The 115,343-nt window shown below is 41.5% G+C and carries 125 protein-coding genes, 5 tRNA genes, 2 riboswitches and 1 other annotated feature (2 of these 133 only partly in view); of the genes, 25 read left to right on the top strand and 105 right to left on the bottom strand.

Translation table 11 applies throughout. The features are described from left to right. Positions 1-99: the start of a methylmalonyl-CoA epimerase gene (gene mce, locus LCL89_RS02065; RefSeq protein ID WP_224807413.1), read on the bottom strand. The gene continues 351 nt to the left of window position 1, outside the view; 99 of the gene's 450 nt are visible here — the first part of the coding sequence; its start codon is at positions 97-99; its stop codon lies off the left edge, out of view. 81 nt (positions 100-180) lie between these two features. On the opposite strand from mce, the gene prli42 reads away from it, so the two are divergent. Continuing rightward, entirely contained in the window at positions 181-315 is a 135-nt protein-coding gene (prli42, locus tag LCL89_RS02060; protein ID WP_224807411.1) for a stressosome-associated protein Prli42, read from the top strand. Between the two features lie 51 nt (positions 316-366). Here the strand turns inward: prli42 and LCL89_RS02055 are convergent, their stop codons facing one another. The 11 genes from LCL89_RS02055 to LCL89_RS02005 all read right to left on the bottom strand — a co-directional run bounded on the left by LCL89_RS02055 (position 367) and on the right by LCL89_RS02005 (position 12,654). After that, positions 367-882, bottom strand: a complete 516-nt coding sequence (locus LCL89_RS02055) for a L,D-transpeptidase (protein ID WP_404813412.1) — start codon at positions 880-882, stop codon at positions 367-369. A gap of 41 nt (positions 883-923) precedes the next feature. Continuing rightward, positions 924-1,874: an aromatic acid exporter family protein gene (locus tag LCL89_RS02050; protein ID WP_224807407.1), complete on the bottom strand. Its 951-nt coding sequence runs from the start codon at positions 1,872-1,874 to the stop codon at positions 924-926. A gap of 82 nt (positions 1,875-1,956) precedes the next feature. Next, positions 1,957-2,388: a BrxA/BrxB family bacilliredoxin gene (locus tag LCL89_RS02045; RefSeq protein ID WP_197316390.1), complete on the bottom strand. Its 432-nt coding sequence runs from the start codon at positions 2,386-2,388 to the stop codon at positions 1,957-1,959. 179 nt (positions 2,389-2,567) lie between these two features. After that, positions 2,568-3,890 (bottom strand): dihydrolipoamide acetyltransferase family protein, encoded by a 1,323-nt coding sequence (locus LCL89_RS02040; RefSeq protein WP_224807406.1) that lies wholly within the window; start codon positions 3,888-3,890, stop codon positions 2,568-2,570. A gap of 18 nt (positions 3,891-3,908) precedes the next feature. Continuing rightward, a complete protein-coding gene (locus LCL89_RS02035; protein WP_224807405.1) occupies positions 3,909-4,892 on the bottom strand; it encodes an alpha-ketoacid dehydrogenase subunit beta in 984 nt (327 codons plus the stop codon). A gap of 15 nt (positions 4,893-4,907) precedes the next feature. Continuing rightward, entirely contained in the window at positions 4,908-5,900 is a 993-nt protein-coding gene (locus LCL89_RS02030; RefSeq protein WP_224807404.1) for a thiamine pyrophosphate-dependent dehydrogenase E1 component subunit alpha, read from the bottom strand. A gap of 20 nt (positions 5,901-5,920) precedes the next feature. Beyond that, entirely contained in the window at positions 5,921-7,342 is a 1,422-nt protein-coding gene (gene lpdA, locus LCL89_RS02025) for a dihydrolipoyl dehydrogenase (RefSeq protein ID WP_224807403.1), read from the bottom strand. Between the two features lie 14 nt (positions 7,343-7,356). Further along, entirely contained in the window at positions 7,357-8,442 is a 1,086-nt protein-coding gene (buk, locus tag LCL89_RS02020) for a butyrate kinase (protein WP_224807402.1), read from the bottom strand. Between the two features lie 25 nt (positions 8,443-8,467). Beyond that, a complete protein-coding gene (gene bcd, locus LCL89_RS02015) occupies positions 8,468-9,562 on the bottom strand; it encodes a branched-chain amino acid dehydrogenase (protein WP_197316396.1) in 1,095 nt (364 codons plus the stop codon). 12 nt (positions 9,563-9,574) lie between these two features. Next, entirely contained in the window at positions 9,575-10,477 is a 903-nt protein-coding gene (gene yqiS / locus LCL89_RS02010) for a phosphate butyryltransferase (RefSeq protein ID WP_224807401.1), read from the bottom strand. Positions 10,478-10,575: 98 nt separating this feature from the next. Beyond that, complete coding sequence (locus LCL89_RS02005) at positions 10,576-12,654, bottom strand: sigma-54 interaction domain-containing protein (protein ID WP_224807400.1); 2,079 nt, start codon at positions 12,652-12,654, stop codon at positions 10,576-10,578. Between the two features lie 134 nt (positions 12,655-12,788). Between LCL89_RS02005 and LCL89_RS02000 the strand changes: the two genes are divergently transcribed. From LCL89_RS02000 to LCL89_RS01990, 3 genes are read left to right on the top strand one after another with little or no spacing between them, the layout of a single operon-like run. Further along, positions 12,789-13,025, top strand: a complete 237-nt coding sequence (locus tag LCL89_RS02000; protein ID WP_224807398.1) for a DUF2627 domain-containing protein — start codon at positions 12,789-12,791, stop codon at positions 13,023-13,025. Between the two features lie 24 nt (positions 13,026-13,049). Continuing rightward, positions 13,050-14,957: a DUF294 nucleotidyltransferase-like domain-containing protein gene (locus tag LCL89_RS01995; protein WP_224807396.1), complete on the top strand. Its 1,908-nt coding sequence runs from the start codon at positions 13,050-13,052 to the stop codon at positions 14,955-14,957. 59 nt (positions 14,958-15,016) lie between these two features. After that, entirely contained in the window at positions 15,017-15,688 is a 672-nt protein-coding gene (locus LCL89_RS01990) for a 3'-5' exonuclease (protein WP_224807394.1), read from the top strand. Between the two features lie 6 nt (positions 15,689-15,694). Here LCL89_RS01990 and LCL89_RS01985 read toward each other — a convergent pair whose 3' ends face one another. Next, a complete protein-coding gene (locus tag LCL89_RS01985) occupies positions 15,695-17,065 on the bottom strand; it encodes an aspartate kinase (RefSeq protein WP_224807392.1) in 1,371 nt (456 codons plus the stop codon). Between the two features lie 196 nt (positions 17,066-17,261). Here LCL89_RS01985 and LCL89_RS01980 point away from each other — a divergent pair, with 196 nt between their 5' ends. Further along, positions 17,262-17,537, top strand: a complete 276-nt coding sequence (locus LCL89_RS01980) for a hypothetical protein (protein ID WP_224807390.1) — start codon at positions 17,262-17,264, stop codon at positions 17,535-17,537. A 591-nt stretch (positions 17,538-18,128) separates the two neighbouring features. Here the strand turns inward: LCL89_RS01980 and spo0A are convergent. The 27 genes from spo0A to LCL89_RS01845 all read right to left on the bottom strand — a co-directional run bounded on the left by spo0A (position 18,129) and on the right by LCL89_RS01845 (position 41,322). Then, complete coding sequence (spo0A, locus tag LCL89_RS01975; RefSeq protein WP_197316405.1) at positions 18,129-18,908, bottom strand: sporulation transcription factor Spo0A; 780 nt, start codon at positions 18,906-18,908, stop codon at positions 18,129-18,131. Positions 18,909-19,135: 227 nt separating this feature from the next. After that, on the bottom strand, positions 19,136-20,380 hold the full coding sequence (spoIVB, locus tag LCL89_RS01970; RefSeq protein ID WP_197316406.1) for a SpoIVB peptidase: 1,245 nt from the start codon (positions 20,378-20,380) through the stop codon (positions 19,136-19,138). A gap of 227 nt (positions 20,381-20,607) precedes the next feature. Next, positions 20,608-22,332 carry a DNA repair protein RecN gene (recN, locus tag LCL89_RS01965; RefSeq protein ID WP_224807387.1) on the bottom strand — a complete coding sequence of 575 codons (1,725 nt, stop codon included), beginning with the start codon at positions 22,330-22,332 and terminating at the stop codon, positions 20,608-20,610. A gap of 17 nt (positions 22,333-22,349) precedes the next feature. Continuing rightward, the gene (ahrC, locus tag LCL89_RS01960; RefSeq protein WP_197316408.1) at positions 22,350-22,799 is read right to left on the bottom strand and encodes a transcriptional regulator AhrC/ArgR; all 450 of its coding nucleotides are present in this window, start codon (positions 22,797-22,799) and stop codon (positions 22,350-22,352) included. 73 nt (positions 22,800-22,872) lie between these two features. Then, the gene (locus LCL89_RS01955; protein WP_197316409.1) at positions 22,873-23,697 is read right to left on the bottom strand and encodes a TlyA family RNA methyltransferase; all 825 of its coding nucleotides are present in this window, start codon (positions 23,695-23,697) and stop codon (positions 22,873-22,875) included. Between the two features lie 3 nt (positions 23,698-23,700). Further along, positions 23,701-25,593, bottom strand: coding sequence for a 1-deoxy-D-xylulose-5-phosphate synthase (dxs, locus tag LCL89_RS01950; protein WP_224807384.1), 1,893 nt, complete (start codon positions 25,591-25,593; stop codon positions 23,701-23,703). An 18-nt stretch (positions 25,594-25,611) separates the two neighbouring features. Next, positions 25,612-26,211 (bottom strand): hypothetical protein, encoded by a 600-nt coding sequence (locus tag LCL89_RS01945; protein ID WP_197316411.1) that lies wholly within the window; start codon positions 26,209-26,211, stop codon positions 25,612-25,614. Between the two features lie 703 nt (positions 26,212-26,914). After that, positions 26,915-27,799, bottom strand: a complete 885-nt coding sequence (locus LCL89_RS01940; protein ID WP_404813411.1) for a polyprenyl synthetase family protein — start codon at positions 27,797-27,799, stop codon at positions 26,915-26,917. Beyond that, complete coding sequence (locus tag LCL89_RS01935; protein ID WP_224807380.1) at positions 27,796-28,032, bottom strand: exodeoxyribonuclease VII small subunit; 237 nt, start codon at positions 28,030-28,032, stop codon at positions 27,796-27,798. The genes LCL89_RS01940 and LCL89_RS01935 overlap by 4 nt, the downstream gene beginning before the upstream one ends. Then, a complete protein-coding gene (gene xseA, locus LCL89_RS01930) occupies positions 28,025-29,374 on the bottom strand; it encodes an exodeoxyribonuclease VII large subunit (protein ID WP_224807378.1) in 1,350 nt (449 codons plus the stop codon). The genes LCL89_RS01935 and xseA overlap by 8 nt, the downstream gene beginning before the upstream one ends. Positions 29,375-29,386: 12 nt before the next feature. Then, complete coding sequence (gene folD, locus LCL89_RS01925) at positions 29,387-30,241, bottom strand: bifunctional methylenetetrahydrofolate dehydrogenase/methenyltetrahydrofolate cyclohydrolase FolD (protein WP_224807376.1); 855 nt, start codon at positions 30,239-30,241, stop codon at positions 29,387-29,389. Positions 30,242-30,264: 23 nt separating this feature from the next. Beyond that, positions 30,265-30,642, bottom strand: coding sequence for a transcription antitermination factor NusB (gene nusB, locus LCL89_RS01920; protein WP_197316415.1), 378 nt, complete (start codon positions 30,640-30,642; stop codon positions 30,265-30,267). A 146-nt stretch (positions 30,643-30,788) separates the two neighbouring features. After that, positions 30,789-31,190: an Asp23/Gls24 family envelope stress response protein gene (locus LCL89_RS01915; RefSeq protein WP_197316416.1), complete on the bottom strand. Its 402-nt coding sequence runs from the start codon at positions 31,188-31,190 to the stop codon at positions 30,789-30,791. Positions 31,191-31,207: 17 nt separating this feature from the next. Beyond that, positions 31,208-32,563: an acetyl-CoA carboxylase biotin carboxylase subunit gene (accC, locus tag LCL89_RS01910; protein WP_224807374.1), complete on the bottom strand. Its 1,356-nt coding sequence runs from the start codon at positions 32,561-32,563 to the stop codon at positions 31,208-31,210. Between the two features lie 15 nt (positions 32,564-32,578). After that, entirely contained in the window at positions 32,579-33,088 is a 510-nt protein-coding gene (accB, locus tag LCL89_RS01905; protein ID WP_224807373.1) for an acetyl-CoA carboxylase biotin carboxyl carrier protein, read from the bottom strand. A gap of 397 nt (positions 33,089-33,485) precedes the next feature. Further along, positions 33,486-34,046, bottom strand: coding sequence for a SpoIIIAH-like family protein (locus LCL89_RS01900; protein ID WP_224807372.1), 561 nt, complete (start codon positions 34,044-34,046; stop codon positions 33,486-33,488). 13 nt (positions 34,047-34,059) lie between these two features. Further along, entirely contained in the window at positions 34,060-34,677 is a 618-nt protein-coding gene (gene spoIIIAG / locus LCL89_RS01895) for a stage III sporulation protein AG (protein WP_224807371.1), read from the bottom strand. Then, complete coding sequence (gene spoIIIAF / locus LCL89_RS01890; RefSeq protein WP_224807370.1) at positions 34,670-35,272, bottom strand: stage III sporulation protein AF; 603 nt, start codon at positions 35,270-35,272, stop codon at positions 34,670-34,672. Before spoIIIAF ends, spoIIIAG begins: the two co-directional genes overlap by 8 nt. Positions 35,273-35,281: 9 nt before the next feature. Then, positions 35,282-36,442 carry a stage III sporulation protein AE gene (gene spoIIIAE, locus LCL89_RS01885; RefSeq protein ID WP_224807369.1) on the bottom strand — a complete coding sequence of 387 codons (1,161 nt, stop codon included), beginning with the start codon at positions 36,440-36,442 and terminating at the stop codon, positions 35,282-35,284. Positions 36,443-36,458: 16 nt separating this feature from the next. After that, positions 36,459-36,857, bottom strand: coding sequence for a stage III sporulation protein AD (spoIIIAD, locus tag LCL89_RS01880; protein ID WP_197316423.1), 399 nt, complete (start codon positions 36,855-36,857; stop codon positions 36,459-36,461). A gap of 4 nt (positions 36,858-36,861) precedes the next feature. Then, positions 36,862-37,068: a stage III sporulation protein AC gene (spoIIIAC, locus tag LCL89_RS01875; RefSeq protein WP_197316424.1), complete on the bottom strand. Its 207-nt coding sequence runs from the start codon at positions 37,066-37,068 to the stop codon at positions 36,862-36,864. A 16-nt stretch (positions 37,069-37,084) separates the two neighbouring features. Further along, positions 37,085-37,594, bottom strand: coding sequence for a stage III sporulation protein SpoIIIAB (spoIIIAB, locus tag LCL89_RS01870; protein WP_197316425.1), 510 nt, complete (start codon positions 37,592-37,594; stop codon positions 37,085-37,087). Then, entirely contained in the window at positions 37,539-38,516 is a 978-nt protein-coding gene (spoIIIAA, locus tag LCL89_RS01865) for a stage III sporulation protein AA (RefSeq protein WP_224807368.1), read from the bottom strand. Before spoIIIAA ends, spoIIIAB begins: the two co-directional genes overlap by 56 nt. A 146-nt stretch (positions 38,517-38,662) precedes the next feature. Continuing rightward, positions 38,663-39,220, bottom strand: a complete 558-nt coding sequence (gene efp, locus LCL89_RS01860) for an elongation factor P (protein ID WP_197316427.1) — start codon at positions 39,218-39,220, stop codon at positions 38,663-38,665. 20 nt (positions 39,221-39,240) lie between these two features. After that, entirely contained in the window at positions 39,241-40,302 is a 1,062-nt protein-coding gene (locus tag LCL89_RS01855; RefSeq protein ID WP_224807366.1) for a M24 family metallopeptidase, read from the bottom strand. Between the two features lie 3 nt (positions 40,303-40,305). After that, complete coding sequence (aroQ, locus tag LCL89_RS01850; protein ID WP_197316429.1) at positions 40,306-40,755, bottom strand: type II 3-dehydroquinate dehydratase; 450 nt, start codon at positions 40,753-40,755, stop codon at positions 40,306-40,308. A gap of 51 nt (positions 40,756-40,806) precedes the next feature. Further along, a complete protein-coding gene (locus LCL89_RS01845) occupies positions 40,807-41,322 on the bottom strand; it encodes a YqhR family membrane protein (RefSeq protein WP_197316430.1) in 516 nt (171 codons plus the stop codon). A gap of 415 nt (positions 41,323-41,737) precedes the next feature. On the opposite strand from LCL89_RS01845, the gene LCL89_RS01840 reads away from it, so the two are divergent. Further along, positions 41,738-42,139 (top strand): SA1362 family protein, encoded by a 402-nt coding sequence (locus LCL89_RS01840; protein ID WP_197316431.1) that lies wholly within the window; start codon positions 41,738-41,740, stop codon positions 42,137-42,139. Between the two features lie 13 nt (positions 42,140-42,152). Here LCL89_RS01840 and LCL89_RS01835 read toward each other — a convergent pair whose 3' ends face one another. The 3 genes from LCL89_RS01835 to LCL89_RS01825 all read right to left on the bottom strand — a co-directional run bounded on the left by LCL89_RS01835 (position 42,153) and on the right by LCL89_RS01825 (position 46,261). After that, a complete protein-coding gene (locus tag LCL89_RS01835; protein ID WP_224807364.1) occupies positions 42,153-43,040 on the bottom strand; it encodes a patatin-like phospholipase family protein in 888 nt (295 codons plus the stop codon). Between the two features lie 85 nt (positions 43,041-43,125). Further along, positions 43,126-43,560 (bottom strand): transcriptional regulator MntR, encoded by a 435-nt coding sequence (mntR, locus tag LCL89_RS01830; RefSeq protein ID WP_197316433.1) that lies wholly within the window; start codon positions 43,558-43,560, stop codon positions 43,126-43,128. Between the two features lie 127 nt (positions 43,561-43,687). Next, positions 43,688-46,261: a vitamin B12-dependent ribonucleotide reductase gene (locus LCL89_RS01825; RefSeq protein ID WP_224807362.1), complete on the bottom strand. Its 2,574-nt coding sequence runs from the start codon at positions 46,259-46,261 to the stop codon at positions 43,688-43,690. A gap of 373 nt (positions 46,262-46,634) precedes the next feature. On the opposite strand from LCL89_RS01825, the gene LCL89_RS01820 reads away from it, so the two are divergent. Then, positions 46,635-47,015 carry a rhodanese-like domain-containing protein gene (locus LCL89_RS01820; protein ID WP_197316435.1) on the top strand — a complete coding sequence of 127 codons (381 nt, stop codon included), beginning with the start codon at positions 46,635-46,637 and terminating at the stop codon, positions 47,013-47,015. A gap of 117 nt (positions 47,016-47,132) precedes the next feature. Continuing rightward, positions 47,133-48,050 (top strand): ABC transporter permease, encoded by a 918-nt coding sequence (locus LCL89_RS01815; protein ID WP_224807360.1) that lies wholly within the window; start codon positions 47,133-47,135, stop codon positions 48,048-48,050. 112 nt (positions 48,051-48,162) lie between these two features. Here the strand turns inward: LCL89_RS01815 and gcvPB are convergent, their stop codons facing one another. Genes gcvPB through gcvT form a run of 3 tightly spaced genes read right to left on the bottom strand, consistent with a single transcriptional unit; the run spans position 48,163 to position 52,088 of the window. Beyond that, a complete protein-coding gene (gcvPB, locus tag LCL89_RS01810) occupies positions 48,163-49,623 on the bottom strand; it encodes an aminomethyl-transferring glycine dehydrogenase subunit GcvPB (protein WP_224807359.1) in 1,461 nt (486 codons plus the stop codon). Further along, positions 49,613-50,965, bottom strand: a complete 1,353-nt coding sequence (gcvPA, locus tag LCL89_RS01805) for an aminomethyl-transferring glycine dehydrogenase subunit GcvPA (protein WP_224807358.1) — start codon at positions 50,963-50,965, stop codon at positions 49,613-49,615. Before gcvPA ends, gcvPB begins: the two co-directional genes overlap by 11 nt. A gap of 22 nt (positions 50,966-50,987) precedes the next feature. Beyond that, positions 50,988-52,088 carry a glycine cleavage system aminomethyltransferase GcvT gene (gcvT, locus tag LCL89_RS01800; RefSeq protein ID WP_224807357.1) on the bottom strand — a complete coding sequence of 367 codons (1,101 nt, stop codon included), beginning with the start codon at positions 52,086-52,088 and terminating at the stop codon, positions 50,988-50,990. 65 nt (positions 52,089-52,153) lie between these two features. Next, a riboswitch (glycine riboswitch) is annotated at positions 52,154-52,253 on the bottom strand. Between the two features lie 3 nt (positions 52,254-52,256). Beyond that, positions 52,257-52,345: riboswitch (glycine riboswitch) on the bottom strand. A gap of 164 nt (positions 52,346-52,509) precedes the next feature. Between gcvT and LCL89_RS01795 the strand changes: the two genes are divergently transcribed. Beyond that, positions 52,510-54,159 (top strand): DEAD/DEAH box helicase, encoded by a 1,650-nt coding sequence (locus LCL89_RS01795; RefSeq protein WP_404813383.1) that lies wholly within the window; start codon positions 52,510-52,512, stop codon positions 54,157-54,159. After that, positions 54,156-54,965, top strand: a complete 810-nt coding sequence (locus tag LCL89_RS01790) for a YqhG family protein (RefSeq protein ID WP_197316440.1) — start codon at positions 54,156-54,158, stop codon at positions 54,963-54,965. The genes LCL89_RS01795 and LCL89_RS01790 overlap by 4 nt, the downstream gene beginning before the upstream one ends. Before the next feature lie 27 nt (positions 54,966-54,992). On the opposite strand, the gene LCL89_RS01785 is transcribed toward LCL89_RS01790, so the two are convergent. Both LCL89_RS01785 and LCL89_RS01780 read right to left on the bottom strand, forming a co-directional pair. Continuing rightward, positions 54,993-55,178 (bottom strand): YqzE family protein, encoded by a 186-nt coding sequence (locus tag LCL89_RS01785; protein WP_197316441.1) that lies wholly within the window; start codon positions 55,176-55,178, stop codon positions 54,993-54,995. A gap of 49 nt (positions 55,179-55,227) precedes the next feature. After that, on the bottom strand, positions 55,228-55,710 hold the full coding sequence (locus tag LCL89_RS01780; RefSeq protein ID WP_224807353.1) for a shikimate kinase: 483 nt from the start codon (positions 55,708-55,710) through the stop codon (positions 55,228-55,230). Positions 55,711-55,801: 91 nt separating this feature from the next. Between LCL89_RS01780 and comGA the strand changes: the two genes are divergently transcribed. The 7 genes from comGA to LCL89_RS01745 are packed head-to-tail and all read left to right on the top strand — an operon-like array spanning position 55,802 to position 59,661. After that, positions 55,802-56,815, top strand: a complete 1,014-nt coding sequence (gene comGA / locus LCL89_RS01775) for a competence type IV pilus ATPase ComGA (RefSeq protein ID WP_224807352.1) — start codon at positions 55,802-55,804, stop codon at positions 56,813-56,815. Beyond that, the gene (locus LCL89_RS01770) at positions 56,769-57,818 is read left to right on the top strand and encodes a type II secretion system F family protein (RefSeq protein WP_224807351.1); all 1,050 of its coding nucleotides are present in this window, start codon (positions 56,769-56,771) and stop codon (positions 57,816-57,818) included. Before comGA ends, LCL89_RS01770 begins: the two co-directional genes overlap by 47 nt. A gap of 18 nt (positions 57,819-57,836) precedes the next feature. Continuing rightward, on the top strand, positions 57,837-58,148 hold the full coding sequence (gene comGC, locus LCL89_RS01765; RefSeq protein ID WP_197316444.1) for a competence type IV pilus major pilin ComGC: 312 nt from the start codon (positions 57,837-57,839) through the stop codon (positions 58,146-58,148). Further along, complete coding sequence (gene comGD, locus LCL89_RS01760; RefSeq protein WP_318245594.1) at positions 58,096-58,587, top strand: competence type IV pilus minor pilin ComGD; 492 nt, start codon at positions 58,096-58,098, stop codon at positions 58,585-58,587. Before comGC ends, comGD begins: the two co-directional genes overlap by 53 nt. Further along, complete coding sequence (locus LCL89_RS01755; RefSeq protein WP_197316445.1) at positions 58,574-58,906, top strand: type II secretion system protein; 333 nt, start codon at positions 58,574-58,576, stop codon at positions 58,904-58,906. The genes comGD and LCL89_RS01755 overlap by 14 nt, the downstream gene beginning before the upstream one ends. Then, complete coding sequence (locus LCL89_RS01750) at positions 58,890-59,309, top strand: ComGF family competence protein (protein ID WP_224807350.1); 420 nt, start codon at positions 58,890-58,892, stop codon at positions 59,307-59,309. Before LCL89_RS01755 ends, LCL89_RS01750 begins: the two co-directional genes overlap by 17 nt. A 34-nt stretch (positions 59,310-59,343) precedes the next feature. Beyond that, positions 59,344-59,661, top strand: a complete 318-nt coding sequence (locus tag LCL89_RS01745) for a hypothetical protein (RefSeq protein ID WP_224807349.1) — start codon at positions 59,344-59,346, stop codon at positions 59,659-59,661. Between the two features lie 94 nt (positions 59,662-59,755). Here the strand turns inward: LCL89_RS01745 and LCL89_RS01740 are convergent, their stop codons facing one another. Continuing rightward, entirely contained in the window at positions 59,756-60,139 is a 384-nt protein-coding gene (locus LCL89_RS01740; protein ID WP_224807347.1) for a Spx/MgsR family RNA polymerase-binding regulatory protein, read from the bottom strand. A 248-nt stretch (positions 60,140-60,387) separates the two neighbouring features. On the opposite strand from LCL89_RS01740, the gene LCL89_RS01735 reads away from it, so the two are divergent. Next, positions 60,388-60,633: a DUF2626 domain-containing protein gene (locus tag LCL89_RS01735; RefSeq protein ID WP_197316449.1), complete on the top strand. Its 246-nt coding sequence runs from the start codon at positions 60,388-60,390 to the stop codon at positions 60,631-60,633. Between the two features lie 50 nt (positions 60,634-60,683). On the opposite strand, the gene LCL89_RS01730 is transcribed toward LCL89_RS01735, so the two are convergent. Continuing rightward, positions 60,684-61,307 (bottom strand): MBL fold metallo-hydrolase, encoded by a 624-nt coding sequence (locus LCL89_RS01730; protein ID WP_224807345.1) that lies wholly within the window; start codon positions 61,305-61,307, stop codon positions 60,684-60,686. Positions 61,308-61,469: 162 nt separating this feature from the next. Here LCL89_RS01730 and LCL89_RS01725 point away from each other — a divergent pair, with 162 nt between their 5' ends. Next, the gene (locus LCL89_RS01725; protein WP_197316451.1) at positions 61,470-61,634 is read left to right on the top strand and encodes a DUF2759 family protein; all 165 of its coding nucleotides are present in this window, start codon (positions 61,470-61,472) and stop codon (positions 61,632-61,634) included. 53 nt (positions 61,635-61,687) lie between these two features. On the opposite strand, the gene LCL89_RS01720 is transcribed toward LCL89_RS01725, so the two are convergent. The 6 genes from LCL89_RS01720 to LCL89_RS01695 form a co-directional block, all read right to left on the bottom strand. Further along, on the bottom strand, positions 61,688-62,473 hold the full coding sequence (locus LCL89_RS01720; protein ID WP_224807343.1) for an ABC transporter permease: 786 nt from the start codon (positions 62,471-62,473) through the stop codon (positions 61,688-61,690). Positions 62,474-62,485: 12 nt separating this feature from the next. After that, the gene (locus tag LCL89_RS01715) at positions 62,486-63,172 is read right to left on the bottom strand and encodes an ABC transporter ATP-binding protein (protein ID WP_224807342.1); all 687 of its coding nucleotides are present in this window, start codon (positions 63,170-63,172) and stop codon (positions 62,486-62,488) included. Positions 63,173-63,287: 115 nt separating this feature from the next. Further along, positions 63,288-65,159: an LTA synthase family protein gene (locus LCL89_RS01710; protein ID WP_224807341.1), complete on the bottom strand. Its 1,872-nt coding sequence runs from the start codon at positions 65,157-65,159 to the stop codon at positions 63,288-63,290. A gap of 295 nt (positions 65,160-65,454) precedes the next feature. Then, on the bottom strand, positions 65,455-66,414 hold the full coding sequence (locus LCL89_RS01705; RefSeq protein WP_197316455.1) for an ROK family glucokinase: 960 nt from the start codon (positions 66,412-66,414) through the stop codon (positions 65,455-65,457). Continuing rightward, positions 66,415-66,630: a YqgQ family protein gene (locus LCL89_RS01700; protein WP_224807340.1), complete on the bottom strand. Its 216-nt coding sequence runs from the start codon at positions 66,628-66,630 to the stop codon at positions 66,415-66,417. A 64-nt stretch (positions 66,631-66,694) separates the two neighbouring features. Beyond that, complete coding sequence (locus LCL89_RS01695) at positions 66,695-68,149, bottom strand: spore germination protein (RefSeq protein ID WP_224807339.1); 1,455 nt, start codon at positions 68,147-68,149, stop codon at positions 66,695-66,697. A 161-nt stretch (positions 68,150-68,310) separates the two neighbouring features. Here LCL89_RS01695 and LCL89_RS01690 point away from each other — a divergent pair, with 161 nt between their 5' ends. Continuing rightward, positions 68,311-69,171 (top strand): hypothetical protein, encoded by an 861-nt coding sequence (locus tag LCL89_RS01690; RefSeq protein WP_224807338.1) that lies wholly within the window; start codon positions 68,311-68,313, stop codon positions 69,169-69,171. Here the strand turns inward: LCL89_RS01690 and LCL89_RS01685 are convergent. From LCL89_RS01685 to rpmG, 4 genes are all read right to left on the bottom strand, one after another. Continuing rightward, the gene (locus LCL89_RS01685) at positions 69,165-70,685 is read right to left on the bottom strand and encodes a rhomboid family intramembrane serine protease (protein ID WP_224807337.1); all 1,521 of its coding nucleotides are present in this window, start codon (positions 70,683-70,685) and stop codon (positions 69,165-69,167) included. The genes LCL89_RS01690 and LCL89_RS01685 overlap by 7 nt on opposite strands. A 374-nt stretch (positions 70,686-71,059) precedes the next feature. Beyond that, a complete protein-coding gene (locus tag LCL89_RS01680) occupies positions 71,060-72,019 on the bottom strand; it encodes an L-lactate dehydrogenase (protein WP_224807335.1) in 960 nt (319 codons plus the stop codon). 90 nt (positions 72,020-72,109) lie between these two features. Continuing rightward, positions 72,110-72,670 (bottom strand): 5-formyltetrahydrofolate cyclo-ligase, encoded by a 561-nt coding sequence (locus LCL89_RS01675; RefSeq protein ID WP_224807334.1) that lies wholly within the window; start codon positions 72,668-72,670, stop codon positions 72,110-72,112. A 55-nt stretch (positions 72,671-72,725) separates the two neighbouring features. Next, positions 72,726-72,875 carry a 50S ribosomal protein L33 gene (rpmG, locus tag LCL89_RS01670; protein WP_197316462.1) on the bottom strand — a complete coding sequence of 50 codons (150 nt, stop codon included), beginning with the start codon at positions 72,873-72,875 and terminating at the stop codon, positions 72,726-72,728. A 180-nt stretch (positions 72,876-73,055) separates the two neighbouring features. Between rpmG and LCL89_RS01665 the strand changes: the two genes are divergently transcribed. Next, on the top strand, positions 73,056-73,433 hold the full coding sequence (locus LCL89_RS01665; RefSeq protein WP_224807333.1) for a hypothetical protein: 378 nt from the start codon (positions 73,056-73,058) through the stop codon (positions 73,431-73,433). Continuing rightward, entirely contained in the window at positions 73,430-73,927 is a 498-nt protein-coding gene (locus tag LCL89_RS01660) for a hypothetical protein (RefSeq protein ID WP_224807332.1), read from the top strand. The genes LCL89_RS01665 and LCL89_RS01660 overlap by 4 nt, the downstream gene beginning before the upstream one ends. 41 nt (positions 73,928-73,968) lie before the next feature. Here the strand turns inward: LCL89_RS01660 and phoU are convergent, their stop codons facing one another. From phoU to LCL89_RS01585, 15 genes are all read right to left on the bottom strand, one after another. Beyond that, positions 73,969-74,628 (bottom strand): phosphate signaling complex protein PhoU, encoded by a 660-nt coding sequence (gene phoU / locus LCL89_RS01655; RefSeq protein ID WP_197316465.1) that lies wholly within the window; start codon positions 74,626-74,628, stop codon positions 73,969-73,971. A gap of 31 nt (positions 74,629-74,659) precedes the next feature. Beyond that, positions 74,660-75,499, bottom strand: coding sequence for a phosphate ABC transporter ATP-binding protein PstB (gene pstB, locus LCL89_RS01650; RefSeq protein ID WP_318245593.1), 840 nt, complete (start codon positions 75,497-75,499; stop codon positions 74,660-74,662). 23 nt (positions 75,500-75,522) lie between these two features. After that, a complete protein-coding gene (pstA, locus tag LCL89_RS01645; RefSeq protein ID WP_224807330.1) occupies positions 75,523-76,401 on the bottom strand; it encodes a phosphate ABC transporter permease PstA in 879 nt (292 codons plus the stop codon). Further along, the gene (pstC, locus tag LCL89_RS01640) at positions 76,401-77,348 is read right to left on the bottom strand and encodes a phosphate ABC transporter permease subunit PstC (protein ID WP_224807329.1); all 948 of its coding nucleotides are present in this window, start codon (positions 77,346-77,348) and stop codon (positions 76,401-76,403) included. Before pstC ends, pstA begins: the two co-directional genes overlap by 1 nt. A gap of 82 nt (positions 77,349-77,430) precedes the next feature. Next, a complete protein-coding gene (locus LCL89_RS01635) occupies positions 77,431-78,417 on the bottom strand; it encodes a PstS family phosphate ABC transporter substrate-binding protein (RefSeq protein WP_197316469.1) in 987 nt (328 codons plus the stop codon). A 155-nt stretch (positions 78,418-78,572) separates the two neighbouring features. Further along, positions 78,573-80,726: a peptidoglycan D,D-transpeptidase FtsI family protein gene (locus tag LCL89_RS01630; RefSeq protein WP_224807328.1), complete on the bottom strand. Its 2,154-nt coding sequence runs from the start codon at positions 80,724-80,726 to the stop codon at positions 78,573-78,575. Positions 80,727-80,819: 93 nt separating this feature from the next. Continuing rightward, positions 80,820-82,055 (bottom strand): MFS transporter, encoded by a 1,236-nt coding sequence (locus LCL89_RS01625; protein WP_224807327.1) that lies wholly within the window; start codon positions 82,053-82,055, stop codon positions 80,820-80,822. Positions 82,056-82,157: 102 nt separating this feature from the next. After that, the gene (locus LCL89_RS01620; protein ID WP_224807325.1) at positions 82,158-82,772 is read right to left on the bottom strand and encodes a superoxide dismutase; all 615 of its coding nucleotides are present in this window, start codon (positions 82,770-82,772) and stop codon (positions 82,158-82,160) included. Between the two features lie 207 nt (positions 82,773-82,979). Beyond that, positions 82,980-83,055, bottom strand: a tRNA-Phe gene (locus tag LCL89_RS01615). A 28-nt stretch (positions 83,056-83,083) separates the two neighbouring features. Further along, positions 83,084-83,176: transfer RNA gene (locus tag LCL89_RS01610), tRNA-Ser, on the bottom strand. A 13-nt stretch (positions 83,177-83,189) separates the two neighbouring features. Further along, positions 83,190-83,266, bottom strand: a tRNA-Ile gene (locus LCL89_RS01605). A 3-nt stretch (positions 83,267-83,269) separates the two neighbouring features. Next, positions 83,270-83,345, bottom strand: a tRNA-His gene (locus LCL89_RS01600). A gap of 25 nt (positions 83,346-83,370) precedes the next feature. Beyond that, positions 83,371-83,447 (bottom strand) — tRNA-Met (locus LCL89_RS01595). Positions 83,448-83,754: 307 nt separating this feature from the next. Continuing rightward, complete coding sequence (locus LCL89_RS01590) at positions 83,755-85,392, bottom strand: Na/Pi cotransporter family protein (protein ID WP_224807324.1); 1,638 nt, start codon at positions 85,390-85,392, stop codon at positions 83,755-83,757. A 213-nt stretch (positions 85,393-85,605) separates the two neighbouring features. Continuing rightward, positions 85,606-86,214 carry an NfeD family protein gene (locus LCL89_RS01585; RefSeq protein WP_224807323.1) on the bottom strand — a complete coding sequence of 203 codons (609 nt, stop codon included), beginning with the start codon at positions 86,212-86,214 and terminating at the stop codon, positions 85,606-85,608. Between the two features lie 357 nt (positions 86,215-86,571). Between LCL89_RS01585 and ispG the strand changes: the two genes are divergently transcribed. Beyond that, a complete protein-coding gene (gene ispG, locus LCL89_RS01580) occupies positions 86,572-87,681 on the top strand; it encodes a flavodoxin-dependent (E)-4-hydroxy-3-methylbut-2-enyl-diphosphate synthase (RefSeq protein WP_197316834.1) in 1,110 nt (369 codons plus the stop codon). A gap of 50 nt (positions 87,682-87,731) precedes the next feature. On the opposite strand, the gene LCL89_RS01575 is transcribed toward ispG, so the two are convergent. After that, the gene (locus LCL89_RS01575) at positions 87,732-88,196 is read right to left on the bottom strand and encodes a hypothetical protein (RefSeq protein WP_224807322.1); all 465 of its coding nucleotides are present in this window, start codon (positions 88,194-88,196) and stop codon (positions 87,732-87,734) included. Between the two features lie 162 nt (positions 88,197-88,358). Continuing rightward, entirely contained in the window at positions 88,359-89,087 is a 729-nt protein-coding gene (locus LCL89_RS01570; protein ID WP_224807321.1) for a transglycosylase SLT domain-containing protein, read from the bottom strand. Positions 89,088-89,280: 193 nt separating this feature from the next. Here LCL89_RS01570 and LCL89_RS01565 point away from each other — a divergent pair, with 193 nt between their 5' ends. Continuing rightward, positions 89,281-89,565, top strand: coding sequence for a DUF2624 domain-containing protein (locus LCL89_RS01565; RefSeq protein WP_197316475.1), 285 nt, complete (start codon positions 89,281-89,283; stop codon positions 89,563-89,565). A 153-nt stretch (positions 89,566-89,718) separates the two neighbouring features. Here the strand turns inward: LCL89_RS01565 and LCL89_RS01560 are convergent, their stop codons facing one another. Next, positions 89,719-90,612 (bottom strand): deoxyribonuclease IV, encoded by an 894-nt coding sequence (locus LCL89_RS01560; RefSeq protein ID WP_224807320.1) that lies wholly within the window; start codon positions 90,610-90,612, stop codon positions 89,719-89,721. Between the two features lie 13 nt (positions 90,613-90,625). Next, entirely contained in the window at positions 90,626-91,945 is a 1,320-nt protein-coding gene (locus LCL89_RS01555; RefSeq protein WP_197316477.1) for a DEAD/DEAH box helicase, read from the bottom strand. Positions 91,946-92,126: 181 nt separating this feature from the next. Between LCL89_RS01555 and LCL89_RS01550 the strand changes: the two genes are divergently transcribed. Then, the gene (locus LCL89_RS01550) at positions 92,127-93,083 is read left to right on the top strand and encodes a 4-hydroxy-3-methylbut-2-enyl diphosphate reductase (RefSeq protein WP_197316478.1); all 957 of its coding nucleotides are present in this window, start codon (positions 92,127-92,129) and stop codon (positions 93,081-93,083) included. Between the two features lie 51 nt (positions 93,084-93,134). Here the strand turns inward: LCL89_RS01550 and LCL89_RS01545 are convergent, their stop codons facing one another. From LCL89_RS01545 to LCL89_RS01420, 26 genes are all read right to left on the bottom strand, one after another. Then, positions 93,135-94,253, bottom strand: a complete 1,119-nt coding sequence (locus tag LCL89_RS01545) for a Nif3-like dinuclear metal center hexameric protein (protein WP_224807319.1) — start codon at positions 94,251-94,253, stop codon at positions 93,135-93,137. Then, on the bottom strand, positions 94,253-94,957 hold the full coding sequence (locus LCL89_RS01540) for a tRNA (adenine(22)-N(1))-methyltransferase (RefSeq protein ID WP_224807317.1): 705 nt from the start codon (positions 94,955-94,957) through the stop codon (positions 94,253-94,255). Before LCL89_RS01540 ends, LCL89_RS01545 begins: the two co-directional genes overlap by 1 nt. A 64-nt stretch (positions 94,958-95,021) precedes the next feature. Continuing rightward, positions 95,022-95,390, bottom strand: coding sequence for a cytochrome c550 (cccA, locus tag LCL89_RS01535; protein ID WP_197316481.1), 369 nt, complete (start codon positions 95,388-95,390; stop codon positions 95,022-95,024). A gap of 106 nt (positions 95,391-95,496) precedes the next feature. After that, positions 95,497-96,042, bottom strand: a complete 546-nt coding sequence (locus LCL89_RS01530; RefSeq protein WP_224807316.1) for a hypothetical protein — start codon at positions 96,040-96,042, stop codon at positions 95,497-95,499. Positions 96,043-96,123: 81 nt separating this feature from the next. Continuing rightward, on the bottom strand, positions 96,124-97,257 hold the full coding sequence (gene rpoD / locus LCL89_RS01525; RefSeq protein ID WP_197316483.1) for an RNA polymerase sigma factor RpoD: 1,134 nt from the start codon (positions 97,255-97,257) through the stop codon (positions 96,124-96,126). Between the two features lie 37 nt (positions 97,258-97,294). Next, positions 97,295-99,112 (bottom strand): DNA primase, encoded by a 1,818-nt coding sequence (gene dnaG / locus LCL89_RS01520; RefSeq protein ID WP_224809529.1) that lies wholly within the window; start codon positions 99,110-99,112, stop codon positions 97,295-97,297. 35 nt (positions 99,113-99,147) lie between these two features. Beyond that, a complete protein-coding gene (locus tag LCL89_RS01515) occupies positions 99,148-99,612 on the bottom strand; it encodes a YaiI/YqxD family protein (protein WP_224807315.1) in 465 nt (154 codons plus the stop codon). Positions 99,613-99,883: 271 nt separating this feature from the next. Beyond that, on the bottom strand, positions 99,884-100,696 hold the full coding sequence (locus LCL89_RS01510) for a pyruvate, water dikinase regulatory protein (RefSeq protein WP_197316486.1): 813 nt from the start codon (positions 100,694-100,696) through the stop codon (positions 99,884-99,886). Positions 100,697-100,713: 17 nt separating this feature from the next. Beyond that, entirely contained in the window at positions 100,714-101,343 is a 630-nt protein-coding gene (locus tag LCL89_RS01505; RefSeq protein WP_197316487.1) for a helix-turn-helix transcriptional regulator, read from the bottom strand. A gap of 82 nt (positions 101,344-101,425) precedes the next feature. Further along, the gene (gene glyS / locus LCL89_RS01500) at positions 101,426-103,510 is read right to left on the bottom strand and encodes a glycine--tRNA ligase subunit beta (RefSeq protein WP_224807312.1); all 2,085 of its coding nucleotides are present in this window, start codon (positions 103,508-103,510) and stop codon (positions 101,426-101,428) included. Then, positions 103,503-104,390: a glycine--tRNA ligase subunit alpha gene (gene glyQ / locus LCL89_RS01495; RefSeq protein WP_197316489.1), complete on the bottom strand. Its 888-nt coding sequence runs from the start codon at positions 104,388-104,390 to the stop codon at positions 103,503-103,505. The genes glyS and glyQ overlap by 8 nt, the downstream gene beginning before the upstream one ends. Positions 104,391-104,473: 83 nt before the next feature. Further along, positions 104,474-104,640: a binding site (T-box leader), on the bottom strand. 41 nt (positions 104,641-104,681) lie between these two features. Further along, positions 104,682-105,428, bottom strand: coding sequence for a DNA repair protein RecO (recO, locus tag LCL89_RS01490; protein WP_197316490.1), 747 nt, complete (start codon positions 105,426-105,428; stop codon positions 104,682-104,684). Positions 105,429-105,449: 21 nt separating this feature from the next. Beyond that, positions 105,450-105,602, bottom strand: a complete 153-nt coding sequence (locus tag LCL89_RS01485) for a YqzL family protein (RefSeq protein ID WP_197316491.1) — start codon at positions 105,600-105,602, stop codon at positions 105,450-105,452. Positions 105,603-105,701: 99 nt separating this feature from the next. Further along, entirely contained in the window at positions 105,702-106,607 is a 906-nt protein-coding gene (gene era, locus LCL89_RS01480; protein ID WP_197316492.1) for a GTPase Era, read from the bottom strand. Positions 106,608-106,670: 63 nt separating this feature from the next. Continuing rightward, positions 106,671-107,045 carry a diacylglycerol kinase family protein gene (locus LCL89_RS01475; protein ID WP_224807310.1) on the bottom strand — a complete coding sequence of 125 codons (375 nt, stop codon included), beginning with the start codon at positions 107,043-107,045 and terminating at the stop codon, positions 106,671-106,673. Continuing rightward, on the bottom strand, positions 107,020-107,493 hold the full coding sequence (gene ybeY, locus LCL89_RS01470; RefSeq protein ID WP_224807308.1) for an rRNA maturation RNase YbeY: 474 nt from the start codon (positions 107,491-107,493) through the stop codon (positions 107,020-107,022). Before ybeY ends, LCL89_RS01475 begins: the two co-directional genes overlap by 26 nt. Before the next feature lie 170 nt (positions 107,494-107,663). Further along, positions 107,664-108,626 carry a PhoH family protein gene (locus tag LCL89_RS01465; protein WP_197316495.1) on the bottom strand — a complete coding sequence of 321 codons (963 nt, stop codon included), beginning with the start codon at positions 108,624-108,626 and terminating at the stop codon, positions 107,664-107,666. A gap of 2 nt (positions 108,627-108,628) precedes the next feature. Continuing rightward, positions 108,629-109,810 carry a sporulation protein YqfD gene (gene yqfD / locus LCL89_RS01460; RefSeq protein ID WP_263620629.1) on the bottom strand — a complete coding sequence of 394 codons (1,182 nt, stop codon included), beginning with the start codon at positions 109,808-109,810 and terminating at the stop codon, positions 108,629-108,631. Positions 109,811-109,824: 14 nt separating this feature from the next. After that, positions 109,825-110,109, bottom strand: coding sequence for a sporulation protein YqfC (yqfC, locus tag LCL89_RS01455; protein WP_197316497.1), 285 nt, complete (start codon positions 110,107-110,109; stop codon positions 109,825-109,827). Positions 110,110-110,180: 71 nt separating this feature from the next. Beyond that, positions 110,181-110,705 carry a hypothetical protein gene (locus LCL89_RS01450; protein WP_224807305.1) on the bottom strand — a complete coding sequence of 175 codons (525 nt, stop codon included), beginning with the start codon at positions 110,703-110,705 and terminating at the stop codon, positions 110,181-110,183. A 28-nt stretch (positions 110,706-110,733) separates the two neighbouring features. Next, positions 110,734-111,726: a flotillin-like protein FloA gene (floA, locus tag LCL89_RS01445; RefSeq protein ID WP_224807304.1), complete on the bottom strand. Its 993-nt coding sequence runs from the start codon at positions 111,724-111,726 to the stop codon at positions 110,734-110,736. Then, the gene (locus LCL89_RS01440) at positions 111,723-113,075 is read right to left on the bottom strand and encodes an NfeD family protein (protein WP_197316500.1); all 1,353 of its coding nucleotides are present in this window, start codon (positions 113,073-113,075) and stop codon (positions 111,723-111,725) included. The genes floA and LCL89_RS01440 overlap by 4 nt, the downstream gene beginning before the upstream one ends. 158 nt (positions 113,076-113,233) lie before the next feature. Continuing rightward, the gene (locus LCL89_RS01435) at positions 113,234-113,680 is read right to left on the bottom strand and encodes a GatB/YqeY domain-containing protein (RefSeq protein ID WP_197316501.1); all 447 of its coding nucleotides are present in this window, start codon (positions 113,678-113,680) and stop codon (positions 113,234-113,236) included. An 18-nt stretch (positions 113,681-113,698) separates the two neighbouring features. Next, positions 113,699-113,872: a 30S ribosomal protein S21 gene (gene rpsU / locus LCL89_RS01430; RefSeq protein ID WP_035546781.1), complete on the bottom strand. Its 174-nt coding sequence runs from the start codon at positions 113,870-113,872 to the stop codon at positions 113,699-113,701. Between the two features lie 277 nt (positions 113,873-114,149). Then, positions 114,150-114,821 (bottom strand): deoxyribose-phosphate aldolase, encoded by a 672-nt coding sequence (deoC, locus tag LCL89_RS01425; protein WP_224807302.1) that lies wholly within the window; start codon positions 114,819-114,821, stop codon positions 114,150-114,152. A 78-nt stretch (positions 114,822-114,899) separates the two neighbouring features. Beyond that, positions 114,900-115,343: the 3' portion of a 16S rRNA (uracil(1498)-N(3))-methyltransferase gene (locus tag LCL89_RS01420; protein ID WP_224807301.1), read on the bottom strand. Its footprint extends 312 nt past the window's final position; the window shows 444 of its 756 coding nt (coding positions 313-756); the start codon falls outside the window, past its right edge — the gene reads right to left on this strand; its stop codon occupies positions 114,900-114,902.

Raw genomic sequence — 115,343 nt, 5'->3', positions numbered from 1 at the left:
ATAGAAAGCCATTGCTTCTTCAAGATTTTCCACGGCGATTCCGATGTGAGCAATTTTCTTCGGAACTGATGGATCGATTTTTTTATGTAAATTCTCCAACTCTATCCCTCCGATACTTGTCCGATTTTTGTTTTTTCGGTAAACTATTTATAGGATTGCTTAAGAAGGAGGTTTCTAACCTTGGCTACGAACAAACAACAACCGATGAAGAAGAAAAAATCAAAACGTGAGCGCAGGATGAAAGTGGTCATTTACCTGATGATTCTTTCCATGGTCCTATCGAGTCTTCTTGCTGGCGCAAGTTTCTTCCTATAAATTGGAGATGTAAAATAAAAGCCGAGAGAAATCGTTTCTCTCGGCTTTTTTCTATGGGGCCGAATTCAAAAACTTGTGAAGTCGCTGCTTTTCCCATTTCTCATAAGTCTCTTCCATAGTTGATGAATCGTTCACGATGAAAACATCCGCCCCCATCGGTATTAAATCAAATAATGCTTGAACGTCTTCATTCTTTAAACGGATGCACCCCGCAGATACAGACTTCCCGATTGATTCCGGCTGATTAGTTCCATGAATACCATAAACCCTTCCATCTGTTCCTCGTGCATCGAAACCGATCCAGCGGCTTCCAAGGGGATTGCGGCTGTCGCCTCCAGGAATATCTTTTTTCCTGTAATAAGGATCTTTTGCTTTGACTAATACCTGAAACCGCCCTTCAGGGGTCAAATCTTCCGTTTTCCCTACCGCAGCAGGGGCTGAAAATTGTTGTATACCGTGTTGATAAAGAACCAACTCGTGGCTTGATTTATTGACTATAATGACTGAATCTCCACTTACATATGGGGGAAGAAACAGAACGAATATCAAGGCAAATACCTTCATGATCCATCCCTCTTTTAGTCAAAGTTTCCCCCAGGAATTCCTTCCTATACATCACTTTTCCTGAACGATCGTTTTATAACCAAGTATTCTTCAATCTCATTCAATAAATGGAAAAGGTTGGCCCGAACTTCAAATTCTTCCCTGGTTTCTGGAAGTTTGTCATTGCGGAAATACTCTTTTAATTCTTTTAATTTCTTCAAAAAAATAACAGCTGTATTCCCTGGGTGGACAGCTTTAGATAAATCATCGAAAAAATCAGCGATCAATATTCTCTGTTCATAGCTTGAAGAGATCCGACTTGCTAAAGGTACCATCCGCTCCAGCAGTTCGAACTGCTTCATCCGCATATGAAAATAGTGATAATAGCGGTTGTGAGCCTGTAATACGTGATTTTCAACGTCACGATAAGAGAGGGATTTCGCTTTTTCCAATAATGCGGCTGTATCCGTCAGTTCTGTTCCGGCCCATGAATCCGTACCATCACGCAGGTACGTGGATACTTCTTTCAAGATGACTGAGAAATTGTGTTCCACTTCTTCCTGGTACTCCACAAGCTTATTTTCAAGACTAGGCATATAAAGGTTTAATAATAACGCCGTGCCGATTCCTACGACAATCAATAATGTTTCGTTAAAAATCGTTCCCCATCCAATATCTCCTGAGTCATATAAATGAAGAATAATGACCGAGCTCGTGACAATGCCAGGTGTTACTTTCAACCAAACGGTCACAGGTATGAAAGCAAACAGCATTAAACCGATGGATAGAGGATGGTAGCCGATAAACTCAAAGAATAGATAGGAGAATCCCATAGCCACTAAACATGCAGCCACGCGGTGCCAGGCGGATAAAAAAGACCGTTTCCTCGTAATCTGTATACAAAGAATCGTCAGAATTCCTGCAGAGGCGAAATTATTCAGTTGCAGCATTTGAGCAACCCAAATAGCAAAAGGGGTTCCTAAAGCAGTTTTTACTGTTCTATATCCTATCTTCAATTGTCTTTTTCACCTCTATACATGTGTTTTCTGATGAAAAAAGGACCTTTGTCAGTACAAAGGTCCCGTTAGTGATACAAGTTTATACTTCTTCACAGTATTCTTCAAATTGACGTTGAAGCTTACCGATCACTTCCATCGGTTCAAATCCTTCGATATCGTGACGCTCTACCATTGTCTGTATTTTTCCATCTTTAAGTAGAGCGAATGAAGGTGAAGATGGAGGGTACCCTTCAAAGTATTCGCGGGCACGGTCAGTAGCTTCACGGTCTTGACCTGCAAATACTGTGACTAAATGATCCGGACGTTTATCATAATGAATGGCATGAGCTGCTGCGGGACGTGCTATACCGCCGGCACAACCACATACGGAATTGATCATGACAAGAGTCGTACCGTCTTTGTTTAAAGCGTCATCAACCTCTTCCGGCGTTGTCAACTCTGTGTAGCCTGCTTGTGTAATTTCTTCTCTCGCTTTAGTAACTACGTCGTTCATGAAGATATTAAAATCCATTTACATGGCTCCTTTTTATGTAGACTATCAACATTTTACCAAGTAATTGATTACCTTTCAATTCAATTGTCCCCTCTTTACCTCAATGCACTTTTACTCCCTGGAAGTACAGAGGGATGGAGGAAGCGTATGTGAGCAAAAATAACCCCCTGGATTGGCCAGGGGGATCAGTCTCGTTATTAATAGATGGATGTATGTTCTTCTGACATTTTTTCAAGAATTTCTTTAACTCGCGCAAGGAAGTTGCCTGCCACAAGACCGTCTAACACTCTATGGTCCAGAGATAGACATAGATTGACCATGTCACGAGCTCCGAACATTCCGTCCTGGAATACAGGCTTCTTAACAATGGATTCGACTTGAAGTATCGCAGCTTGTGGGTGATTGATCACGCCCATGGACTGTACCGAACCAAAGGAGCCCGTATTGTTGACCGTGAAGGTTCCACCTTCCATATCTTTTGAAGTCAGTTTGCCTTGACGAGCTTTATTTGCAAGCTCTGTGATGTCTTTGGCAATTCCTTTGATGCTCTTTTCGTCAGCATCCCGGATGACTGGAACGAAAAGCTCATCATCTTTAGCGACAGCGATATTCAAATTGATCGCTTTCTTCTGGATGATCTTATCGCCAGCCCATTGACTGTTCAATTGAGGATACTCTTTTAATGCTTGAGCTACTGCTTTAACGAAGAAAGCGAAGTAAGTCAGGCTGTATCCCTCTTGTTGCTTGAATTGATTCTTCTTGGCATTACGGAGTTGTACCAAGTTCGTAACATCGACTTCCACCATCATCCAGGCATGAGGAATTTCAGTTTTGGATTTCACCATATTAGAGGCGATGGCTTTACGAACGCCTGTAACAGGGATCTCTACATCTCCTTCAGCAGATTGAATGTTTGTTTGTGCTGCAGGTTTTTGAGAAGCAGCAGGCTGTTCAGAAGCTGCTGGCTGCTGTGGTGCTGCACTCGGTTCAACTGCCTGCTCTTGATCAGCTGTAGGAATTTCTCCACTCTCGATGATTTTTTCCAAGTCTTTACGAGTGATACGACCCCCGCGTCCTGACCCTTCCACTTGGTTCAAGTCGATGTCATGTTCTTGTGCAAGTGTCATGACAGCTGGGGAATAACGCTTTTTACTGCCTTGATCATTTTTAGACTGCTTTGCCGGTTTCTTTTCGGCGGCAGGCTTCGTTTCTTTCTTAGGAGCGGTTTCTTGTTTAGGCTCTTCTTGTTTCGTTTCTTCTTCATCCGCAGAACCGGCGCCTTCCACTTCGATATGACACATGAAATCTCCGACTTCCAGCGTGTCGCCTTCTTCTGCAATAAGTTCTTTGATGACTCCAGTATAGGAAGATGGGACTTCTGCGTTGACTTTGTCTGTCATGACTTCAGCAATTGGGTCATACTTGTTCACTTGATCGCCGGGTTTGACCAACCAGGAACTGATTGTCCCCTCAGTCACACTTTCACCAAGCTGGGGCATTTTAATTTTTTCTAATCCCATAGGAATTCCTCCTTCTCATTAAAATTCAGCGAGATCACGCATCGCTTTTTCAACTTTATCTGGATTCATCATGAAATATTTCTCCATCGTCGGTGCATACGGCATCGCAGGAACATCGGGACCTGCCAGACGTTGAACAGGCGCGTCCAAATCGAATAGACAGTTTTCACTGATTATCGCTGAAACTTCAGAGATAATTCCACCTTCTTTATTATCTTCCGTGACCAATAAAACTTTTCCTGTTTTAGAAGCCGCTTCGATAATGCCTTCTTTATCCAATGGATAAACGGTTCTAAGATCAAGGATATGGGCATCGATTCCCTCTTCTTCAAGCTTTTCAGCTGCTTGAAGGGCAAAGTGTACACAAAGACCATACGTGATGACCGTAATGTCCGATCCTTCCCGTTTTACATCAGCTTTTCCTAACGGCAATGTATAATCCTCTTCCGGCACCTCTCCTTTGATCAAACGATACGCACGTTTGTGTTCAAAGAAAAGTACAGGGTCATTGTCACGGATTGAAGCTTTCAGAAGCCCTTTCACATCATAAGGAGTGGAAGGCATGACGATTTTCAAGCCAGGCTGGTTAGCGAAAACCGCTTCTACGGATTGAGAGTGATATAAAGCTCCGTGAACTCCACCGCCGTATGGTGCCCGGATCGTCATCGGTACACTCCAGTCGTTGTTGGAACGATAACGGGTCTTAGCCGCTTCTGAAATGATTTGGTTCACGGCAGGCATGATGAAATCGGCGAACTGCATTTCAGCCACCGGGCGCATACCATACATGGCAGCACCGATTCCTACACCTGCAATCGCTGATTCAGCAAGTGGTGTGTCCAACACTCGATCTTCTCCGAATTCGTCATACAAACCATCTGTAGCACGGAATACACCGCCTCGTTTTCCGACATCTTCACCCAGGACGAACACTTTTTCATCTCTTTGCATTTCTTCTCTCAAAGCTTGGGTTACTGCTTGAATATAAGATATTACAGCCATTTTTTCTCCCCCTCCTTACTCTTCGTACACATAACGCAATGCAGATTCAGCATCTGCATATTCCGCGTTTTCTGCGTAATCCGTTGCATCATTTACGATCTTATCAATCTCTTGGTTCATTTCCGTCTCTTTTTCTTCAGTCAAAATACCTTGTTCGCGAAGGTAATTGGCAAACGTGACGATCGAATCCTTCTTCTTCGCTTCTTCGACTTCTTCACGCTCACGGTACGTCCGGTCGTCATCATCACTTGAGTGTGGTGTCAAGCGGTAGGAAACCGTTTCGATCAGTGTCGGCCCTTCGCCTCTACGTCCGCGATCCGCCGCTTCTTTCACAGCTTCATATACAGCAAGTGGGTCGTTCCCATCCACCGTATGTCCCGGCATGCCATAACCGATAGCACGGTCAGAAACTTTTTCACAGGCCAGCTGCTTGGAAACAGGTACAGAAATTGCATATTTGTTGTTTTCTACCATGAAGATGACCGGGAGCTTATGCACACCTGCGAAGTTTGCACCTTCGTGGAAATCTCCCTGGTTGGATGAACCTTCTCCGAAAGTAACGAGTGAAACAAAATCTTTCTTTTCCATCTTTCCTGCAAGCGCAATCCCTACAGCGTGAGGAACTTGCGTAGTTACAGGGGATGAGCCTGTTACAATGCGGTTCTTCTTTTGGCCGAAGTGACCAGGCATTTGGCGTCCACCGGAGTTAGGATCTTCCGCTTTAGCAAAACCTGACAACATAAGGTCCTGCGCAGTCATCCCGAAAGATAGAACTACACCCATGTCCCGATAATAAGGAAGTGCATAGTCCTTTTCACGGTCCAAGGCGTAAGATGCGCCTACTTGCGCTGCTTCCTGGCCCTGACAAGAGATGACGAAAGGAATTTTCCCAGCGCGGTTCAACAACCACATCCGTTCGTCAATTTTTCTCGCTAGCAACATTGTGCGATACATGTCCAATACTTCTTCATCACTTAATCCTAATGATTTATGGCGGTTTTCAGCCATGTTGTTCCCTCCTTTGATCCTTATCCATGAATTTGGTTGCCATCAACAGCCATTGCCGCTTCCCCTATCGCTTCTGCAAGCGTCGGGTGAGGGTGGATACTTTCAGCGATCTCCCAAGGTGTCGCATCCAGTACTTTGGCGAGTCCTGCTTCAGAAATCATATCAGTCACATGTGGACCGACCATATGCACACCTAGTAAATCGTCTGTCTTTTTATCAGCTATGATTTTGACGAACCCGTCTGTTTCACCATACACAAGTGCTTTACCGATGGCTTTGAACGGAAACTTACCTACTTTCACTTCGTATCCCTGCTCATTTGCCTGCGCTTCTGTCAGACCGACACTCGCCACTTCTGGATTGGAATAAATACAAGTAGGGACCTGCTCCGGGTTCATTGGATGAGGGGTTTGGTCATCCATATGCTCTACAGCAATAATCCCTTCATGAGAAGCGACATGAGCAAGCTGCATACCTCCGATTACATCTCCGATTGCATAAATGTGACTCTCTTTAGTCTGATAATATTTATTCGTTTGGATGACACCGTTATCAACGATGATATCGGTATTTTCCAAGCCGATATTTTTTACATTTGCAGAGCGTCCGACCGACACCAGCATTTTCTCAGCTTCATAAGTGGTCATTTCGCCATCCACCTCAGCCTGAATGGAAACGCCTTCAGATTTTTCTAAAGTATCAGCCATCACCTTTGCATTCGTTACGATGTTGACACCTTTGTTTTTCATTTGTTTTAACATTTCTTTCTGAATGTCCTGATCTTCGGTAGGAAGAATGTTCGGTAAATACTCAAGAACGGTCACTTCGACACCAAAATCAGCCATCATGGAAGCCCATTCTATGCCAATGACTCCCCCGCCGACGATAATTAATGATTGAGGCAGTTCTTCCATCGATAGAGCTTCATCAGAAGTCATGACTTGTTCCCCGTCAATTTCAAGACCGGGTAGTGTTTTTGGACTTGAACCTGTTGCGATCAACACGTTTTTCGGAATTAACATTTCATTTTCTTCTCCGCTATTCATTTCCACGGAAATGGTCCCTGCTGTCGGAGAAAAAATGGAAGGTCCTAAAATACGTCCAAACCCTTCATAAACGTCGACCTTCCCTTTCTTCATGAGTCCTTGAACACCTTTATGTAAAGTGTCCACGATGGATTGCTTCCGCTCTTGAACTTTTGTGAAATTCAAAGTTGGTTGTCCTGTACTTACGCCGAAGTTTTCGGCTTCCTTCGTCTGCCTGAATACTTCTGCACTTCTTAGTAAAGCTTTAGAGGGGATGCAGCCCCGGTGGAGGCAGGTTCCACCAAGTTCCTGTTTTTCTACCATGGCCACTTTCAAGCCAAGCTTGGAAGCACGGATGGCAGCTACATAACCACCCGTTCCTCCGCCCAGAACGACCAAATCATACTCTTGAGCCATCGGAATTCTCCTTCCTATTCTGCAAAGTTCGGATATTGTTTAGGGACTTCTTCATTATTCAAAATACGCAGTGTCCCTTCGTTCAAAGCTTCTAACTCATTTTCTCCTGGATATACGAGGACATCAGCAATCCAGTGGATTCTTTTCGAAATTTCTTCTACAAATCCTTTTCCATAAGCAAGACCGCCTGTCAAAGCAATAGCGTCGACTTTCCCTTCCAAAACAGCACTCATGCTGCCGATTTCCTTAGCGATTTGGTAGGCCATCGCATCAAAAACCAATTTTGCCTTCTTATCTCCATGCTCGACCATTTTCTCGACTTCTCTTGCATCATTAGTATCCAGATAAGCCATCAATCCACCTTGACCGACCAGCTTTTTCATCACTTCATCTCTGTAATACTGACCAGAGAAGCAAAGGGAAACAAGATCTCCCGCGGGAACGGTGCCAGCACGCTCCGGGGAGAAGGGTCCATCACCGTGCAGTCCGTTATTCACGTCAATAACGCGCCCGTTGGCGTGAGCGCCGACAGTGATTCCTCCACCCATGTGCGTTACTATCAAACGCGATTCTTTATATGATTGTTGTAAATCTTTCGCAGCTCTTCTTGCCACAGCTTTTTGGTTCAAGGCATGAAAGATACTTTTTCTTGGAATTTCAGGAACTCCGGAAACCCGGGCTAGATCATGAAGCTCATCCACCACTACAGGATCCACGATGTAAGCACCGATGTTCAGCCCTTTCGCAATTTCATGAGCGATGATTCCACCCAGGTTCGACGCATGCTCTCCATTGTATCCATTTCTCAAATCTTCAAGCATCGCATTATTGACTTCATAGGTTCCGCCTTCAATCGGGCGCAGCAAGCCGCCCCGTCCGCAGACGGCACTCAGCTTGCTGATATTGATCCCTTCTTGATCCAAGACGTCTAAAATGACTTGCTTTCTGAATTCATATTGATCAATGACCCTCTTATATTGATTGACCTCATCCGGTTGGTGACGAATCGTTTTTTCTAAAACTACGTCCTCATCGTCAAAGACGCCAATTTTCGTTGATGTAGAGCCAGGATTGATCACAAGTATTCGATGTGTGCGCACTGTCTTTGACCTCCGTTATGTGATCTTATTTTCTGCTTAGGATGTGATGTTCGTTCTGCAGGAACTGGCTGCGGGAACGACGCATGCGTTCAATACGCTCTTCAGCCAAACGATCTGCTGCAACGTACGTAGGAATATTATCACGACGGGAAATTTCAAAAACTCGTTCCACGTTGTCATAAATCTTTTCAACCCGCTTCATTGCACGATCTTTGTTATACCCGTGAAGCTCATCTGCAACATTGATTACTCCGCCGGCATTGATGACATAATCCGGGGTATATACGATTCCTTTTTCATGAAGAATATCCCCATGAGATGTATCTTTCAATTGGTTGTTGGCAGCACCGGCGATGACTTTGGCTTTTAATTGAGGAATCGTTTCATCATTGATTGTAGCTCCAAGCGCGCATGGTGCGTAAATGTCACAATCAACACTGTAGATTTCCTCTGTGCTTACGGCTTTAGCTCCGAACTCTTCTACTGCACGTTGAACAGCTTCTTCATTAATATCGGTTACGATCAAGTTTGCTCCCTCTTCGTGTAAATGACGGCATAAATTAAATGCTACATTTCCTACACCCTGTACGGCTACAGTTTTTCCATCAAGAGAATCTGTACCGAATCCTTCTTTAGCAGCAGCTTTCATACCTCGGTACACTCCATAAGCAGTGACCGGGGAAGGGTTTCCGGAAGAACCGAATGCAGGAGAGATCCCTGTTACGTAGTCGGTCTCAGAATGGATCGTATCCATATCCTGAACTGTTGTTCCAACGTCCTCAGCGGTTATGTAACGACCGTTGAGACCTTGGATGTAACGTCCAAATGCACGGAACATCTCTTCGTTTTTGTCTTTCTTAGGATCGCCGATGATTACGGTTTTCCCTCCACCTAAGTTCAATCCGGCAGCCGCATTTTTGTAAGTCATGCCTTTTGCAAGACGAAGAGCATCTTCAATTGCAGCTTCTTCGGAATCATATGTCCACATACGTGTACCACCAAGTGCAGGTCCCAGCGTCGTGTCATGAATCGCGATGATCGCTTTCAATCCAGATTGTTCATCCTGACAAAATACCAACTGCTCATAATCGTATTCTTTCATATAAGTGAAAATTTCCATTGTAAATTCCTCCTATTGATTGTTTGATTGTAAGGCAAGAGCTAATGAATAAACTTTACTTTCGGCTGTATCTGCTCTTGAAGTCAGTACTATAGGTGCTTTTGCTCCACTTATTACAGCCGCCACTTTTGCATTGGCAAAATACATGAATGATTTGTATAACGCATTGGCTACTTCAATTGTTGGAACTACCAGTATATCTGCTTCTCCAGCAACCTCTGAATCAATTCCTTTTTCTTCCGCTGCTCTTTTGTCGACAGCGTTGTCAAAAGCCAAAGGACCATCAATGATACAGTTTTTTATTTGCCCACGTCGATTCATCTGTGTCAATATGGCTGCATCCTGAGTCGCCTGCATAGCAGGGTTGACCACTTCCACCGCAGCCAAGAGAGCTACTTTCGGCTTATCTAAACCTGTGCGGTTGGCAACTGTTACAGCATTATTTATTATGTGAACCTTTTCTTCCAATGTAGGGGCAATATTCATCCCTGCATCAGTTAAAAAGATTAAATGTTCCCTTCCAGGCACTTCGAACAAAGCTACATGGGAGAGAGCCCCTTTAGCCCTAAGCCCGTATTGTTTATCCAGCACTGCTTTTAAAAGCGACTTTGTATCTATATGCCCTTTCATAACTACATGAGCTTCTTGATCGTGGACAGCTCTGACTGCTTTCTCAGCTGCTTGTTCCACCGGGCAGTGCCTTACTTCTATCCCTTCCTGATTTAAATCGAAGTCGATATCTTTAGACATTTGGTTGATTTCATCTTCATTACCGACCAGCAGGAATTTGGAAAGACCTAATTCAAACGCTTTTTTTACAGCTTTAAGTACTTCTGTATTCCCCGCTTGAGCTACAGCGACAGTCTTTGGATCGGAGCCATCGACTCGTTGAAGCATCTCATCTAAAGTTTTCATTCTGTCACCTCTTCACTAGATTAACAGCAAGAATCATGCCAATTCTGAACCACGGACACACACTTTTTTTGCCTGTTTTCACGATGCAGGATTTTGCATTATGAATAATCTTGCATGCTATTTTTATCTAAATTATACTTTTCAAGCTTGTAATATAGATTCCTGATTGAAATCCCTAATGCTTTGGCTGTTTTCGTTTTATTGAAGTCATGAGATTTGAACGCATCGGCCAGGAGTTTCTTTTCATACTCATCTACCGCTTGTTGAAGGGTCTCACCTAACCAAGAGACTCCTTTTTCAGAGGTTTCCACCCCTTCTACATTTTCTTTTACTAAAGGCGGAATATGCTTCGGCAGGATCTCTTCTTCCAGATTCTCCATGTAAATCATTGCACGACCGATAATATTTTCAAGTTCCCGGACATTCCCCGGCCAATCATAACTTTCAAGCTTTTGAAATGCTGCTTCATTAACTTTTGTCACGTGACGTCCATAATCTTCATTAAGCTTTTGTATCAAATGCTCACACAATAGTGGTAAATCATCTTTTCTTTCTCGTAGAGGGGGGATATATATCGGCAGCCGGTTCAAACGATAATAAAGATCTTCTCTGAAAGATTTGTTCATTATCGCTTTTTCCAAGTTAATATTCGTAGCTGCAATGACTCTCACATCAACGTGTACCGGTTTTGTCCCGCCTACTCTCAGGATTTCATTTTCTTGAAGGACACGGAGCAGCTTCGCCTGCATAGGGAGGGTCAATTCTCCGATTTCATCTAGAAAGATACTTCCGTAATTCGCTTCTTCAAACAACCCTTTCTTCCCACCACGTTTAGCACCTGAAAACGCACCGTCTTCATAACCGAATAGTTCACTCTCTAATAATGACTCTGCAATCGCTGCACAATTCACTCGGATAAACTTATTATGGCGCCGCTTACTCTCATTATGAATGGCATGAGCAAATAGTTCTTTACCAGTGCCGGACTCCCCTCTTAACAATACCGTCGCAGGCGTTCTCGCTCCCACTTTCGCTTGTTCAAGAGCCAATGTCAGTTCAGCGGAATCACCGATGATATCATCGAACGTGTATTTCGCTTCCAAACTTCTGATGATTTGGCGTGCCCTCTTCAATTCGGTGGTAAGGGCTTTTATTTCAGAGACGTCGTGAAGTACACCGACACTTCCCTTCAACTTTCCATCTACGATGACAGGTGCTACATTAACAAGCACATCCTTCTTCGAAGGGCCGACTTTCATCCTGACCCCTCTCACAGCACGTCTCGTTTTCAAGACCTTCATGTGCATACTTTCGCCTTCATAAATATCGACTGTCGCTGGTTTCCCAACGATATCATCTTCTGTCAGCCCTGTAATTTTCGTATAGGCCGGATTGATTACTAAACCGCTTCCATTTTCATCTACGACTGAAATTGCTTCATCTGAAGAATGGATGATCGCTTCAAGCATGGTTTTAACTTCTTTAAGGTCCGTCACTTCTTCTGCAAGGTTAAGAACTTCGGTTATATCCTGAAAAACGGCATATGCTCCTATTACACGATCGTTTTGACCGATCATAGGAATTCTTGTCGTAATCACTTTCTTTCCATTATCTAAATGAAGCTTCTGATTCACTTCTTTTTTTCTGGACTTCAATACTTGCGGCAGCCTTGAAGTAGGAATGATTTTGTTGATGGGGTGACCCACAACATCTTCCCTCTTCATCCCGAGTATGCTTTCTGCACTTCGGTTAATAAATGAAATATTTTCATCACTGGATATGACAATCATCCCGTCATGGATACTATTAAGTATCAAGTGTTGATTTTCCGTCTGCTGCTTCAATTTTTGAACCAAGGATTCTTTCTCTTCCAACAACTCCGAGGTAATATAAGCAACCGATCCTGGAATGACTACTGTATTTCCATCTCGTTCTTCCCTGATTTTATTGAACACGTCAGTATCTCCTGTCGCTTCAATAATGATATCGATCTCTTTATGTATCCACTCTTCCCAATTGGATCCTGTAGGTATTCGGAACGAACGAGCAAGAGAGACCCCTTCTGCCTCAGGGTTGTTATCAATGACAGCTACAATGTCCATCCACTCTGTCTGATGAAGCAATTTCAACAGGGCAGTGCCGCCTTTGCCAGCCCCGACAATTAACACACGTTTCATTACATCACACCCTGCAAAAATTTGCGTATCTTAATCTTACTTTATTCTGCACGATTTAGCAAGTCTCAACTAATTCCCTCACATTATTGAATTTGATATACTTAATGATGATTGCAAATAAAGGAGATATCATCATGCGTTTAATTGCTTTACTATTATTAGTTACACCGGGAATCATAGCTGTATATGGGATTAAGTTGATCCGGGATGCATTATTCGGGAAGTTCCACCCGATTTATTTTCATATTGCCCTACAAGGCATCGCAGGTGTATTATTTGTCATCGGTGGTATAGCATTCATCGGAGGCTTTATATTACACAGAGACCGGAAGAGAAATCTTACCAAAGGCCGATTTAAACAGAAGGAATAGTTGTAAAAAAAGGAGTTTTGCTCTGTGACAGAGTTTGATTTATTCAAAAATCAATATCCTTTCGACCTGCTTACCGATGAAGAGTACGAAGAAGTATTCGGTAAAGCGGTCGTGAAAGAATATAGCACGAACGAATTTATCATCCATGAAGATGAGACAGATGATAAAATCGATATCCACTTTTTAGTTTCAGGGTTAGCAAAAAATATTATGCACCGATCTTCTGGAAGGCAGTTATCCGTACGTTTCTACTATCCAGGGGATTTAGTCGGGGTCATGATTTTGCTCACTAGTGGAGAAATGCGTTTCTCCGTACAGGCACTTGAACCTGTCAAAACCCTGTGCTTCGAAAGAGAATCATTCTTGAAAGTGATGTCTGAAAATACCCGATTTTCAAAAGTGGTCATGGATGGAATCAGTCATCTGATGAAAAGCTTGTATGATGAAGTGAAATACAAAAGTTCTACGACAGACGAACAAGACGATCGCGAACTGTACAAAAAAAGAGCCGATGCCTATATGGAGCCGCCGACGTTCATCCATCCTGACGCGCCCATAGAAAAAGCTGCCCGAATGCTCGAGCAGCAAAAGATTGAAGCGTTGATCGTAAGTGAAGACCAACAATCGATGCTTGGTATGATCGGCTACGCACAAATTTTGCGTGCTTATTTCGAAAATGACCATCGAAATCCCGTTAAAGCCTATATGGCAGAAGAAGCCTATGAAATTAACGAGCAGGAATTCATTTATGACGCCTTGAGCTACTTGAAGCACCACCCTACTGAGATTATCCCTGTACTGCATAAAGATAAAATCGTAGGGATTCTCCGGCAGTCTTCATTTTTCACAATTAAGAATTCCGTCTATTTCGATCTGACGTACCGCATATCCAATGCTACGCGCGTATCTGAAATCAAAGATCTTGCGCCTGTTTACAACGTAAGATTCCAACAATTCGTTGAAAGTCTTATCAAAGAAAACATGTTTGCTTATGACATCGCTGAATTAATAACGAATTACAACGATCGGATTCATAAACAAATCGTTCAAATCGCCGAAGATGAAATGATCGCGGAGGGACACGGGCCTCCTCCAATCAATTACTGCTTCCTGGTCATGGGGAGTGAAGGACGTAAAGAACAAGGGTTCTCCACAGATCAGGACAATGGGATGATTTTGTCTGACTACAGCAACTCAAGAAACAAAGAGCAAATCGACCAATATTTCCTGGCGTTCGCTAAAAAAATTAACGGCATGCTTGATGAGTGTGGCTTCCCTTATTGTACGGGAGGCATTATGGCTAAAGAAGATAAATGGCGCCAACAAGTCAGTGATTGGTATAAGAGCGTGGATCGATGGATCGAAAAAATGGATGCTGAAGAAGTCCGTGACTTTACGATTTTCATGGATTTCAGGCCGATTTTTGGAGATTACTCTTTAGCTTACGAGTTAAAGAAGCACGTCACAAAACGGGTTCAGAAATCACTTAACCTTCACCAACTGCTTATGAAAGATACGTTGAGGTTCCGCGTACCCCTGCAACCATTCGGAAGAATATCCGGAGTAGGAAAAAAGAGAACGCTGAATTTAAAGAAGTCTGCCATTATGCAGATCGTTAATGCAATTCGCATATACAGCATGAAGTACGGGATTGAGTCCATCAATACCATTAATCGGTTAGATTCGTTGGCAGAACAAGAGCGTTTCCACCCTCGTGATGTAGAAAATGCTAAAACTGCGTTGCATAGACTGATGCTGTTCCGTTTAAAAGAAAATTTGAACCAACTAAAAAACGATGAGCCTCTATCCAATGACCTGAAGTTAACGCATATGAAAAAAGATGAACGTCGCTCACTCCGGGAAGCGTTGATTATAGCGAAACGGTTGCAGCAGGTCCTTGAGTTAAGCTACAACCGAAATCGGGTGGTCTGATGTTACCTGTCGACTTACAAATTTTTAAATATTTTCTTTATGAAAAGCCAAGATTTCAGATGAAAATCAGACCTTATTTCCAATGGAACACATATAAGCAGTTAGAAGAGAAATTAAATTCACATGAACCTGACCCAAATATCGGACAGGAACACTTGAAAAATTTAGATTTTACCATTTTTGACTTGGAGACGACAGGGTTTCTCCCTGAAATTGGTCATGAAGTGATTTCCATAGGCGCTGTCCGGTTGGAAGGTCAAGATGCATGCCATCGCAAAACCTTCCACCAAATTGTTCGTCCTGTTCGACGAGTGAACAATCACACGTTAAAGTTGACAGGGTTAACGAGGGATCAACTCAATAATGCAAGTCCGTTTATTGAAGCTTTCAGTAACTTCATGGAATTCAGTGAAGGTTCAGTATTAGTTGCCCACCCTGCGAAATTTGATATGCGTTTTTTACAAACGATGTTGAAAAGGTGGAAGCTTCCAGACTACAATCCACCTGTGATTGATTCCCAAAAAATGGCGCAGTGGCTGCTTCCCAATGTAAGGCACCAACTCGATCCATTGCTAAGGCATCTCGGCATAGAAAAAAGAGATCGACACCATGCCTTGAATGATGCAATCATGACAGCAGAGCTGTACCGATTCCTGCTCTCCAAATCGCTTGAAGAAGAAGTTCAAACTCTTGAAGAATTACAATACAAGCTCAATCAACAAAAAAAGTGAAGCAGTCTATGACTGCTTCACTTTTTCTTCTTGGAAAAAGGTACGATATAAAGATCGGACGGCTGCAGGAAGCCCAGAGGATTTGACTCCGAACATCATAGAGACTTCCGATGAGCCCTGGTTAATCATTTCAATATTTACTTGAGCTTCCCGAAAAGCTGTCGCTGCCCGGCTTGCCATTCCTATGTTATGGTTCATCCCTTCACCAACGATCATAATCAGCGCCATACCTCTTTCAATGAGCACTGTATCCACTTCCAATTCATCTTTGATCCTTTTCAAAACGATGCTCTCTTTTTCTGGCGGAAGTTGATGTTCACGTAAAATTACTGACATATCATCTATTCCTGATGGCGCATGTTCAAAGGATACCCCTTCGTCTTCTAAAATTTGCAGCAGACGCCGGCCAAATCCAATTTCTCTGTTCATCAAGAACTTGCTGACATAAATGTTCAAGAATCCAGAATCACTTGCAATCCCAACAACATCTCTCTCCCTGTCTTCCAATTCAGATACAATCATCGTACCGGGGGCCGAAGGGTTATTTGTGTTTTTTATACAAACTGGGATTTTAGCTTTTACCGCAGGAATTAAGGCCTCATCATGAAATACCGTAAAACCTGCATAAGAAAGCTCCCTCATCTCACGGTAAGTCAAAGAGGTCATCGGCTGAGGATTATCAACTAACATGGGATTTACACTGAATACTGAATCTACATCAGTGAAATTCTCATATAGATCTGCTTTTACTCCTGCCGCGACGATGGACCCTGTAATATCGGATCCTCCCCGGGAAAATGTGACTAGTTTTTCTTCGGGCGTGAACCCAAAAAAACCCGGGATGACTAACACTTCTGAGCGCTCTCTCAGTTGATAAAGTCGTTCGAAACTTTCTTCTAACACCAATGCTCCTCCCGGTTGATCCCTGACAACGATTCCAGCTTCACTTGGATTAACATAAGCAGCATCCAAACCACTTTGATTCAAATAAGCACTGACCAGCAGAGCAGCACCATCTTCACCACATGCTTTAAGGGCATCGAGCCCTCTTTCTCCTTCTTCTATTACATGTTGTATCGAAGCATCAATTTTTTTATTGATGGTATGATAAACCTCCTGGGGAATTTCGAGTTCATCAATGATCGATTGAAACCTTCCCATTATCCAATCATAAACTTCATCATACTTTCCCCCATCACGAATAGTCTCACCTAATTGAATTAACAAGTCCGTCACTTTCACGTCTTCGCTATAACGCTTTCCTGGTGCAGAAACGACCACAATTCTTCTTTCAATGTCTGCATGTATAATATTTGTAATTTTTTTAATTTGTTCACCATTAGCTACAGAACTACCACCAAACTTGACTACTTTCATTTCGCAACACCCCATTAATGTATAAAAGCATTTAATAATTTAGAATTGTACCATAAATACGACAATGAATTGAACCAAAAATTTCGAAAAATTTAAAAATAATTATTTCCAATTAAGTTTTCACATTTGTTTCACGGGTATTGTATAATAGTGTCAGAATTCTTATGAAAATGTTGAAAAAAAGGTGGTGATTCGGGTGCTGGTATATAGAAGAGATGGTCTTGGTGGCGGCAGATTCTACCCGATGAACAGCGATATTAAAATTACATGCACGTATAAGTGCTCAGGTCATCGATATATCATCATACAATACTTGGATTTACCCTTTTGTTATAGGATTGTGAAAAGGGACGGCGTAGAGCTAATTGATGATCAAGCGTATAACCACCTTTCCCCATACCTGAATGATATAGATCGAGGGGTTTATGATGATGAAAGAATGGCGGAATCAATACAAAAGATTATAGCTTGATGAAATGTCATATAAAATTTTCCTTTAATCACATCTTTACCGGAAGAACAAAAATGAGCAAAAGAAAAGACGGAGATTTTTTCTTTTAGGAAGCTTTATGTTCTAAACGTAAGCGAACGGCACCATTGCGATAAACTCTCTGTTGGCTGGTTTCAATAGGCTTTCTGTATACTTAAAAGTTCTATTTGTAGTCTTGTTTTTCCATAATTTAACCGGATGTGCCCTTCTATTTGCGGACGCATCACTCAAACGAGCTTTCCCAAAAATTGGACAGAAGTAAAATATTGAAATCCCGTAACTTTTTCGATATACTTAGTTTAGGCTAGTGGTGCATACCGTCAAGAGTGGCAAGTCCATTCTTCGACGGTTGCGCCCTTTTTTTATGTCTATATATCCAAGTTGTTAAGGATTGCGTCAGCCTCCATTTAACTAAGAAGACCATTCGAAGTTATTAAATATGTTTACACAACAAAAAAAAGCCCCTCTCTATCGGATAACCGATAAATCAGGGCCTTAACAGGCTTTCGTTGTAACGTTAGTCAGCTTACAGTTTATCGCTAAATTTGCGTAGCTGAATCACTATAAACCGCGTCAGCTCGCTTTATGCTCTAAGCGTAAACGATCGGCGACCATTGCAATAAACTCACTGTTGGTTGGTTTCGCTTTTGTATTAGAAATTGTATAACCGAACAAGGAAGAGATAGCATCGATATTACCCCTGTTCCAAGCAACTTCAATCGCGTGACGAATCGCTCTTTCTACACGAGAGGCTGTCGTATTATACTTGGAAGCAATGTCAGGATAAAGAACTTTAGTAATGGATCCTAAAAGCTCCAAGTCGTTATAGACCATTGTGATGGCTTCACGCAAGTATTGATACCCTTTGATGTGAGCGGGTACACCGACTTCATGGATGATGTGTGTAATACTCGTATCCAAATCCGGCTTTTTGGATTTTGTAGAGGAATAGCTGCTTCCGATCGCACGATTGATTGGATCTCCGGCATGCTTGATCTGGCGTACTTGTTCTCCTAAATGGTCAAGATCGAATGGCTTCATCATGAAGTAGGCTGCTCCAAGATCGACGGCTTTTTTCGTTACTTCTTCCTGTCCGAATGCTGTCAGCATAATGACCTCAGGAGGCTTTTCCATTTCTCTGAGTTTCGTCAAAACAGCCAGTCCATCCAGGTGAGGCATAATGATATCAAGAATCAACACTTCAGGACGTTTTTCCTCAACCATCTGCAAGCAGTCTTTTCCATTGTAGGATACCCCAATTACATCAATGTCATTTGTATCATTAAAGTATTCCTCCAACAGCTTCACCAATTCACGATTGTCATCAGCCAAACATACTTGTATCTTTTCCATTTATGTTCCTCCTTAAGAGTATTAACTCTTCCAGTTTTTTCTTTCTCCTTGAATGGTTATATTCGACATTCAACATATTTACCCCTTTTCATTATAACAAAATTTTTTCGAAATTTGAGTTTATCTTCAAAATGCTTAAAAATACTTAATAATTCACGAATATTCGACATAAAATATGTATGTTTGTCGAATATTGTCGAATGAAAAAAAGAGCCCTTTTGAGCTCTTTAGCTTGCTTTCTTTTCTTCTTCATTTTGGTACAAATCAATTCCGGCTTCTTGAAGCATCCACTCAATATGAACGCCATAACCACTTGTTGGATCATTGACGAATACGTGAGTAACGGCTCCTATAATTTTACCGTTTTGTATGATCGGACTACCGCTCATACCTTGAACGATTCCACCTGTTTTTTCCAACAGTTCCGGATCAGTGATTTTGACAATCATTCCTTTTGTTACAGGGGTCTGCTTGGGCATGTTACTGACAATTTCTACGTCGAAAGTCTGCATCTCTTCCCCATTTAAAACAGTTAATATTTTTGCAGGCCCTTCTTCGACTTGCTCAGCATAGCCGACAGGAATTCCTTTGGGGAATTCAGAATTCTTCATATGATGATCGAGCTTCCCAAAAATTCCAAATGGAGTATTTTTGGTAATATTACCTAGTCGATCATCTTCCATTGAAAAGCTTGCTTTCTTCTCACCCGGGACGCCCTGACTACCTTTTTCAATAGAGGTTACACGGGACCTTACAATGGTTCCTTCATGAATTTCGATCGGTTTTTTTGTATCCATATCAGATATTACATGACCTAAGGCACCGTATCTTTTACTTTCCGGATGATAAAAAGTCATTGTTCCAATACCAGCTGCAGAATCACGAATATACAGACCTATTTGATATTCATTTTCTTGACGGTTAAATGCAGGGCTCAGAGAGGTCGTAAGGATTTTTTCTCCACGTTTAATCGTAAACTCAATTGCTTTTCCACCTTTACCTGATTGTTTGACTAATTCAGACAAGTCTTCCATGCTATTGAGCTCATGACCGTTTCCCTTTAAAAGGATATCCCCAACTTGCACGTCCGCCTCTTCCCCGGGAGATGATCGTGTTTCCTCATCTTTATTGACAAGGTGGTGTCCTACAACTAAAACGCCTTTGGTGTGTAATTCCACACCGACAGACTGTCCACCTGGAATTAAACGAATATCCCTCATTGCCTTGATTTCAGTTTTCTTCAGCGGTACACCTGCAAGTTCGTAAAACACTTGTTGGTCATTCGCTGAAGAAAATGCAGTCCAGGCCTCGTCTGGACCATTCGAAACAGGGATTGCTGAATTATGGGATGAAACTTTCACTTCCGTAGGAATTGATAAATAATTTTGAACGGGGCTCATAATAGGTAAACTCAGCATGAACAGCAGGAGAACAGAACCACATATATATTTTATTTTATCTCTTTGATTCACGGGTTCACACTCCTTCTCACTCCAATACCAACTTAATTGGCTTACTAATAATGTGGTCTTCAAGAGGAGTTTTTAAACGAGCATAATCTGAGTAATTATAGTATCGTTTGCCTTGTTTTGAAACATTCACCATCGTATATTTTTTAAACACATGAAAACACTATAGATAGAAAAAACGTATGGTGTACACCATACGTTTTCTTGTTCAGCTGCGAATAGCTTTCAAATTACTTATTTTTATGTTTTTCAGCCATTTCCAATAGTTCTCTTGCATGCTCTAATGTTGTTTCAGTCAATTCGGCTCCTGTCATCATACGGGATAGCTCGTCTGCTTTTTCTTCTTCACTCAATTCTTTGACAGCAGTGAACGTCCGGTCATTATCCACTTTTTTTTCTATTCTTACATGAGTATCAGACATGGCAGCAACTTGTGGCAGGTGGGAAATGCATAATACTTGTGAGCCTTGGGAAATGCCATAGATTTTCTCAGCAATCGACTGGGCGACGCGCCCGCTGACTCCCGTGTCTACTTCGTCAAAAATCACGCTGGTCACCCCTTGGTGCCTGCTGAAAATTCGTTTTAATGCAAGCATGATCCTCGACATTTCACCCCCGGAAGCGACTTTATGTAATTCTTTCAATGGCTCTCCCGGGTTCGTCGTAATGAGGAATTTAACGATATCGAATCCTGATGAATTCAGCTGAACTGGACGCCCTTCAAACACTGGATCGTTCGGTCGCCCCTCTTTCACTTCAATCTCTGCAGCAAATGAAGCTTTTTCCAAGTATAAGTCTTTTAATTCTTCATGGATATAGCCGGAAAGTTTTTCAGAAGCATTCAGGCGGATATCATGAATATTTTTCGCTTCTAAGACAGCGTCCTGACTTAATTCATGAATTTGATTTTCCATTTTAGAAAGGTGTGAATCCTTATTGCGTATCTCATCGATCTCTTCTTCTATTGTTGCTGAATATTCCAGCATATCCTCGACCGTTGCTCCATATTTCTTCTTCAAGCGATTCAATTCATTCAACCGCGCTTCTATTTCGTTCAACCGTTCAGGATCAAATTCCAGATCAGCCATTTGACTGCTTAATTGAAAGGTCATTTCTTCGATTAAGTAATAAGAGTTGCTGAGTTCTTCGGACATCTTTGCCAGGGATTCATCATAATCCGATGTACTTTCTAACGATGTCATTGCATGACTGAGCCAATCAAGCCCTTTTTGTTCACCATAAAGAGAGTAATAAGCATCATGAATTCCTTGATAAATTTTCTCGTAATTCATAAGTTTTTTACGTTCTTCACTCAGTTCATCATCTTCATGAGGCTGGAGTTTCGCTTCTTGTAATTCATGCAGTTGAAAATCAAGCAGGTCTAAACGCTGAGCCATTTCCTGCTCATTTTCACTCAGTTCTTTGTACCTCTTCATCAAGCTTTTGTATTTACCATATACCTCACTGTACTCACTTTTCGATGCAGCGAGTTCTTCACCTGCAAACATATCCAATAATTCAATATGCCGATCGGGATCCATAAGGGATTGAGTTTCGTGCTGGCTGTGTATATCAATCAACGTATGTCCAAATTCTTTCAGTATAGCCAAGGTCACCAATTTTCCGTTGACACGGCATATGCTTTTCCCTTGATGGGTGATTGTCCTATGTAAGACCACCATTCCGTCCTCATCGATTTCCACTCCGAACTGTTTACCTTTAGAAAAAACGGGGTGATCATCATCTACAGTAAATAATCCTTCAATTTCTGCTTTTTTTGTACCATGTCGCACGAACTCTACGGAACCACGGCCACCCGCAAGCAGTTGAATCGCGTCGATGATGATGGATTTACCTGCCCCTGTTTCACCTGTAAGTACAGTCAATCCCTCTTTAAACGTAATTGAAATTTGATTGATAATAGCAAAATCACGAATTGATAATTCAGTAAGCATGAAACAATCCACCTCAGTTATAGCATATTTAGCAATTGTTCACTTATGGTTTCCGTTTGATCTTCACTACGGCAAATAATCAAACAAGTATCATCTCCACAAATCGTACCCATAATTTCTTCCCATTCCAGGTTATCAATCAAAGCTCCTACAGCATTTGCATTACCAGGAAGAGTTTTCAAGATGATGAAGTGACCTGCTCGATCGATACTTACAAATGCATCCATCATCAGCCGTTTCAATTTTTCAAAAGGGTTGAAACGCTGGTCTGCAGGTAAACTATATTTATAACGCCCATCCATCATTGGTACTTTAACTAAGTGAAGTTCCTTAATGTCTCGAGAAACTGTAGCTTGAGTCACGTTATATCCCATACCCTTTAAACGGGAAACTAACTCATCTTGTGTTTCAATATCATCATTCGTAATTAATTCTCTGATTTTAATATGACGCTGCCCTTTGTTCATCAGTAAACCTCCGTTCCAAACAAAAAAAGCCTAAACGATAAGAAAAGGGCTGTTTCAAGCCCTTCTCCTTACATTATGAGTGTTTTTTATGAGCTTCATGCGCTTCTTTTACAACATCACTAATTTCGACATCCGTCTTGTTTTTTCCTTCTTTTTCGCCAACAAGACGCAAATGCGCAAGAAATTCTATATTTCCGTCTCCTCCGGTAATCGGGGAATATGTCAACCCTTCAATGGAATAGCCGTGTTCAGTGGAGAAGTCCAGGATTTTCCTAAGTACTTCTGTATGAACATGAGGATCCTTGACGATTCCTTTCTTGCCTACTTGTTCACGCCCGGCTTCGAATTGAGGTTTGATCAACATGGCGACATCTCCGTCTTCAGCAAGCAATTGAGCAAGGACCGGCAGTATAATCTTTAGAGATATGAACGAAACATCAATGGATGCAAATTCGGGTTCTCCATAAGTCAAATCCTCTTCCGTTACATAACGGAAATTGGTACGCTCCATGACGACTACCTGGGGATGGTTTCGTAAGGACCAATCCAGCTGGTTGTATCCTACATCAATGGCGTAACTCAACTTTACTCCGTTTTGCAGGCCACAATCCGTGAATCCACCAGTAGATGATCCTATATCGATCATTATTTTATCCTGAAGATCTAAGTGGAAGCTCTTTAAAGCTTTTTCAAGCTTCAATCCTCCGCGGCTTACATAAGGAATAGCTTTCCCTTTAACAGTGATTGGCGCATCTTCATCGATTTTTTGACCTGGTTTGTCCAAGCGGACTTGCTCTGAGTACACCAACCCGGCCATAATAGTTCGTTTCGCCTTTTCCCGTGTTTCCAAGTATCCTTTTTCAACGAGTAATACATCTAAACGAATTTTTCTTCCCATAAGCTATGCCCTTTGCTGTTTGGTTGGAAGCAATTCCTTCACATGCTTCACAATATTTTCTTCTGTTAAGCCGATTTCTTCCCACAGCTTGTTGACGCTGCCGTGTTCGATGAAACGATCAGGGACGCCCATACGTTTGACAACCTGATGGGTATAACCATTTTCTTCGGCAAATTCGAGAACGCTTGATCCAAATCCGCCTTGTAAAACAGCTTCTTCAACCGTCAAAATCGGCATGCCTGATTTCATGATGTCATGCAGCATGGCATCATCCATAGGTTTGATGAACCTTGCGTTGACTACCCGGATCGATTGACCTGTTTTTTCCAAATTGCGACTGGCTTCAAGTGCCATATCTATGGTCGTTCCGAAAGTTAAAATCACTGCGTCATTTCCATCTTTCAGAACTTCCCAGCTGCCGATCGGAATTGTCCGTAGTTCTTCATCCGTCTCTACACCTTTAGCATTGCCTCTCGGATAACGGATGGCAATAGGACCATCATCATAATGGACAGCTGTATGAACGAGATGCTGGGCTTCGTTTTCATCTTTTGGCATAGTGATTACCATATTCGGTACAGAACGCAGGAAGGCAACATCAAAGACACCTTGGTGTGTTTCACCATCGGCTCCTACGAGCCCGGCACGATCAATACCAAATATGACATTCAATTTTTGTCTTGCTACGTCATGAATAACTTGATCGTATCCCCTTTGCAGGAAAGTGGAATATATAGCTAGAAATGGTTTCATGCCTTGCGTAGCCATTCCGGCTGATAAAGTTGTGGCATGCTGTTCTGCAATACCCACATCATATAAACGGTCAGGGAATTCTTCACCGAATTTATCCAGCTTAGAACCAAGAATCATAGCTGGTGTTATAGCAACGATACGGGAATCCTCCCGCGCTTCTTTACGAAGGGCTTCACTTATTACCGAACTCCAGGCAGGTGGAGCATCGGTCGGTTTGATTTTTTCTCCAGATTCGATTTTATAAGGACCTACACCATGCCACTTATCTTTTACATCTGTCTCAGCTGGGTGATACCCTTTTCCTTTTTGTGTCATGACATGGACAATTACCGGACCATCCGTTTTCTTGGCATAGTTCAGGTTATCGATAAGATCTTCAAAGTCGTGACCATCCACAGGACCGTAATACGTAAAACCTAATTCTTCAAAAAACATGCCAGGCACGACGAAGTATTTCATGCTGTCTTTCAGACGCTCAGCTGCTTGAGCTAATTTACCGCCGACAGCTGGTACTTTTTTAAGTAACCACTCTAAATCATCTTTAGCTCTATGATATTTACCTGCACTCCTCATTCGTCCCAATGCACCGTGAAGAGCCCCCACATTTTTGGCGATTGACATTTCATTATCATTGAGGATAACGGTTACATTTTTTTTCTCATGTCCAATATGATTCAAGGCTTCCAGGGCCATTCCGCCGGTCAAAGCGCCATCACCGATAATAGGAAGAATGGAATGCTTTTCATCCTTCAAATCGCGTGCAATAGCCATACCCATGGCTGCAGACAACGAAGTTGAGCTATGTCCTGTCTCCCACACATCATGCTCACTTTCATCCCTTTTAGGGAAACCGCACAACCCGCGATATTGACGAAGAGTTTCGAACTGATTGCCCCGCCCAGTCAAGATTTTATGGATATAGGACTGGTGACCCACATCCCATAAGAAACGGTCTACTGGACTGTTATATACTTTATGCAAAGCAAGCGTAAGCTCTACGACACCCAGGTTTGCACCTAAATGTCCTCCGGTAACGGCTAAGTTCTTGATAAGAAACTGCCTGACTTCCTCTGCCATTTCTTCTAGCTGATTTGTAGTCATATCCTTCAAAATTGAAGGGTCTTGAATTTTGCTCAGATCCATTAAAGGACCCCCTTGTATTTATCTAGTTTTTTTAGTGGATGTAGTAGCATTTGTTAACAGTTTTACCTTCAACTTGGTTTCTAACCAGGAAATGACTCTTGCAGCGAAAAATATGATTTTCGTTGATGAGTGAATGGCGAAAAACTTCCCTAGAGCCTTTCCTCCTACAGTCAGAGCGGCTACGATACTTGTCAGCACCACTGATATTGCAATTTGAATACTGGAACCTTCGCCGTAACCCATTACCTGCGTCAATTGAAGTACGACGACGGCGGATGCTGTTCCACTAACTATACCTGATATATCCCCTATTACATCATTACAGAAACTAGCGAATCTGTCGGCATTACGCACGATTGTAATCGCTTCTTTTGCTCCTGTGACTTTCTCTGAAGCCATGGCATGGAAAGGGGTTTCTTCCGCTGCCGTAGCAGCTATCCCTAACATATCGAAGATGACCCCGGTAAAAACGATGATGAATACGATGATCAGACCGAAAATCCATATGACTTCGCTAAGGACGGAAGAAGATATGATTGAAAAAATAGCCGCTAACACGAATGTGATAACGGCAATACTTAAACTGAATTTTAAGGATTTTTTTAATTTATTGTCCATTCTCAACCTCTATATATAACTGATTATTTTATGTATGGAAAGGAATGGTCATGATACAGGTAAAAATTGCGGCTTAGGTCTAGTAGGTTTTCCCAATCAAGTACCGAGTGTCACCACTCTGGCGGTTCCCCTTTAAACTTGACTCAGCTCCGTCTCCGAAAGCTGGACTAGATTGCCACTTAGTCCGCACTATAATTCCTGTATCATGTCCATTACGTGAACAGCCTAGGGGATTTCCCCGACAGCCTTTGACCGTTCCTTAGCCTCTTTTGCAGTGATGATTTCATACAGTTAACACATCAAAACTTCAGTGGCCATCCGAAGTTGCTTGATGTTCACATGACTGTAATCCCCTCAAAACCACTCAAGGCAGGCTACGCTGCGCATATAGATATTACTCCATATGCTGCAGGTTCATACCCCATTTCATAAGAGCCTCTGGCTCAGAGACTCTTACAAAGATGGGCCTCCGCGGAAGCAGGGTCAACGCCCACATGCCTTTGTGGATCGCCCTGCGACCTTAACTCCCAGCATCGACCCAAGGCTGGGCGCCTCAAGCCAACACAAGGAACTTCATCGATGTGCCCTTTGGCGGATTTTTAGGCCCGCCTTCAGGAACGGAGGGCCGACTAGGATACTGCACCATTCCTTTTGTAACCCTAATATACCATATTATGAATTGGTCCTCAATCTAAACGTCACATCAATGATCCCGGCTGCTTAGGTAATCAATCAATTCAGATAAAATTGTCTGATCCACACCAGCATTCCTTAAGGCGTCTTGTGCTTCCTGTACGTATCGCTCTTTCTGTCGTTTTGCGCCTTCCAGCCCAAGAAGCTTGGGATAAGTACTCTTGGCATTCCCTTCATCACTTCCGATCGGTTTACCGATCACCTCGGCGTCCCCTGTAACGTCCAAAATATCATCCTGAATTTGAAAAATGAGTCCGAGGGCTTCCCCCATCCTCGTCATTTCCTCCAAGCTTTCTTCAGTGGAATTCCCTACATATGCTCCAGCGATAATTGAAAAACGGAGCAGTTGACCGGTTTTGTTTCGATGAATGTTCTCCAATTGTTCTAAAGACACTTCGGTGTTTTCAGAAAGCATATCCTGCATCTGCCCTCCGACCATGCCTTTTGCTCCGCTCGCTTTAGAAAGCTCACGAATTAAGAAAACCCTTTCTTGATCTGTCAGGTGGGAGTCTTCAGCAATAACCAAAGAGCTCAATGTCAACAATGCATCTCCTGCCAGAATCGCAGTAGCCTCATCAAATTTACGATGATTTGTAGGCATTCCTCTTCTCAAGTCATCATCATCCATCGCAGGCAGATCATCATGTATCAAAGAATAAGTGTGGATCATCTCTAAACTGCAAGCAACGGCTAGTGCTTTTTCCTCGCTCGCACCGAAGGCTTTTGCAGTTGCAAGTAGTAAAATAGGACGAACCCTTTTCCCACCTGCTTCTATTGAGTAAAGCATGGCATCTTGAATTCTTCCTGGTGTAGAATAATCGCGTACATACATTTTCAATTGAGCATTAATCATTTTACGTTTCTCAGTGAGATAGTCGGTCAGTTGCACAGTTATTCTTCCTCCTGGATGGAAAATGGTTCGAATTCCCCGTGCTCATTCATGATTTGCTGCATTTGCTTTTCTACATTGCCCAATTTCTCATTGCATTCCTTGGACAGCTTCATCCCCTCTTGATAATATTGAATCGCTTTTTCAAGAGGGACTTCACCGGTCTCAAGTTTCTCAACCAATTCTTCCAATTGTTTCATTGCTTCTTCGAAACTTAGTTCTTCTTGTTTCTCAGACATGTTCATCCTCCTTCAACCCCTTGACTTCACATTCTATAGATCCATCCTGTACTTTTAACGATAGTGCACTTCCTTTTTCAACATGGCTGACATGTTTAATGACTTCTCCATCTTCTGAAAAGGGAATTGCGTATCCACGTTTCATAATTTCCAAGGGGTTCAATAAAGTTAACTTATCGATATTGGAATGGAATCGTTCCTTTTTCGCTTTCAAGATATCCTGAAACCTCATTTGAAGCTGCTTCGTCTGTTTTTTCAATTGTTGTGATCCATCTCTGATCTGTTTATCAGGTCCTTGCAGCAGCAATCGGTTATGAAGGTTCCGCCATTTTTCATTTGTTTGATTATGCGTATGGACCATCTGCTTTGAAAGCCTTTCAAGTAAGCGGTCCAAATCTTGTTCTTTTTGTCTCATCAACTGCTCAGGATATTTGAACGCGTAGGATTTCTGCAACCGCTTCAAGCGCTGTCGGGATTCCAGATGTTTATTATCCATTGCCCGTTGTAGACGATGCTGATGAGCCCGAACTTGTTCGCGCAGTTCAACAATCGAAGGGACCGCAAGCTCTGCGGCACCTGTTGGCGTAGCAGCTCTCACATCAGCTACAAAATCACTGATGGTGGTATCGGTTTCATGTCCTACAGCCGAAATGACAGGAATATGAGAATCAGCAATCGCTCTTGCTACCACTTCTTCATTAAATCCCCACAAGTCTTCAATAGAACCTCCGCCTCTACCAACGATCAGCACATCACAATCCAAATGTTGATTGGCGTATTGAATAGCATTCACGACTGATGAAGCCGCGCGCTCTCCCTGCACAAGCACAGGTAAGATTGATACAGGAACAATTGGGTAACGGCGGTTGATAGTCGTTAAAATATCACGCACCGCTGCGCCGGTCGGGGAAGTGATGACTCCGACATGCTTCGGGTATGTAGGGATCTCTTTCTTTCGCTCTAAGGAGAACAACCCTTCTTTTTCCAGCTTATCTTTCAATTGTTCAAAAGCCATGTACAAAGCACCGATACCGTCAGGCTGCATTTCTTTGACATAAAGTTGATACTGCCCCATCGGTTCATAAACGTTGATCTCACCTTTGATCAGGACATTCATCCCGTTTTCCGGTGCGAATTTTAAACTCCTGTTATTACCAGCAAACATAACAGCCTGAATTCTCGACTGTTCATCCTTTAAAGAAAAATACATATGCCCCCGGCTGTGGTGCTTGAAATTGGATATTTCTCCTCTCAGCCAAACACTTTTCAAATGTTGATCACTTGAGAGTTTACGCTTGATATATTTTGTCAGTGCTGTAACAGTAAGGTATTGGTCATTCACAAAAAAATCTCCTTATTGATGATTGTGAATCTGTTTTGCTGCTTTAATCGTATTGTGAAGGAGCATTGTTATGGTCATAGGACCCACTCCTTTAGGTACAGGGGTGATATGAGAAGCTTTCTCACTGGCTGATTCAAACTCGACATCTCCGGTCAGTTGACCATCTACCCTGTTGACTCCCACATCGATTACGACAGTACCTTCTTTTATGTCTTCTCCAGTAATCAGATCCGGTTTCCCTGCAGCAACAATAATGATGTCTGCCCGCTTCGTATGATCTCTCAAGTTTTTCGTCCGGGAATGACAGTGGGTTACTGTCGCGTTTTCATTTAAGAGTAACTGCCCCACCGGTTTTCCTACCAAATTACTTCTGCCAATAATGACGACATGTTTTCCTTCTAATTCAATTTCAGCACGCTTGAGCATGACCAAAATGCCGAAAGGTGTACAAGGATAAAAAGTATCCTGCCCTGTAAGCATTTTTCCTACATTAATAGGATGAAAGCCATCGACATCTTTAGAAGGGTCTATAGCTTCAATCACTTTTTGTTCATGAATATGTTCAGGCAGAGGAAGTTGAACGAGAATTCCGTGAACGGTTCGATCTTGATTAAAACGGTCGATCAAATTCAGAAGTTCCTCCTCAGAAGTCTCCTCAGGTAACTCAACCAAATCGGAATCCATTCCAATCTTCTCAGAAGCTTTCTGCTTCCCTTTCACATAAGACTTAGAAGCAGGATCTTCTCCTATAATAATGACTACAAGTTTAGGAAAGATATTTTGTTTATGCAGTTCACTTACTTCTTGCTTCATTTCTTGCCTCAAGTCTTCAGCTAGTTGTTTCCCGTAAATTACTTCAGCAGACATTCTCGTAATCCCCCCGTTTTAAATTAAATCATTTTTGACAAAACACCATTGACGAACTTTCCGGAGTCTTCTTCACCGAAAATTTTAGCGAGCTCTACAGCTTCATTGATGGCAACTTGGCCAGGTACATCATCATTGTACTTAAACTCGTAAGCGGCCATACGTAAGACTGTCTTCTCCACTTTTGGCAACCGGTTGAACGACCAGTTATCAAGGTTGTCAGATATCCATTCATCAAGTTCGTCTCTGTGATCAATGACCCCGTGGACAAGTTGATGCAGAAATTCATCTACAGCTGCATCCTCCACCACGTGTTGAATCGCTTCATCTGTATTTATATCATTGTTGTTAATTTGGAAAAGAGCTTGAAAAGCTTTTTCTCTTGCAGTTCGTCGTTTCATCTTCATTCTCCTTTAAGTAATATCCGTTTGAATAATAACATTTAAAATGGATAAAAGCCATTCACGTTCTTTTATAGAATGCTATTGTTTTGATGATAAACAAAAAGCCAGAAAGGGTGTAAACCCTTTCCGGCTGAACCTCCCCGTTACATTTCCTCCAGGTCGGACTCTTCTTCTTTGACGTCCATCTGCACGCCAACGATGTGGACGTTGATTTCTTTAATTTCAAGAGCAGTCATGTTTTTCAAAGCTTGTCTAGTATTATCTTGGATCTTTTGAGCGGTATCTGGAATAGAGATACCGTAATCCATGACAACATAAGCATCGATTAAAATCCCTTGCTCTGTCAATTCAACTTTAACGCCCTTGCCGTGATCTTTCTTTCCTAAGCGCTCTGCAACCCCTGATGCAAAATTTCCTCGCATAGCAGCCACACCAGCTACTTCAGAAACAGCAATTCCAGCAATTACCTCTATAACTTCAGGAGCAATCTCAATATTTCCAAGAGTAGAACCATCAGTTACATTCAATAATTGTTTTTCACTCATGTCGACCACTCCTTGTCTTATTCATCTTTCATAATGGAATATTTTTCTAGAAACTTCGTGTTGAAATCTCCACCTACAAAAATTTCATGCTCCATCATTCGTTGATGGAATGGAATCGTTGTATGAACACCTTCAACTACGAATTCATCTAAGGCTCTTCTCATTCTCTTTATCGCTTCATCGCGATCACGTCCATATGTGATGAGCTTGGCTACCATAGAATCATAATATGGAGGAATCATATAACCAGGATAAGCTGCAGAATCAACACGAACGCCGAAACCACCAGGTGGCAGGTACATATCGATGCGGCCTGCTGAAGGCATGAAATTCTTGAATGGATCTTCAGCGTTGATTCTACACTCTATAGACCAGCCTTCGAATTTGATGTCTTCCTGTTTGAAAGTAAGCTTTTCATCATTGGCAATCAGAAGCATTTCTTTAATCAGATCGACTCCTGTGACCATTTCAGTGACCGGATGTTCGACTTGAATCCTTGTATTCATTTCCATGAAATAAAACTTATCTTCTTCTTTATCATAAATGAATTCAACAGTTCCTGCACCAGAATAGTTCACAGCTAGTGCAGCTTTGACGGCAGCATCGCCCATTTTGGCTCTCATCTTTTCATCAATGGCAGGAGAAGGTGTTTCCTCAATCAACTTTTGCAGACGTCTTTGAATGGTACAGTCTCTCTCACCCAAATGGACAGCATTGCCATGGTTATCTGCTAATACTTGAATTTCCACGTGGCGGAAGTTTTCAATGTATTTTTCAATATAGACTCCGGGATTACCAAACGCGGTTTCCGCTTCTTGCTGCGTCATACGGATCCCTTTTTTAAGATCTTCTTCATTACGAGCGACGCGGATTCCTTTTCCGCCACCGCCCGCAGTAGCTTTTATAATGACAGGGTAGCCGATTTCTTCGGCTACTTTGATGCCGTCTGCCTCATCTTTGATGATTCCTTCGGATCCGGGTACAATCGGCACACCCGCTTCCCTCATTGTTTCACGTGCTACATCTTTTGTACCCATCTTTTGAATCGCATAAGAGGATGGTCCGATGAACGTAATGTTACATTCCTCACACATCTCTGCAAATTCAGCATTCTCTGAAAGAAAGCCGTAACCCGGATGAATAGCATCAGTCTCAGTCAATGTTGCAAGGCTCAAGATATTTGTGTAGTTGAGATAGCTGTCTTTACTTAATGTAGGTCCGACACAATAGGCTTCGTCTGCCAGCTGGACATGTAAGGCCTCTTTGTCTGCTTCTGAATACACAGCTACAGTAGCAATGTCTATTTCCTTACATGCACGAATAATACGGACTGCAATTTCTCCTCTGTTGGCAACTAATACTTTTTTTATCAACAGACACACCCCCCGTTATTTGGATTTGACGCGGAACAACGGTTGGCCATACTCGACTAATTCACCGTCTTTGACAAGAATTTCAACAATTTCACCTGAAACTTCCGCTTCAATTTCATTGAATAATTTCATCGCTTCAACAATACAAACGACAGAGTCTTCTTTGACTTGATCCCCGACTTTCACGTATGCATCCTGCTCAGGTGACGGAGAATTATAAAATGTTCCGACCATTGGAGACGTAATCTCCTGATCATAATCACTGCCGCCTTGTTGAGCAGACGTTTCTTTGCTCTCAGTCGTCGTTTTCGCTTGTTCATTTCCTTCTGTTTGAGCTTGCTGTTGTGGAGCAGCTGGTTGTTGAACAGGAGCAGGCTGCTGAACCTGAGCTGGTTGTGCGGCCACTACTTCTCCTTTATTTTTTTTCATGGAAAACTTCGTTCCACCCGCTTCATAGCAGAACTCATCAATATTGGATTCGTCAATTAGTTTAATAATTTCATGAATTTCTTGTACCTTTAGCATGTCTGGCACTCCTTTATGTAGTTACTTTTTAATAACTGGTACTAAAAACTCCTCTTAACATTCTACGACATTTTAGCCCTTCCCTGCAACTCGGCACATAAACATAATCACTCAGCACCCCTGTTGTTACAGGATTTGGGTTTAAAACCGTTATTATCTGCCTGTTTAAACTACACGTCAAAATAGAACATCTCACCTGAGTGAACCTGATTAATCGTTTTATTAAACATACCACCTTAACGGGAAAAGTTCACCCTTATCCGAAACCGTTTATGTATGTTGTAGAAACGATGAGCTTCTCATTTCTAATATATCACCTCAAAATCAACCATTCCTTCTCCAGCAAAAACCAAAATAAAAAACCTCTCCACATCTCAAATATGTGGAGAGGTTTATTTTATTTAGAAGGCTGGAACTGGACTTGGACTCGTTTTTGTCCGAATTCATCTGAAACCATTTGGATAATCTGATTCGTTTCAGCTTTGGACAGTTCATCAGATTTTACAGTAACATGAACGATGTCCTCTTCAGCTCTTACTAGTACATCTTCATATGGAGCACTTGCACGAATCGTATTCTCTAAGATGGATTCTTTTGACTGTGTCTGCTTCAATGTCTCTATTCTATTCAATGCTTCATTCTTCTCTTCGGTAGTAAAATTGCTGGACGCTACAATTTCGGAAAGCTGCTCTTGCAATTGATCCCTTTCATTCCTTTTGTCCAACCTGATAGCGGCGAACAGTTCGTCGGTCGAAATTTGTGAAATCACAGTGCCGTCGCCCGTTGTGACAACACCATCGGCATTTTCATTTCCTTTTTCATCCTTGGTGACTTCCGCCCAGTCCTGATCTTGAATGAACGCCATTTCCCCATTATCCGGTGATGTCATGTAATAAACACTTAAAACGATCAGGAGACTTAACATCGTCAATAACCATACGGTTTGCTTTTTTATCATGTAAAAACCCTCCTTATTGTTTAGGCAGAACGGAAATCCGATGACTTGGTACATCGAGGACACTGGACACAGCTTCAACTACCCAGCTTTTCACTTTTATTTGATTGACACCTTTAGCAGTTATGAACACCCCACTCACTTTAGGCTTTGATGTTTTTACTAACAAAGGAACCTCTCGATCTCCCTGACGGACTAACACTAACTGCTGTTCCTTCGAATAATCCTCAATCTCTCTTTCCCCTCCATTCTTATCGTTTTCTTTCGTTGTTTGTTTGCTTATGATTAAATTTTTGTCATACACCTTTTCATGACTTGCTGATAAGTTGACCATGATGTCTACATCACTGACCCCATCAATATTTTCTAACAAGGGCTTAAGCTGATTTTCGTATTCAGATTCCAACTGAGCAATTGATGTCACCTCAGAAACAGGTACCTCTTTTTCAGAACCTGGCTGGCTTTGTATCGTTTCGTTTGGAGGGGGACTTTGACTCGAGGGTTGAAACCAACTGCTGGTCAACATGATCAGAACTCCGAGAACCCCTAATCCGATCAGGTATTTGGTTTTGCTTATTTTTCTCCCGTCTTTCCCAGACAAAGGTTGGAATAGCTTATTCAACCAATTACTCATCTTTATCCTCCCAGCGGATTTCGATTTGTTCGAATTGCAAGTCCAACTTTTCCGCTATCCATTTTCGAACTTCTTCATCAGATCCATCATCTTCTTTGACGGGTGCTTCCATAATCGAGATGTCGACGATTTCTACAGGTGTATCTTCTGGTGAATGTCGGAGTGTGAAGTAAAGCTTGTCCAACGAATCCATATCCATAAAATCACCTTCGAAAGTCATTTCCAAGCCGACCACAAGAAGTTGTTGTTCTTTGAGTAAAGGCTCTTTAATTTCATTAACTAAAGCCTCGCTGACCTGTTCTAATTTATATGCATCCTGTCCTTTGAGTATTTCACTTTTCTTTTTTTCTATATTTTCTTCAATCGTTTCGGCATTCATTTGTTGATTCATTTGATATTCAGCAGCATTCATAAGCTGGTGAGGATTGATTTTCAATAGTTGTAGCAGCGGACCCAAAAATATCAAAAGCAATAAAATAGACATGACCAAACGTGCATATTTCTTCATAAGACCTGATGGGAGCAAAGCATCTGCCACCATCGCTAACAAGAGGAATAAGACTATACGCGTAATCCACTCTGTGAACATTTCCATACTTATGGATCACCTCACCATCATTGTAATGTTGCTTGCAGCCACCATTATGACAATCACTAAAAAAAACATCATGGAAACCATAAATAGTGCGGCAAACACATACATGATATGCCTGCTCACCACAGACATCGCTTCAATAATCGGTCCATCACCAAGAGGCTGCAAGAGCGCTGCTGCAATTTTATATATCAAGGCGATGACGAAGACTTTCAGTGCAGGAAAGACAGCTATTCCCAATAAGACGACAACCCCGGCAATTCCTAATGTGTTCTTCAGCACAAGAGATGCACCAAGAATTGTGTCTGTAGCGTCAGTAAAAAGTCTTCCTACCACCGGGACGAAGTTTCCTGTTACGAACCTGGCCGTTTTCATCGTTACGCCGTCTTGAACAGCCGTGACCGTCCCCTGAACTGAAATAACACCTAAAAATATAGTTAGGAAAACCCCCATGATGGCTATCCCGGTTTTTCTCAAAAGCTCGGCCAACTGATCTACTTTATATGTTTCATTCAAACTGCCAATTACTAATAAAAGCGCCGAAGATGCAAATAAAGGTATCAATACGAACTTGACGAGCAATCCACTGGATTGTACAAGCGCGATGATGATCGGATGGAAGAAGGAGATCGACATCAAATGACTGAACGAAGCCATGATCCCCAGCAAAAGAGGGAGGAGGCCGATCATAAAACTGCTCATCCGATCGATCGCTTCCAATGTATAATCGATGACTTGACGGAAACTCTCTAAAGCCAGCGTCAACAGGACTAAATAAACAACCATATACGCAATCTTACTGACTACTGAATTTTCAAATGAGGATTGAATTGACCGGAGTAATGTACTGAATAATGTCAAAAACAAAAGAGATGCTAAAAGTTTTCCGTTGACCATCAATTCATGAAAGAAAAATTGCAGGATGCCGGACAGCCAATCAGAGGATTCAAGAGAACTTTCAGACTGAATAAATTCACGAAAGTTGTTTACATTGAAAGTAGGCATGTAGTCCCCATACTCCTGATGCAGCTCTTTCCAGTTTTTTTCGAGCTCTTCTGTGGAGACATGGTCCAGCATCGATGTGGTGTCCGGTGAAGCGGCTAAAGCAGCATGGACAGGCATTAAAGACATGACTAGAAATAGAAAGAGGATGAAAGATGAATGTCTCATTGCGAACCTCCCGACCTTAGCCCAAATGTCCAGGTATGAAATTTATTATGGTCTCTATGACTGCAGTTACGATCGGAATTGCGAGCATCAGGATAAACAGTTTCCCTGCCAGTTCCACTTTTGAAGCAAGAGCGTTCAATCCTGCATCCCGGATCAATTGAGCTCCGAACTCGGCAATGTAGGCGATTCCAATGATTTTTAAAATGGTTTTAAAATAAACAGGCTCGACCTGCGCCTGCCCAGCTATATAAGAAAGCAGGGTGAAAATGTACTTGATATGATCTAAAACACCCAAAAATATGATGATTACGGTGAACAAAAGGAGCAAAAAAGCGACAGATGATTTTTGCTCTTTCAACAAAACAATCAATAATGTCGCTACAAGCCCAAGTGAGACGATTTGGATAATATCCATACCCTTACCCCTGATATAGAAATACGGATTTGATTTGCTGGAATAAATCTGCCAAGCGGTAAAGTACGATGAACAAGACGATGATAAAACCTGTCAAAGTTACGGCTTGTGCGATTTCTTCTTTTCCCATCTGTTTTAATATGCTGTGTATCATAGCGACGATGATCCCTATACCGGCAATTTGAAATAGGATGGTTGCATCTTGAAGCAAAGTGACCCTGCCTCCTTTATAAAATTAAAATAATGACTAATAACCCGCTTAAAACCCCCATCCCGCGAGCCATCTTTTGATACTGCTCGCCGACCTCAAGTGCATCTTGGAGTTCACGATCAAGGTGGTGAAGAGCTAGGCGGATGTGTTTTTGCTGCTGTTCTAAGTCATGCTGGCCTAATGTCCGCCCGAATTGTATTAAAATTTCCATCTCATTTTTGTTCAGTGAGTTGGAGGACCAATGTTTTTTCAATGATTCCTTCCATAAAGAAGCAAAGTCAGAACACCTTTCTTCCTCATTCCACACACTTTCAAAAAAAAGGCTGATGGGTCTGGGCAATTGCTTCGAAAGGTTTTCACACACTTCCCAAAGAGATGATTGACCAAAAACCATTTCAGCCTCTATCATTTGCAAAGCGTTTTTCCACTGACGAATGTGACCAGGCCTCTTTTTATATCGTGAAGCCGCTTCAAATCCTACCCATGTCGTTACGGACAAGATCATCACAGCGCCTATCCACTCCATATTCTCTCTCCCCTTTGAAGTGCACTAATTGCTTTCCTCTCTCATTAAGAATGGTCAACGTATGAGGACGAGAGGGCATTAACCTTTCTAATATCACGTAACGCTGGAAAATGCCTTCCTCCATCAATATTTTCGTTGATGGACGCTTCAGGACGGATTGAAAGTCTTTCCCATGAACACTGCAAATGACTTCCACCCCTGTGAATGTGGCTTCTTTTATGGCTTCTGCATCATCAATGCTCCCGATTTCATCTACGATAAGAATATCTGGAGACATCGAGCGGATCATCATCATCATCCCCTGCACTTTTGGGCATGCATCCATTACATCTGTCCGGCTGCCTACATCCAGTTGAGGAATCCCCCTCAAACTAGCAGCAATTTCAGATCGTTCATCTACTATCGCCACTTTCGAAGAGGTATGGAACTGATTTTCTGATGAGATTGCCCGTGCAAGATCTCGTAAGATCGTCGTTTTCCCTGAATGTGGAGGACCAATAATCAACGTGCTCGTCCATTTATGATTATGATATAAATATGGAAGTAATCGTTCTACCTGTCCAGGTTTCGACCTGGCGATACGGATATTCATGAACGAAATGTATTTAAGCGTTTCAACACTGTCATTGACGGTATTGGCTTTCCCCGCCAGACCTACCCTGTGCCCTCCTTCAATAGTAATAAATCCATCCTTCAGTTGATCTTTGAATCGATAGAGAGAGAATTGACTGATCTGATTCAAAATATGCGATAAATCTTGAGGAGATAACAACGGACTATTCAACACCTTATGACTGTCAGCACCAAGGGTTTCAATTCTTTTATGCACCCGCAGTCTGATCTCCTGTATTTCACCCCAGCGCACATCTTTTAACAAGAGAGTCTGAAAGTGATCAGGAAACAACCTGATAATTTCCTTCATCATTCCTGACTCCTTTCATTCGTTTACTTCATATGTATGTAAAGTCTCCGCCTATATGACACGATTTACTAGATAAACTAGAATTCCTTCTATTAAAAAAGCCCGTTCCTGATATAGGAACGGGCTTTATCATGCTATTCTATTATTTATGCACGTGATACATATTTTCCATCAGTCGTACTGATGACCAATACTTCCCCTTCGTTGATGAAGAAAGGCACTTGGACAGAAAGACCTGTCTCAAGCTTAGCAGGCTTTGTTCCTCCACTTGCTGTGTCGCCTTTAATGCCGGGTTCTGTTTCAACAACTTCCAGCTCAACGTTTTTTGGAAGTTCCACACCGATGGTTTCAGCTTGATAAGACTGAATTTGAACTTCCATGTTTTCTTTCAAGTAATTCAATTGCTCTTGAATAAGAGCACCGGGTATTTCTACTTGTTCGAATGTTTCAGTGTCCATGAATGCATGCATGTCACCGTTGGCATACAAGTACTGCATCTTCCGGTTTTCAATGTGAGCTCGTTCTACTTTTTCTCCACCTCGGAATGTTTTTTCCTGAATATTACCATTCCGCAGGTTACGAAGCTTGGAGCGCACAAAAGCTGCACCTTTCCCCGGCTTTACATGCTGGAAATCCATGACCTGCCAGATGTCTCCATCTACTTCGATCGTCAAACCTGTACGAAAATCGTTTACTGAAATCATTGTTTTTCCTCCTTATATGCTTACAATGTAATTAATTCTTTAGTAGACTGGCTTAAACACTCATTTCCGGATTTGGTGACGATTGTATCATCTTCGATCCTACAGCCGCCTACATTCGGCACATAAATTCCCGGTTCAACAGTAACTACCATACCTTCTTCAAGAACTTTATCAGAACGGAATGATAGACCCGGACCTTCGTGGACATCAAGACCGATTCCGTGGCCGGTAGAATGTCCAAAGTACTCACCATATCCTTTTTCTTTGATATAATCGCGTGTCAGAGCATCCGCTTCTTTTCCAGTAATGCCAGCTTTCAACCCTTCCATCCCCTTCAATTGAGCTTCAAGGACGGTATTATAAATATTTTTAAGCTCATCACTGATCTCTCCGACTGCAACTGTCCTGGTTATATCTGAGCAGTAACCTTTATAAACTGCACCGAAATCCAAAGTAACTAACTCCCCGGACTGAATCTCCTTTTCAGAAGCGACGCCATGCGGTAGAGCAGAACGGTAGCCGGATGCGACAATAATATCGAAGCTTGATGAGGCTGCTCCTTGTTTTCTCATGAACATCTCCAGCTCATTGGAAATGTCAATCTCTTTGACACCTGGTTTTATGTACCCTAGGATATGCTCAAATGCATCATCAGCAATTTTAACGGCATCCTTTAATATACTAATCTCCTCATCAGTCTTTATCAAGCGTAATTTTTCGACCAGTCCTGATGTCGGAACCAGTTCAGCTTCTAAAGCCTGCTCGTATGTTTCAAAAAGGCTGTATGTAACGTGATCTTTTTCGAAGCCGATTTTCTCAAGTCCCAGGCGCTTCGCCTGTTTGGCAACTTCTTCATGCATCGGCACTTTATGTTCTACGATTTCAAAATCAGAGGCCTGTTCATTCGCTTGTTCCATGTAACGGAAATCTGTGACTAAGACAGCATCGGTATTAGATATGAGAAGAGCACCTGATGAACCAGTGAAGCCTGAAACGTATCTTCTATTTTTAGGGCTCATAATCAAAAGCCCATCAAGTTCTTCTGTCATGATAGCTTTACGTAAGTTCGCTATTTTCGTCATGTATTATTTTCTCCCTTCATTTTCTATCTTTTCGATCATGCCAAGGGTGGCTAATCGATACCCATCTATGCCAAATCCTACGATTTGACCAGCACAAACCGGGGCTAACATAGAATGGTGACGGAATGTTTCTCTTTGGTGGACATTCGAAATGTGCACTTCTATGACCGGAATATTGATAGAACTGATCGCATCTCTAAGCGCAATACTTGTATGCGTATAAGCTGCAGGATTGAATAAGATTCCGGCAGCATTATCTTCTGCCATTTGGATACGATCCACTAAATCCCCTTCATGATTGGATTGATAATCTTCCACTTCATATCCTTTTTCCCACGCTGTATCCTTTACTAAACGGACAACATCTTTGAGAGTCTTACGACCATAAGTCTCCGGCTCCCTCTTTCCGAGCATATTCAAGTTAGGACCATTCAATAATATCAGTCGTTTCATCCCCATTCGGTCATCCCACCATTAACTAAATTCTCATACATTTCAAGTTTATCATACTCCGCCTTCTTTTGAATACGAATTCGCTGCGTCGTTGAATTCCCTGTATTCGTAGGAGATGGAATATCCGATAAAGACTCCGTATAAAATGAACAAACAACCACTCGTCACCCATGTGTCACTATTCAACTCCAGAAAGGAAGGTATGGCAGGAAAAATAGGACGTAACACAAAAAAGATGATTCCCCATAAACTTAAACCGAAAAACAAGCCCGGCCATATCCCATTCTTATTTTTCAACAAAATATAGTAGAGGATCGCGATTAACAGTGATAATAAGCCCACTAAAAGAATCGCCAATATTTCAGCAAGCCATGTACCGGTCCATTCTGTTTGTAAAAACGATCGGAACATGAATGATGCTGCTGTCAATTCAGTAAAATTAAAATAATATGCGACAGCACCGACACCACTCCATAGGATACCTCCAAAAAAACCCGTTATCATTGCTTTTAAAAAAACGCTTTGTTGTGGTTCTTGCTTATTTTGTTGTTTAGGCTTGTCTGCCATGATAATCACCTCACAGATTATCTTTTACCAACTTGCAAAAATCATGCCTCCCTCGACAATTTAAACGCTAGTGATAAGTGCGGATTTCAGGTAAAATAGAAGATATAAAAGAGCATTGGTTGGTTTAGGACATACAATAAAAAGGAACCGTTTTTTACTGAATAGCTGAATGGATATCTACCAGTTGTAAAATCAAAACGGCATCTCATGCCACCAACTCATAGTCTTGAATAATTCCGGTTGAATAGGAGACAATTTTAATAGAGCTTCCAGCCAATGGGCCCACTTTTCTTCAAAATCATCTTTATACACAAGTACTGTCAGAATAATGTTCAAGAGGGGCAGAAAGTGGGTAAACTATTGATATAGAAGAAAAAATGAATTGTGGAAGATACTTAAGAAGGGAGGAATACAAATGCGGAACTGGATGACACCTATCATGTATACCTTGATGGGCCTCGCTGTGTTTTATGTAGGTTTTCAGTTGATTACCAATACCTCCAGCTTCCTGACTTCCATTGTGATCATGATCGGATTTGCAGTGCTGGTATATGGTGCTATATACTTTCTTTTCCTTCGGAACCGGGGCTTTGGCGGTGGTGGGAATAAGAACGAAATGAAAAAATACAAACAAGCAGTCAAACAATCCAAACAGAAATATAAGCAGCCTACCCCGACAATTAAAAAAAGTAACATAGCTAAAACAGCCGTGAAATCTTCACCTCTAGGAAGAAAGCCCCGCAAACGGTCCAGCGCCAGTCACCTCCGTGTGATTGAGGGCCACAAAAACAAAGACAAAAATCGAGCCTCATTTTAAAGGCTCGATTTTTTTAATGCTTCCAACGCTTCAAAAACGTTCTAGCTCGATCATTTCCTATATTCATGATTCGTTCCTTTTCTTCTTCGCTCATATTAAAGTTCGTTACTTCCACCTCTTCCATAGGTATGAAGATGACGTCCTTACTCGTTTTAGGAGAGATGTGCCTGGCGTCGTGGGCCTGCTGCATCGTTTTAAACAAGGCATGAAACATGGCAATGGCATTTGTAATTTTACGCTCAGGAAGGCGTTCAGGACGGTCCGTCAACTTCATACCTATAATCGGACGCTTCCGTACTCCACTTTTACCTTCCCAGAGCCATATCGGAAAGTTACTGAGCACTCCTCCATCGACGATAACAGACTTCCCTTTTTTTCCGTGAATCTTTACAGGTATGAAAAAATAAGGAAGGCCTGAACTCATCCGTACCGCCTTCGCTACCGAAAAAGTAGCTGGATCAATTCCATACACCTTTTTCAAATCATCAGGAATGACGACCATTCGACCGAGAGTCAAATCAGAACAAATGACCTTCAATGAACCTGGAGGGATATGAGCAAACGTTCGAACTCCTTTTTCCTGGAGCCATTCTTCCAATACACACTCAAGCTTATTTCCTTTATACAACCCGAGTTTAAAATAAAGCAGCAGCCATTTTGTAAATGGAAACAAACGATCCGTTATCGGAACGTCAACCAATTCATCAAATGAAATGTCTTTGATTTTCTCTTTCAATTCCTTAGCGGAGTAACCGGCAATTGTCAAACTCGCTAGAATAGCACCGGCAGACGTACCTGCAATTCTTTCGAATGTATACCCTTGTTCCTGCAATTCTTCCAGTGCACCAATGAAAGCAAGTGCCTTCATTCCTCCACCAGAAAAAACACCATCGACTTGCATTTACCCCACCCCCACCTTTATTAAGTATAAAAACGATATGAATAGTTTAGAACAAAAACAAAAGACGCATAATTTATATGCGTCTTTAATCTTGTTCGTTCTGAACTTCGTTATTTCGTTGGACAACCCTTAATTCGTCCACTCTTTCCGGCTTTTCATCGAAATATTGGACCAAATCCCCAATCCGATCAATAGAATTCCAACTTAAGTGATGTTCGATACCTTCCACATCATCATAAATATTTTCATGATCCACGCCTATGATTTCTAAAAACTGTTCCAGGAGTTCATGACGGTATACGAGTCGTTTCCCCACCTTCTTCCCCTTCGGTGTGAGAATCAACCCTCTGTACTTTTCATAGTTCAAATATTGATCCCTATCTAGCTTCTGGACCATTTTCGTTACAGAGGAGGGGTGAACTTGAAGATTTTCAGCAATATCAGAGACCCTCGCATACCCTTTATCTTCAATAAGCATATAAATTTGTTCAATATAATCTTCCATACTTGGCGTTGGCATGATAAACCCCCAATAACCATTCTTATGTAGGTGTTTCATAAGAATGATACACTAGTTTTCACTCCGTGACAAGAAAACGCCATGGAAAGAAATGCAACAAGCGGTCCCTGGAACCGCTTGTTATCACTTACAACCCACATTTCAACTGGGCATTACAGTTGGTACATGTATTACATCCGCCTATATCTTCTACGGTACCTTTACGACAGACCGGGCAGGTGTCGCCTACCTCCGAACCGATGGTCACTTTCGTCTTACCTAACTCATGAACGGTATCCATAAGGACTACACGTGGTCCTTTGTCTTCTTCAAACTGCAATTCAGTCTGTTCACCGGTGAAATCATTTTCTTCAGCTTTAAGCGTAAGGACCTGACTGTCACGGCTTCCATCCACATATACCGTTCCACCTTTGGCTCCACCACGGTACAGCCTTTGATAAACTTCTTCCACCTGTTCGACAGAATAACCCCGAGGAGCGTTGACCGTTTTTGAAATCGAGCTGTCGACCCAGCGTTGGATGATACATTGGGTATCAGCATGGGCTTCAGGGCTCATCGTCATAGCTGTAACAAACCATTCTGGGAGATTATCCGGGTCTTGATCAGGGTTTCTCTCTAAATACTCTTTCACAATATCTGCTTTCACTTCGATGAACTTGCCTAAGCGTCCACTTCTGTAGTAAGAGAACGAGAAGTACGGTTCCAAACCTGTACTTACCCCGACCATTGTTCCTGTACTTCCCGTCGGTGCTACAGTCAACAGATGTGAATTTCGGATTCCGTGCTCCATAACTCCTTCACGAATATCTTCCGGCATATCTTTCATATACCCTGTGTTGATGAATTTTTTCCGTAATTCTAGAGTTTCCTCTTCGTTTTCTCCTTCCAGGAAAGGAAAACTCCCTTTTTCTTTAGCCAGTTCAATGGATGCCCGGTAAGCAGTCGCAGCGATCGTTTCAAAGATTTCATCAACCAACTGATTGCCTTGTTTGGATCCATATTCAGTTTCACAATAAATCAACAAATCATGCAGCCCCATTACCCCTAGGCCAACACGTCGTTCTCCTAATGCCTGGACCTTATTTTCTTCCAGGAAATAAGGAGTAGCATCGATCACATTATCCTGCATACGTACACCCGTTTGAACGGTGCGCTTCAGTTTTTCGAAGTCAACCGTTTTATTCTCTTTATCCGCCACTGCAGCTAAATTAACCGCAGCCAGGTTGCATACTGAATATGGGGCAAGAGGCTGTTCACCACAAGGATTGGTAGCCACTACTTTTTGACCGTATGCAGTAGCATTCGTTTTTTCATTTGCATTATCAATGAAGAAAATTCCCGGCTCAGCAGAATAGGTCGCACAAATGTTAATTAAATTCCAAAGCTCTTTTGCTTTGACGGTGCGGTAAGTCCGAATACCAAAACCTCTTTTTTCCCACTCACGAACGTCTCCACTCGCCTGCCATTCGTCGTTATAAGTATCCATTTCCTCAGAAGAATAGTTTTCTACATCCGGGAACCTTAAATCGTATTCATCATCATTCTCTACAGCATCCATGAACTCTTTTGTGATGCAGACAGAGATGTTTGCGCCGGTAAGAAAATCAGGGTTATGAACCGTATATGTGCCTCCGGTATGGAGTTTTTCTTCCGCTTCTAATATTCCCTGTTCAGTGAAGCCACCCATTCCCGGCATGTGTTTATAATTGAGGATTCCCTGGTACAGATCCTTCTCAGTTTCAGTAAGAGGTGTGAATTTAAGTTTATCTTTAGCCAGCTGTTTGATTTGTTCATCTTCGGTATTTTCGATCAAGAAACGGAGGATTCTGGGATTTTGCATTTTCGATATGATGAACTCAAGGATATCGGGATGCCAGTCTGCCAGCATAATCATTTGCGCACCACGTCTTGATCCACCTTGTTCAACTAAGTGAGTCAGTTTAGCAATGTCATCCAACCAGGATACAGACCCTGATGATTTTCCGTTGACACCACGAGCTAACGTATTGCGAGGGCGTAGTGTCGATCCATTCGTGCCGACGCCTCCCCCACGTGACATGATTTCCATCACCTGTTTTCGGTGATCTGATATCCCTTCACGTGAATCCTGGATATATGGCATGACGTAACAGTTGAAATAGGTCACATCCGTCTGTGAACCTGCACCGTACAAAACTCTTCCAGCCGGTATGAAATTCAATGTGGAGAGTTCTTCGTAAAATTCTTCGAAACTCTTCTGCTTCTTCTCAGGATCCACTTCAACTTCTGCCAGTCCTGTTGCATTACGAAGGGCAATCTGCTCATAAAAAACTTCAAGAGGTTTATCAATAGTATCTAAATTCCGAGTGATCAATCCTGTAGTTCTTTCCTCTTCACGATCAAGGACATTCAAAAATTCATCTTCTACTTTTACGACTGCCTGATGCTTTTCCCAATCCATCTCATGAATGAAGCCAAACCCTCTTGCTGGAAATTTAGGATCATCTTTGACTGTCAATACTACAAAGTCGCCTTTAGACAATGTCAGCTTTTCCGTATCTTTAAAAGCATAGCGGTCAAGCATAACCAGCCTTGAAACTCCTTTGTGTGTAATGGTCATTTCAGGAGTAATTTCATGTACTTGTGGGAATTGACGTATGTCTCTATTCAACCGTTCCACGTTGATCTTTGTATGAACGTCATCCGTCTTTGTTATCTGCATCTTGTAACCTCTCCCCTTAATAGAATCCATACTGCTGTTTCAATATGTTGTATTAGTAACATACCACATATACAAAATATTAATCAATATATTGTGTTATTTATATTTTATTTTTCTATATATAGTGTTTTTGAACGAATGTGTTGAAATTTGTCAATCAGATAATTGTATGTAAATCAGAGAAACACAGAGGTATATAAAGGAAATAATACGTTATACACTCTCTTTGACCAATTTCATCTGTTGCAAATCGGAGAACTTTTCATAGGTTTCTATGATGGAATTTGTAACCTATGGAAAGAAAAATTTTTTTTGAAAACGAAGCGATTCCCTCCTATAATAGATAGAGGAAAAGAGAAATGGGGGGACAATCATGGACTTATGGATCTTAATCGCGGCGGTCGCTGTCTTGATCGCGTTCGGTTTGTATAGATTCTTCAAAGCAAGAAAAGTACTGACAACTCTGACAGAAGACGAATTCCGTCAAGGGTATCGAAAAGCTCAACTGATTGATGTACGTGAACCGAATGAATTTGAAGGCGGTCACATTTTAGGGGCTCGAAATATACCTCTTTCACAAATGCGCAACCGCTTAATAGAAATTCGTAAAGACAAGCCCGTGTATCTGTATTGTCAAAACGCTACCCGCTCCACGAGAGCCGCAATGATGCTCCATAAAAAAGGATATGAAGACTTGAATATTCTTAATGGAGGATTCAAGAAGTGGACAGGCAAAATTAAATCCAAGAAATAATAAAAAGCCGGACGGTGATATGCGACAGCATCCGTTCGGCTTTTTATTTACGACAATTATTTGAAAAATTAGACAATTTTTATTAATATTGTATTTATTAGAAAAAGGAGGTCTTTGATGGCGAAATACATAGCTATGCGATTGTTTTATTTAATCCTCACTGTATTTATGATTGCCTCTGTCACATTCTTTTTGATGAAAATGCTTCCAGGTACACCTCTTACAGCAGCGGATAAGCTCTCAGAGGAACAACAAGCGATTGTTCTGAATAAGTATCACCTTAACGACCCGGTCCCTGTACAATATGTCCGGTATATGAGTGATTTAGCCACAGGGGACTTAGGAGTATCATTTCAATTTGATAACCGGGCAGTTACGTCCATTATCAGCGAACGGATAGGGCCGTCGGTTCAGATTGGAACGCAGGCACTGGTTTTAGGTACAATTATCGGACTTGCTCTCGGGATGATATCAGCTATCTTTCACAATAGTGCGCTGGACACTTCATCTACCATATTCGCCGTATTCGGCCAATCGATTCCAGGATTTATTTTTGCTGGTTTACTTCAATATTTCCTCGGAGTCCAACTAGGCTGGTTTCCAGTAGCCATGTGGGGGACCTTTGCTCACACTGTTCTTCCTACGTTAGCGTTAGCTATTTTCCCAATGGCCATAACAGCCAGGTTTATGCGTACGGAGATGCTCGAAGTCTTGGGGTCTGACTACATCACCACAGCAAGAGCAAAAGGATTGAATCGTTCCATTATCATATTCAAACATACATTTAAGAACTCCTTGATTCCTGTAATTACTGTCCTTGGCCCACTAGCTGTCGGGCTGATGACCGGAACGTTTGTCATTGAAACGATCTTCGCCGTTCCTGGAATTGGTGATCAATTTGTCAAATCAATCAGTACAAATGACTTCCCTATCATAATGGCTACTACACTGATACTCTCTGTAGCTTTTGTAACTATGATATTGATTATTGATTTATTATACAGCTGGATAGACCCTAGAATCCGCCTGCATTAAACAGGATTTGTCTGCAGTTTTTTATACGAAGCTCAGTTAAATTCCGGTGTTATTTTGACTTGATAACCAAAAGAGCCGAAGCCTTTGATAAATGGCTTCGGCTCTTTTGATATTATTCTTTGCTATAACTAAGGACCGGTTTACGAGCAGCAAGCGTTTCATCCATACGACTGACTATTGTCGTGTGAGGTGCTTCCTGAACGATTTCCGGATCTTCTTTCGCTTCATTGGAAATCTGAATCATTGCATCTACAAACGCATCCAAAGTTTCTTTCGATTCCGTTTCAGTAGGCTCGATCATCAATGCTTCCTCTACGTTGATAGGGAAGTAAATCGTAGGCGGATGATAACCGAAATCCAACAGACGTTTAGCCATGTCTAATGTACGGACGCCTAACTTCTTCTGTCGTTTACCTGAGAGAATGAATTCATGCTTACAATGACGATCGAATGGGAGATCAAACTCTTCTTGAAGTCTTCTCATCATATAGTTTGCATTGATTACAGCGTATTCACTGACTTTTTTCAAACCTTCGTGGCCCATTGTACGAATGTACGTATAGGCACGAACATTGATTCCGAAGTTTCCATAATAAGGTTTGACGCGACCGATCGATTTTGGTCGATCATAATCAAAAACGTAAAGGTCGTCCTTCTTCTTCAATAATGGCTTGGGCAAGTATGGTTCGAACTCAGCGGTTACACCGACCGGCCCGGATCCAGGACCTCCACCGCCATGGGGACCGGTGAATGTTTTGTGTAGATTCAAGTGAACGACATCAAAGCCCATATCTCCAGGTCTGGCATACCCGAGTATAGCGTTAAGGTTGGCTCCATCATAGTAAAGCTTCCCTCCTGCATCGTGAACAATAGCTGCCATCTCTTCAATGTCTTCTTCAAACAAACCTAGCGTATTAGGGTTTGTAAGCATCAAAGCCGCCGTCTGTTCGTCAACTACACGTTTCAAATCCTCCAAATCCACTAATCCGCGCTCGTCTGACTTTACCGTCACAGCTTCAAAGCCGGCAACTGTAGCAGAAGCCGGGTTCGTTCCATGGGCAGAGTCCGGCACGATCACTTTCGTTCGATTATAATCCCCGTTTGCTTCATGGTAAGCACGGATCATCATTAACCCTGTCCACTCCCCATGCGCTCCGGCAGCTGGTTGCAAAGTCACCGTATCCATGCCGGTAATCGCTCCCAGAGACTCTTGCAAGTCATACATCAAATGCAGTGCGCCCTGGACCGTTTCAGGAGATTGGTAAGGGTGAATATGACTGAACCCGGTCAAACGGGCTATATCTTCGTTCATTTTAGGATTGTACTTCATAGTGCAAGATCCCAATGGATAGAAACCGGAGTCCACCCCATGGTTCCGTTTAGATAACGCCGTATAATGACGCATGATTTGTAATTCACTGACTTCCGGGAGTTCCGGGTCATTCGAACGGACATACTTTTCACCGATCATATCGTCGATATCCGCTTCTGGTACATCAAAATCAGGCAGACTGAACCCGGTCCGCGTTTCCTGGCTTAGTTCAAAAATGAGTGGAAAATCTTTATTGGCCATGGATATCCCCCAATTCCTTAACAAAATCATCAATCTCATCTTTCGTTCTGACCTCAGTGACTGCGATAAGCATATGACCATCCAGTTTTTCATCAGTCATAGATAAATCATATCCTCCGATGAACCCTTTCTGTAAAAGCTTTTGATTTACTTCCGTCACATTTTGTCCAACATTAACGACAAGCTCATTGAAGAACGGTCCTTCATAGGCAACTTTCATGCCACGGGCTTGTAATTGCTTTTTCATATATGCAGCTTTTTGAATGTTCATCCAGGACATCTTCTTAAGTCCTTGTTTTCCAAGGGATGACATGGCCACTGATGATGCCAATGCATTCAATGCTTGGTTGGAACAAATATTGGAAGTGGCTTTATCACGCCGGATATGCTGCTCGCGAGCTTGAAGAGTCAGTACAAAACCTCTACGCCCCTCTTCATCGACCGTCTGCCCCACTAGTCGACCCGGAACCTTCCGCATCAATTTTTTTGTAGTGGCAAAGTACCCACAGTGCGGCCCACCAAACTGAGCAGGGATACCAAATACCTGAGCATCGCCGACGACAATATCAGCACCAAATTCACCAGGAGGAGTCAGGTACCCTAATGCAAGGGGATTACTTGATGTAATGAGCATCGTTTTCTTTTGTGTATCCACAATTTCCCGCACCTTAGCCAAAGGTTCAATTTGACCGAAAAAGTTAGGATATTGTACGACTACCCCAGCTGTATTTTCATCAATTTCTCTCTCTAATTGATCTAAATCAGTGAGACCATTTTTATGATCGATTTCTACAACTTCTACACCCGGACCCTTGGCATAAGAATGGATGACCGCTAAGGATTCTGGATGAATGGCTTTTGAAACCAAAACTTTCTTTTTCTTCGTCTGACCTGCAGACAAGTTGACCGCTTCCGCTAAGGCTGTCCCACCATCGTACATGGACGAGTTGGCGACATCCATACTGGTGAGTTCACAAATCATCGTTTGAAATTCAAAAATCGCCTGTAACTCTCCTTGGGAAATTTCCGGCTGATACGGCGTATAGGCTGTATAAAATTCAGAACGTGAGATGACATGGTCCACAATGGAAGGAATGTAATGATCATATACACCCGCACCTAAAAATGAAGTGTGCGATTTCAGTGTTACATTTTGGTCCGCAAGCTGCGTCAATTCTTTCGTCAGCTGGTATTCATTCCTCGGTGGTTTGATATCAAGTTCACCTTTGAATCTTATGTTCTCCGGAATATCTGCAAAAAGTTCCTCTGATGTTTGAACACCGATGCGGTCAAGCATTTCTTTCTTGTCACTATCGGTCATTGGCAAGTAACGAAATTCCATCCGTATATCCCCCTTGAATCTGTTATCGTTTATAAAAAGGTGTAGATACCACTTTTGCTTTCAGCTTTCTTTTACGGACCTGAACAGTCACCTCTGTCCCCTCTTTGGTATAGGGTTCATCCAACAAGGCCAGCCCAACATTTTTACCGAGGGATGGTGATTGTGTACCGGTGGTTACAAAGCCGATCACCTTTTCCCCGTCCAGGACTTCGTAATGGGTGCGAGGAATTCCCTTATCCAGCATTTCTATACCGACAAGCTTTCTCTCTGGTCCTTCTTCTTTCTGTTTTTTAAGTACTTCCTTACCGATGAAGTCTTCTTCTTTATTAACTTTCACTGCAAAGTTAAGCCCTGCCTCAATCGGAGTGATATCTTTGCTGAGCTCCTGACCGTACAGCGCCAAGTTCGCTTCAAAACGCAAAGTATCACGAGCTCCAAGCCCCACAGGCATAACACCAGACGATTCGCCCGCTTCTAATACCATCTGCCACAAGTCTGCACCTGACGAGCTAGGAAGGTAGATTTCAAAACCATCTTCTCCTGTGTAACCTGTGCGTGACACAATCGCTTTTCCTTCTACCCCGCGGAAAGCCACGTCTTGTTCAAAACGAAAGAATTTAATAGAAGATAGATCGGTGTCTGTTAAGGTTTGTAAAATTTCTTCAGCTTTGGGGCCCTGTAGTGCCAGCTGGACATATTCATCTGAGACATCCGTTATTACAACGTCACCTTCTTGATGGTCTTTCAGCCACTGGTAGTCTTTTTCTCTGTTGGCTGCGTTAACGACCAACAAATAACGATTTTCTGCCAATTGGTACACAATCAAATCATCTACCGTCCCACCATCTTCATAACACATGATTGTGTATTGAGCTTTTCCAGGTTCTAACTTGGATGCATCATTTGTGAGCATTTTTTGCAGAAAGTCTAAACTGTCCTTTCCTTCAATAAGAATTTCCCCCATATGGGAAACGTCGAAGAGGCCGGCTTTCGTTCGTGTTGCCGCATGCTCTTCCTTAATACTCGAAAAATGAACAGGCAAATCCCATCCGCCAAAATCAATGGTTTTTGCTCCTAGTTTTTTGTACTCTTCATAAAGTGGTGTACGTTTTATTTCTGCCATCCCAATCACTCCCTAAAGACTTAAAATAAACACAAAAAAGAGACTCCATCGTTATTACCGGGAGTCTCTGTCCATTCACCAGAAAGTTTCACGACTTCAAGCTTCCTTCTATATCTGCCGCTTGCTTCTTGGGTGGTTTACCATCGTAGTAAACTCTCTCCAGAGTCGCGTCCTACAGGGGTTCTTTTGCCTGAGAGATTCACAATCGATGCTTGCTCCTTCGGCGCTACAAGTGTAGTCTCTCCCCCTGTAGTCATTCGCTTTGGTATTTTATTAGATTTAGTAGGGCATACTATTCTGTAACGTATGGATACACTTCTTATCAGTCTTGTCCATTATATCAAGAATATCTGTCAAAGAACATGGAAATTCTGCAATTATTCTCAATCTTTTTACATTGTTTCAAATTAGATGGAGGCTTATGAAAATGATCGAGATTCAAAAGGACCAATCATTCATCCAAACTTTGACCAATCATTTAGACCATCCTGACAAACTTACAAATTGGGATGGGTTTAAGCTTGCATATCAAGCTGCAACTTTCACCACTATCCCTCAATTCGATGGACTGCTGGCTCTCGACCACCTCCCCCACGTCGATTTTTTAGAACATCAGGTGGATGCGGCCAATAAAGTTGTCCACCAGATGAACGGTCGTGCCATTCTCGCAGATGAAGTCGGTTTAGGTAAGACATTAGAAGCCGGATTAATTTTAAAAGAATATATGATAAGAGGGATCGCTAAAAAAATTTTGATTTTGACACCTGCATCTCTTGTTAACCAATGGGTGCAGGAGCTGAATGAGAAGTTTTATATTCAAGCTGCATCTCCGAGAAAAAAACAAGCTGCTTGGAAGGATTGGGACGTAACCGTTACTTCCATTGATATGGCGAAAAGGGAACTTCATCGTGAGGAAATTCTCTCCATTCCATATGACCTGATCATTATTGATGAAGCACATAAATTGAAGAATCACCAGACAAAAAACTATCAATTTGTGCAATCTTTGAAAAAAACCTACTGCTTGTTACTGACAGCTACTCCGATTCAAAACAAATTAAGCGATCTTTTCAACTTAATATCCATCCTGAAACCTGGGTACCTTGGAAATTTGACCGACTTTAAAAAGAAATATCAAACACATGCGAAAAACAACGGGAACATCGAGCACATTCACTCCCTGGTCGGTAAGATGATGATACGAAATAGAAGGAAAGATACCGGACTGGACGCTTCCAAACGAGAGGTGGTCAATGAAAGGCTGACATTCACCGAGGAAGAAGCCGCTTTGTATCAAGAGCTTGAAACTCTGAAACGTAATCACCCTTCTTTCACTTGGCTCACACTGGCTAAAGAGCTCTGTTCATCGAGAGAAGCGTGTTACATGTCACTGAAACAAATGAAGAGTAATGCAGAATCTGAATCTGAAAATATTTATGACTACTTCATTGAAAAGATCGGACAATTACCTCATCATGTCAAAGCTAAAAGAATGGCTGAAATCATTGAGCAGTCCGGTGAAAAGTTTATCGTCTTCACTGAATACAGGGCGACACAGTTTTATTTGCAGTGGTATTTACAACAGCACGGCATTTCATCTGTCCCATTCAGTGGTAAATTCAACAAAAGCAAAAGGGATTGGATGAAGCAGCTATTCAAAAATAAAGCACAAGTCATGATCGCAACCGAAGCTGGCGGCGAAGGGATCAATTTACAATTTTGTCACCAGATGATTAATTATGACCTACCTTGGAATCCAATGCGCCTAGAGCAGAGAATCGGAAGGATCCATCGTTTCGGCCAAGAAAAGAACGTAAAAATATATAATTTTGCCATTGAAAATACAATCGAGGACCACATCATGAAAATGCTCTACGAAAAGATAGAAATATTCAAAAATGCCGTCGGTGATCTTGACCTTATACTTGAACAAATACCCGGCGGATCCTTTGATCAACAAGTACAATCGATCATGAGTCAATCTGAAAGCCAGGGAGAAATAGAAATAAAGATGAACAACTTGGTCAGTTATGTCGAATACTCCATCAACGAACGGAGGGAATCCAGTTGAATACAAAACCTCATTTCGATTTCCTTCGTCAGTTTTTCAATTCTTATGAATGTCCAGTTATTGAAGAAAGTTCTCATCACTTGAAAGTACAACTGACAAGCCAAATGGACGAGGAAATTATGAACCGGCCATTTTATTGGCATTATATGAAAAAAATGAATCGACCGGGTGACCCCATGCGATTGACTTTCACTCATACAGATCACGCTCAGGATGGGGGGATCTTTTTGCATGCCGGAACACCAAAGCTTCACACCATTTATCAGACGGCTATGGAAAAGGGGAAAACAGCCCGTTTATACGAAGTCATTCAACAGCCCATTCAAAATGGAGCTCTGACTCCCTGGCTTGTTATCAACCTCCTTTTGCATTACCGCGGCAAGCAGACGAAAGATGAACCCTTATCTTTCGGCTTGAACTTAATCCATGGAACATTGATCAAAGGGATGATGGAATGTTTAGATGGTCATGATTTTGACAGGAAAGTGTCCGACTATTGCTTCCCAATGACTCCAGTCATTAATCTTAAAAGTGCATATTCAAGAATTGAAAAATTTGTTGAGAACTACACAACGACATTGGATGATAGCTGGATCAAAGATTCCCTTCACCAATTAGAAGAAGAGAAAAGCCTTCTTGACTCTTTTTATGCTTCAGAAGATATCGGTCTGGATCAGTTCACCCAAGAAAGAGAACAGCTGGATACAAGGTATCGGCCACGATTCTCTATTGAAGTAATCAATGGCGGAATTTTTTACATGTCCCAGCAGACCAGTCAGCATCTTTTAATGAAAAAACAGCCGTAACCAAATGGTTACGGCTGTTAAGCTTTTTTAGCTATTGCCTGTCTTCATTTTCTTTTTGAACATTTTCAATGCGAATGGTACCATACCGAACCAATAACTCGAGGATTTTTTTGATGGTTTTGAAGCTTTTCTCTCTTCTTTCTCTTTCTTGGATAAGTGCATATACTTCACCATTTCTTCAGTCAAAAACTTCACATAATCATTTCGATTCATGGAATCCCCTCTTTTAATAGCTGATGACAATAGTATGGTCAATGCAGACTTATTTTAGACATGCGATGATGTCATCTGCCACCTCTGAAGGTGTGTGGTGATCAACTTGTATGATATGGTCAGCAATTGATTCATACATCGAGAGGCGGCCCTCAAACCGCTCCTTTTTTTCTGAGTAATCGCCTTTCCATAGTGGGCGGGTTGTATCTAATGACAACCTCTCGTTAATGGTCTCCCATGATGCTTTGAGATAGATTACTGTACCCTCAGATAATATCTGCCGATTTTTTTCAGACAGGATGACACCGCCTCCGGTAGATACGACCATGTTTGAATCAATATTTAACAACAAATTCGTTTCCAATTCACGAAAGTAATTTTCACCATGAATTTTAAATATTTCGGGAATGGACTTTTTTTCATTTTCTTCGATAGTCTCATCCATATCCATGTACACTATATTCATTCGCTCACTCAATAATTTTCCTACAGTGGACTTCCCACAGCCCATAAAACCAATTAGATAAATCATAAAAAAACCTCCATTCAAAACTTTTAAAAAAGAAGGGAATCCACGCATAATGTCGAATATGTAATCTTAGAGAAAAGAGGTGATATCTTTATTGAAATCGATAGCCACATTAGCTCGTGAGTATCTGATCGCAGCTATACAACAAACAGCTTCAGATATCCATTTCACCCCGTTTACGGACCATACCAACATCCACTTCAGAATCCACGGAAAAAGAATTTTTCACGCTTCACTTCCACTACCACTATATCAAAAACTTCTTGCTTATTTTAAGTTTATATCCGGGATGGATATCGGTGAAATGAAACGCCCTCAAAATGGAACCATAAAGCACCGGCTGCAGGACCAAACCTTCGATTTACGACTTTCTACACTTCCACTTACCGAATCTGAAAGCTTAGCCATCCGTGTTTTATCTCCGATGGACCAAACTCCACTTGATCAACTCTTTTTATTTCCATCACAAATCAAACGAATTGAAGGCTGGGTCCAGCACACTTCTGGCATGATACTATTTACCGGCCCAACCGGAAGTGGAAAAACAACTACCTTGTACGCTTTACTACAAGCATTAATGCAAAGAAAATCCTTTCAGGCCATTACATTGGAAGACCCCATTGAAAAGAACTTGAACCATATCATTCAGGTACAAGTAAATGAACGAGCAGGTGTCACCTATGATGCAGGCTTGAAAGCTGCTTTAAGACATGATCCCGACCTCCTTATGGTCGGAGAAATACGGGATCAGGCAACCGCTCAATTTGCATTCCGAGCGGCGTTAAGCGGACACTTGGTAATCAGTACAATTCATGCTAAAGATGCTTTTGGCACTATCCGCCGTCTGAAAGAGATGGAAATTCCTCAAGCTGACCTTGAACAAACTCTGATCGCCATAGCATCCCAGCAACTCATTCCTTTAAATACCAGCGGCTTACTACCAAAGAGGGCAGCTATTCTCGAACTGCTTGATGGACCCCTATTACAGCAAGCGGCCAAAGATCATCCCCCGTACAACCACACCCGCTTTCATTCTTTTTCTGACCTGAGGAGGAAAGCATATGCTCTCGGTTTTATCTCAACTGATGAAGTACTCCATACTTCGTGAAAAGCAACTCCCAACTAACCTTCAAATAACCTTTTTCCACCGTTTGTCACATATCTTGCAAAAAGGCTACCCTTTATTAGACGGGCTGAAAATGATTGGCTGGGACGAATCGTTAAGGTATGTCGCTGATGAGCTGACTCGTCATCTGACCAAGGGAGAGACAATCGACAACGCCTTCAGAAAAGTGAATTTTTCCCCCCTAGTGATTAATTTCTTATATTTCGGAAGAATCCACCACGATTTGCCAGCCATGTTTTTAAAGTGTGAAAAATTATTGAGAATGAGAAGAGATTACAAAAAGAAGCTTGCTTCAGTACTCCGCTACCCCGTGTTTTTATTTCTGTTCATCTTCCTTGCTTTCACAATCATAAAAAAAACCGTTCTACCTAATTTCATTCTTTTGTTCAATGATCAACACTCTTCGCTCTGGCTTCTAATAGGCCTCAATTATTTCATCAACGGATTATTCTTATTAACCACACTACTCGCCTCCCTCCTACTCCTATACAAACTAGCCTTTCCTAAAATCTCTACACAAAAGAGATTGTATCTACACGAAAATGTGCCTCTGCAAAGAACATACCAATCCTACTTCTTATCCTATTTATTCACCACACATCTCCACTCTTTATTGACTGCAGGATTGACGTTGAAACAATCATTGGAAGTGATGCAGCAGAATAACAAATACGGGACCTTGTCGGTGTATAGCAAAAAGATACTGATTGAATTGGAGTCAGGCAAAAGCATGAGTCAAGCGATTCATACATGTCCCCTGTTCAGAAAAGAATTGACCGACCTCTTCCATCAATCCCTTGACCTTCATTCCCTGCAGGATGAGTTGGAGATGTTGACCGATTTTCTCATGGACTATGTACAAGAAAAAATCAACAAGTGGATACAATGGATTCAACCATTGTTTTTTATTGTCATCGCTCTCATTGTCCTAAGTATATACGCTTCGATTATGCTTCCCCTCTATCAATGGATGAGTGAAATTTAATCCCAAGGAGTTTCAATAATGACAAACCAAAAAGGATTTACCTTAATTGAAATGTTGATCGTCCTATTGGTCATCTCTGTACTTTTGATCATCACGATACCTAATTTGACCCAGCATAACGAGAGTGTAAGAGAGAAAGGTTGTGAAGCTTTAACAGTAACTACTCAAGCTCAGGTTGAGTCTTATTATCTTGAGAACAACTCTTTCCCTACAGTTACAGAACTTTTGAACGGGGGCTACATTAAAACCTCCACCTGCCCTAACGGAGATACCATTAATGTGGATACCCAAACAGGAGTCGTCTCTAGTCAAACACCTCCGGCACCTTAAAATGAAGGCAGAGGATGGTTTTACAATGGTAGAATTGCTTATTGTGTTAACAGTCTGGTCAGTATTGATGGCTTGTTTGATACCTATCCATCACCGCACATTTGACACCATACAAACAGAATCAGTACTTAAGCAGCTTGAAGACGATGTTTTACTTATACAACAGTTGACGATGCAGAATCACCTTTATCATCAAATCATGTTCCAACCAAGCAAAAACCAATATATCCTATACGACACCAAAAATAAAAATGCAGTTTCAATAAGGAAACTCCCCAAAAATTGGAGGATGGAAATGTTAACATTGGATGCTACCATACGTTTCAATTCAAGGGGGATGATTACAAATCCAGGGACAATGAGAATCTTTTCACCAAACCATACGTATAAAGTCACCTTCCCATTCGGTATCAGCAGGCTGAACATTGAGAAACAATAAAGGCTTTACATTCATCGAAGCACTCTTCTCCTTTTCCATAATAATCATTGTGACGCTATCCATCTTCCCCACCTTACTGAAGGTTTACCTCTTCATGGATGACCTGTCAGCAGAACGTTCTATGGCTTCCACACTTCATGATGAACTGCAATATGTAAGCCAAAATGATGTAGACCTTCCTGTTGAAATGAAAAAAAGTTCGCCTTCTCCCACCTTGTATACGTTTATCCAAGAAGACTCCTATATAAAAGGATGCGCAGAGCTATTGTACCCCTATCTTTCTGAAGTGGAGATATGTATGTATGCCGTCAAACAGTAAAGGCTTTACCCTATCAGAAACACTCATCACATTATCCATGACCCTGATTATCCTCAGTTTATCGCACCCTCTCCTGGTTTCCCTGCAACTTCCACGTTATGAACAAGAATTAGAAGTAAGACAGTTTTTCAGCTTTCTACAAGAAGAAGTCAATAACTCAAGAGACGTATACCAAACTACCAATACACTCATTATTGTTGATGCCTTGAACCGGACAACATCAATTGAAAAATACCGCGGAATGGTCAGGAGGCGTGTGAACGGTAGTGGTCATGAAGAATTGTTGAATGAAGTAGAAGTTTTAGAAATTGCTGAAATGGATCACTTCTTTATAATATCGGTGACAATGAAAGGAGGGGTGGTGTATCAAAAGCATTTACGCAAAGCTTTTGTTTTCCAATAAAGGGGTGATCTATCCCTGGTCGGGAATGCTCTCTATGCTGATGTTATACATCTTGTTATCCAGTATTGATCAATATCAAAATCACCTATTATTAACAGATACCTACAAAACATACTTGATTCGCCAAAACCTGTTCGATACAGCAGACCATGCCTTTCGAAAAGAACTGTTGAACAACCCACAAGCAGGAACCTCCTCACCTTTTTCTTTAACCACACCAGATGGGAGCGCAAGCACTCAATGTACTACGGAAAATGAAAGAGATTTGAAATGTGAGTGGGAAGTCGCACCTGCTCAAGGAACTTCCAAAACCTTATTTGCTTATTATAAGATCCAGAGCTCATCCCCATAAAAAATAACCGCTCCTTATCCTTAACCATAAGGAAATGGAGCGGTCATTCAATCGCGAAGTCAGCCATATTTAATCCCTCATTCTTTAGTAAGGATTATGAGATGTTTGCTGTGTATTCCATCCGGTTATCTGTAATGCTTCTCAGCCCTTCTAAGTTATATCCAATGACAAGTTTTTCACCATTGGTCAGAATTGGACGACGAAGCAGTTTCGGTTTTTCTATCACCAGATTAAGAAACTCATTCAATGAAAGTTCATTGACATCTATATCTAAAGCTTTATATTCCTTACTACGTTTAGCCAGAATCTCATCAATTCCTTGAGTCGTCAGAGCAAGGATGTCTTTCAACTCATCTGCAGAAGGTGTTTCACGGAACAAATGCTGTTCGTTAAAATCTACCCCTTGGCTTTTTAACCATGATTTAGTCCTACGGCATGATGTGCAACTCGGGTAACTATAGAATTTTAACTTATCCATGCTTAACTCTCCTCTATGATTTTTTTGTCTAATTTTGTTGTACAGTTATTGTATAACCTTTGTACAATATTCTAAACCTATTTCTTGAAAAAATCAAAGATTTTATTTTGAATTAAGAATAAATGTATAATCCCACCTTTTCTTCAGATACTTAAAAATAAGGAACAGACATTGATTTATTTACATTTACCTATTGGTCGTTTATAATATGAATGATAGTTTAACGATGAAGAAGGAGGGGGAAAAGCATGGATCGTATGTTTCGAGTGCTGGCCTTTTGGACAGGTATTTTCGCTGTCATGTTTTATACAGGCGATATGATGGAAGCGGCATTATTATCTTTAGTTCAAACGGCTTTTTTCCTTACTATTGGTTACCTTAAACTGTCTGAGCGTATGTATGTTTACATATTCTTCTCATACTTGACAGTTTTCATGATTGGATTTACGTATTATTCATCATTCATTTTAGTACCGAGTTTCGGTGGACACTAAAAAAATCCTGTTATCCACGAATGGATAACAGGATTTTTTTATATAATCAATCAAGTAAAGAAAGGATTTTCGTTTTTCTCTTCCTCTATGGTCGTCGGTAGTCCATGACCAGGGTAAATACGCATGTCATTTCGCAGGCTGAACAGCTGTTCCCTGATGCTTGTTTCTAACTGTTCCCGACTGCCTCCAGGCAGGTCAGTCCTTCCCATCCCTCTTTGAAACAGGGTATCTCCAGCAATGGTGAAGCGTTGATTCCTGAATACGAAGGAAACACTTCCCGGTGAATGTCCAGGGGTATGACGAACTTCAAACGTGAAATTCCCAATCTCCATTTGACCGATGGAGAAGAATCGATCAGCTGGGTTGGCAGTGATTTGACCGATTTGAAATAAACCAGAACCATTTTTGGATGGGTCATCAAGCCAATCCGCTTCAGCCTCGTGTAAATATACAGGTGCATCATAAGCTGACCGGACTTGATCAACAGCACCTATGTGATCGAAATGGGCATGTGTAAGTAAAACAGCTTTTACGTCCAGCTCTCTTTCCTCAAGAAAAGCTTGCAGCTTGTCGAAATCTCCCCCCGGATCGAAGACAAGGGCTTCTTTATTTTCATAAACAATATAAGCGTTTGTAGCCATAGGACCTAATGGCAGACGTGAAATTTTAATCAATGAGTAGACACCTCTTTGCAAATTTTATAAAATACGTATAGATTACTCGACATTTTCAGCGTTTTGCTATAAAATAAAAAAAGATTGAAAAGCGCTACATACAGTATAACATCCTCAATTGGGGGATGATAATAAAGAAAAGGGATATTGGGGGTGCTGAATATGGTAACAGCTATTATTCTTTTGTTCGTAGCAATTCTATGTGTCATTGCCGTTTTCCGTGAGATGAAAACTAAAAACTTCTTTGCCGTAATGTTTGCTGCAGTATCAGCATTGATGTTCGGATGGTTCTCCATCATGACGATTTATTCAAATTTATTCGGTTAATAAATCTATAAAAAGCTCGCTACTCTATAGTAGCGAGCTTTTTTATATGAATATTAAGAGCGGCTGCGGATTTCTTCTTCGGTTTCCAACAATTGTTTGTTTTTATTGAAAAAGAATCGGTACATCGCCAATGTCACAAACATGGCACTCAAGGATACGGAAGAAAAAATACTCAGAGAGATGACAAGCTGGTATTTGATAGCCATAACCGGTTCCACACCGCCTAATATAAGACCTGTCATCATTCCTGGGAGCTTAACGAGACCTATGGTTTTCAACTGGTCGATATTAGGGATGAGAGCTGCATTCAGCGTTCGTTGGACAATAAGGTGAGAGGCTTGTTTAGGTTCGGCCCCTAAAGAAAGGGCAGCCAGAAGGCGCCCGTTATTTTCTTTGAACTCGCTCTTCATCCTCTCAAGAGCCAGTCCCATTGCCACCATACTATTACCGATGATCATTCCACTCATAGGGATGACTTCTGATGGTCTGAACTGGACCATATCAGTAATCAACCACAAGCTGAGAACACTGATTTCCACAGCGATGAGCCCCACAAAAATGATAGGCCAGGCATATGGAAGTTCTTTCCCTTTCTGCCTTGCATGAAATGTAGCGACGATGATCATGATACTCACCATAATCGGGATACCGATCAAAGCAGGAAGGTCGAATAAATAAGTAAGAAGATAACCGATGGCAAATAATTGCAATGTACCTCTAATGGTAGACCATATGACACTTTTACTTAAGCCGAGTTGATAATAGTAGGAAAGTGTCAATGGAACGATAACGAATATGACCAGAAAGGCCAGCGATTGATTTGATATTTCAGGTGTCATAAGATCACATCCTTAATCATGTAAAAAGTCTGCCAGTAATTTTGTTTTTGGATTTTCGAGCATTTCGGGAATTCGACCGTCCTCCTGTAAATTCCCATCCATTATAAATAACCCTCTGTCTCCAAGCCTCTTTGCCTGGTTCATATCATGGGTGACCATAACCATCGTCAACTGCTGTTCATCAATCAGCTGTTCTAACACTTCTTCAATCTCTTCAGCAGTTCGATAATCCAATGCGCTCGTAGGTTCATCGAGCAAAAGGACTTCCGGGGAGTTGGCCAGAGTCCTGGCTAAGGATACCCTTTGTTTCTCTCCTCCTGAGAGCTGATTGACATCTCTATCCAAGTATGAGGTTGGCAGCTGCACATATTCCAGCAGAGTTTTTGCCTGCGACTCGTCCCACTCATCAAACAAAGATGGGCCATACTTTAGATTATCCAGAACTGTACCAGGAAATAAGTTCGGAGCCTGTAAGACAAGACCTACATTCTTTCTTAAATTAGTAACTGAATGTTCGCGAATCGATTTCCCCTTATACTCAATTCGTCCTGTTTCAGGGTCATGTAACCGATTAAATAAATACAGCAGTGTACTCTTTCCCGCTCCAGATGGTCCGAATAGGATAACCTTTTCATTTTTTTCGATTGTAAAAGTAAGATCTTTCAAAGGTTCTTGACTGACATTTTCAAAACGGAACATAGACATACCTCATTTCTTTTTCTTATGTATGTAGATATCATTACCCTCACCCGAGGAAATTTATGTGTAGAATACAAAAAGCCGTCAAGACAATGCGCTGTCCTGACGGCTTCTTTTATTGTTTGAAGTTGTAAAACCTGAATAAGTCTCCGTAAATGATGTTGTCTGAATAATTAAGTTCTTGATCGACTCGTTCCTTAATTGGCTGACATGCTTCCGCTTTTTCTTCCACTCTTTGTTCACCTGACTCACGATCATAACATGTACCATTTGTGAACACATAATCTTCGCTCACAAAACTTCCATCCCTCATAGCAATGAAATCTCTCCGATTCTCATCAAACATATTGTCGCCAAAAGTCAGATCGTTTTTATTATCAATGCCAAGCAAGTGTAACAAGGTAGGTTTCACATCAATTTGGCCAACGACTTCTTCACGAATCTCCCCATTTTCATAGCCAGGTATATGGACCATGAACGGTACGCGTTGAAGCTGAACATGTTCGTAACCATCGACCTCTTTACCTAAGAATTGGCTCATCGCTTTATTGTGGAATTCGCTGATTCCATAGTGGTCTCCCATTAAAACGATAATAGAGTCTTCGTAAAGACCAGCATCTTTCAGTTGCTGGAAGAATTGTTCCAGAGATTCATCCGTGTATCGTGCTGTCTGGAAATAGTGATTCAGCGTTTTGGACCCTGAATCGTATTGATCGATATTCGCTTTATCCTGCGGCATTTCAAATGGGAAATGGTGAGTCAGAGTAATGAATTTACTATAAAACGGCTGTTTTTGTGATTGTAAATATTTAATTGATTGTTCAAAGAACGCTTTATCTTCCAGTCCCCACCCGAAGGAATTTTCCGGGGTTACCTGATACGACTGCTCATCATAGAACTGGTCATAGCCTATATTGTCGTACATGACATCACGGTTCCAGAAGCTTTTATTATTGGCATGGAATACGGACGTTTCGTATCCATCTTCATTTAACACCTCTGGCAATGAATTGTATTCATTCTGTGCGTGTGTAAAATACACAGAGCCTCTCCCCAGAGGGTACAAGGAATTCTCTACAATAAACTCAGAGTCTGATGTTTTGCCCTGAGCTGTTTGATGATAGAAGTTTTTGAACCAAATGGTATCTTTTCTTTCCTTTAAATCATTTAAGAATGGCGTAGCTTCCGTACCATTGATTTCTGCATCAAACAAGAAGTTCTGAAACGATTCTACACTTACGAAAATCACATTTTTGTCTTCTGCTACCCCATATAAATCAGAGGACTTCTGTTGTCCATCAGGAGAATGTTCCTTCAAGTATGATTCAATTTCACTAATTTCACTGCCATCCGCCAACACTCGCTGGGCTTTGGTTTTCGTCTGCATCGTTGCGTCATAAATATGATAATTATAAATTCCGATGTTCTTGACCAAGTACTCCCTGTCGAATGCTCTTACAAATAACATAGGGCGTTCCATTTCAGCTAAAACTACATTCCCTGCCAGTAACAGGAAAGTAACCGCAGTAGCTGCGATTTTCCCTCGTTTCGGTAATGAAACATCCAAATTGAACTTTTGTTTACTCAAATACCAAATCAGTGCGACATCTATGAAGATCAATACATCTTCCAAATGTAATAACGTCAAGAAGCTTCCAGTCAAATCGGCTGCATTGTTACCTTGGAATAGCACAGGAATCGTGATGAAATCTGTGAAATTACGGTAAAAAATCAAGTTCAAGAATAGGATTAATGAGCCGATTAAGGAAGTCCACCGCAGGTATTTCATTTGTTTCTTCGGCTTCAACCAAACGCTAATGGCAAAAATGAGATAAGCACTAGCAATAGGGTTCACAAAGAGAATGAATTCTTGCATGGCGTTTTCAATCGATAGATCAAACATGAATCTGTATACAAAATAAGTCTTTATACCAAACAGTAAGGTTGCAAGTATGAATAGCGGCATACGTAGCTTACTGATTTGCATAATCGTTCCTCCTCTAATGCTCGTACTAGACCTAACTTTTACATAAAATTAATTAGATCAAGTATCCCCTTTTACAAATTCCACTTAAAATGAATATTAAACCATCTCTTTATATATGACGAAAATTTTACCACAAAAGTTTCTAGAAATATATAAAATACAGTAATTGTAAAAAATAAAACAGCCTTTTATATCATAATAAAAAAAACCCAGAAAATAAAGACTATACATCCAAGCGTAAAACAACCGTAAAACTAGCGTAAAAGAAGCGGAGCCTTAAAGGCTCCGCTTTCCATTATTGGTTTTTTTTAACTAAAAATGCCCCGCCTATGACGCCTGCATCATTCCCGAGTTCTGCAATGCCAAAGCTCGTCGCTTCTTCTGTTCTTCTAAGTGCATATTTTCTATATACGGCTTCCAACGGCTTCAATAATTGATCACCAGCCTGCGAAACACCACCACCGATTACAATTTTTTCAGGATTTATGGCAATTGCAAGATTAGCAATCGCACGTCCTAATACTTCAAAGACATCCTCTAAAACCTCTTTTGCTGCTTGGTCATCTTCAGATGCAGCCCGGAAGACGTCTTTCGCGGTCAGATTACCAGCTTCGATTAAGCTGCTCATAGACGTATCTGGATACTTTTTCAGCATGTTAGACGCTTTTCGCACAATTCCTGTAGCAGAAGTTTCTGTTTCTAAGCATCCTGTCTTACCACAGTTGCAAGGAGCTCCACCTTCCGGAATGACCGTCATATGACCGATTTCAGCGGCTGTTCCATTCGCTCCGTTCAGTATTCCGCCGTTGGCAATTATTCCGCCGCCTACTCCTGTACCAAGAGTAATAGCGATCAAGTTTTGTGAGCCCTTACCTGCTCCCAGCCAATTTTCTCCTAATGCAGCTAAGTTCGCATCATTATCGACCCACACGGGAAGCCCGGCCATGTCACTAAGCTTCTTCCCGAAATCGAAGTCTTTCCATCCAATGTTCACAGCTTCAAAAATATATCCTGTTTCTGTATCTACGAAGCCCGGCGCACCAGCTCCGATGCCTGCAATTTGTTCTTTTTCTATATGTAATTCATCCAGTGCTTTTTCAAAAGCCTGATGAATGTCAGAAGGGATGGACTCTCCACTGTTTTCAATATTGGTAGGAATTTCCCACTTCTTGTTTATTTCCCCATTATCACTGATGACCGCCAGCTTCACTGTCGTGCCACCAATATCCGCACCTAAATAGTATGTTTCTTTCATTTAGAGTTCCTCCCCTTTTTCTTTGTCTCTAAGTTTAGCGATTTCGCTCCTAAGTAATAAAATCGCCATTTGAAATTCTTCGTTGGTTACGCATTGAGATCTATGTAATTCTCTGATCTCATCTTCCATCATTTCCAAGTCTGCCAAACGGTCGCCTATATAAATGAAGGTTCCGAATTTTTTCAGCAATTGCTGGACATCATAAATTGTTTTCATTTTTCATCACCGCTCCTATTATATCAATAGGTAAAAGGAATGAAAACGACAAAACCCTGATCAATCACCGATCAGGGTCTTTAGGATGCAAAAAAGCAGGCCTGCGATTTTTTAAAGGGATGGGCGATCGAATCAGCACATCCCGGAACGGTTTCCATGAGAAAGGCATGAACGGCCACATATAAGCAGTTTTGAATGTCTGCATCCTGGAGAGATAAAGGAGCCAGAAGGTTGTTCCAATTACATATCCCTTTACGCCGAAAATGCCTGTTAAAAGTAATAGTACTATTCTTGAAATCCGGTCTGCCAACCCCAATTCATAGCTTGGAGTTGCAAAAGTACCGATGGCTGCAAGTGCCAGATACAAGACTACTTCACTTGAAAAGAGCCCTACATCAACTGCAACCTGACCAATCAAAATGGCGGCGACCAACCCTAAAGCTGTACCAAGCGATGAAGGGGTATGAATAGCTGCCATACGGAGCATATCAATACCTATCTCAGCAATGAGAAATTGGACGAGAAGGGGGAGAACTCCGGATTCCTCCGGTCCTAAAAATGCCAGAGATTCGGGCAACAATTCTGGTTTCATCGACATTAAGAAATAAAAAGGAAGAATGAATATGGAGGCAAAAAAAGCAAAAAATCTTACTCCTCTTAAGTAAGCGCCGACTAAAGGTTTTTGACGATATTCCTCTGCATGCTGCAAATGATGCCAGAAGGTTGCAGGTGTGATCATAACACTTGGCGAACCATCGATAATCAATAAAATATGGCCCTCGTACAAATGAGCCGCAGCTGTATCCGGTCGCTCTGTATAGCGGATAACAGGATAAGGGTTCCAATGCTGACCACTAATGAATTCTTCAATCGTTTTTTCTGCCATAGGTAAAGCGTCAGTGTCAATTTCTGACAACACCCTTTGAAGATGCTCAATACGATCAGGATCTGCAATATCTTTTAAGTAACAAATACACACATCCGTTTGAGACCTTCTTCCGATCTGCAGGTATTCCATCCTTAAAGACCGATCCCGCACTCTTCTTCTAGTAAGCGCAGTATTGAAAATAATGGTTTCTACAAAACCGTCTCTTGAACCTCTGACGACTCTTTCTAAATCAGGTTCTTGAGGTCCTCGTACTGGATAGGTTCTGGCATCGATAAGGATGACTTCCTGGACACCTTCCACAATCAAAGCTGTCGGGCCTGCTAAAACCGTATCGGCCGCCTTGTTCAAGTCTTTCTCTTGATCCAACTCAACATATGGGATGTGGGTTTTTAACAATTTCATTAATGGGTCAGGATCCAGTTCATCCGGGTGAAGATTAGATAAAAGCTTCATTAAATAATGGAGGATATCATCTTTTACAAAACCGTCGACCAAGAACAAAGACATTCCTCTGCCCGCATAAACAAGATCTAAATGCACCATATCAAAGCTTTCGTCTACACCCAGCCGCTTACACATATAATCTACATTTTTCTCGTACTCTTGAAAGAGAGGTTGCTTCTCCTGCATCCGGGGTCCTCCTCTTTGCTTCTTGGAGGTTAGTTTCTGCCAATTCAATAAAAACATGCATGGTGGTCTGAGCTGATATTTTTAGGCATGTCCGATCAAGGTTGTACATATTATTTTTATATAATCACGAGTTAGCGAATGATGGGCAGGGAGGTGTTTCGTTGAAAAAAGTCTGGTTATATTGGGTGTTAGGCCCATTAGTTATAGCTGTTTTCATTTCCATCATTACAAATTATACGAATGAAGAAGCTGTGATCAAGTACTTTCCTTTAGATGACAAAAGAGGGTTTAAAACTTATGAAACGTCCTTAAAGCTGGCTCTACCCAAAGACGATGATGAGTATGAAGTAGAATGGGGAATGTTTTCTGAAACTGATGAGCCTATGTATTTAAGACAAGATGTTTCACTGCTTTATGTTAATGGCCGATTAAAGGGGATCATGAGCAAATGGGAACAGAATGCTTCTATTATTAAAAAAGAGACAATCATTCACGGCGAGGATAGTAAAAAATATGAAGCGATAAGCTTCCATCATGGGGAAATCCATGAAAAAGACGAATCGATCAAAAGTATACAAGCTACTTCCAGAGACACATTATATGTCATTGATTCTCCACTTAGTGACCGTACAGCTTTCAAAGAACCATCCACTCCTGAAGAAAAGGAGTGGAAAAAGAGATTGAATCACAGCATAGATCAGCAAATTCAGGCCCAATGGGATGAATTGCTCAATTATTACCAAATACCTACGGACCAGTATATTCCAATCCCTTTAACAGATTTGTCCGAATATGAAAGCAGACCTTTTCCAGGCACCACAACAAGGAACTTTCAACGGATTAAAGGGCAGTTATGGGAAGGATTATACCGCAATTACATTTTAGGTATATCCGATAAAGAATCCTCTCACCCCATACAAAGTTATATCCCTCTAATCCTATTCGATAAAAAAGGAACACATCTAATGGTTTTGTTTGAAGATGATACCGGAAAGAAACATCAGTTGATACAATATTACTGACCCAGTTCGTCCTTCAGCCTCTGGAAATCTTCATTATCCGGTTTTAAATCGGCAGCTGTATTTGCATGAGCAGCTGCTTTTTTTGTATTTCCTTTTTTTTGATACAGAATGGCTAAGTTGTAATGCGCTTCCGCTAAATCAGGAGAAATTTCAGTAACTTTTTCCAAGTCTTTCAGAGCTTCCTCTTCATCCCCTTCTCTTATATAAGCGAAAGAACGGTTAAACAGCAATTCTGCTTCGAAACGGCCTGGATCTTCCAACGCTTCAGTGGTAATCTGAATGACTTTATCATATTCTCCTTGCTTGTTAAGCTCCTGTGTTTGTTGTACTTTAGTAAAATTCCCACCATTGAAGATATTCTGTACGCCGAAAAATACCATCAAAGAAATCAAAAGCACATAAGATACAGTCGCTAATGCCTGAAGTTTGACGTTCTTCCTCTTTGGAAGATGTGTAATGGAGGTTGCGATAAATCCTCCTAACAAGCCTCCTAAGTGAGCACCGTTGTCGACCTGGGGGACGACGATACCAAAGGCGATGTTTATACCGATAACGATGATCAAATTCCAGCCCATTGTTCTAAAAAATAAACGTTTGTGTTGAATACCAAAAAACAACAAGGCACCGAACAACCCGAAGATTGCGCCTGAAGCGCCAGCAGCGATTTGAGGGTTAAGCATGAAACTGGCTACCCCGCCAAACACACCTGCCATAAAGTAAATCACTGTAAATCGTAATGTTCCATAGATCTTCTCAACTGCCATACCAAGATAGAATAAAGCAAGCATGTTCATCAGTAAGTGGACAACTCCGATATGCAGAAACATAGATGTAACGATTCTCCACCATTCCCCGGAAAGGATTTCAGGGTTATATTTTGCCCCGTATTCAATTAACGTTTCAACCGAAGTCGTATCCCCCTGCCATTCCACGTATAAAAAGAACAAAATATTTACGATCAGAAGAAAGATAGTCATGAAAGGCTTTCCGAATCGGAATAACGATTCGGCTTCCTTCTTCCTTTTTTGATGCATGGTTACAATTTGCTGTTTCAAATAGGGGATGATCGCTTCCATTTCATTTTCAGCAATGTCCTGATCTACAATAGGATCTTCTATGTTGAATTTTTTATAAAAACGACTACGTTCAGAATCTTTATTTTCATCATGCATGAAGTAGACCTTCATTCCATCCGTACGAGAACCCAAGAGATCCTCCCATTCATCTACTGGTGGATACTCTGATATATAAAGAGCATGAGTCTGTACTTTTCCTCCACGGAACAGTTTTCTATTTTGTTTCAGCTGATGATCAACCAATTCAAGGTCACGCTTCAATTCATTGCGCCAGTTCATTTCTTTATGCTTTAACCTTACAACATGCGTAGTACCTTTAAAATCTTTTTCAAGCCATACTTCTCTTTCTTCCATATGACTATATAGTATATGAAATTTTTGATTTACAATTAAGTCATGGGTCAGTTTCCAAAAGAAATATTCTTGATTGATAAACATATCCCCACCTCCCTCTTCCCATCATTTTATCACGCGTGATACACGGCACCTATTATGTTGTATTGTAACAATCAACATAACAAATTCGTGAAGCGATGAAAAAGCTGCCAAAGATTTGGCAGCTCCAAATGTCACGGGCTTCTGAACAACTTTGACATCATTCGGTTACGAACCCAGGGTATATTCATTGAAATTCTTACAAAGTACTTACGCAAGACCGGTATTTTAGTTATGATATCAAGAACTCTGTACCGATACTTGTATAAACCGGAAATCAACGAGAGAATAATAAGAAACCATTGGAAAATCCTACGCACTCAGCCCACCTCGTTTCAATCTATTGTAGGCTGTATTTTTTACGTGAACCTTCCATCTTATTCAGAAAGCTTGGGCTGAATAGCTGCCAGCGAACGTTTCAGTACATCCGCTGATTCATGAAACTGCTTTTTCTCTTTCCTATCCAAGTTCAACTCAATGACCTCAGCAATCCCCTTACGATTTACAATAGCAGGTACACCAATATACAAATCCTCGACATCATAATATCCATCAACGTAACTTGATACCGTCAAAACAGAATTTTCATTGTGAAGGATAGCTTTCGTCAAACGGACAAGTCCCATTGCAATACCGTAGTGGGTCGCCCCTTTTCTATCAATGATGGCATACGCTGCATCACGTACCTGCTGAAAGATGTCTTCCAAGTCCCCTTCATTATACCTGTCAGAATGATCTTCCATCCTTTCATATATGGATTTGCCTGCTACGGTCGCGTGACTCCATACAGGAAGTTCGGAATCTCCATGTTCTCCAACAATATACGCATGGACATTTTTCGAATCAATGGAAAAATACTCACTAAGCATATACTTTAGTCGAGCTGTGTCCAGTATGGTCCCTGAGCCGATGACTCGATGTACAGGCAGCCCGGAAAATTTCCAGGTCATATATGTCAATAAATCTACCGGGTTCGTGGCAACGATGAAGATACCATCAAAACCACTCTTCATCACAGACCCTACTATGGATTTGAAAATGTCCGTATTTTTCTCCAGCAAATCAATCCGTGTTTCACCAGGCTTTTGGTTCGCCCCAGCAGTAATGACGACGATGTCAGCCTGTTTACAGTCTGAATAATCTCCAAACCAGATTTTTTTATTGGAAGGAGCAAACGCCAAACCATGGTTAAGATCCATGACATCGCCTTCAGACTTTTCTTTATTAAGGTCTATCATCACAAGCTCATCCGCTACCCCTTGGTTTAATAGCGCGAAAGCATAGCTGGAACCCACAGCTCCGGTTCCAATTAAAGCAACACGATTGACATGCTCCATTACTCCACCCCTATTTCAGTAGTCATGTTCATTGTATATAACCCTGTCCAAACTTTCATGGAGTAGTTCTTTTCGATGTGCAAGAATGACTCATGTCTTATGAAAACCCTTTTCAGTCAAAATATAATCCACCTTTTTATCATATTGATCAATAGGGACAGCATCTATTTTTTGCAGCTCCCCTGCGATCATGACAGTAACCCCATCAAAACCATTGATATACCGATCATAAAAACCCCCGCCATAGCCGATTCTATATCCATTTTTATCAAACATGAGTCCTGGTACGAGGAGTAAATCGACTTGTTTTTTATGTACAGGATGCGTAGCTTGAGGCTTAGGTTCTTTAAGCCCGAAATAGACGGTTTCCAACTGTTCATAATCATTCAGCTGATAAAATACCATTTGTTTTGAGGAAGGATCACACTTGGGTACAGCGACGTTCTTCTGCTCATTCCAGCCTCTTTCAATGATTGGATATGTAGACCATTCGTGGTCTTGAGAAACCGTTACTCCGACTGTTTCTGCCTCTTTCCACAATGTACTGTTGAATAAATGAGTATATATGCTTTCTTCTAGTTGTACTTTTTCAACTTCTGTCAGTTTATTCAGTCGATCTTTTGCTTGCATACGTAATTTCTTCTTAGTCATAAACCCACCACCTATAAAATGGTATAAAAAAAACAGTAGGAAAGAACCTACTGTTTTACTTCGTTTCACGATGAAGCGTGTGCTTCCCTACGCGTGGGCTGTATTTCATAAGCTCAAGACGCTCAGGGTTTGTACGCTTATTCTTTGTAGTAATATAATTGCGGTCACCTGTTTCGGTGCAAGCAAGTGTAATGTTTACACGCATGAGTAATCCCTCCAAATCATCAATCTTTTCACTGTCTTATTTACATTATCAGACTTAACAATAATAACAAAAGAAACCCTCTCTTTCAAGTCCAAGTTTCCACTCTATGCTGAAAAGTACATAGTCATTGGCAGCATTGTATGATATAAATGAGTAAGGATGTTGTAAGGAGTGATTGGAATGTTCTATGTATTATCTACGCTCGCTTCTGTAAGTATATTATTATTCATCTTATCGTTCTTTGTCAGCAACCGGTTTAAAGCATTGGAAGAACAACTGGAGCAGCTTACGATGACTATGATGCAAAACAACTATCAAATCAAACAAAAAATGAAAGTCCTTGAAGAAGAACTGCTTGCCGAAGATCTCACTGAAGAAATATTGAAACAACCTTATAAGCCTGATCAACCTGTAAGGAAGCCCAATTTAGTCCATACAATTCAAAACATGTATGAAAAAGGATATACCCCTCATTACATAGCCAAACAGACCGATTTAAGCGAACATGATATTCAATCCATTGTGAGACAATGGAATAAAGAAGGTGGAATCCGGTGAGACATTGGATTCGAGCTTTCTCTTTAGGAATTCTTACAGCTACTTTACTGATCGGCTTCACTTATTACTATTTTGAAGAACCACACATCATCCAGACGGAAGCCGAACCTTCGAAAGAGGAACTAAGCATTTCTGATATGAAAGAGACATTGAAAAAAGAGGGGTATCATGTCTTGGATGAAGAAGCTTTTTCCGAATTGCAGCAAGAAAGCGCAAAAACAACCCCATCTGCCACCGATGAAAAAAGTGATCAGAAGGAAAGAGAAGAAAATGACCAACTTGAAACAAAAGCATACACAATTGATATCGCCTATGGCACAAATGCCGTTCAAGTCAGCAGAGCGCTGGAAAAAGAAGGGATTATCCCCGATGCTGATAAGTTTATTAAATACTTGAAAGAGAATAAATACGGACAGCATATTTTAGTCGGAAGTGTAAAAGTCAGTTCTGACATGACACAAAAAGAGTTAGCAGAAGCAATCAGCACAAAATAAGAGGATGCCTCTAGTTGAGGCATCCTCTTTTCTGTATCCTATCAGGAATTCAAGTCATAAGACTTCCCTTTGACAAGATAGAAGATATTTTCACCGATGTTTGTGATGTGATCAGCATAACGCTCAATATAACGAGCTACATATGCCATCTGCATGATGTGTTGGATCTGTTCAGGGTTGTTTGCTGTACGTTCAAGCATTCTCTTCACGACGTTGCCACATTTTTCATCGACTTCGTCATCCATCTGAGAAAGTTTATCAGCAAGAGCGATATCTTCATTCTCGAATGCCATTACTGCAAGGTCAACCATATCCATTGCGCGAACAGCCATTTCACGTAAATCCGGATCGATTTCAATGCCATGGTTCTCTCCCAAGTGAAGAGTCGCCTTAGCAATGTTCGTTGAGTGATCGGCCATACGCTCCAAGTCAGAAGAAATCTTCAACGCAGTAATAATACGACGCAAGTCTCTAGCCACCGGCTGCTGTTTAGCAAGCATCAGAATAGCGTCCTCGTTGATTTTCTCTTCTTTATCATCGATGGATTGGTCATTCGCCATGACCTCACGAGCTTTTTCAACATCGCCCTGATAAAGGACATGAATGGCTGTATCCAACGATTCTTTAGTTTCAATCGCCAAATCCTTGATTTGCTGTTTCAGATCTTTCAATTCACTTTCAAAATGTGCACGAATCGACATTCTTTTACCCCCTATTTAAATAAAAAGACTTTTAACCGAAGCGCCCTGTAATATAATCCTCTGTTCGCTTGTCTTGAGGGTTTTGGAATAAGTCATCTGTTTCAGCGAATTCGATCAGCTCTCCACTTAGGAAGAAAGCCGTCTTATCAGAGATACGAGCTGCTTGCTGCATGTTGTGAGTAACTATAACAATACTATACTTTTCTTTAAGCTCTTGGACAAGCTCTTCCACTTTAGCTGTAGAAATCGGGTCAAGAGCTGAAGTAGGTTCGTCCATTAGGATGACATCCGGTTCAACGGCAAGGGCACGAGCGATACACACACGCTGTTGCTGCCCGCCTGACAGACCGTAAGCATTCTCATGGAGACGATCTTTTACCTCATCCCAAATCGCAGCATCTTTTAAAGATTTCTCTACGATTTGATCCAGAACTTCTTTCTTTTTGATCCCGTGTACACGTGGACCATAAGCTACGTTGTCATACACAGATTTAGGGAATGGGTTAGGCTTTTGGAAAACCATTCCTACCTTCGTTCTTAAATATTCTTTCTTATATTTATTGCTGAAGATATCATTTCCACGGTAATTGATGGAACCAGATGTTTTAACGATTGGAACCATTTCCACCATACGATTCAACGTTTTCAGGAATGTTGACTTACCGCACCCGGATGGTCCGATAATCGCAGTTACACGTTCTTCCGGGATATCCATACTGATTTCATAAAGCGCCTGGTTTGAACCATACCATAGATTCAAATCATTGACATTGATTACACTGTTTTCTGCTTTCTTTGTCTCTTTTTTATTTACCTTAGGCACTGCTGTACCTTCATTCTTCTCTTTTTGTACTTTCGTAACGTTACTCATTACGAAACCCTCCTCATCCATGATTAAAGACGTCTTGAGAATTTATTTCTGATCAAGACTGCAATTGAGTTCATCAATAATAAGATGGCTAAAAGCACGATGATTCCTGCACCAGCGACATACTGCCATTCTTCCTGTGGTCGACCCGTCCAGTTGTAAATCTGAATCGGCATAACTGTATATTTAGCGAGTACAGAGTCTGGAAGCGTGTAAATGGCAGTCGCTGCACCAACAATGATCAGCGGAGCTGTTTCACCGATTGCACGGGATAGCGCAATGATCGTTCCTGTCAGAATTCCAGGGATGGCTGCCGGCAGAGTGACACGTGCAATCGTCTGCCATTTAGATGCCCCCATCCCATATGAAGCTTGTTCTATTTCAGAAGGAACTGAACGAAGAGCTTCCTGTGCAGCCACGACGATGACCGGCAGTACAAGCAATGCCATAGTAAGGCCACCAGCCATCAGCGTGTATCCGAATTGGAACATATAAACGAAGAACGTCAATCCTAAAAGACCAAATACGATGGATGGTACACCGGCAAGGTTCTGAATATTGATTCGAATAAAATCTGTAAATTTGTTTTTAGAAGCATACTTTTCCAAGTAAATAGCTGTTGAAACTCCGATAATGACAGAGAACACCGCAACGATTGCCATAAGCATAATGGACCCGATCAGACCAGCCCATATCCCGGCTTTGTCTGGATAAGGTGCTGGAAAGCTTCTGATATAATCCCAGCTTAAATAACCAATTCCTTGAGTCAATACACGATAAAACAAGAGCCCTAAAAATATAAGCCCTACAGTCGTAGCCAGGAAGAATAAAACCATCATGACTTTATTCAACATGACTCGACTTTCCATACGTTTCTTTACCCCATTTTCATTTTGTCCAAGCATTAATAATCCTCCTTGAACTTACGTGAAATATACTGTGCAATCAAGTTCATAACCAGAGTGAAGACGAATAGTGTCATTCCTACTGCATATAAACTGTAATAAATTGTAGAACCAAACGTTGTGTCTCCTGTAGCCGCTTGTACGATGAAGGCAGTCATCGTCTGGACGGACTGCGTTGCATCCATCGTCAAGTTCGGCGTCGCTCCAGCAGCAATTGTAACAATCATCGTTTCTCCGATTGCACGGGAAATCGCCAGCACGACGGAAGCGACAATACCAGAAAATGCAGCAGGCAGTACAACTTTGAATACAACCTCAAGCTTAGTAGCTCCCAGACCTAAGGCACCTTCACGTAATGCGTTCGGCACTGAGTTCATCGCATCCTCTGAAAGGGAAGCGACCATAGGAATGATCATGATTCCAACAACAAACCCTGCACTCAAGGCGTTGAAGATCCCAAGGTCAGGAATGATCGCTTGGAACATTGGAGTAATGAATGTTAAAGCAAAATACCCGTATACGACAGTCGGAATACCTGCCAAAACTTCCAGAACAGGCTTAATGGTACGTCTTACTTTATCGCTGGCATATTCACTCAAAAAAATGGCTGACATTAAGCCTAGTGGAACAGCTACAATCGTAGCAATGACCGTAATCAATAAAGTTCCGCCAATAAGAGGTGCTACCCCGTAATGACCTGACCACGGTGACCAGCTGGTACCTGTATAGAATTCAAAAATAGAAACATTAGAAAAGAACCCGATGGATTCGCGAAGTAAAGTAAATAAAATACCAACTGTGGTCAGAACACTGACACTTGCACATAGCAGTAAAAACCATGGGACGATTTTCTCTATTCGTTCCCCTATACTTTTTTTCTGTTTTCTCTCTTCAATCATTTGCTGGACATTCAATTGGTTTCCCTCTGAACGTAAACTGTTGTCCATACAATAAAACTCCTTTCATCCACACGGCAAGGTGAGACTGAAATCACAGTCTCACCTTCCATGATAGATTTTCATCCAAAAATCACTCTGTCCAACCTTTAACTTTATCAAGCTGCTCTTGATATTTCTCTTCTGGAAGCGCTACATATCCTACTTCTTCTGCAGCTTTACCAGCATTGTTCAATGTGAACTCAACAAAGTCACGAACTTGTGGCTTCTCTTTATATGCGTTCACGTTTACATAAGTGAATAGCGGGCGAGAAAGCGGTGTGTAAGAACCGTCTTGGATTGTTTCTCCACTCGGTTTAATAGCTTCAGCATTTTCACCGTCTTTGATGCCTAGAACTTTAAGAGCATCTTTATTTTCTGCGTAATACGCATATCCGAAGAATCCAATTGCGTTCGGATTGTCTTTAATTCCGCGTACAAGAACGTTGTCATCTTCAGAAAGTGTCGTGTTTTGACCTTCTTTCATCGGCTCTTCTTCAAGAATTACTTCATTGAAGTAGTCGAATGTACCTGAATCATGTCCAGGGCTGAAGATTTCAATTGGTTCGTTCGGCCATTCTGGGTTGATGTCGGACCAATTCTTAGCTTCAGATGATGCTTTGAAGATTTGACGAAGCTGTTCAACAGAAAGCTCGTCTACAAAATCGTTCTTTTGAGAAACTACTACAGATAAACCATCGTATGCAAGGGACAACGGCTCAAGCTGAATGCCGTTTTCTTCCGCTTTTGCTTTTTCTTCTTCTTTGATTTCACGAGAAGCGTTACTTAGATCGATTTCACCTTTTGTTGCTTTTTTAAATCCACCGCCAGAACCAGAACTGTTTACTGTTGCGTTAACATCTGGGTTCTTTTGGCTGTATTGATAAGTAAGGTTTTCCATGATTGGGAAAACTGTGGAAGAACCGTCAATCGCAACTTCGCCAGAAACATTTTCTGAAGAAGCTCCTTCACCGTTTCCTTCACCTTGTTCTGCATCGTTAGGCGCATTGCCACACGCAGCAAGAACACCCAGGATCAGGATAAATGCAAATGTAAGAGATAAGCTCTTAAGGTTTTTCATTTCTTTCTCCCCCTACTCTTTATTTCAAAAGTTTTAGTCGGCTTGGCCAACTCACATTTTTATAGTAACCAATAAGTTTTAATTCCATATGAATGAAATGTTAAGGTTTTGTAAATTGGCGAAAAAAGACGAAAAAAAAGAGGGATACTTTCGTATCACTCTTGAGAAGATGGTTCTGATTCTTCTGTTATATCTTTTTTTATCCCCTCTTTGGCACGTTGTTCTTTCAGCTCGAAGTAAGCTTTCCCTATCCGAGCACCTATATTATTACTTACATTATAAGTGGAAGTCGCATCAATGCCGACATATGGGGTCATGACAGAAAATGCTATTTCAGGGTCATCATATGGTGCATAACCGATTAACGTTTTATTCAGTGTGTCTACACCATAATACCCGTCGCCATCCGGTTTGGGTAAGTACTTTTTGGACTGGGCCGTACCTGTTTTTCCCGCCATACGGTATTTCGCGTATGGTTCTTTAGAGAAAACACTGCTCGCTGTCCCTTGTCTTGTTTGAAATACCTGCCTGAAACCTTCTTGAACAAGATCTATATATGAAGGGTCCATCTCAAGCGTATTAAGAACATCAGGACCATAATCTTTCGATACAGGACCTAAATCTTCGATACTATTGGACGGCTCATGGATTTCTTTGACTAATCGCGGTCTGATTCTGTCTCCACCATTGGCTATGGTAGAAACGTATTGATTCAACTGCAAAGCCGTGTAAGTACTAAACTGCCCAATGGCAAAGTCTAAAATGTTACCAGGCTTCGGATTGTCTCCTTGAAAACCTGTTTCTTCAAAAGGAAAATCCAGTCCTGTCTTCACTCCGAGACCGAATTGATTGAAGTTATAGATGAAGGTAGAGAAAGTCCCATCTTTTAAGCTGAGCGCTTTTCGGTTATATTCCATGCTTGTTACTCCACCTAATTTCATAGCCAGAAAGAACATATAAACGTTGGACGATTGCTGCAAAGCTGACTCCGGATTGACCCATCCTATATTAGGTGTATAGGATTTTTTAGGAACACCTGCAATTGTGAGTGGCTTATCATTGATGGAGAAAGTTGTATCTATTGCTCCTTCATGTAAACCTGTCAAAATGGTGGCACCCTTTACTGTAGAACCAGGAGTATATGCGTTATATACAGCCTGATAAGAAGTGTCAGAGAATTTCGAACCCCCATCTTCTGTATTGCGGTTGTATGTTTGACCAGAGATCGCTAAAATTTCACCTGTGTTCGGGTCGGAGACGACTGCAATAGAATTTTCTAAATAACGGTTGTCGTAAGGTGCTTTGCCTATGGCATTCAGCAACTCTTCCTGAATGATTTGGTCGACTTTCTTCTGTAACTCGATATCTATCGACAATACAAGGTCTTTCCCCCGCTGCCCTTCACGGATCACTTTAGAATTTACGACATTGTTGTTCTTATCCGTTTCATACTGGACTTTTTCTTTTGTTCCCCTTAAAACTTTCTCATATTGCTGTTCCAGACCACTTATTCCTACACGATCATTCCTGCTGTAATCCAATGACATATAATAATCCAGGTCTTCTCTCGGTACGCCTTGCTCTCTTGAAGTAATACTTCCTATATAATTTCTGAACGTATTATCATACGGATACTGCCGCTCCCAATCAGAAGTTACATTGATCCCCGGAAGGTTTGCCAGGTGCTCAGCCACCTTCGAATACTCTTCCTGAGTAATATCGGAGTTCTTAATAACATGCGGGGCAAGAGCGTACGCTTTATCCAACTCTTTCTTAATGGCAATGACTTCTTTCGTCTGGTTATCATAACCATCTATTTCATCTTCTTTGATGCTGTCCAATTGGAGTTGATATACTTCCCCATTCGTTAAATCCTTCGTATCTTCTGATTTGATGCGATCCTTAACATCTTCCGCATTCTTAAGATAGAAGTATTCTTTAAAATCTCTTGTCGTCAATTTATTTTCATATTCCATGTCGATATATTCAGCCAGCTGTTCAGCAAGTTCCAGCTTGTCATCTGACTGTACCCCTTTTGGAGGTGTATATGTAATGGAATATAAGGGCTGATTATCTACAACGACGCGACCGTAGCGGTCATACATCTCTCCTCGCGGGACAGGTATATTTGTGGTCGTGTTCTCTGTGCGATCGATTTCGTCCTGAGCTTCTTCTCCATTGAGAATTTGAACGACACCCAGTTGTAGTATGATGGCTGCAAACAATAGGAACACAACAAAAAACACAACATTCAAACGGAAAGGAAGATGCGATTTTTTCTTAAGGCTGCTTTTTTTCTTTTTCCCCAATAAACTCCTCTCCCTCTATAAACAAGAATTCCAGACACTATTATAGCATCTTTTCCTCCTATCATAATAGACGACGCTCATGAGCAGAAAGTTTCAATTACGAGGAAGATTCATACGGGTAGTGTCCACATTCTTGATAAAGAAGTAAATCAAGAAGTGACCTCCACCTAACAGAAGCAGTATATATGGAATTCCGGTTTCCGGAGGGATCCATGTGATTGCTAATAGGAAGACGATTATAGAAACCACTCTTCCTAAATTCAAAAACAATTCACGAACAACAATATACTCGATCCGCATTTCTCCAGCATTCCACGACTTCCCAATGACATCATAGGTCAATGATAAATAAGGGACATATAACATCGGGAAGAAAACACCGGCAATCGCTGCATACAAGAGCAGCATCGGCATGGTATCACTCACTAATAAAATCAACACATTCAAGTACAGACAAAGTCCTGCCAGGAATATTGCTTTCTTTCTTCTCCTTGGTTTGACGATTCTGCTCACTAAGAAATAACATAAAAAAGAAAAACCTGAATACACAAGGTTGAATACCCCGAGCGACAGTTCATCTTTTGTCATCAAAAAGATCCAAATCGACACAGCAAAGAGGAATGTTCCTTCTCTGAACCCCTGAGAAACATGGGCATTCAGGATACGCTTCCAATTCGGGTTGTTTTTCCGCTCATGGACAATCCTTCTGAACGAAAAGTTTCCTCTGGCTTTTCTTCTCGATAAGCCAAGGCTCACAATCACCGCCACTATGAACAAACTGAATGAAATTGAAAAAATAACCGTATAACCAGTAAAGTTATTCAACCTCGAGATTATAAACCCCGCTAATATCGGTCCACTCATCCCCCCCAGGGACTGAAGCACACCTAAAAACCCGTTGAAAAAATCTCTCGTTTCAGGCTCAGTAATTTCAAATGTCAGTACATTATAAGCAAGCCAATAAAACCCGTATCCGACACCCAACAATGCACCTAACATAATATTAAACGTAGCCGCTCTTTCTCCCACTAGAAGAACTGTCATAAAAAACAAGGATAAAACAGTTACACCTGTCCTCAATACGATTACCCGGTCGATCTTCTTTGCACATTTTCCTGCAAAAATGAAGGTCAATGGCTGCAATACATAAATGCTTAGATTGTACAGGGCAATGTCCGTATAACTGTTGGATTGTTTCCATAAGTAGATGTTCACAAATGTACTGGATAAAAATATACCTAGGGAGTATAAGCCTCCTATCAGAAGCAGCAACAACAAATCTTTTGATACATTTTCGTGGCCCAGCCACGCCCTCAGCTTACTCACCATACCCATGTCTCCTTTGTGTTCTTTCCTAGTGTTGTCAGAACAAAAGGAGATATACAAAAAGAGAGGCATGGATTTAAATCCATGCCTCTCAGGTAAAATCGATTATTTAGCTGCGTCGAAGCGCTTTGCTACTTCGTCCCAGTTGACAACGTTCCAGAATGCAGAAACGTAGTCAGGACGACGGTTTTGATAATTCAGGTAGTATGCGTGCTCCCAAACATCTAAACCTAGGATTGGAGTTTTGCCCTCCATCAGTGGAGAATCTTGGTTCAACGTGTCAATGACTTCAAGGTTGCCGTTGTTTACGACTAACCAAGCCCAGCCAGATCCAAAACGGCCTTTTGCAGTCGTTTCGAATTTCTCTTTGAATTGATCAAAGCTGCCGAACGCATCGTTAATTTGAGTAGCCAAATCACCTGTCGGCTCACCGCCGCCGTTCGGGGACATGATTGTCCAGAACAAGCTGTGGTTCGCGTGACCGCCACCGTTACGGCGAACTGCTGTACGGATATCTTCCGGTACAACAGAAATGTTGTTTGCAAGAAGCTCCTCTAATGATTTGTCTTGAAGGTCAGCATGTCCTTCAAGAGCATTGTTCAGCTTCGTTACATAGCCATTGTGGTGCTTCGTATGGTGGATGTTCATTGTTTCCTTGTCGATAGTTGGTTCAAGTGCATCATAAGCGTAAGGTAATTCTGGTAGTTCAAATTTAGCCATTGTAAAACTCCTCCTTTAAAGTTATATGTAAAACTAGTAAATCATGGTTTCCATGACTTCTCAATTTTACATTATCAAACGACCTTAATACTTGCAAATTATTTGCAAGTGAATAAAGAAGTTTCTTTAACTCCCGCTATTAAGAATTCCCTTGTTAGTGAATTTCAAACATAAAAAAATAACAAGCCTCTGCTTGTTATACTTAAATGGTGGCTCGGGACGGAGTCGAACCGCCGACACACGGAGCTTCAATCCGTTGCTCTACCAACTGAGCTACCGAGCCTTATTGATTTGTTCACTTATAATGAAAGTGGCGGAGGAGGAGGGATTCGAACCCCCGCGGGGCGTTAACCCCCTGGCGGTTTTCAAGACCGCTCCCTTCAGCCAGACTTGGGTACTCCTCCGTAGACATATAAGTGGTGGACCCTGCAGGACTCGAACCTGCGACCGATCGGTTATGAGCCGATAGCTCTAACCAGCTGAGCTAAGGGTCCACATGGGGCGGCTGATGGGAATCGAACCCACGAATGCCGGAACCACAATCCGGTGCGTTAACCACTTCGCCACAACCGCCATGATTTATGTTTAGGTATGTATATGGTGGCGGCGGAGGGGATCGAACCCCCGACCTCACGGGTATGAACCGTACGCTCTAGCCAGCTGAGCTACACCGCCGAATTAAGTATGTGTCGCGTTGAAGCGACAATTAATAATATACCATGGTATCCTTTTTCCGTCAACAGCTTTTTTTGAGCCGTTTTTTTGCGACAAAAATAATATAGCATGGACCAGGACACCTTTCAAGGACTTTTGCCAATTATTTTCGAATAAATGTACATATACAAGTATCACGTAATCTTTTACTTCATATAACAAGACCTATCTTTTTCTTAGTTTGTTTTTTGCATCCTCGCCACCTGTTATCTATTCATAGATAGTGGTTAAAAAAAGAGCAGTTGCTTGCCAGCAACTGCTCATCTATTTATAAACTTTCTTTTTCACCTAGAACTTCTTCAGCAATGTTTACAGCATGATCACCGATACGTTCCAAGTTGCTCAACATATCAACGAAAACAATACCAGCCTGTCCAGTACATACCCCTTCATTCAAACGAATGATGTGTTTTTTACGGAAAGTGCGCTCCATTCGGTCCAGTTCATTCTCTTTTTGGACAACAGAAAGGGCTTCTTCCCGATCCATGGTTTGAAGGGCTCTGGTCGCTTGCTTAACGGTCATTAACGTCAAGTTGAACATTTCATTCAAATCATTTGTCGCTTGGTCCGTCAGGTGTACTTTATTGGAATTTCTATAATCGATCAATTCTACAATATTTTCAAAGTGGTCACCAATACGCTCTAAATCACGTACGGAATCCATCAATGCGGTATGCTTTTGACTTTCTTCATCAGAAAGTGACGCTTGGGATAGTTCTATAAGATAATCTGTAATTTTTCTATCTAAGTTATTTAAAGCATCCTCAATCTGCAATGCAATTTCAGAATGTTTTTGTTGTTTGTTGTTAAGATAAAGGCTCGTTTCTTCTAATCCTTTATAAGCATATTCACCCATACGTACCACTTCTTCTTTCGCTTGATCCAGGGCAAGGGAAGGAGACTGTTGGATAAAGATTGGATCCAAGTGTTTAGGCTTAAACTCAATCAAAGAGTCATCTCCTGGTACAAGTTTAACAACAATCCACGCTAAAACAGCTACGAACGGGAATTGAACAATCGTATTCGCAATGTTGAATGAGCCGTGAGCAAACGCTATGGTCATCTCCGGCCCAAGATCCATTTGCCCCTGAAGCCAGCTCACATATGCCGTGAATGGTTTTAGAAGTAAAAGGAAAACAGTAGCTCCTAACACGTTGAAAATGACGTGAACAAAAGCTGCCCGCTTCGCTCCTACACTTGCACCGATAGCCGCCAATACAGCTGTAATTGTTGTACCGATATTGTCACCGAATAATACAGGCAAAGCAGCATCCAAATTCACAAGCCCTTCACCGAATAACCCTTGCAAAATACCGATTGTAGCACTGGAACTTTGGACAATGACCGTAAATAATGTTCCGATCACCACACCCAAAATCGGGTTTTCACTCATGCTCACCGTTAATTCTTGGAAAGCTTCCAAAGAACGAAGAGGTTTCATTCCGCCACTCATCGTTTCTAAACCGAAGAACAACGCCCCAAGGCCAAATAGCGTCTGCCCGAAATTCGTTGCCTGCTTGTTCTTAAAGAAGAATATTAAAAAGGCACCGATTGCCAAGATAGGTAGACCATATTCTTTAATATCAATACCAATAATAAATGCCGTCATAGTGGTCCCGATGTTCGCTCCCATAATGACACCGATCGCCTGACGGAAGGTCATGAATCCAGCATTCACCAAACCTACTGTTAATACGGTAGTCGTTGAACTACTTTGTACAAGCATAGTGACGACAGCACCAGCGATGACTCCCATTAATGGGTTGCTTGTGAAACGGTCAAGCATCTCTCTTAATCGATCGCCAGCTACTTTCTGCAAGCCGTCTCCCATGTACTTGATACCAAAAAGGAAGATCCCCAATCCTCCAATAAATTCAAAAATCATTTGTTGAACATTAATATCCAAAAAATGTACACCCTTTCTTCATCCAAGTTTCTCTTCTCTCTTTATTCAAACACTTACCTATTATTAACGAAACAGTTTTATTTTGTAAAGATATAGATCTGAACTTTACAATAAATTTACACTTACTACATACTGCGGTAAAATCCTTTTGTTATTGAACAACAAAAAAGCAAGTACCTATTCAGGCACCTGCTTTCTGTTGCTGTCATTCTTTTATTTTGAAAGTTTCTTTACTAAAATCTTCGTGCCGTCAACAGACACGACCTGGACTTCATCTTCTTTCTTAATCCATTGGCCATTGGAAACCGCGCTGTACTCTTCCCTATCAATCTGCACCGTACCGACAGGCCTCATATCTGTCAGTGCTTTCCCTTTCTTATTTACAAGCTCTTGATAGGTATCTTTCATGGAGTTATATCCCATTTCAGATGATAACTGATCCATGAGCGTAATCTTCGACCAAACATCCCGCTTCTCGAATACCTTTAAAAATATTAATGAAGAAAAACCTCCAAAGACAACACCGATGACACTGTACAGGCCCGCCACCCAGTTAGGTGCGCTGAACCCTACTGCTATGATCATGACCGTTGCACCTATAGTTGCAAGAGTCCCATCATTGACCACTTTACCATCAATCACTATGAGCAGAAGACCAAAGAAGTACACGAGCATCATCAGAATAATCATTTGTGGTTCCAGATAGGTAGAAAAAAATACAGTGATGAAACCTAATCCAAGTACAGCAAAAATCCCCCTCATATTCACCAATAGTTCACCGATCAGGAACATCGTCCCTAAAAATGTGATGATGAAAGCCATCCAATCATATGAAAGCACGTATTAATCACCCTCTCTAATCCATTCCTGTTATATGTACGTATTTAGATAGTCACCGGTTTCGTTTTTAATAATAAAAATACTTTAATATACATGTCTCACTTCATTCAACCCACTGTCAGTTCAATGTTTCACAAGCCCTTCATTTGAAAGACTTCTTAAAATTGTATGACCATGATATAATTTGATAAGCTTTAATGGATGCAAAATATATATGAAATGGGCTCACTTCAATACACTTGACTTCTCATTTCATGCAAAAGCCCTTATAATGAAGATTGGCAATTCATAAAGAACCCTTTTTTTTATGGATAGATAAAGGAGCGATTACTAATGGCAATTACTCACAGAAAAGATACTCGTCCTGTAAGGGTCGGTGACGTTACTATAGGTGGCGCTGATGAAGTCGTCATCCAATCCATGACAACTACAAAAACACACGATGTGGAAGCTACAGTGGCTGAAATTAAGCGGCTTGAAGAAGCAGGCTGCCAGATCGTACGTGTAGCATGTCCTGATGACCGTGCAGCTGATGCAATTCCTGAAATTAAAAAACGTATCAACATCCCATTGGTTGTTGACATTCACTTCGATTATAAGAAAGCATTGAAAGCCATCGAGGGTGGAGCTGATAAAATCAGAATCAACCCTGGGAATATTGGTAAAAGGGAAAAAGTTGAGGCTGTGGTCAAAGCAGCGAAAGCAAAAGGAATTCCGATTCGTATCGGAGTTAACGCTGGTTCCCTCGAACGTCATATTCTAGAAAAATACGGCTATCCAACGGCTGATGGCATGGTTGAAAGTGCCCTGCACCATATCAAGATACTCGAAGATTTGGATTTCCACGATATCATCGTATCGCTTAAAGCGTCTGATGTTAAATTGGCAATCGAAGCATACGAGAAAGCGGCTGAAGCATTCGATTATCCAATCCACCTGGGGATCACTGAATCAGGTACTTTATTTGCTGGTACTGTAAAGAGTGCGGCAGGCCTCGGGGCTATCTTAAGTAAGGGTATCGGAAGTACGGTACGAATCAGCTTGAGTGCCGATCCCGTTGAAGAAGTCAAAGTGGCTAAAGAATTATTGAAATCGTTCGGCCTTGCATCTAATGCAGCGACACTGATCTCATGTCCGACTTGCGGACGTATTGAAATCGATTTGATTTCAATTGCAAACGAAGTTGAAGAATATATCCAAACGATCAAAGCTCCAATTAAAGTAGCCGTACTAGGATGTGCAGTTAACGGTCCTGGTGAGGCTCGTGAAGCTGACATCGGAATTGCAGGTGCGAGAGGCGAAGGACTACTTTTCCGCCACGGAGAAATCATTCGTAAAGTTCCTGAAGACATCATGGTTGAAGAACTGAAAAAAGAAGTCGACAAATTGGCTGAGGAACATTATGAAAAAGAGCGTAAAGAAAAAGAAGAACAACAGCAAAACGCATAAAAAAGTGGACCTTTTAAAGGTCCACTTTTATTTTGTTTGAAACAGAATGGTTAAATCAAGTTATAGATCGGGGCGAAGAATAAAGAAAATGCTATAGAGATCACACTAATGATGATCGCCATATTCCCTAATGTATCTGCCCCACGTCGTTTACCTACGATTCCTAAGATGATTCCCGCTGCTCCCAAAATCAACGGAGCAAAGAAAAAGGATAGAATGGCTGCAGTAAGTCCTAACCACCCCATACCCACTTTCACATCATCTTCCATCGTGGTTTCTTGTTCTTCCGATTTAATCGGCTCATGAATTGGAGTTACTGCTGCTTCTTGAGCAAACTCTTCTTCGTAACTTTCGCCATAAACGGGTTGATTCGGGCCACGCCCATGATCATCAACTTCTTCTGCTACTTGTTCAAGCTCATCTCCATGTTCTGGAGCTTTTTCTGTTTCCTGATTCTCAACAGGATTTTCTGGTTCATACATAAGAATTCCCTCACTTTCTGTTTGGAGAATCATGATTAGTATATGAGTAATTCCTTTTTTTAAAGTGCCATTTGATGGCAGGCTATACGATACTTGGATTAATCCCGACTAAACTCCCATAAACGGTTACATTATACTTACAAAAAAGCCCCCATCGTTCTAATTGAACGATGGGGGCTCTGTGAAGAATATGAGCTAGTTTACGAATGCGACTGTTGGATGCGTTTCAGCTTTGTTTTGAATTTCTTTAGCATACCAGCTTTTGGCGTGACCATTTTCCTGTTTATATTGTTCTAATCCGCCCATACCTCTGTGATAGGCTGTCAACGCTTCATCCCAGTTACCATATTCATGATGAAGAAAATCTAAATAAACTAAAGATAATTGCATGGAATAATAAGGATCAAATAAAAGTTCATCTTCATATGGTAAACCGGCCATGTCCGCAATCCACGGGGCAGTATTTTTCATAAACTGAGACATTCCATAGGCATGGCCATATTTCGTCTCTGGTCCGACTAATTCAGGATCGAAAGTCCCGCCCGTCTCTACCTTTAACAGTTCGTATACGAGGAATGGATCAATTTCATATCGCTTGGACTCTTTAACTAAATATAAAGCCCACGATTTCTTAAACTTTCCATCACTTTCCTGAACGAGACGATCGGCTTTCTTTTCCACTTTCGGCCACGTGTAGAAGCCATTCTTCTTACTTTCCTCAGCCGTTTCTTTTTTTATATAGCTGTACTGCGATTCCAACTGGTTTTTCTCAGCCTTCAGCTCCGCATTCTTATCCTTCAGTTGCTGATTTCGATCAGCGAGCGTTTGCTGGTCCTCTTCTTTTAACTGGTCCACAGTGAAAAAAGTAACAACCACAAGCATCAACGCTATAAACGCTTGTAAATACGAATTGGTGTATTTCATTCTACTCACTCCTTTGCTTTTTGAATCGAAATGATACTTTCGACCAATATGCCTCTGGACCCATTGGCTTATATTAACCCAACACCTTCGCCATTGCAATCGAAAAACTCTATGTATAAATATTGAGAAAACACATATGTTTCTTAATTATCATATGGTGTACAGATGACATCGGGAAAGGGTGCATAAGACAATGAAAAATGTGGCACAACAACTTATTACCCAAAAATTAAAACAGCTAACCACCTCAGACATCATTTATTATAGTAAAAAGTATAATATCCCCATCTCAAAAGCCGAAGCTGAAGCGATTATTCGTGCATTGAAAAAAAACAAAGAAAATCCATTTGACTCAGATGGAAGGAAGCGGATGTTAGGAAAACTTGCTTCGATCACTTCTAAAGACACCGCAAGAGCTGTAAATAAAATACTCATCAAATTAGCTAAAGAATATGGTGTAGACCATTGGTTGGAATAATGGTCCCCCAGCAAAAAAAGAGCCGGGTAAGTCCATGAAGTAGAATTTTGTAATCCCCTCCCAAAAAAATTTCACTCTCACCCCTGTTGTTTTCCATGAAAGAAAGCAAAAGCTTTCCCCATAAAAAAAGAAGGATGCAAAGCACCCTTCTTTTTACTGTTCCATAATTTTTTCTTTTAATTCGTTATCAAATGTCCCCTCTTTTATCATGTCAATTTCAAAACGATATGGAGGTTTTTTATTCTTCTTATCCTCTCCAACATATGGAGTTTCAAGGATTTTAGGCAGTTCTTTCAATTGCGGATGGTGGATCACCTTATGCAGAGCCTCAAATCCGATGTGCCCAAAACCTATGTTTTCATGGCGGTCCTTTTGAGCTCCTTGTTCATTCTTACTATCGTTAACGTGAATGACTTTCAAGCGATCAAGACCAACGATTCGGTCGAACTCCTCAAGGACTCCATCAAAGTCTTCCCTCACATTGTAACCTGCATCATGGATGTGACAGGTATCCATGCAGACTGAAAGCTTTTCATTCATTGTAACTCCGTCTATAATTTGTGCAAGCTCATCAAAGCTTCTACCGATTTCAGAGCCTTTCCCTGCCATTGTTTCCAATGCAATTTGGACATTCTGATCTTTATTGAGCACTTCGTTCAGTCCCTCAATGATCTTCGGTAGTCCTTTATCTACGCCTTGACCTACGTGAGAACCAGGATGCAGAACAATCTGTTTCGCCCCAAGAGCCTCTGTACGCTCAATTTCACTTCTGAGAAAATCAACCCCGAGCTGGAACGTTTCCGGCTTCGTAGTATTTCCGACATTAATGATATATGGAGCATGGACCACGATGTCTTCCATCCCGTGCTCTTTCATGTGCTCTAAGCCCGCTTCAATATTTAATTCCTCGATGGGCTTTCTTCTCGTGTTTTGAGGAGCTCCAGTATAAATCATAAAGGTGTTGGATCCGTATGCTGCCGCTTCTTCGCTCGCTCCTAACAACATTTTTTTGCCTTTCATTGATACGTGCGACCCTATTTTGACCATGAAATTCCCTTCCTTATTTCTTTCTGTAGCTGTTCCGCTTCAATTTTTTCAAATTTTTATCTGCTTCTTGCTTCATTTTCTTCTTATAGCCCGGCTTAACTTTTTTAGGTTTCCTGACCATCTGCTTCGCTTTTTTCTCTAAATCTGATGTTGTACGCTCTCTGTTCTGACGTTCATTATAGGATTTGACCTCTTTCCATTCTCCATTCTTCACTTCATAGAAGTTGAACGTTAAACCTTTTTTCTCGAGTTTTTGAATCAATGGCAAATCCTGATCGGAGTAAAGGTTGATTGCTGTTCCTTCCATACCCGCTCGAGCAGTACGTCCTACTCGGTGGATATAAAATTCTTCTTCCTTCGGCATTTGAGCATTGATGACGTGACTGACTCCTTGAATATCAATACCTCGTGAGGCAAGGTCTGTAGCCACAATATACTGGTAACGTAAATTTTGCAGCTCTTTAAGCATCCGTTTACGTTCTCGCGGGGAAAGGCCGCCATGTAAAACGCCTACTTTCAACCCTCGGCTGATCAAATCATTTGCCAACTCATCAGCTAAATCTTTCCCATTCGTAAAGATGATGGCCAAGTAAGGTTGAATCGCTTTTGTTATATCCATAATCACGTCTGCATAATCTTTATGACGCAGCGGTATCAAACGGTGCTCCATCGATTCAGGAGACGGTTTATTATCCTCAATTTGAATCTGTGTCGGATTCGTCAAATATTTATTTAAAAACGGCTTCAGGCGTTCAGGAATCGTTGCAGAGAAGACCATGATTTGTACTTCCTGATCCATACGGACTAAAATTTGGTCAACTTCTTCGATAAAGCCCAAATCAAGCATCAAATCTGCTTCATCCAACACGAAGCTCTTCGCTTGATACAAGTCGATCGCTTCTTCTTTAACCATATCCAGGATCCGTCCTGGAGTGCCCACAACGATATGTGGAGGGTTGGCGGATAGTTTATCAACCATTTTTTGCTTATCCGTGCCTCCAATAAGAAGCTTCGAACGCCATATTTGATCTTTTCCAGCAAACTGAATAGCTTTTTTAACTTCCTCGTGTATTTGTATGGCCAACTCTCTAGTCGGAGCAGTGATGACAAATTGTACATGATCTGCATCTTCCTCCAGCTGGCAAAACAGAGAAAGCAAATAAGCGTGGGTTTTTCCTGATCCTGTGTGAGATTGTCCAATCAGGCTCTCTCCTCGAAGAGCCGCTGGAATGACTTGTTGTTGGATCGGTGTAGGATCTTGGAACCCAAGACCCTCTACCATCTCACTGACTACAGGAGTGATAGCGAATTGTTCAAATGTATGTTTACTCATAATTGTACCCCTTTAATGTATATTGTCCCTATCTTATTATAATAGAGGTTAAAGAGAAATGCACGAAACGATGAAGAGAGATGAAGAATCTTTGTCATATGGTAGTTTAGGCTTTATAATGGGAAATGGAATTGGAATAGAGATCCTGATGGGGATGTACAAAAGAGGAGGACGTAATAGCATGGAAGTCATCAAAATCGCACCTCGCGGTTATTGTTACGGCGTAGTAGATGCTATGGTCATCGCACAAAACGCAGCCAAAGACCCGAATTTACCACGACCGATATATATCCTGGGCATGATTGTTCACAACGCTCATGTAACAAAAGCTTTTGAAGATGAAGGTATAATTACTGTAGATGGTAAGAATCGCAGCGATATGTTGGAGGGAATCAATGACGGGACAGTCATTTTCACCGCCCACGGCGTATCGCCGGAGGTAAAAGAACGTGCAAAAGCAAAAGGTCTTATGACGCTGGATGCTACTTGCCCGGATGTGACCAACACCCACAACTTGATTCGTAAAAAAGTTGCAGAAGGCTTTGAAATCATTTATGTAGGAAAGAAGGGTCACCCTGAACCTGAAGGGGCCATGGGAGTTGCACCAGGAAAAGTCCACTTAGTGCAGACTGAAGAAGATGTTGAAAACTTGGAATTGAATCATGACAAACTGATGATTACAAACCAAACAACCATGAGTCAATGGGATGTCTATGACGTCATGGAGAAAGCAAGAGAAAAGTTCCCACAGTTGGAAAAACAGCAGGAAATCTGCATGGCTACACAAGTCCGTCAAGAAGCTGTTTCTGAACAAGCAAAAGAAGCTGACCTAACCTTGGTTGTAGGAGATCCTATGAGTAACAACTCCAACCGCCTCGCACAAGTTTCTAAAGAAAAAGCAGGAACAGAAGCCTACCGTATTTCTGATGTCACTGAAATTCAACTGGAATGGCTTGAAGGTGTAGAAAAAGTGGCAGTCACAGCAGGCGCATCTACCCCGACGCCGATTACAAAAGAAGTGATTAAATTCATCGAACAATTTGATCACGAGGATGAAGATACCTGGATCCGTGAATCCAAAGTAGAACAAAAGAAAATTCTGCCTCGTGTCAAAGCTAAAAAGAAAGCTAAAAAATAACACTAAAAGGTGCTGGCCCCGAAGGTCCAGCACCTTTTTCATGAATGAACATCAAACAAATTTAAATGGTTCAGTATCAGCTTCAGAAATGAAAACTTTCAATTGCTGGTCCTGGTTGCACTCTCTTTCAATAAATTCACCAATGACCGGGCATACAAGCTTCTCTACGTGGTGTCCGGGATCGATAACGCTCAAACCCATTTCGTATGCATCTTGAGCCATATGGAATGTCATGTCCCCTGTAATATATACATCTGCACCGTTGCGTTTCGCCTGATGGATATACTTTTCTCCACTTCCACCGAGCAAAGCGACTTTTTGCACTTTCTTGTTTTCATCTCCCACAAACCTCAAGGATGGAACAGAGTATTCTTCTTTTACATGCTCACATAACTCTTTTAACGTTACTGAATTTGGCAGTAATCCTATACGACCGACACCTTGAGACTCCCCTTCATTCAATAAAGGATACAAATCGTATGCCACTTCTTCATAAGGATGCGCATTCTCCATAGCTTGTAACACAACTGATAACTTTGCCTTTGGAACAATGGTTTCCACTCTTTTCTCAGAAACCTTTTCCAACTCACCTGCTTGGCCTATATAGGGATTTGTGCCATCTTGTGGTTTAAACGTACCTTCGCCGGAAAGCTGGAAAGTACAATGACTATAATTGCCTATGTGACCTGCCCCTGCTTCACTGATTGCATCTCTTAAGAGATCCGCATGGCTTTCAGGCACAAAGACTGTCAATTTGACCAAATCTTCCTTTCCTGTCTCTAACAGGGGCCTGACCTCTTCTAACTGCAGTGCCTCAGCCATCACATCGTTCACCCCACCTTTCGCTACATCCAAATTGGTGTGAGCTGCATAAACAGTGATATCATGTTGAATCAGCTTTTTAACAACACGGCCTTTAGGGGTATCAAAGTTGATTTGATTCAATTTGACAAACAATAGAGGGTGGTGAGCAATAATCAAGTCTATCCCTTTTTCTATAGCTTCATCGACCACATTCTCTAATACATCCAGCGTTACCATAATATTTTTTACAGGTTTATTTAATGAGCCAACCTGCAACCCTACGTTGTCCCAGTCGAATGCTAAATGTTTCGGGGACCACTGTTCGAATTTTCGAATGATTTCCTGAGCAGTAAGTGTTTGTTGCATTACGCAAGAACCTCCTTCAACCAAGTAATCTCTTTCTTCAATTGAACAATCTTTTCTTCATCCACTTGAGAAGAACGTTGGACTTGCTCTAAAATATATTGTTTCTTCTCAAGTTCAGCTCTGCATTTTTGATGGAACGTTTGATCATTCTTTTTTAGAAGATGCGGACCCAGCCACAACTCCTTCTCAATTTGCTCAGTTTCGTATCCGGAAAGGGGATCTCCTTTTTCAGCTACCAAAACCTCGTAAATATGCCCATTTTCTTCAAGGATTTCTTCTTCCTTTAAGGCATATCCCTGTTCTTTAAACCAGATCCTCAAGGACCTTGCATCGATATTTGGTTGAACGATGATACGGTCCACAGCACCTAATTTGTCTTTCCCTTCATCGAGAATGTCCCGAATCAAAGGGCCCCCCATACCTGCAATGACAATTTGGTTCACTTCGTTTTCTTCTAAGACTTGCAATCCATTCCCTAATCGGACGTCAATCCGATCTGAAAGGTTATGTGCATTGACCTCATTCAATGCACTCTGATACGGTCCTTCATTCACTTCTCCTGCTATCGCTTTTGCTTTTTCATCTCTCAAGCATACATAGCAAGGAAGGTAAGCGTGATCGGAACCGATATCTGCAAAGTTAGATTTCTCTGGAAGGAAACTAGCCACTAAGGCTAACCGATTGGATAGTTGATTGACGTTCATAATTTCGACCCTTTCATAAAAAGAAAAGCTTCCTGATAAGACAGAAAGCTTTCATAAGTAACTATTATTTCTTCTCTGCTAACCATTCAGCCAGTTTAGCAGCTTGTTCGCCAGTGTAAAGACCTGCCGGCATAGCGGAGCCTTTACCATTGACGATAATGTCTTTAATCTCGTCAGCAGAATAGCTGCTTCCTACTTTTTGAAGATTTGGACCTGCTCCACCTTCCAAGTTTCCACCATGACAGCTGGAACACTTAGATTGGAACATTTCTTCAGGACTGGCACTTGCTGTTTCTTCTTGTTTTTCTCCGCCACCATGTTCTTCATTCTGAATGGCTTCTCGTTGGTTGATACCAGCTGCAGATACGATGATCATTGTCACGATACCTAGAACAGCAATAATTGCAAATGGAATCACAGGGTTTTTTCTCATTCGTTGTATCCTCCTTATGTATTCCCTCAAATAGTATTCGAGTCTATTCGACTATATTTATTTTACTTGAAAACCACTCTTTATTAAAGGGATAAGATGTGAAAACTTATAAAACAATTAAGATCGTAACTAAAAGCATCCCAATCACACCGGAAATTTGAAGATATTTGATCTTCAATTTCCATCCGATGTAAAACCAAATTAAACTATGGAAGGGGACACTTACAAAGATAGCTGTATTTCCCGCTGAGTAATGGCTGATGACGGAAACAGTCAGTAGTAATGCAATCAAGAGCCCGATAATCAAAGGGAATTGAAAAAACATTGAACGTGCATAGTTTAACCTGATTGCGTGAATGAATGCAATCAATACAAAACTCGACAAAAGCCCTGTTTGCATTATCATGTCCATTTCAGTAAAATAAATGACAAGAAATGAAAGGGGTAACAAAATCAGGGTTAAAACCAGGAATACAGCACTAATAGGAGAGCTGCGTGGTTTCTCTAAAACAGCCGCTTGTTTCCCATCATGGCTTCCATCGCCTTCTGAGTATAAAGCTAATAGATAATCGCAATATTCAGCAGGTAAGAGGCGGTTTGTCTTCCAATACTTGATTTCATTAATAATCGTTTGTTTACGGTCATCAGCCATGACATCACCCCGGAAATAATATAAAACTCAGGCTACCATTTCGTTTGTAGAAACGATGGCACCCTGAGCTAAAAAGTTTGTTTATTCCATGAAATCTTTAAGTCTCTTGCTTCGGCTTGGGTGTCGCAATTTACGAAGAGCTTTCGCTTCAATTTGACGGATTCTCTCGCGAGTAACTCCGAATACTTTCCCTACCTCTTCCAGGGTTCGAGTTCGACCGTCATCCAATCCAAAACGCAGTCTTAATACGTTCTCTTCTCTATCAGTAAGTGTATCGAGAACATCCTCCAGTTGTTCTTTAAGCAGTTCATAGGCTGCATGGTCTGAAGGGGAAGTTGCTTCTTGGTCTTCTATGAAATCACCTAGATGAGAGTCGTCTTCTTCACCAATTGGTGTTTCTAACGATACAGGCTCTTGAGCAATTTTTAAGATTTCACGGACTTTGTCCGGCGTCAATTCCATATCCTGTGCAATTTCTTCTGGTGTCGGTTCACGACCTAAGTCCTGCAGCAATTGACGTTGTACACGAATCAACTTATTGATCGTCTCGACCATGTGCACTGGAATACGAATAGTACGTGCTTGGTCAGCAATCGCACGGGTAATTGCTTGGCGTATCCACCATGTAGCATAAGTACTGAATTTATACCCTTTGCGGTAGTCGAACTTCTCAACCGCTTTGATCAATCCCATATTTCCTTCCTGTATCAGGTCAAGGAAAAGCATTCCTCTACCTACATATCTCTTCGCTATACTGACAACGAGACGAAGGTTAGCCTCTGCTAAATCACGTTTCGCTTCTTCATCACCATTTTCAATCCGCTGTGCCAGACTAATTTCATCTTTGGCAGATAGAAGGTTTACACGGCCGATTTCTTTCAAGTACATACGTACAGGGTCGTTGATTTTGACACCAGGGGGTACACTGAGGTCATTCAGGTCAAACTCTTCTTCTTTATTGAGTTGTTTCATACTTGGGTCTGTGTCTGAATCACCGATTACTTCAATTCCTTGGTCATTCAAATGTTCATAAAATTCGTCCATTTGATCGGAATCCAACTCGAAACTTGAAAGTTTTTCAGCAACTTCCTCATAAGCGAGAACCCCTCGCTTTTTCCCAATTTCTAACACCTGGTCTTTCGCTTGTTCCAGTGTCAGTTCATTTGTATTTTCAGTTTCTTTAGAACGTGATGGCTGTTGTTGCTTATCTGCCATAAGTCCCCCTCCTTCCAACATATCTACACAAACTTCATTAAGTGTTTTTTAACTCTTTTTTACGCTGAATGATTTTCATAGCAATTTCTGCTGCTTTAATCGGTTCATTCTGCTGTTCCGCTCTTTTCAATTCAGCTTCTAATGATTTTATATCCGTACGATCGCTTTGTTCTGCTCGAATATGAGATATATAATCCTGGATTTCCTGGTCTGACACTTCATCACCGACGGGTGCCATAGCCAACTCGACAGCTAAGTTTTTCAGCGACGCATCATCAAGTCTTTCTACAAATTGACTGATATCCGATTCATTACCATCTTCATAATAGGCATAGAGGTGAGTTACGATCACCTGATGATCAGATATGTTGAATGCGCCCCCTATTTCCTCCTGAACTTTATCAGCTATCAAAGGATCTTTCAACATATATGCAATGAGCTTACGTTCTGCATTGTGAAACGCAGGAAGCAACTTATTTTGTATTGATAAACGACTAGTACGATTAGTATATCGATTTTGTCCCTCATTATCCTTTGGCAAAGGCTTTTGTCCACGAATCCTTTGAATATCTTCTTTCAAAGTATCGATTGACATTTCGAACTCTGAGGCAATTTCATTCAGGTAATGCTCCCGCTCTACAGCTCGGTCGAGCATCGCTACCTCTTGTAGTATCTTTTCGATATAAGTGATTCGATCTCCTTCTATTTGTAAGTTGTAATCTCTTTTGAGATAACTCATCATGAAGGACATGTACGTATCACTGGTTTCGATTACTTCCCTTTGGAACCGGTCTCCCCCATGCTTTTGTATAAAGTCATCAGGATCCAGCCCATCGGGAACGCGTGCAATGAATGTTTCACAGCCTACACTCTTCAACAGCTTTGCTGCTTTTGAAGCGGCCTCTACACCGGGACGGTCTCCGTCGTAGCAGACGATCACCTTATCTGCATAGCGCTTAAGCAGATTCGCTTGGTTTGTGGAGATTGAAGTTCCCATCGTCCCTACGCCGTTATGAACACCTGCTTGATCAGCAGAGATAACATCTACATAACCTTCAAAAAGGACGACCGTTTTCTGCTTACGTATGGAAGCCCGTGCTAAATCGAAATTGTAAAGGATTCTATTTTTATGAAAAAGCTCTGTCTCGGGGCTGTTCAAATACTTAGGTTCCTGTTCACCCATGGCACGGCCTGCAAAAGCCACCGTTTTCCCTAAGTGGTTTCTAAGTGGAAAAATGACCCGTCCTCTGAAGCGATCTGTATATTCACCATGATCATTGGCGCTGAGCAGCCCTGCTTTCACCATCGTCTGTGGATGGAACCCTTTTTTTTCTAGGAAGGTGACTACAAAGTCTTTCGAGTTCGGCGAAAAACCGATCTGGTACTTTTTAATCGTTTCTTCAGTGAAGCCTCGATCGATCAAGTATTGATAAGCCGCTTTTCCTTCCTTGGAATTTCGGAGCAAGTGATGATACAGCTTTGCGAGCCATTGGTGAGCTTCAAGTATACTCTGAGATTCAGGACTTTGTTTTGAAGAAGGCTCATCATCTGTAATTTGATCAGGCAGGTCGATATCCGACTGCTCTGCCAATTGCTTTACAGCTTGAATGAAAGTATAGCCTTCCAGTTCCATGAGAAAGGTGTACACATTCCCTCCCTTTCCACATCCAAAGCAATGAAAAATTTGCTTATCAGCAGAAACGGAAAAAGAAGGAGTATTCTCGCCATGGAAAGGACAGAGCCCAAAATAATTTCTACCTTGCTTTTTCAGGTCAACATATCCTCCGATGACATCAACGATATCTGTGGATTGACGAATTTCATCTACTTTTTCTTCTGGTATATGTCCAGCCATACGCATCACCATACTAAACAATTATTCGAGGTAGACTACTGAATACCTTCATGTTCAGACAATATTTTTTGTAAGGTCGTTTGGAATTTCTCCCTGTCTTTGTCAGAGAAAGACGAAGGACCTTTCCACTTCTTATTTTTTTTCATTGTCTGTTGACGAATATGCTTGTTCTGCATAATCGTATTGGCATCCTCTTCTTTAACTAGTGTACCTCTTGGGGTCAACACATAAACTCCTTTGGCTGTTAAAAGAACCGCCAGAGAAAGGTCTTGTGTAATGACAATGTCATTCTTTTTTACGTGATTCATGATATAAAGATCGACATTTTGAGAGCCATGGTCCAGAAAGGTCCAGTTTTGCTTCTCTTTATCAATACTATAATGATTGACGGTAGCTATGAACCTGGGAGCAATTCCATAAGAACTGCCAACCTGCATAATTTCCTCTTGAACCGGACAACTATCAGCATCTACCCATAAGATCGGAATATTATTTGACATAGTATTTGTATTTCTACAATCTATCATAGAATCCTTCTAAAAAATGAATGTTTTATTTTTCTGAAAAGTTGCAGCTCTCGTTTACTATGAACCGTGACGTTCACGTCCTCTCTATAACGTGGACCTATACTCCAACTATGAAACATCGTTTTTTTCACAAATAAATATTATAATACATTCCTTTCTATAATGCTATATCTAATTTTACCTAATTTTCATTCTTCCCAACAAAAGTCGCGCTTAATCATAGCGCGACTTTTGTCAATTTGTACTATTCTTGAGCATCTTCCCGTAATTTATTCAAAATGACATTTGCTGTTTCTTCTACCGCTTTATTTGAGACGTCAACAACTTCACATCCGATTCGATCGACGATTCTGTTGAAATGTTCGATTTCCTGTTGGATCCTGTTCATGTTCGCATAACTGGCCTGCTCCCCCAAACCAAGGGAAATCAGCCTTTCTTTTCTTATGTCGTTCAACTTTTCAGCACTTATCTTTAAGCCGATACATTTAGACGGGTCGACACGAAACAACTCAGAGGGAGGGCTCACCTCAGGAACGATCGGCACGTTTGCAACCTTCAAACGTTTATGAGCCAGATATTGAGACAACGGTGTTTTGGATGTACGGGAAACGCCGATCAAAACAATATCCGCCTTCGCAATTCCCCGCGGATCTCTACCGTCATCATAACGGACAGCGAATTCGATCGCTTCCACCCTCTTGAAGTAATCTTCATCCAATTTATGAACTAGTCCTGGTTCCAACCGGGGTTCAATTTTCAGATGATTTTCCATCGCTTCCATCATCGGTCCCATTATATCGACACATTCAACTCCATGCTTTTCAGCTTCAGCGATCAGGTGCTTGCGATATTCAGGTATCACAAGAGTGAAACCGATCATAGCTCCTTGTTCCTTCGCTTGTGCCACGGTTTCATTAATAGTGCCTTTATCTTCAACGTAAGGAATGCGCTGCAATTCAAAAGGACCATCATCGAATTGACTGAGTGCCGCTTTGACAACCAATTCAGCTGTTTCCCCTACAGAGTCTGATACTACATAAATCAACGGTTTCCCCATGCTGCTCCTCCTAGCTATTAAAGGTGTTGATCCCTGGCAAGCTCGACAAGGGCTTTTGTCATATTCGTCTTCGTTAACCTGCCTACCACTTCCATTCCGTCATCTGTATCATGTACTACAGGAAGGGCATCGATCTGTTTTTCTATCAACTTTTGTGCTGCGTCAATGAGAAGGTCATCCTGCCTACAAATCGTAATGTTCGGCATTCTTGTCATAATGATATGAACCGGTATGGATGTGAGATCCTGATTCCCTATACTTGCACGCAGGAGATCCTTTCTCGACAATACCCCCGCTAAATTAGAGGATTCATCGGTGACAAACAATGTACCGACATCCTCTAAAAACATCATGCAGATCGCATCATATACCGAAACGTCCTCCTCAACTACAATCGGAACCGATTGATATTCGGAGACCTTGAATTTTTTAAGTTTTTCCGTCAATAATTCAGAACCTGTTTTACCAGTGAAAAAGTACCCGACCCGAGGTCTTGCATCTAAAAAACCAGCCATTGTTAAAATCGCCAAGTCCGGACGAAGCGTCGCTCTTGTCAAGTTCAACTGATCAGCAATATTCTCACCGGTAATCGGTCCATTTTCTTTTACTATCTGAAGAATCTGTTCTTGCCGGTTGGAGAGTTCCAATCTTTCACCACCCTAATCACTATATGTGACATACTATTTAATTATTATAGCTCATTTTTATAAAAGGGTAAAAGAAGGATACTTAAAACTGCTGTTTCCATTCAATGGCATTAAAGTCAGCATACTTCTTAATGTCGTAGGCAATCGACTTCAGTAAGCCTAAACGGTTGTTTTTAACCTTCACATCTTCAGCCATGACCATTGTTTGATCGAAGAATTCATGGATAGGCGAAGATAGTTCAGAAAGAATCTCCAGCGCTTTGACGGGATCTTCGTTTTCCAAGGCAGCGACATATGGCTCATGCATCGCAGTAAAAGTACTGTACAACTCCGCTTCTGTTTCATTTTCAAACAGCTCAGGATCGACCTCATCCGTTTCTGCTTTTTCAGCTAAGTTCAATACACGCCCCAATGCTTCTTGGATAGGTTTGAACGTCTCGTCTTGACGCTTTTCTACGAGGAGCTTCGCTTTTTCCAAAGTTGTGCTGTAAACATTGATTCCGTTCACTAGTACAGCATCAACCACATCCGGGTCCACCTGTTCTTCACGAAGCAAATATGCGGCTCGCAGGTTAAAGAATTCGTGTAAATCTTTGTTTACCTCTTCTTTAGAACGGGTTGGTAGACTTAATTCCACATAGAAGTTATGAACCAGATCGATAATCTGTTCAACAGGAAGTGACCATCCCAATGTATTCAACGTTTGCAGGATGCCAAGGGCCTGCCTTCTTAACCCATAAGGGTCTTGGGAACCGGTAGGGATGATACCTATAGCGATGCTTCCAACGATTGTATCCATCTTATCCGCAATACTTACGATGGCTCCCACCTTCGATGATGGAACCTCTCCATTGGCATGTCGAGGCATATAATGTTCATTGATCGCAACGGCTACTGCCTCGTCTTCCCCGAACAAGCGTGCATATTTCTCTCCCATAACACCTTGAAGTTCTGTAAATTCATCGACCATTTGAGTGACTAAATCGAATTTACAAATTTCTGCTGCACGTTGAGCTTGAGCCTTCTCTTTATCGTCCAACTCCAGCCAGTCACTTACTTTACCTGTAATTGCCTTGATTCTCTGTACTTTGTCCGCTAATGTTCCGAGCTCTTCCTGGTACACCATACGAGTAAGCTTTTCAAGCTTCTCATCGATGCTCCCTTTTTGATCTTCTTCATAAAAGAATTGAGCATCCTTCAAACGAGCCTTAAGAACTTTCTCGTTCCCCCGGGCTACAGTGTCCAGGTGGCGGTCATCCCCATTTCTCACCCCTACAAAGAAAGGAAGCAAGTCTCCATCTGTGGATCGTACAGGGAAATACCTTTGGTGCTCTTTCATTGAAGTAATCAAAGCCTCTTCAGGTATTTCTAAAAATTCTTCATTAAACGCCCCTGTGAATACTGTCGGCAGTTCAACGAGATTGGTTACTTCATTCAATAGGTCGTCATCGATGACCAAGTTCCATTGTTTTTCTTTTTCTAAATGTAACAGCTGCTCATGAATATTATTTTTTCTTTCATTTAAGGAAGGGATAATGGATTGCTGCTTCAAAACGTCTTCATATTCTGCCGCTGAATGCAAAGCAACTTCTTCACCCAGGAAACGATGTCCAAAGGTCGTTCTACCGGTCGAGATGTTTTCGATGGAAAACGGAATCACTTCTTCACCGAACAAGGCAACCATCCATCGGATCGGACGTGCATAACGTAAGTCATAACTCCCCCAACGCATATTTTTAGCGAATGTCAGGTCCAGAAAGACAGAGCGGAACTCTTTAAGAAGGTTTGCTGTAGATTCCCCTTCAATAAATTTATTGACATGCACATATTCTGTGCCTTTGATCTCTTTGAAGTAAATGTCATCTACATCTTTCCCCTGACCTTTGGAAAAACCTATGGCTGCTTTCGTCCATTCACCTTGATCATCTAAAGCTATTTTTTTAGCTGGACCTTTAGCCTCTTCTTCTATGTCAGGCTGCTTTTCTGCTACTTCAGTTACTTGGACAGCCAGCCTCCTAGGAGTTGCAAAACCCTTGACATCATCGAATGGGATCCGCTGATTTTCGAACCATGCTTTAGTTTTTGACTCCAACTGCTGTAAGGCATCATTGATAAAACGAGCGGGAAGTTCTTCTACTCCTAATTCAAACAATACTGTATTACTCATGGTTTTCATCCTCCTTCTTCAACATCGGGAAACCTAGTCGCTCTCTTTCTTCTACATAAGTTTTAGCGATTTTTCTTGCCAAGTTCCGAACTCTTGAGATATAACCAGTCCGCTCTGTGACACTGATCACACCTTTGGCATCCAATAAGTTGAAAGTATGAGAACACTTCAATACGTAATCATAAGCTGGGAAAACGAGACCTTTTTCCATAATTCTTTCTGCTTCTTTTTCATACGTAGAGAAAAGCTGAAACAGCATGTCTTCATCCGATTCTTCGAAGGTGTAAGTGGAATGTTCATACTCAGGCTGCATGAAAATATCGCCTACAGTTACTCCATCTGTCCATTCCAGCTCAAAAACATTCTCCTTATCCTGAATATAAGAGGCTAAACGTTCTAAACCATAAGTAATCTCTGCAGAGACAGGACGAGCTTCTAATCCCCCTATTTGTTGAAAGTAGGTGAATTGAGTAATTTCCATTCCATCAAGCCATACTTCCCAGCCTAATCCGGCAGCTCCTAATGTAGGGTTTTCCCAGTTATCCTCTACGAAACGGATGTCATGTTTATTAGGATCGATTCCTAATGCTTTCAAAGAATCTAAGTATAGTTCTTGAATATTATCAGGAGATGGTTTCATAATGACTTGGAATTGATGGTGTTGATAAAGCCTGTTCGGGTTTTGACCATACCTTCCATCTGCCGGCCTTCTTGAAGGCTCCACATAGGCAACATTCCAAGGCTCCGGACCTAAACTCTTTAAGAGGGTCATCGGTGACATCGTCCCCGCCCCTTTTTCTGTATCATACGCCTGCATCAAAAGACACCCTTGATCAGACCAGTGCTTTTGTAGTGTCAAGATCATATCTTGAATATTCATACGTTTCCCTCCTCATAGGTATATACATTCATTTCTTCATTCAAGCTGTACGTAAAAAAGCCCCGTCTCTATGCCTGAATAGACATAGGGACGGGGTTTCCGCGGTTCCACCCTATTTGCCTTCCTAAGAAGACCACTTTAACAAAGATGCTCCAGAATGCCTTCACTGAAACGTCAGCACTTGTCTCCCACCATCACAAGCTCGCTATAGCTGCATTTTCCAGTTACTACTTTCCTTCAGCGCAACGTAATATTTGGTATAAAAAATCATACTGAATTCACACTGAATTGTCAATCTGAGAATAAATCCAATTGATTCAGAAACTTTTTGGACTTTAAAAAATAGCCCCCATAACGATCATAATACTCATCCATGATTTTACGGAGAAGTTTTTTATTCGTGTCTTTCATGGATATCTGCCCCAACCTTCTGGCATCCATATGTAAAAACAAACGTAATAATTTAGGTAAAGGCTCACTAAGTCCAAACGCTTCCGGATCTTTATGTTTACAACGGAAGCAGAGCAGACCGCCTTCAACAATTGAAAATGAAAAGGGACCTTCTACATTTCCACAGTTGACGCATTGATCGACGACCGGTGCAAAACCCGCCTTTTTGAATAGTTTGAGTTCATACATCAAGGATAAAATGACAGGATCTTTATCTTCATTCATCCATACCAGTGTCTGTAGAAATTGTTCAAAAATAAAAGGATCTGGTTGTTTTTCATCAATGAGCTTGTCCGTCAACTCTGCCAAATACGATGCATAAGCCGTTTTAACAATATCCTCACGGATGGACCTTAAGGAAGACATCATTTCTCCCTGGCTCAAAGAACCTAACCCAGACCCTATTTGAATCAAAAACATTCCATGGATAAATGGTTGTGTGATTGAAGCCATCCGACTTTTCGGCTTTTTCGCACCACGTGCCATTATCCCGATTTTGCCCTTTTCCCTGGTTAAAAGGGTCACTATTTTGTGCGTTTCCCCATAATCTCTAGTACGTATGACAATGCCTTCAATTTTCTCCAACAAAACGCTCACCTGCTTTAGACATTACAAATTCAGGTCATCCGTTGATTCAATGTCAGTTGAGGAAGCTTCTTGTTCACGAGAGTTCTGATCTTGGGACTCATACTCTTTCATCAATAAATAGGTTTCAACGCTACCTGTCTGCCTGAATACATTCCATGAAAGTTTATCGAGCACAAGAAAACACCGCCTTTCGTATAATCATATCTAAAAGTTGATTACAATTTTAGAATGCTTCCTCAACCTGAAATCATGAGTTATAATTTTTTCCAACTCTTAATATTCGTCTTCTCTATATCCGAAATCACTGAGCTGAATTTGTTTGTTTCTCCAATCTTTTTGAACCTTGACCCATAGTTCAAGATAAACTTTGCTGCCTAAGAGGGATTCGATATCCTTACGCGCCCGCTTACCTATTTCTTTAAGCATGCTGCCTTGTTTACCGATAATGATCCCTTTTTGAGATTTTCTTTCGACTATGATCGCCGCTTGAATATAGACAGCATTTGAATTTTCCCTCGGTTCAATGCCCTCGATGACGACAGCGATTGAGTGAGGTATTTCTTCACGAGTCAGATGCAGCACCTTTTCCCTGATGAATTCACTAATGACAAAACGCTCAGGGTGATCTGTAATCTGATCTTCAGGATAAAACTGAGGCCCTTCGGGCAGGTGCCCCTTTAAAACGTCTATCAAATGATTGACGTTATTCCCTTCCAACGCAGAGATTGGAATGATTTCTTCAAAATCCAGCTTCTCTTTGTATTGTTCGATCAAAGGTAAAAGTTCATCGGGGTGAACTCTGTCAATTTTATTGATAATCAGGAAGACTGGCTGCTGTACGCGTTGAAGTCGATCGATGATAAATTGATCTCCCCGTCCATATCCCTCTTCTGCATTGATCATAAATAAAACCGCGTCTACTTCGTTCAAAGTGTTTTCAGCTACATTGACCATGTAGTCTCCAAGTTTATGCTTCGGTTTATGAATACCAGGCGTATCGATAAAGATGATTTGTGATTCTTTATCCGTCATGACTCCTTGGATCTTATTCCTTGTCGTTTGCGGCTTATCGCTCATAATCGCTATCTTTTCACCAATCACACGATTCATGAACGTGGATTTCCCTACATTCGGTCGCCCTACAATAGAGACGAAACCAGACTTGAATTGTTCTGTCATATTCGATCCTCCAAATTTTACTTTCGATTGTTTCATTTTCACTGTGACAGCTTCTACCAGCCTTTACAGCACCTTAGGTAAAAAAATCACCAATGCGATAAACACTGAAGCCACCGCACTCACTAACACTGCACCTGCAGCTATATCTTTGATCATACCTGCCATCGGATGCCTTTCCGGTGCTAAATAGTCGATGATCCGTTCTATGCTTGAATTCACCATTTCAAGAGACAGGATGACGGCAATAGTTAAGATGATTACCGCCCATTCCACAGGAGTCAGAGAAAGGATCAAACCTGCAAGAATCGCCAAAAATCCCGCCCCAAGATGGATACGGAAGTTCTTCTCGGTCTTGAATACTTCCTTAATCCCTTTCCAGGCATAACGAAACCCCACGGATTTCTTTTTTGTACTAGGTTCTTTCAAGGCCGAATTCATTCAGAATTTCCTCTTGTCTGTCGAACATGGCTTTTTCATCTTCCTCATTCATATGATCATAACCCAGTAAATGAAGGAAACCATGCAATGCTAAAAATCCTAATTCGCGCTCAAGGGAATGACCGTAGTCCTCGGCTTGTTCTTTTGCTTTATCAAGCGAAATGACGATATCGCCAAGCATTAGAGGCATATCTTCGTTCAGGATTTTCATCTCTCCTTCACCTTCTTCCTGCATAGCAAAAGAGATGACATCTGTGGGCTGGTCCTTTTGACGATAATTTCGGTTAATTTCCTGAATTTCATCATTATCTACGAAACTGATGGAAACCTCTGCGTCCACTTCTATGTCTTCTTTGTCTCCCGCAAAACGAATGACCCTTTGAATCAGATCAACAAATGCTTCATCAACTGAATTGGTTTCATCTTGAAAGTCGATATGAATCATCATGAACCTCCTAATTAAGTTATCTACCTATAAAAGCAGTTCTTCAAATTACAGAGCTGAGCGTATCTGAAACCCTATTCCATTTATTTTGTAGTGTATCCGGAAATGAGGATGTCATCGACGGAGTGAAATAATTCACTTATAAATAACAAATAAGACCCACAGAATGGGCCTTAAGACTGTTCACCTTCATAAGCATGAATGATCCTTTGCACAAGCGGGTGGCGTACTACATCAGTCTGGTCAAGGTGTATGATGGCAGAACCCTTTACATCTTTCAAGCGTTCTTGGGCCACTCGTAATCCAGACTTCACACCTTTAGGCAGGTCCACTTGTGTAATATCTCCAGTAATGATCATTTTAGAACCGAATCCTAGACGTGTCAGGAACATCTTCATTTGCTCAGGTGTCGTGTTTTGAGCTTCGTCCAGAATGGCAAAAGCGTCATCGAGGGTTCTACCCCGCATGTACGCAAGGGGAGCAATTTCAATTGTGCCACGATCAATGAGACGTGCTGTATGTTCGGCACCAAACACGTCATGCAGAGAATCGTATAGTGGACGCAGGTATGGATCGACTTTTTCTTTCAAGTCGCCAGGAAGAAACCCAAGGCTTTCTCCTGCCTCAACTGCAGGACGAGTCAAAATGATCCGTTTGACATCACCATTTTTCAAAGCATTGACCGCCATGATAACAGCCAGGTATGTCTTTCCAGTTCCTGCAGGTCCAATGCCGAAAACAAGGTCATTGTTTTTTATAGCAGAAACATAATTTCTCTGACCTAACGTTTTGACCCTGATCGATTTGCCTTTGGTATTCCGCGTAATTTCGTCTTCGAATAAAGCTTCAAATTGATTGATTTTACCTTTTTTAGCTAATTCAACAGCATAAACGATATCTCTTTCAGTAATCGTCAATCCTTTACGTATAATTGCGAGTACAGAAAGCAGAATATCCTCTACCAACTTCACATGTTCAGGTTGACCGGATACTCTCACGTTTTCACCGCGGGATATGATGGTCACTTGTAATTGTTCTTCAATTTGTTTCAAGTTTCTATCTTCTGTACCGAAAAGCGCAAGCGCTTCCGTCGTATTATCCAATTGTATGTCCATCGTCTTCAAATCTTCTGGCATATTCAATCTCCTTGACTTATATACTTGGTCATTGCGATATTCTCATGAACCTTAAATAAAAGGATTAATTTAACTTTACCATTCTCGCTACGCTGGTGCAAAACTTTTTCATTCATTATTTCTGCGTCAGCCTCCAGGGTCTGCTTAAGACTTTGACGACCAGTATCTATACCTAGTCTCTGCAATTTTTCCCGGGATAATTTCATGGTGCTGTGATCGATCTGATAGAAAGTTGAAACCTGGATTTGTACAGGAAGATTCCATCCCAGGACACTCATTTTTTTGGTTGTTTCTTCTTCCCTTAAGTCCTTCTTAGATTCACCCCACCACCCCCATAACGGAAGTTTCATTTGTCCAATTCGCAACCGATATTCTTTCGACATCGTCCCATCCGTCAATTCAATGACCTGTTGCAATGGAAGATTCTGTTCAACTTTGTACCATGTTTCTGCAACCACTTCACCTTCTGCATGCACATAAATATCTTCATCTTCCACCAATTGACCGGCGGCAAGCCGTTGTCCTTTTTTCACAATTTGATTGACTTCAACAAGAGGACGCCCTTGGGTGATGAAAGTCTTGACAATCATCCCCTTTTTTTGGGCAACTAAATCAGCCGGCTTCAGGTCAAGATCTGTATCGTGCCTGATCTTCTCTACACCATATAAGTGATAACTCGTCCCTCTTTTATTTACCCCTATCCACAGCAAGTCAGGAAGGTCGTCTAACAGTTTGGTCTGGATTTCATTCGGATCATTCATTCCAAATGTCAGTCTTCCTGGATACACCCCATAACTCTTTAATTTCTGTTCAACATTGGCCTGCAGTTCCGGTGTAAGGCCTTCAACACGAATAGACCATAAGGTATTCGCTAATAGGAAAATAAATATCACTGCGATAAAAAATGCCATGAGGAGGGATGTCCGTTGAAACATACGCTTTTGTATGAAAGGCATACCTTTTCCTTCAAGGATAAAAACTTTACACCTATACTTTTTTCTGAGTTTACGGATGGTTGTCCATTCGTTTAATCGAATTGTCATTAATATTTCGTCTTCGCGTACCCATGATATATTCGATATCATACAACCCCTTTTCGTACATGCTTGTAAAAAAGGAGCTATAAGCTTTCCAGAAACGCGGATTTTCATCGTTCCCTTAAAAAAGTCGTGTTGATTTCCCATTCCTCATCCCTCCTTTAAGAATCTGGAAAGAATTCAACCGATTGCAATTCCCCTTCCAGCAGCAGCTCTTCTTTAAGCATCGTTTTCACAACTAATTCTTTTCCTCGTATCCGTACATGTCCTTGTTTATACTGAATCTTAATCTCACGATCTGAAAAATGTAAAAGACCGGTATGATTTTCTATGTAAAAATGGACAGAACCAATTGTTGTTATTCTAGGTAAGTCCAATACGACATCAGAAGGTAAATCGAAGTAACGTCCAACCAAAGTTCGGATTTGCTTCTGCAATTTTGACATTCGATCTCCTCCTCTCTTTTCATTTATACGAAAAACGCACGAATTGTATCACTACAATTCGTGCGTTTTAATTATCTTTTTCTCGGATGGGACTGATGAGGTCTGTAAGCTCTTGGTGAACCTAATACCTCAGACATGATAATCCCTTCCCTGAGTCTCTTTTTATTCAGTTGTTTGAAATCAATCATTTCTAATTCATCTGTTGATTTCTTTCGACTTTTTGTTTGTTTTTTATTTTTGGAGTGACTACTTGTATGAATAGGTTTATTCGGTGTTTCGTAAGAGAAAGTATCCTCGGCTGAAGAACCAATTCCATTTTCCCGATCAGAAACTTCCTCCAACCGCTTCCGTTTTTCTTCATAATAATCATTGATTCTATCCTGCCCTGACTGCATAGCGTCCCCTATGGAACGCTCGACAGGACGCTCTTCTCTTTCAGGAGTGGAAGAAGCTGAAGGAGTTGGGGGAGAAGGGCGTCTATTTGGCTGTTCAGCCTCACGCTCCTTCGACATCCCCCTGAACCAACTGATGATACCTCCAATAATAGCCGCTACAATCAAAAAGTTACTGAATATTAGATCGAAAAGTTCTCCCATGATTATTCTCCTTTGTTAGGTAAAGGGATTAACTTTCTTCACCTTCTGAGTCTTCGCCGGACATTTTACCCAGCGTATTTCTCATATCTGTGTCGGCATTGATGTTCTGATAATTCATATAATCCATAACACCCATTTTTCCTGAACGCAAAGCTTCTGCAAGGGCTTGTGGAACTTGAGCCTCTGCTTCCACAACTTTCGCCTGCATCTCCTGGACGCGGGCACGCATTTCCTGTTCTTCTGCAATAGCCATCGCACGACGTTCTTCCGCTTTCGCCTGTGCAATATTCTTGTCCGCTTCCGCTTGGTCTGTCTGTAGGATAGCTCCGATGTTCTTACCAATATCGATATCAGCAATATCGATGGACAGAATCTCAAATGCCGTACCTGCATCCAAACCTTTTCCTAATACATTTTGTGAAATCAAGTCTGGGTTTTCTAAGACTTTATTATGGTTTTCACTGGAACCAATCGTAGATACGATTCCTTCACCAACACGTGCGATGACCGTGTCTTCCCCTGCACCACCGACAAGGCGGTCGATGTTTGCACGTACGGTAATCCGTGCTTTCGCTTTCACTTCGATCCCATCCATAGCTACACCGGCAATGAATGGTGTTTCAATCACTTTAGGGTTTACACTCATTTGTACCGCTTCTAAGACATCACGACCAGCTAAATCGATAGCTGCTGCACGTTCAAAGCTGAGCTCAATATTCGCTCTTTGTGCGGCAATCAACGCATTGACTACACGGTCGACGTTACCACCTGCAAGGTAATGGCTTTCTAATTGGTTCGTGTTCACATTGACTCCGGCTTTATGAGCTTTAATCAACGGATTGATGACTCTTGACGGTATGACTCGACGAAGACGCATTCCAACCAGAGTGAAGATGTTGATTTTCACTCCTGCAGCTAAAGCGCTGATCCATAGCATAACTGGTATGAATGTAAATAAAACAGCTAATACGATAATGATGACACCGACGATAATCAGTGGCATAAGTTCTTGTAATGTCATTCTTTCTCCTCCTCATTTTGTTCCTCGTGGAACTCTCTGACAACAATTCGTGACCCTTCTGTCTTCAATACTTTGACTCGCTGGTTGGCGGCGATGAAGTTCCCTTCGGTTACAACATCTAAACGCTCTCCATCAAATTCGGCTGTGCCTGCAGGGCGAAGCGGAGTCAAAGTCTTTCCAACCATTCCTATCAGTTCCAACCGCGAAGCGGAAGAAACATACCCCTTTTCCGTAGAAGTAGCATCATTCAAAATGATATGACGGAAAAAGCCTTTTTCCATGCCCAGCGTTTTGAACAGGATGATGGAAACAATAATCGTAACTATCAATGAAATTCCAATACTTAACGCCATATGCCCCATATCTGCAGATGAAAGCATCAATGAAGATACAATCGCTACAATCCCTGCAATACCGGCTATTCCTCCAGGCAGGAACAATTCGGCTATGATCAGAGCGATGCCGAGGACCAGGAGTATGATTGCTTCATATCCAGCTAGCCCGGCGACTATATGGCCATAGAAAAAGAGCACGAGCGACAGCAGACCCATAATTCCCGGAATTCCAAAACCCGGAGAGTAGAGTTCGACCACTAAGCCTAAACTGGCTATCGAAAGTAATATCGGTATAACTACCGGGTCTGTTAAGAATCGCGCCAAGTTTTCTGCAAGTGTCGGGCTTGTTTCGACGATGGTCGCTCCTGATAAATTCAGCTCGTTAAGTAATTCGGTCCGGTCTTCGACAATCCCTTCTGCATATCCGACTTCTTCAGCTTCTCTGGGACCCAAAGTAAGGAATTTACCCTTTCCAGCATTGTATTTCGGTAAATCCACACTACTGTCTGCCATGGCACGGGCATACAATGGATCACGGCCATTCGATTCAGCGGCTGCAACCATTGCAGAAATCCAAGCTGATTGTGCTTTTTTATCAGCTGCCGTCCCATCCGAGTTGATGACACCAGATGCCCCCATCGTCGCTTGCGGTTTCATGTATATCTGATCTGCATTCAACGCGATATAGGACCCGGCTGAATAAGCACGGCTGGTAATGAACGCTGTATTGGGTATGTCCAGATCCTGAAAAATTTCCCCAATATCATTGGCAGCGTCGACACGGCCCCCTGGAGTATCAATTTCAAAAATGATATGATCCGCTCCATTTTCAAAAGCTTCATCTGTAGTTCGCTTTAAAAAAGCCGCCATCCCTTGTTCCACTGTTTTCTTCACAGGTATGATGTATACTTGATCGCCTTCCCCTTCAGCTTTTACAGAATCCCATGCCTGAAAAAGGGAGAAGCTTAAGAGCACCAACAAAAGAAACAGCGAATAAGGACGTTTTTGAGACATCAAGAACAACACCTCCTATCCGTATTCTTTCCATGGAATAGTACATATACGTTATGTATGCCATTTAAGTTTCAAAAAAAATGCAGGTCACACAACATTCTTCTTAATCCAGCCTGAATATAAAAAGACCTCTCTTACAATAAGAGAGGTCTTTAAACTTAAGATAATTGCTGTAGAACAACCTTATTGACCTTGGAGCCATCGGCTTTCCCTTTAACTTTGGGCATGATCGCACTCATGACTTTTCCCATGTCAGCTTTAGAAGTTGCTCCTACTTCTGTAATCGTATTTTGAACGATTTCTTCAAGTTCTTCATCTGTCAGCTGTTTCGGCATATATACTTGTAAAATCTCTAATTCGCGATTGAGCCCTTCTACAAGATCTTCGCGTCCAGCCTCTTTGAATTCTTGGAGGGAATCTTTTCTCTGCTTTACCTCACGAGATAAAACAGTCATTTCTTCTTCTTCAGATAATGAGTCTTTTCCCAGTTTTATCGCTTCATTTTGAAATGAAGCTCTGACCATACGAATCGTGGATAATTTTTCTTTATCCCGCGCTTTCATCGCCAGTTTCATATCCTGGGTCAGACGCTCTGTAATAGTCAATTAAAACACCCTCTTCAATTACTTACGCTTTCTAGCAGCCTCTGACTTTTTCTTACGGCGTACGCTAGGCTTATCGTAATATTCACGCTTACGATATTCGGCTAATGTACCACTTTTTGATACACCGCGCTTAAAGCGACGAAGAGCATCTTCAAGAGACTCGTTTTTACGAACGCGAGTTGTATTTGACATGCAATTTCCCTCCCTCCGAAGCAAAAAAACTGTTTCTCTCGTATGGGAAGGCCCCATACCTTCACCAATTATATTATATGGTGGATGTGTGGTCAACTTTTTTATCGACCTCTTAAAACAGAATTATTAATAAGTTAGATATGATTGGTTTCACCAAAGGCTCTGATAAAGTTCAATTTTTATCCACTACATGTTTTTAGTTCAAGAAGTGAAGTAAACACCAAACACCCTAAAAAAAATGAACCATCCCGCAAAGAATGGTTCATCATTTCAGCCATTAATAATCAGAAGTGCCTTGCTCACCTTTGATGATTGCAATACCTGAGCTTGCACCGATACGAGTAGCTCCAGCTTCGATCATCGCTTTTGCACCTTCGTAATCTCTAACGCCGCCGGAAGCTTTCACACCCATTTCAGGGCCTACAGTTTTACGCATCAAGCTGATATCTTCAACTGTCGCTCCGCCGCCGGAAAAGCCTGTGGAAGTTTTGACAAAGTCTGCACCTGCAGCTTTTGCAAGTTCACAAGCCGTCACTTTTTCTTCTTCACTTAACAGAGAAGTCTCGATAATGACTTTGACAATAGCCTTGTCTTGAGCTTCGCGTACTACAGTTTCAATATCTTCTTTGACATAGTCTGTGTTTCCAGACTTCAATTCACCAATATTGATGACCATGTCGACTTCTGTTGCTCCCTGTTCAATCGCTTGGCGGGTTTCGAACGCTTTCGTTTCTTTTGTAGTAGCACCAAGCGGGAAACCGATGACGGTACAAACTTTCACATCTGTATCCTTCAGTAGTTCATGGCAGTATGTTACCCAGTGAGGATTTACACATACAGAAGCAAATTGGTGTTCTTTTGCTTCCTCACAAATTTGAGTGATTTTATCTTTTGCTGTGTCAGGCTTCAATTGTGTATGATCGATCATTTTCGCTAAATTTTGTTCCATTTCTATTATCAACCTTTCTAATGTATAAGTTGTCCGTACCTCTATTGTATCACAGGAATTGTATAAAACACTAGTTTATCATTCAGGCATTTCTTCCAATTGATAGGAAAGACTGGACAAAAAGTAAAGTGGAGCGGTTTCCATCCTCAAAATTCTAGGTCCAAGGCGAACTGGAGAGAAATTGTGATTCTTCAATTCTTCCACTTCTTCGTCTGCAAATCCCCCCTCAGGTCCAAAAATGATAAGAATCTCATCCCCATCACGAACCTTCTGCAGTTCTCTTGCGAGGGTCTGGCAGGAATTCTGCCTTGCTTCATCCTCATAAGCAATTAAGCAAAGCGTATAGTCTTTTGCTGTTTCCAGAATTTCTTGTAAAGAAGAAGCATGCTGAACCTGAGGAATATGGCTGCGTTCAGATTGTTCACTTGCTTCTTTAGCGATTTTTTCCAGTCTCTGAAGTTTTTTTGAAGCTTTTTTCTCATCCCACTTCACCACAGAGCGCTTCGCTTGGAAGGATATAAA

Source organism: Halobacillus yeomjeoni (assembly GCF_020171525.1).
In the GTDB taxonomy this organism is placed as follows: Bacteria; Bacillota; Bacilli; order Bacillales; family Halobacillaceae; genus Halobacillus; species Halobacillus yeomjeoni.
The sequence above is the reverse complement of the archived record's forward strand: the minus strand, read 5'-3'. Positions and strand labels throughout refer to the sequence as shown.

Excerpts from the sequence above, each read along its gene's own strand:
- LCL89_RS01740 (WP_224807347.1), bottom strand. The coding sequence starts at position 60,139 with ATGGATAAGTTAAAATTCTATAGTTACCCGAGTTGCACATCATGCCGT.
- spo0A (WP_197316405.1), bottom strand. The coding sequence starts at position 18,908 with ATGGAAAAGATACAAGTATGTTTGGCTGATGACAATCGTGAATTGGTG.
- spoIIIAG (WP_224807371.1), bottom strand. The coding sequence starts at position 34,677 with ATGAGTAATTGGTTGAATAAGCTATTCCAACCTTTGTCTGGGAAAGAC.
- rpmG (WP_197316462.1), bottom strand. The coding sequence starts at position 72,875 with ATGCGTGTAAACATTACACTTGCTTGCACCGAAACAGGTGACCGCAAT.
- glyS (WP_224807312.1), bottom strand. The coding sequence starts at position 103,510 with ATGAGTAATACAGTATTGTTTGAATTAGGAGTAGAAGAACTTCCCGCT.
- LCL89_RS01845 (WP_197316430.1), bottom strand. The coding sequence starts at position 41,322 with ATGGCAGACAAGCCTAAACAACAAAATAAGCAAGAACCACAACAAAGC.
- LCL89_RS01545 (WP_224807319.1), bottom strand. The coding sequence starts at position 94,253 with ATGCAACAAACACTTACTGCTCAGGAAATCATTCGAAAATTCGAACAG.
- LCL89_RS01585 (WP_224807323.1), bottom strand. The coding sequence starts at position 86,214 with ATGGCTTTCATCATCACATTTTTAGGGACGATGTTCCTGATCGGTGAA.
- pstA (WP_224807330.1), bottom strand. The coding sequence starts at position 76,401 with ATGCTTGGACAAAATGAAAATGGGGTAAAGAAACGTATGGAAAGTCGA.
- rpsU (WP_035546781.1), bottom strand. The coding sequence starts at position 113,872 with ATGTCAAATACAACTCGCGTTCGTAAAAACGAGTCTCTTGAAGATGCT.
- LCL89_RS01625 (WP_224807327.1), bottom strand. The coding sequence starts at position 82,055 with ATGGTGAGTAAGCTGAGGGCGTGGCTGGGCCACGAAAATGTATCAAAA.
- spoIIIAE (WP_224807369.1), bottom strand. The coding sequence starts at position 36,442 with ATGAGACATTCATCTTTCATCCTCTTTCTATTTCTAGTCATGTCTTTA.
- LCL89_RS01855 (WP_224807366.1), bottom strand. The coding sequence starts at position 40,302 with ATGACGAAAATAGCGAACTTACGTAAAGCTATCATGACAGAAGAACTT.
- LCL89_RS02005 (WP_224807400.1), bottom strand. The coding sequence starts at position 12,654 with ATGAAACGTGTGTTAATTGTCGGGGCTGGCAAAGGCGGCACTGCCCTG.
- LCL89_RS01735 (WP_197316449.1), top strand. The coding sequence starts at position 60,388 with ATGGATCGTATGTTTCGAGTGCTGGCCTTTTGGACAGGTATTTTCGCT.
- LCL89_RS01835 (WP_224807364.1), bottom strand. The coding sequence starts at position 43,040 with ATGCAAGTCGATGGTGTTTTTTCTGGTGGAGGAATGAAGGCACTTGCT.
- LCL89_RS01705 (WP_197316455.1), bottom strand. The coding sequence starts at position 66,414 with ATGAAAGAAACATACTATTTAGGTGCGGATATTGGTGGCACGACAGTG.
- LCL89_RS01440 (WP_197316500.1), bottom strand. The coding sequence starts at position 113,075 with ATGTCTCAAAAACGTCCTTATTCGCTGTTTCTTTTGTTGGTGCTCTTA.
- aroQ (WP_197316429.1), bottom strand. The coding sequence starts at position 40,755 with ATGAAACGACTGATATTATTGAATGGTCCTAACTTGAATATGCTCGGA.
- LCL89_RS01710 (WP_224807341.1), bottom strand. The coding sequence starts at position 65,159 with ATGCAAATCAGTAAGCTACGTATGCCGCTATTCATACTTGCAACCTTA.
- LCL89_RS01785 (WP_197316441.1), bottom strand. The coding sequence starts at position 55,178 with ATGAATCGAAATGATTATGTGAAGTTTTTGACTGAAGAAATGGTGAAG.
- LCL89_RS01700 (WP_224807340.1), bottom strand. The coding sequence starts at position 66,630 with ATGAAAACAATTTATGATGTCCAGCAATTGCTGAAAAAATTCGGAACC.
- LCL89_RS01820 (WP_197316435.1), top strand. The coding sequence starts at position 46,635 with ATGGACTTATGGATCTTAATCGCGGCGGTCGCTGTCTTGATCGCGTTC.
- ahrC (WP_197316408.1), bottom strand. The coding sequence starts at position 22,799 with ATGAACAAAGGGCAGCGTCATATTAAAATCAGAGAATTAATTACGAAT.
- LCL89_RS01990 (WP_224807394.1), top strand. The coding sequence starts at position 15,017 with ATGAAAATCAGACCTTATTTCCAATGGAACACATATAAGCAGTTAGAA.
- floA (WP_224807304.1), bottom strand. The coding sequence starts at position 111,726 with ATGACATTACAAGAACTTATGCCACTGATTATCGTCGGTGTCATCATT.
- LCL89_RS01715 (WP_224807342.1), bottom strand. The coding sequence starts at position 63,172 with ATGTTCCGTTTTGAAAATGTCAGTCAAGAACCTTTGAAAGATCTTACT.
- LCL89_RS01750 (WP_224807350.1), top strand. The coding sequence starts at position 58,890 with ATGCCGTCAAACAGTAAAGGCTTTACCCTATCAGAAACACTCATCACA.
- LCL89_RS01985 (WP_224807392.1), bottom strand. The coding sequence starts at position 17,065 with ATGAAAGTAGTCAAGTTTGGTGGTAGTTCTGTAGCTAATGGTGAACAA.
- LCL89_RS01720 (WP_224807343.1), bottom strand. The coding sequence starts at position 62,473 with ATGACACCTGAAATATCAAATCAATCGCTGGCCTTTCTGGTCATATTC.
- LCL89_RS01725 (WP_197316451.1), top strand. The coding sequence starts at position 61,470 with ATGGTAACAGCTATTATTCTTTTGTTCGTAGCAATTCTATGTGTCATT.
- efp (WP_197316427.1), bottom strand. The coding sequence starts at position 39,220 with ATGATTTCAGTAAACGATTTTCGTACAGGTTTGACGATCGAAGTAGAT.
- LCL89_RS01945 (WP_197316411.1), bottom strand. The coding sequence starts at position 26,211 with ATGGACAATAAATTAAAAAAATCCTTAAAATTCAGTTTAAGTATTGCC.
- phoU (WP_197316465.1), bottom strand. The coding sequence starts at position 74,628 with ATGTCGATTCGTGCACATTTTGAAAGTGAATTGAAAGATCTGAAACAG.
- LCL89_RS01570 (WP_224807321.1), bottom strand. The coding sequence starts at position 89,087 with ATGAAATACACCAATTCGTATTTACAAGCGTTTATAGCGTTGATGCTT.
- LCL89_RS01575 (WP_224807322.1), bottom strand. The coding sequence starts at position 88,196 with ATGATTCTCCAAACAGAAAGTGAGGGAATTCTTATGTATGAACCAGAA.
- LCL89_RS01540 (WP_224807317.1), bottom strand. The coding sequence starts at position 94,957 with ATGAACGTCAATCAACTATCCAATCGGTTAGCCTTAGTGGCTAGTTTC.
- LCL89_RS01475 (WP_224807310.1), bottom strand. The coding sequence starts at position 107,045 with ATGAATTCGGCCTTGAAAGAACCTAGTACAAAAAAGAAATCCGTGGGG.
- yqiS (WP_224807401.1), bottom strand. The coding sequence starts at position 10,477 with ATGAAAACTTTAGATGAGATGCTTCAACGAGTCGATGGCTCCGATCCA.
- comGC (WP_197316444.1), top strand. The coding sequence starts at position 57,837 with ATGACAAACCAAAAAGGATTTACCTTAATTGAAATGTTGATCGTCCTA.
- nusB (WP_197316415.1), bottom strand. The coding sequence starts at position 30,642 with ATGAAACGACGAACTGCAAGAGAAAAAGCTTTTCAAGCTCTTTTCCAA.
- LCL89_RS01685 (WP_224807337.1), bottom strand. The coding sequence starts at position 70,685 with ATGTTTATCAATCAAGAATATTTCTTTTGGAAACTGACCCATGACTTA.
- LCL89_RS01510 (WP_197316486.1), bottom strand. The coding sequence starts at position 100,696 with ATGGGGAAACCGTTGATTTATGTAGTATCAGACTCTGTAGGGGAAACA.
- LCL89_RS01550 (WP_197316478.1), top strand. The coding sequence starts at position 92,127 with ATGGAAGTCATCAAAATCGCACCTCGCGGTTATTGTTACGGCGTAGTA.
- yqfD (WP_263620629.1), bottom strand. The coding sequence starts at position 109,810 with ATGGGAAATCAACACGACTTTTTTAAGGGAACGATGAAAATCCGCGTT.
- LCL89_RS01665 (WP_224807333.1), top strand. The coding sequence starts at position 73,056 with ATGTTCTATGTATTATCTACGCTCGCTTCTGTAAGTATATTATTATTC.
- LCL89_RS01935 (WP_224807380.1), bottom strand. The coding sequence starts at position 28,032 with ATGTCTGAGAAACAAGAAGAACTAAGTTTCGAAGAAGCAATGAAACAA.
- LCL89_RS02040 (WP_224807406.1), bottom strand. The coding sequence starts at position 3,890 with ATGGGATTAGAAAAAATTAAAATGCCCCAGCTTGGTGAAAGTGTGACT.
- LCL89_RS02035 (WP_224807405.1), bottom strand. The coding sequence starts at position 4,892 with ATGGCTGTAATATCTTATATTCAAGCAGTAACCCAAGCTTTGAGAGAA.
- LCL89_RS01695 (WP_224807339.1), bottom strand. The coding sequence starts at position 68,149 with ATGCAGGAGAAGCAACCTCTCTTTCAAGAGTACGAGAAAAATGTAGAT.
- LCL89_RS01795 (WP_404813383.1), top strand. The coding sequence starts at position 52,510 with ATGAAAATGATCGAGATTCAAAAGGACCAATCATTCATCCAAACTTTG.
- LCL89_RS02030 (WP_224807404.1), bottom strand. The coding sequence starts at position 5,900 with ATGGCTGAAAACCGCCATAAATCATTAGGATTAAGTGATGAAGAAGTA.
- LCL89_RS01815 (WP_224807360.1), top strand. The coding sequence starts at position 47,133 with ATGGCGAAATACATAGCTATGCGATTGTTTTATTTAATCCTCACTGTA.
- LCL89_RS01780 (WP_224807353.1), bottom strand. The coding sequence starts at position 55,710 with ATGATTTATCTAATTGGTTTTATGGGCTGTGGGAAGTCCACTGTAGGA.
- bcd (WP_197316396.1), bottom strand. The coding sequence starts at position 9,562 with ATGGAAATTTTCACTTATATGAAAGAATACGATTATGAGCAGTTGGTA.
- LCL89_RS01515 (WP_224807315.1), bottom strand. The coding sequence starts at position 99,612 with ATGTCAAATAATATTCCGATCTTATGGGTAGATGCTGATAGTTGTCCG.
- era (WP_197316492.1), bottom strand. The coding sequence starts at position 106,607 with ATGACAGAACAATTCAAGTCTGGTTTCGTCTCTATTGTAGGGCGACCG.
- LCL89_RS01840 (WP_197316431.1), top strand. The coding sequence starts at position 41,738 with ATGCGGAACTGGATGACACCTATCATGTATACCTTGATGGGCCTCGCT.
- mntR (WP_197316433.1), bottom strand. The coding sequence starts at position 43,560 with ATGCCAACGCCAAGTATGGAAGATTATATTGAACAAATTTATATGCTT.
- cccA (WP_197316481.1), bottom strand. The coding sequence starts at position 95,390 with ATGAGAAAAAACCCTGTGATTCCATTTGCAATTATTGCTGTTCTAGGT.
- dnaG (WP_224809529.1), bottom strand. The coding sequence starts at position 99,112 with ATGGCTGGACATATACCAGAAGAAAAAGTAGATGAAATTCGTCAATCC.
- LCL89_RS01465 (WP_197316495.1), bottom strand. The coding sequence starts at position 108,626 with ATGCCAGAAGATTTGAAGACGATGGACATACAATTGGATAATACGACG.
- LCL89_RS01450 (WP_224807305.1), bottom strand. The coding sequence starts at position 110,705 with ATGGGAGAACTTTTCGATCTAATATTCAGTAACTTTTTGATTGTAGCG.
- ybeY (WP_224807308.1), bottom strand. The coding sequence starts at position 107,493 with ATGATGATTCATATCGACTTTCAAGATGAAACCAATTCAGTTGATGAA.
- LCL89_RS01915 (WP_197316416.1), bottom strand. The coding sequence starts at position 31,190 with ATGAGTGAAAAACAATTATTGAATGTAACTGATGGTTCTACTCTTGGA.
- lpdA (WP_224807403.1), bottom strand. The coding sequence starts at position 7,342 with ATGGCTCAAGAGTATGATTTGGTCGTTCTGGGCGGAGGAACGGGTGGT.
- pstC (WP_224807329.1), bottom strand. The coding sequence starts at position 77,348 with ATGGACAACAGTTTACGTTCAGAGGGAAACCAATTGAATGTCCAGCAA.
- spoIIIAB (WP_197316425.1), bottom strand. The coding sequence starts at position 37,594 with ATGGAGTGGATAGGCGCTGTGATGATCTTGTCCGTAACGACATGGGTA.
- gcvT (WP_224807357.1), bottom strand. The coding sequence starts at position 52,088 with ATGGCAGAAATAAAACGTACACCACTTTATGAAGAGTACAAAAAACTA.
- LCL89_RS01900 (WP_224807372.1), bottom strand. The coding sequence starts at position 34,046 with ATGATAAAAAAGCAAACCGTATGGTTATTGACGATGTTAAGTCTCCTG.
- LCL89_RS01560 (WP_224807320.1), bottom strand. The coding sequence starts at position 90,612 with ATGGTCAAAATAGGGTCGCACGTATCAATGAAAGGCAAAAAAATGTTG.
- LCL89_RS01530 (WP_224807316.1), bottom strand. The coding sequence starts at position 96,042 with ATGGCTGATGACCGTAAACAAACGATTATTAATGAAATCAAGTATTGG.
- spoIIIAF (WP_224807370.1), bottom strand. The coding sequence starts at position 35,272 with ATGGAAATGTTCACAGAGTGGATTACGCGTATAGTCTTATTCCTCTTG.
- pstB (WP_318245593.1), bottom strand. The coding sequence starts at position 75,499 with ATGAGTAACGTTACGAAAGTACAAAAAGAGAAGAATGAAGGTACAGCA.
- LCL89_RS02045 (WP_197316390.1), bottom strand. The coding sequence starts at position 2,388 with ATGGATTTTAATATCTTCATGAACGACGTAGTTACTAAAGCGAGAGAA.
- LCL89_RS01825 (WP_224807362.1), bottom strand. The coding sequence starts at position 46,261 with ATGCAGATAACAAAGACGGATGACGTTCATACAAAGATCAACGTGGAA.
- deoC (WP_224807302.1), bottom strand. The coding sequence starts at position 114,821 with ATGGAACAAAATTTAGCGAAAATGATCGATCATACACAATTGAAGCCT.
- LCL89_RS01635 (WP_197316469.1), bottom strand. The coding sequence starts at position 78,417 with ATGAAAAACCTTAAGAGCTTATCTCTTACATTTGCATTTATCCTGATC.
- spoIIIAA (WP_224807368.1), bottom strand. The coding sequence starts at position 38,516 with ATGAAGGAAATTATCAGGTTGTTTCCTGATCACTTTCAGACTCTCTTG.
- LCL89_RS01620 (WP_224807325.1), bottom strand. The coding sequence starts at position 82,772 with ATGGCTAAATTTGAACTACCAGAATTACCTTACGCTTATGATGCACTT.
- LCL89_RS01680 (WP_224807335.1), bottom strand. The coding sequence starts at position 72,019 with ATGGAGCATGTCAATCGTGTTGCTTTAATTGGAACCGGAGCTGTGGGT.
- comGD (WP_318245594.1), top strand. The coding sequence starts at position 58,096 with ATGTGGATACCCAAACAGGAGTCGTCTCTAGTCAAACACCTCCGGCAC.
- rpoD (WP_197316483.1), bottom strand. The coding sequence starts at position 97,257 with ATGGCAGATAAGCAACAACAGCCATCACGTTCTAAAGAAACTGAAAAT.
- spoIIIAD (WP_197316423.1), bottom strand. The coding sequence starts at position 36,857 with ATGGATATTATCCAAATCGTCTCACTTGGGCTTGTAGCGACATTATTG.
- LCL89_RS01770 (WP_224807351.1), top strand. The coding sequence starts at position 56,769 with ATGCTCTCGGTTTTATCTCAACTGATGAAGTACTCCATACTTCGTGAA.
- LCL89_RS01675 (WP_224807334.1), bottom strand. The coding sequence starts at position 72,670 with ATGACTAAGAAGAAATTACGTATGCAAGCAAAAGATCGACTGAATAAA.
- folD (WP_224807376.1), bottom strand. The coding sequence starts at position 30,241 with ATGTCTGCTGAAGTAATTTACGGGAAACAACTAGCTGAAGACTTGAGG.
- LCL89_RS01745 (WP_224807349.1), top strand. The coding sequence starts at position 59,344 with ATGCTGATGTTATACATCTTGTTATCCAGTATTGATCAATATCAAAAT.
- LCL89_RS01555 (WP_197316477.1), bottom strand. The coding sequence starts at position 91,945 with ATGAGTAAACATACATTTGAACAATTCGCTATCACTCCTGTAGTCAGT.
- gcvPA (WP_224807358.1), bottom strand. The coding sequence starts at position 50,965 with ATGGAATTTCGTTACTTGCCAATGACCGATAGTGACAAGAAAGAAATG.
- LCL89_RS01565 (WP_197316475.1), top strand. The coding sequence starts at position 89,281 with ATGAAAAATGTGGCACAACAACTTATTACCCAAAAATTAAAACAGCTA.
- recN (WP_224807387.1), bottom strand. The coding sequence starts at position 22,332 with ATGCTTACTGAATTATCAATTCGTGATTTTGCTATTATCAATCAAATT.
- accB (WP_224807373.1), bottom strand. The coding sequence starts at position 33,088 with ATGCTAAAGGTACAAGAAATTCATGAAATTATTAAACTAATTGACGAA.
- LCL89_RS02000 (WP_224807398.1), top strand. The coding sequence starts at position 12,789 with ATGCGTTTAATTGCTTTACTATTATTAGTTACACCGGGAATCATAGCT.
- yqfC (WP_197316497.1), bottom strand. The coding sequence starts at position 110,109 with ATGTCAAAATTGCAGAAGCAAATCCGAACTTTGGTTGGACGTTACTTC.
- glyQ (WP_197316489.1), bottom strand. The coding sequence starts at position 104,390 with ATGAATATTCAAGATATGATCTTGACACTACAAAAGCACTGGTCTGAT.
- gcvPB (WP_224807359.1), bottom strand. The coding sequence starts at position 49,623 with ATGGCCAATAAAGATTTTCCACTCATTTTTGAACTAAGCCAGGAAACG.
- LCL89_RS01955 (WP_197316409.1), bottom strand. The coding sequence starts at position 23,697 with ATGGGAAGAAAAATTCGTTTAGATGTATTACTCGTTGAAAAAGGATAC.
- dxs (WP_224807384.1), bottom strand. The coding sequence starts at position 25,593 with ATGGATCTGAGCAAAATTCAAGACCCTTCAATTTTGAAGGATATGACT.